The following is a 112,936-nucleotide window of genomic DNA, read 5'->3' on the forward strand; positions in this document are numbered from 1 at the left end:
ACAAGGGGTGAGATTGGCAGCCTTGGCCGCAGCGCCCAGAACGGGCGAGGGCGAGCGGAAAATTCAATTCGAAGCGACTGCCTATGTATGGCGGTCTTGGTGCTCATCAACGGCGCGAGAGCGGCTGGATTTCGAACGGGTCGGGCGCCGGCATTTGCGGCAACGTCCCCTCGGCCGCGCGTTTGCGATGATGGGCCAGCGAACATTGCGGCGAACACAAGATACCGCGATCCGTCCAGTAGGCGGCGCCGTTTTCGATCTTGCCCTTATGGTAGGAAAAGCCTGTCGCCCGATAGGGCAGGCCGCATTCGATGCAGCGATAGGCGTCAGGTCTGGCCAGCATGGCGCGGTTCCGATCCAAGGTCTTGCGCCGGTCGAATTTGATCCGGCTTCGCGGAATTTAGCGTGCGCCGCGGCAATTGCAAAATCCGCGTGACAAAATTTGACGTTTACGTAAAAAGAAGATGAGAGACCGTTCTTGGGGCGGATGGTTTTGCGACCGCGCTGGCCCTAGGGTCGGCGAGCAGGAGGACAAAGCGGCATGTATCGGGCACCTGTCAAGGACATCGCCTTCACGTTGAAGCACGTCGCTGGCCTGAAGCCGGCGCTCGACGCAGGCATCTTTGGCGATCTTGGCGAAGACCTGGTCGATGCCATTCTGGCGGAAGCCGGCCGCTTCGCCAGCGAGGAGGTGGCGCTGCTCTACAAGATCGGTGACGAACAAGGTGCTGTGCTGAAGGATGCGGCTGTGACCATGCCGCCCGGCTGGAAGGCGCTTTATCGCCGCTGGATCGATGGCGGCTGGAACGCGCTGTCGGCACCAGAGGAATTCGGCGGCCAGGGCCTGCCGACCATGCTCGGCGTTGCCGCGCTCGAAATGTGGAACTCCGCCGCCATGGCTTTCGGCATCGGCCCGACGCTGACCATGGGCGCGGTGGAGGCGCTCGACAAGCACGCTTCACAGGCGCTGAAGGCGAAATATCTCGAAAAGCTCGTCTCCGGCGAATGGATGGGCACGATGAACCTGACCGAGTCGCAGGCGGGCTCGGATCTGAATGCCTTGCGCGCCCGTGCCGAGCCGGCCGGCGATGGCATCTATCGTATCTTCGGCCAGAAGATATTCATCACCTATGGCGAGCACGACCTCACCGACAACATCGTCCATCTGGTGCTGGCGCGGCTGCCGGACGCGCCGGCCGGCACGCGTGGCATTTCGCTGTTCCTGGTGCCGAAATTCCTGGTTGGCGACGATGGCGCGCTCGGCGCGCGCAACGACGTCTTCTGCTCCGGGCTGGAGCACAAGCTCGGTATCCACGCCTCGCCGACCTGCACCATGATCTATGGCGATGGTTTCGAAGGGGCGTCGCCTGGCGCGATCGGCTGGCTGGTCGGCGAGGAGAACAGGGGCCTCGCCTGCATGTTCACCATGATGAACAATGCCCGCCTTGCCATCGGCATGCAGGGCGTCGCGATCGCCGAGATGGCGACGCAGAAGGCGATCGCCTATGCCAATGAACGCCGGCAAGGCAAGGCTGCAAGCTATGAAGGCCCCGGCATGACGCCGATCGTTCATCACCCCGACGTGCAGCGCAATCTCTTGACCATGAAGGCGCTGACGCAGATTGCGCGGGCCATCAGCTATTCCTGCGCGCATGCCATCGATCGGGCGCGCGTCTCGGACGGCGACGCCGCGCATTGGCGCGACCGCGCCAATCTGCTGACGCCGCTGGCCAAGGCCTTCTCCACCGATGTCGGCGTCGAGGTTGCCTCGCTTGGGCTGCAGGTGCATGGCGGCATGGGGTTCATCGAGGAGACGGGCGCGGCGGCGCTTTATCGCGACGCGCGCATCGCACCGATCTATGAAGGCACCAACGGCATCCAGGCGATCGATCTGGTGGCGCGCAAATTGCCGCTCGGCGGCGGCGAGCATGTGCATGGCTACATCGTCGAACTGGCGGCGATGGCCAATTCCGTGCGGACCTCGAACCTCAGGGGTTTTGGCCGCACGGCGGACAGCCTCGACCGGGCGCTGGACGACCTCACTGAAGCGACGCGCTTCCTGCAAAAGCTGCTCGCCGACGGTCGTTCGGACGAGGCGCTGGCCGGCGCCACGCCCTATCTCAGGCTATTCTCGCTTGCCGCCGGCGGCGCCTATCTGGCGCGCGGCGCGCTTGCCGACCAAAGCCGCGTGCCGCTGTGCCGTTTCTTTGCCGAAAATCTGCTTGGCGAGGTGCGCGCGCTGAAGGAGCGCGTCATTGGCGGCGCCGAAAGCCTTGCCGACGCCGGCAAGGCGCTGATTTCTGCCTGATTTTCTCAGCCCTGACGTTCACAAGGAAAAACCGTGACAGACCATATACTCGTCGAGCGCCGGGGCGCCATCCAGATCATCCGCATGAACCGCCCGGACAAGAAGAATGCCTTGACGCGTGCCATGTACGCGAAAATGTCTGCCGCCCTTGCCGAGGGCGACGCCGATCCGGCGGTCCGCGTCCATGTTTTCCTTGGCGTGCCCGGCGCCTTCTCATCCGGCAACGATCTTGCCGATTTCATGGTTGTCGCCACCGGCGGCGAGGGCGGCACCGAGGTCTGGGATTTCCTGATGGCGCTGGCCAGGGTGGAAAAGCCCATGGTCTCCGGCGTCGACGGCATCGCGGTCGGCATCGGCACCACGCTCAATTTGCATTGCGACCTGACCTTCGCCACGCCGCGCACCGTGTTCCGCACACCCTTCGTCGATCTCGGCCTGGTGCCCGAGGCGGGGTCCAGCCTGCTCGCGCCTGAGATTCTCGGCCGGCAAGGCGCCTTCGCGCTGCTTGGGCTCGGCGAAGGGTTTTCCGCCGAGCGGGCGAAGGCCGCCGGGCTGATCTATGAAGTGGTCGAGGAAGAGGCGCTCGAATCCTCGGCTCTGGCCGCCGCCGCCCAGATCGCGGCCAAGCCGCCGCAGGCGCTGAAGATAGCGCGCGACCTGATGCGCGGCTCGCGTGAGGATCTTGTCGCCCGCATCGGCGAGGAGAGCGAACATTTCCGCGAGCGTCTCAAATCCGACGAGGCTCGCGCCGCTCTGACGGCTTTCATGACCAGGAAGAAGGCAGGTTGAAGGCAGTGTGGCCTGATGACGCGGGCTATGGTGCCGGGCGTCAAGCCGACGCAGCGCTCGCTTGGTCCAGCGGATTCTTTTGCGGCTCATGCTTGGCGGGCGGACTTGACGTATTTTCCGACAACAGCAGCTACATCACGATCACTGGCAAAATCGCCGCGCTCGGCTTCGGCCAACCCGGCCTCTATCTCGGCGAGTTGCCATTCTTCACGGGTTACAAAGTCCTCAATGGCCTGCGCGGCCACGTAGGATCGCGAACGATCGAGCTTCTCGGCAAGCTGGTCAAGCCTGTTCGCGGTTTCGTCCGGGACGCGCACGGTAAAGGCCGTCATGGTCGTAACTTTCATTTGGTTCACCATGATTATTGGTGAACCAAGGTGGTTCGACAAGGATTACCCTGAGGCATCCGGGACAATCGGTGAAAGTGCACTCCCTCTACCGGTGCTCGGTCGCAATGCGGATGCCGAGGCCGATCAGCACCACTCCGGTCATGCCCTCGATGACGCGGCGGATCGATGGCCGGCGCAGGAAATCGCCCGCCTTGGCGACGACCGTCGCGTAGAGCGTCAGCCAGACGAAGGTCATGACGGCAAAGACCGCTCCCAGACCAAGCAATGCCGCGAAGCTTTCCCCACCGGGCGGCACGAACTGAGGCAAAAGGCTGGCGAAGAACACCGCCATCTTCGGATTGGAGAGATCGCTGATCAGGCCCTGGCGAAAGGCGCTTGCCGCCGTCAGCCGCCGCGAAGGCTTGGCGATGGCCGCCCTCTCCGCCTGATGAGACGGCCGCCAAGCCTCCCGCGGCGCCTTGACGCCGAGATAAATCAGATAGGCGGCGCCGGCATATTTGACGGCCAGGAAAAGCGGTTCCGAGGCCACCAGCAGGGCGACGATGCCGGCACTGGTAGCCAGCGCCCAGATCGTCTGGCCGCCGGCGATGCCGAGCGCGGTGAACACGCCGCCGGCGCGGCCGCCGAGAAGTGCGTTACGGATGGTGATGGCCGTGTCCGGTCCGGGCGTGGCGAGGATGACGAACGAGACGCCGAGAAAGGCCAGGAACAGGCTCATGGATCACCCTCTTTGCGACTGGCGCGGCGCAGGATCCTGTCTTGCCGCACGGTCTTCGAAAACCTGCTACGGATAAAGCCTCGTCTTGTCCCAACCGCCTTGGGCATCGCGGGAAAAGACGATGCGGTCGTGCAGCCGGAACGGCCGGTCGTGCCAGAACTCGATCGTCCGCGGCACGATGCGAAAGCCCGACCAGTGCTTTGGCCGCGGAATTTCGCCGATCGGATAGCGCGCGGTGTATTCGGCAACGGCCTTCTCCAGCGCGAAGCGGCTTTCCAGCGGCCGCGACTGTTTCGACGCCCAGGCGCCGATGCGGCTGCCGCGCGGGCGCGTCGCGTAATAGGCATCCGCTTCCGGCTCGCTGACGATTTCCACCGGCCCGCGCACGCGCACCTGCCGGCGCAGCGATTTCCAGTGGAAGCACATCGCCGCCTTCATGCTGCCAAGAATCTCGCGGCCCTTGGCGCTCTCGAAATTCGTATAGAAGACAAACCCGCTTTCATCGAACCCCTTGAGCAGCACCATCCGCACATCCGGCATGCCCTCGGCATCGACGGTTGCCAGCGCCACGCCGTTGGCATCGTTGATCTCGCTCTTCGTCGCGTCCTCGAGCCATGCGGCAAAAAGGCGGAACGGCTCGGCGACCTCGGTAAAGTCACTGCTTGTTAACCCGGTTTCGCTCATAGTTTTTCCAAATCCTGATCGCCGGCTGGGGAGATTGCCGATTGTCGCGTATCGCGCAAGCTTTTGACAGCAGGCAACGGAGCGTATTTGCTTCGGCCAGCGCCAAAGCCGCGATCGTGCTGGTCGCCCTGCCGCTGGCCGCCTGCGGTGGCGGCGGCTTCAGTCTGGAGCAGGCCGAGGTCGACCGCACGATCCTGACCAGCAGCACGTCAGCCGCCGCTTCGCCGATCGATCAGGATCGCGCCTCGGACCAGACGACGATCCGCAACGCAGTGTCTTCCGCCGATATCGAGGAACTCCGCGGGCAGGCCGTTCCTTGGGCGAATTCCGACACAGGGTCGCGCGGCTCCATTACCGAGCTGGCGGAGTTCAAGGACAGCGGCCAGACCTGCCGCCGCTTCACCGCGTCGCGCGAAAGCTTCGACGGTGTCGCTCTGTTCAAGGGCGAGGTGTGCCTGGCCGGCGCCGGCGCCTGGCGCATGCAGGACTTCAAGGCGCTTTAAGTCTTCCAGACCGCATATTGCGCGAGTTGCCCGTTCGGCTCGCCCAAATCCCAGTAAAGTCCTGCCATCAGCCCCAAGCCTTCTCGGGCAATGGCAACCGGCAGATGCTCATTGGGCGCGTGCTGCGAACATCCTGGATAGGAATGCGGGACCCAAATGGTCGGCATTTCAAGAACTTCGGAGAAGATGTCGTTCGGGAGTGATCCGCCGAGGCTCGGCAGAATGGCGGGTTTCTTTCCCGTCGTGCGGGCAATCGAATCGACCACCCAACTGACCCACGGGTGCTTCGGATCGAGCCGCGTCGCGTGAAAAACTTCATCGCGCGCTTTCGCAATCCGCACGGTCGAAAAACCGCCGCGGTCCAGATGCCGGCGCAAGGCAGGGAGGACGTCCTGCACGTCCACCCCGGTGACGAAGCGAAGCTGACAGCGTGACCAGGCTCGGGGCGGGATGGCGCCAACAGGCGTTCTTGGGTTCCCCGCCTCGAAGGCAAGCACCGAAAATGAGCACCACGCAAAAACCTTCTCCGCGGAGGTCAGGCCAGGCTCGCCCCAATCGGGATCGATCTTGGGCTCCTCCGTGCCGCTCTCCACCTCACAGTCCGCAAGAACGCGTCGCACATCGTCGGGAATGCTTGTCGGAAGCCACTCCGGAATCCGGATTTTTCCGGTCGGTTCGGTGATGCTCGCAATGGCATGGGCAAGTTGAATGGCTGGATCCGAGAGGAGACCGCCCCAGTTTCCCGAATGATGGCCGCCCTTCCGCGCATCAATCCAGATGTCGAAGGAGATGGAGCCGCGCGAGCCCAAAAAAACGGTGGGCCTTTCGGCGGAGAGGCGAGGGCCGTCCGAGGCGATCAGCACGTCCGAGCGGAACAATTCCTTGTGGGTGTTGGCCAGTTCCCGCAGGCCGGGCGAGACCCGTTCCTCCCCCATTTCGATCAGATACTTGGCATTGAAGCCGAGCCTTCCGCGCGTCTCGATCACAGCTCGAAGCGCGCCGACGTTTATCGAATGCTGGCCTTTGTTGTCGGCGACGCCGCGTCCGTACCATCTGTTGTCACGTTCGGTCAGACGCCACGGCGAAAGACCCTCATCCCACTCGTCATCCAACCCGCGAATCACGTCGCCGTGGCCATAGCCAAGTACCGTCGGACGCGCGGCGTCCTCCGTGCGTTCGGCGAAAAAGAATGGCCAGCCGTTCTGGTTAAGCGTTCGGCAGGCAAAGCCAAGTGCTTCGAATGCCGGCCTTATCTCAGCCTCGATATAGTCAACCAGCACATGTTCGCGATCAGGGTTCTGGCTCTCTGTCGGCATGCTGATCCGACGGGCCAAATCCTCCCGGAAAGCGCCTGAATCGAAGTAAGCCTCCGACCGAGCTATCGCAGCCTCGCGCGTCATGCCTTCAGCCTAGCATCGGTGGTCTTGGACGGCCAGTATCCGTTCCGCCGTGCCATGCGTCCGTCGCCAAATCCCTCTTGTCTCAAACCATCGCCGGCTCAATGACCAGACCTAATCTCATCGTGCTCCAATTCCACCGCCAATCTGGCTATGCACCACTGGAATTTCTTCCTATGCAAGCGCATATAGGAAGCGACTGTAGATTCACCCTTCTTGCAGGCAGGAAGCATGCGCGACCCCTATGAGGTGCTGGGCGTTGCCAAGAACGCATCGGCCAAGGACATAAAATCGGCGTACCGCAAACTCGCCAAGAAGCATCATCCGGACCAGAACCCGAATGATCCCAAGGCGAAGGACCGTTTTGCCGCCGCCAACCAGGCTTACGAGATCGTCGGCGACGAGAAGGCCCGCGCGGCTTTCGATCGCGGCGAGATCGACGCCGACGGCAAGCCGCGTTTCCAAGGTTTCGAGGGTGCAGCGGGCGGCGGCGATCCTTTTTCCGGCTTTCGCCGGCAACAGGGACCGGGCGGTTCGCGATTCGAGTTTCGCTCCGGTCGCCCCGGCGGCGATCCGTTCGACGGCAACAGCGATATCTTCAGTCAGATTTTCGGCGATGCCTTTTCGGGAGCGCGCGGCGCAGGTGCTGGCGAACGCTGGCAGGCCCAGCCCGGCGCCGACCTGAACGTGACGCTCGACATCACCATCGAGGAAGCGGCGACCGCGGAGAAGGTGACCGCGATGTTCCCCGACGGCCGCAAGATCGCCGTCAAGCTGCCGGCCTATGTCGAGGACGGCCAGACCATCCGGCTGAAGGGGCAGGGCGAGCAAGGGCCGCAGCCGGGCGACGCGCTGGTCAAGATCCACTTTCGGCGGCATCCGCGCTATCGTGTCGATGGCCGCGACCTGCATGCCGACCTGCCGGTGGCGCTGGCCGATGCGGTGCTTGGCGCCAAGGTGGCGGTCGAGACGCCGACCGGCAAGCTCGCGGTCAACGTCCCCGCCTGGTCGAGCTCGGACAAGGTGCTGCGGCTGAAGGGCAGGGGCCTGCCGGAAAAAGCCGGCGGTCACGGCGATCTCTATGCGCATGTGCGGCTGATGTTGCCGGAAGGCGGCGACAGCGATCTCGAAGCGCTGCTGCGCCGCCGAAAAGGTTGATCATACCGTATTGTCCCCCGAACTGTCGGTTTTGAACGCTTGAAGGGGCTCTGTGCCTGTGCGATAGGGCTCTCCACAAAGCAGAAAATCTTGCGGAGAGCGCTCACATGGCGGGTGGACAGGGCATTATGGCCGGCAAACGCGGGCTCATCCTTGGCGTCGCGAACAATCGGTCGATCGCCTATGGCATCGCCAAGGCCTGTGTCGACCATGGCGCCGAGATTGCGCTGACCTATCAGGGCGAGGCGTTCAAGAAGCGTGTCGAGCCACTGGCGGCGGAGCTCAACGCGCATGTCGCCGGCCATTGCGACGTAACCGATCCGGCAACCCTCGACGCGGTTTTCGACGACATCGCCAAGCATTGGGGCAAGCTCGACTTTCTCGTCCACGCCATCGCCTTTTCCGACAAGGATGAACTGACCGGCCGTTATGTCGAGACGACGCGCGACAATTTCCTGCGCACCATGGACATTTCGGTGTATTCCTTCACCACCATCGCCAAGCGCGCCGAGGCGTTGATGGGCGAGGGTGGCTCGCTGCTGACGCTGACCTATTATGGCGCGGAAAAGGTGATGCCGCACTACAACGTCATGGGTGTGGCCAAGGCGGCGCTGGAAGCCAGCGTGCGCTACCTCGCCGTCGACCTCGGCGCCAGGAAGATTCGCGTCAACGCCATCTCGGCCGGGCCGATCAAGACGCTTGCCGCCTCCGGCATCGGCGATTTCCGCTACATCCTGAAGTGGAATGAATACAATTCGCCGCTGAAGCGGACGGTCACGCAGGAGGAGGTCGGCGATTCCGGTGTGTACTTCCTGTCCGACCTGTCGCGCGGCGTCACCGGCGAGATCCACCATGTCGATTCCGGCTACCATGTCGTCGGCATGAAGGCCGTCGATGCGCCTGATATTTCGACCGTCAAGGACTAGAGCATCATCCCGAACCGAAGGTCCGCGTTAGCGAAAAGTGGCAGCCGGTTTTCGGACAAGATCATGCTCAATCTAAAAGACAAATAGCTCCCTCCACGAACACCAGCCCTGCCTGTCTGCTCCTGATCTCACCCGGATGACCTGATGTATCCGCTCGTCTACATCGCGCGCCACGGCCAGACGGAGTGGAACGCCGAGGCCCGGCTGCAGGGGCAGGCCGACACCGACCTCAATGCGCTCGGCCGCCAGCAGGCAACTCGCAACGGGCGCCGGCTGGCCGAATTCGTCCACAACCCCCAGGATTTCGACTTTGTCGCCAGCCCGATGCGGCGCACGCGCGAGACGATGGAGCGCCTGCGTGCGGCGATGAAGCTCGATCCGCTCGCCTATCGTACCGAGCCGCTGCTCGTCGAGTTGAGCTTTGGCGACTGGCAGGGTTTCACCTTTGCCGAACTCGAGGCCAGGGATCCCGGTTCGACCAGGCAACGCCGCCTCGATAAATGGAATTTCCAGCCGCCCGGCGAGGGCGCCGAAAGCTATCAGATGCTGCTCGAACGGGTGAAGCCGTGGTTCGACGCACTCGACCGCGACACGGTCTGCGTGACCCATGGCGGCGTCGTGCGCGCGCTGTTCCGCCTGGTGCTGGGGATGTCCGCGCGAGAGGCGGTCAGCATGGAAGTGCCGCAGGACCGCCTGCTCCGGTTGGAGGGCCGCCGCCTGGAGTGGCTCTGAGGGTCGAAATCCAATTGCTCTGAACGATTTAGCCCCCTCTCAGACATTGATGGCGTGAATAGCCGCTTCGCGCCTCAAATCAGTCATTCCTACGCCCCCTTCACTCGCCTAAAGCAGACATCGCTATTGCAGGGGCTGCAGGTAGCTTTGCCCAGAGGTTGACGCAGCTCGACGCCTTCCAGCGACCCACGGATCAGCTAGTCAATGACACCACAGGCCAGTCGCTTACCTGCGCTTCCAGAAGGCTGACTTTGGTAATCGTCCGCTTGGGCGTGGATCATCAACGCACGCCCAAGGATACCGGTCTCGCCTCGATTGAGTTCAACTTGGTCGTTAAAGACCTGGGCGCGCAATATCCCGTCTGCCGCTACGTATTGATTTGGCATATCCCCGGCGTGCGAACCATCTTCGCTCAAGAAGCCATGTTCCTTTCCCCCGGGATTGAAATGACCGCCAGCGGACTCGTGCCCCGAATTGTGGTCGCAAGAGCCGGTCTCGTGGACATGAAAAGCCACCCACTGGCCGGGAGGTAGGCCGGTGATTTCAAGCTCGATTAGCAAGCCCCTTGGCGTTGCCGTCAGCTGAGCTGTTCCGTTGTCCTTGCCCGCCGCATCGACGAAGCCGACGGTCACGGTTTCCGCGTCTTGCGCGATTGCCACCGTTGCCGTTGCCGCGAGAGCGACCGCGAATAAAATAGTCTTCATCTTTCTAGCCCTAACTGGGTAATCTGCTCGCCGGTCGTGAGTGTCGGGGCCGTAAACGGCCCCCAATGCGCTAACCGCTCGTTTCCTTTGGAGAAGGCACAGCCAACCTAGCCTCGAGTTGAGCTAGCGCCGACTGAAGTTTGTCGCGCAGACGCGCAGCCCGGGCGGGGTCGAGCCCGGCGGTATCGAGCGTCAACGACATGCCCTCGTCCATTTCCGTTATGACAGTGTCGTCGCGCAACTGTTCCCGGACACCCCGCACCATATAAGGCACGATCGGTCTGCTGATCCCCTTCATGCTGATCTGCTCACCTGCCGACGCATCGACCATGTCCCGTACGTTGGAATATGTTTCGTAGCTGAGCATTATTCCGCCGGCAGGTGCAATGCTCTGCAGCCGAGCAGCGAGGTTAGCTTCGGCGCCGATGATGGTGTAATCCATACGATCGTCACTGCCGAAGTTGCCGACATTGCAGTAGCCGGTGTTTATTCCCATCCGCACACGGAAGGGGTGCTCGATACCCTGCTGCCGCCATTTGACTTGCAGGTACTCCAAACGCTTTTGCATGGCCAAGGCCATACGCAGACATGCACGTGCGTCTTCGCGCGGGCCAAGCGTCTGCGGGTCGCCGAAAAAAGCGAGAATGGCATCGCCGATGAACTTATCCACGGTGGCGCCATGAGAAATGGCGATATGCGACATCTCGGTTAGATATTCGTTGAGATGGGCGGTCAGTTCCTCAGGTTGCATACGCTCGGTCGTGGCAGTGAAATCCACGATGTCGGAGAAGAAGATGGTCAGTTTCTTTCGCTCTGCGGTCACCTTCACGTCGCGCTCGCCGCTGAACACACTTTTGTAGATCTCAGGTGAAAGATATTTTGCGATTTTGAGCGACACCGTTGCCAGGAAGTTGTTGGCCTCCTTCAGTTCGCCGTTGACCAGGGCGAGTTCGCGCGACTGCCGCCACTGCATTACGATGAATGCAACTCCAGTGGCTATGGCGGCCGCAAAATATGCGAAGAGATAGTGGAAGCCGATCGACCCTTGAGATAGGGGCTGCGAGACAGACACAGCTTGAATCCCTCTGACATCACCGACCTTCCAATCCTTCTTTGGGCTGTCCGGATGCGAGTTGTGGCATGCCACGCAGGCGGCGGTCATGCGGATCGGCGAAGCCAGCCGAACGGTCGGACTCCAGCCACCTTCCGTCGCCTCGAGCGTTTGAACTTTCGGGTCGGCACGAAATGATGCCAATGCCTTCAATTGAAAGTCATCAAGATTGTGTGGAGGCCGCCCGGCGAAAGGATAGTCGGAAACAAATTCGTACCGGACAGTGTTGTCACGCGAACTCGTGAGACGCCCGATTTCCAGCGAGAACGTCGCTGGAATTGGTATCGCGCCAGCAACGTCGCGGTAGTTATTTGTCGCGGTGATTTTCGTATGCGGGTCGGCTTGGAGGATTCGCCCGACCACGTCATTGGCGTAGAACGTGCGAATGTCAGTTATGATCTTGCTGATGTCGTTCGCTTGACGTTCGGATAGTTGATGCGAGGACGACAGCAGCTGGAAGCGCCACTAGGAGAAGGATCACCGCGATCGCAGCCGGCCAGATGCGACGCTCCCGCACGCTGTTATTTCCCTCTGAAGCCGGTTGCGCGCTTGTCACAGCAATGACCCTAGGTTAGCTGAGGTTGCCGCGCAAGATTGCATGAATTAGTTCCGAGATTGTGTCGCTAAAGCGCGCGCTGGAATCGCGCACGTTACAAGGTATCTGAGTGCATCTTATGCGCCCGCGCATGCGGCAGCTTTGTGCATAGCGGCCATGGGGCGAACTTTGCCTCCGCCTGGAAGCAGACATTGCAGTTGACCCCGCTGGAGGTCGTGGTCGCGCCACTAAACGACATTCAGACGAAGCCGGCGGAAGGTCCCCCTATGCGCGCCCTCAGCGGCATAGCACCGACAGCGGCCACGGCCTCGTGAGTGGCGATGGCGACCGCGGCAACGCTCGGTAGTCGCCGCTGCCTTGGGGCCTTGGTCCCAAGATAAAATCCAGGCCGGAACTGTGCTAGGATGGCCGCCGCGGCGCGACTTGTCGTACTTCAAAGCGCTCAGGAACGATTGTCATGCTCAATCCAATCTCCATCATGGCCGACCGGCTTGGCGACAATCTGTCAGAACTCTATCTCCAGTATTTCTCGCATCGCAATCCGGAATATGCGAGCTACATAGGCGGGGCGGCCCGCCTTGTCCTGGAGCGCATTGGCAATTCGAACGCCCTCTATCACAACATCGAGCACACGCTGATGGTTACGCTCGCTGGCCAGCAGATCATCCGCGGCCGGCTGCTTTCGGAATCCCTGACCCCCGATGACTGGCTGCATTATACCTGCGCGCTGCTTGTCCACGACATTGGCATGGTGCACGGCGTGTGCGAGGGCGACACCGAGGACAGCTTCGTCATTAACGAGGCCGGCGACCGCTATACGCCACCGCGCGGCGCCTCCGACGCTGTGCTTGCGCCCTATCATATCGAGCGCGCCAAGATCTATGCGCGCCAACGTTTTGCTTCCTCGAAGTTCATCAACGAGGACCGCATTGTCGAGGCGATCGAGATGACGCGCTTTCCGGTACCGAACGATCCGGCCTACCAGGTCACCAACACCGAACCGGCGCTGGTCAGGGCCGCGGACCTGATCGGCCAGCTCGCTGATCCCTTCTACCACCGCAAGCTGCCGGCGCTGTTTGCCGAGTTCTCTGAGATCGGGATGGTGGAAAAGCTCGGCTGCAAGACCGCCGCCGATCTCGGCGCCATCTTCACCGATTTCTTCACGCTGCAGGTCGAGCCCTATATCGGCGACGCGATCCGCTATCTGGAGCTGACGACCGAAGGCAAGCAGTGGATCGCCAACCTCCACAGCAACCTCTTCCAGTCCGGGCATCGCCCGGCCAGGATCGGGCCGTTCCCCGGCGTTTTGCAGCCGGCCTCGGCGGGCTTTTCGGTGATAGCTTAAGAGCCGGGGATCGTTTCCTTTTCCACCGGTGCCAAGCCGGCAGAGGTTGCATGCAACGGCTGTCGACGAAGATGAACGCCGGGGTCGAGTGCCTTAACCCGATCGCGAGTGAAGAAGGTCCGCCATTGTTCTTCCCTGGCCACAAGCGGACTTACTGCTCCACTAGCTGCCGAGCAGCAGACGCACTCGACCGAGAGTCTAGCACCTGGTCTGAGATCGGTCGGGTCCAAGCCAATTTCCGCCCGCCGCGCTCTACGCTATTGCAAGACGTTCAAATTTGAGCTTCCGCACTCATGCTTTGTCGAGAGTATCTCCGTAAGTTTCAGCCGTTCTGAATCGCCACGGCGACGATGACGACGAAATAGGAGAACGCAATGACTCGCAATCACGTTGAACGTCTTGCAGAGTTCAGGGAAATCCTGGTCGCGACTCGACGCGAAGGAGTCCGTAACGTGCACCATACTCGCGACGCAATGCGGGCAAGTGGCTTTCAGATCGGGGACAGCGACGGCTCCAGCTACGGAGCCGAACTAAAGGCGCTCCAAGAGGAAATTGAGGCAGTCGATCGCGCCATCGAAGACGAGAAGCGGTTGGCCTTGGCCCTCGAGAGCGCTGCTCAAACCCGCCGACCGACTAAACCGAGAATCGTGAAGGGAACATAGAGTCAGGTACGGCCCTTGGCGCCCGCCGCGTCGATAGCTTGCGGTATGGTGTCGGGCTCGTCGCCGCCGTGGTGCAGCGCCCTGACCCGCCGACTTCGGGATGGCCTGCCGAAAAGACTCTATTCGGCCGAACCGCTGTCGGGCAGTTGCATGTCGGTGACGACGTTCTCGCCATTCGTCACGTCATAGGCAATCACGATATCCATCCCCGGCTTCAGGGCATCGAGATCGGTTTCGGCATTCAGCTTATAGGATTTGCCGTCTTCGAGCGTCAGCGTCAGCGCGTCCTTGTCGACCTTCTTGATCAGGCCCTCGGTCTGGCCGGCGAAGGCGGCGGTGGAAATCAGCAATGTCGCGGCAACGGCGCCTATCAGGATACGCATCATCGTCCTCTTATCATTGCGCCGGCGGGGTGGCGGCGAGGGTTCAACAGACCGGTTAACGGAAGCAGAAACCAACCGAATGTGTCAAAACTAAATCCGCCGGATCACAGTTTGACCACCGTGGAAAACGCCAATAGAAGGCAGGATACGGCGCTGCGCGTCCGCTTGGACGGGCTGGGGCGCCGTAGCACTTTTGATTTTGCGCATGGTCCTTTCCGAAATCGCTCCGATTTTCGGGTTCATGCGCTAAGCCGGCTCCGCTGCCGGGCAGGGTCACTTTCATGTCGCACAACACGTTCGGCCATCTCTTCCGCGTCACCACCTGGGGCGAAAGCCATGGCGCCGCACTTGGCTGTGTGGTCGACGGCTGTCCGCCCGGCATCCGCTTCACGCGTGGCGATATCCAGGCCGAGCTTGACAAGCGCCGCCCCGGCCAGTCACGTTTTGTGACGCAGCGTCGCGAACCCGACGAGGTCAAGATCCTCTCCGGCTTCATCCTCGACGAGGACGGCGAGACGATGGTCACCACCGGCACGCCGGTGTCGATGCTGATCGAGAATGTCGACCAGCGCTCCAAGGACTATGGCGAGATCGCCCGCCAGTACCGGCCGGGCCATGCCGACTACACCTATGACGTCAAATACGGCCTGCGCGACTATCGCGGCGGCGGCCGCTCGTCGGCCCGCGAGACGGCGGCGCGGGTGGCGGCCGGAGCCTTGGCCCGCAAGGTCGTACCCGGCATGGTGGTGCGCGGCGCGCTGGTGTCGATGGGCGAGAAAGAAATAGACCGCGCCAACTGGAACTGGAATTTCATCGGTGACGCCGAAAATCCGTTCTTCACCCCGGATCCGGCATCGGTGGCGGTCTTCACGCAGTATCTCGACGGTATCCGTAAGTCGGGCTCCTCGGTCGGCGCCGTCATCGAGATCGTCGCCGACGGCGTTCCCGCGGGCCTCGGCGCGCCGATCTATGCCAAGCTCGACCAGGACATCGCTTCGGGGCTGATGTCGATCAACGCCGTCAAGGGCGTCGAGATCGGCAACGGCTTCGAGGCCGCACGTATCACCGGCGAACAGAATGCCGACGAGATGCGCATGGGCAATGATGGCAAGCCGGTCTTCCTGTCCAACAACGCCGGCGGCATCCTTGGCGGCATCTCGACCGGCCAGGCGATCGTCGCGCGCTTCGCCGTCAAGCCGACCTCGTCGATCCTGACGCCGCGAAAGTCGATCGACAAGGACGGCAACGACGTCGAGATCATGACCAAGGGCCGGCACGACCCATGTGTCGGCATCCGCGCCGTGCCGATCGGCGAGGCGATGGTTGCCTGCGCCATCGCCGATCACTATCTGCGCCATCGGGGACAGACGGGGCAGGGAATAGGCAGTAGGCAGTAGGCAGTAGGCAGTACGTCAGCCTGCCCGCCGGCGCAGCCATTTTTTCCTTTCCCCTACTGCCTTACTGCCCTACTCCCTATTCCCTGCGAGCGAAGCGAGCCAATGCCTTACGACCAGAAGAAAATCGTCGAAGCCCTGCGCGCCTTCGAGCGCGGCGAGATCGTCGTCGTCATGGACGATGACGGGCGCGAGAACGAGGGCGACCTGATCGTCGCCGCCGTCCACTGCACGCCGGAAAAGATGGCCTTCATCGTCCGCAACACCTCCGGCATCGTCTGCACGCCGATGCCGCGCGAGGAAGCCAAGCGGCTCAATCTGCAGCCGATGGTCGCCGACAATGATTCGGCCCACACCACCGCCTTCACCGTCAGCGTCGATTTCAAGCATGGCACCACGACCGGCATTTCGGCCGACGACCGCACGCTGACCGTGCGCAACCTCGCCAACGGCAACGTTGGCGCTTCCGACTTCGTCCGCCCCGGCCACATCTTTCCGCTGATCGCTCGCGAAGGCGGCGTGCTGATGCGTTCGGGCCATACTGAGGCTGCGGTCGACCTCTGCAAGCTCGCCGGCCTGCCGCCGATCGGTGTCATTTCCGAGTTGGTCAACGATGACGGCACCGTCAAGCGCGGCCCGCAGGTGCAGGCTTTTGCCGAGGAGCATGGCCTGAAGCAGATCTCGGTCGCCGACCTCATCGCCTACCGCCAGCGCAAGGAAACGCTGGTCGAGCGCGTCGCTTGCTCAGACATCGAGACGGCAGGTGGCAAGGCGCAGGTCTTCACCTACACGCTGCCCTGGGATTCGATGCACCATGTGGCGATCGTCTTCGGCGACATCCGCGACGGCGAGGACGTGCCGGTGCGGCTGCATTCAGAGGATGTCGTGAGCGACGTCTTCGGCACCAGCCACCGGCTGGACGGCATCATGAAGGCGATGGGCGAGCGCAAGCGTGGCGTCATCGTCTATCTGCGCGAGGGCTCGGTCGGTGTCGCCCATCAGGAGCGCAAGCGGCCGGCTGCCGGCGACCGTGAAGACCATGAAGAGGCGCGGCGCCGCGAGAACGAGTGGCGCGAGATCGGGCTTGGCGCCCAGATCCTGAAGGATCTAGGCATCTCCTCGATCAACCTGATCGCCTCGCGCGAGCGCCACTATGTCGGTCTCGAAGGGTTTGGCATCCACATCGCCAGGACCGAGATTCTCTAGACACCCGGATCCAATCGTCAAATGCGTCCGGTCCCAACCGGGACCGGACGCATCGGTGACTATTCCGCGGGAACAGCAGCTGCATCGCATGTGGCCATATCGCAATCCGACGTTGCCAGGCTGCGCATGCCGAGCAGCACGGTGGCGAGTGCGATTGCGCCCGACGCCACCGAAACCCAGAATCCGTTCTGAGCGCCGAACGCGTCCACCACCGCGCCGGCGGCGAAGGAGCCTAGCGCCATGCCGATGCCGATGCCGGTCATCACCCAGGTGACGCCCTCGGTCAGCATCGCTTCCGGCACGTGCCGCTCGATCAGGCCGAATGCCGTGATGAAGGTCGGCGAGATCGCCATGCCGCTGATGAAGACCGCCAGTGCCAGAAGAGGCACCGTGTCGGCGACGAGCAATGGCAGCGTGGTGAGCGCGATGATGGCGATCGCGATGGCGAGCTGACGTTGCAGTGGCGCTTTCAGGCTCAGGGCGCCGACGATGATGCCGACGACGAACGATCCCAGCGCGTAGACGCCGATAACGAGGCTGGCAGCGCCCGGCTGGCCAAGCTCCTTGGTGATCGCCACGGTGCTCACCTCCGTGGTCGCGAAGGTCGCGCCGATGAAGATCAGGGCGAAGGTGATGATCTGAACCGGCCGCAGGCGGATTGCCGAGCCGCGCGAACCATGTTCCACCGGTCGCACTTGCGGCTCGGTCGAGCGCTGCAGGATGAAAGCCATCGAGCCGAAGGCGAGGAACAATGTGCTCGCAAGCATTCCCGCTTCGGGGAACAGGGCGACACTCAGCCCCACTGATAGCGATGCTCCGGCAACATAGACCAGTTCGTCCGCCGTCGACTCGAAGGCGAACGCGGTGTTCATCTCGGGGCGACCGCGGAAAATTTCGGTCCAGCGCGCACGCACCATTGCGGGAATGCTGGGCATGGCGGCGGCCAGCAGCGCTGACACGAACAGCGTCCATATCGGCCAGTCCTGGTTGGCCGCCGCGATCAGTATCGCGAAAGCGAGCACGGAAATAACAGTGGTGGGCACCACAATCCGTGTCTGGCCAAGGCGGTCCACCAGCCTTGATACCTGCGGCGCGACGACAGCGTTGGCCAGCGCGTATGTCGCGGAAACGGCGCCGGCCAGCCAATATTCGCCGTGCGTCTGTGACAGCATCGCGACGATCCCGATCGGAGCCATGGCCATTGGCATCCGCGCTACGAAGCCGGCGGCCGCGAAGCCCTTTGCTCCGCTTGCCTTGAAGATTTCGCGATAGGGGTTGGGCATGGGAAAGCTCCTGGCTTTTTGAGGTGGAGCCACTTATATACGTGGCGTATGCTAACTGAGATAGATACATACGAAGCGTATGTCAATTAATATACGCGGCGTATGTGAAGGAAAAAGTGAATGGCGCACAGACCGCGCAAAGAGATGATCGCCGAGACTCGCGCCAAACTGGTCGCCGCGGCGCGCCAAGCCTTCGGCACGGTCGGCTACGCCGAAGCCTCGATGGACGACTTCACCGCCTCGGCCGGACTGACACGCGGCGCGCTCTATCATCATTTCGGCGACAAGAAGGGGCTTCTGCAGGCTGTCATCGCCGAGATCGATGCGGAGATGGCTGCGCGGGTGAACGAAGTGGCGGCGAGGGCGCCGACCCGCTGGCGGCATTTCGTCGACGAATGCACCGCTTACATCGAGATGGCGCTGGAGCCGGAAATCCAGCGCATCATGTTCCGCGACGGCCCGGCAGTGCTGGGCGATCCGGCGCAATGGCCGAATGCCAATGGCTGCGTCGCCTCCATGACGGACAACCTCACCCGGCTGCAGCAGGACGGCGTGGTCGTGGCTGATCTCGACCCGGAGACCACGGCGCGGCTGATCAATGGCGCGAGCAGCCAGGCCGCGCAGCGGATCGCAAATTCGCAAGACCCCGAAGCGACGTCGAGGAAAGCGGTGGCGGCATTCAAGCAGTTGCTGGAGGGGCTGCTCAAAAAGCAAGGTCCGCAGCCGGTCTGAAGTCTCATCGGCGGCTCGGCGCACGGTAATGGGCAGTTGGTGCGTCGGCCTTGCAAGAAGCCGGTCGTCTAAACGTTCAAGGGTTCGCCGGCGGGAAGTTGGGACAGTTACGCGACAATTCGGCCCATGCCTTGTCCAGTTCAAATTTCGACTGGCTTGTCTCAATTTTCGTTGCTGTCGCGTTGTCGATGAAGTTGCTTTCGGCGCGCATGACCTGGAAAGCTCCCCCTGAAGGTTGCTGATAGAGCACTACATATCCACAGTGCCGGTCGATCTTCTCAAACTTCGTGGCTACATCGACCGCTGCATAAATGCCCGGAAAGGGAGCACCCGCCGGGTCTTTAAGCCACGTGAATTTGAGTAATCGCCGTTCCAGCAGCGGACCAGCCTGGGAATGGAACTGTTCGCTTTGCTCTGTGAAAGCAGTCACTGGGATTGACGCCTTGGCGGCATCACTCATCATTTCATATGCCCGCTTGGAGTCGCCGTTATCGAGCAAGAAGAAATAGCGATCAATTGCTCGTGTCGCATCCAGAACCGAACCCGGAGACGGCGTCCACTCTTGCGAACGTGTAGGTTGGCCCCCGATCAAAGTCGAAACGACCAGCGCAATGAAAGCTACGGTTGCACGCATCATCGGGCCATCCTCGCAGCCCCTCTAACCGGCCGCAACCCATCAAGGTCGATAGAACATAATTTTAAGCTGACCCACCACCCTGCGTTGTCCGAGATTGACAATTTCAGGCCCAGGATCATCCTCTGTGTCCATCTCTGAGGGGGGATTCGGGCTATGTGGGATTTCCAGATCGGCAGGTCGGTGTCCATCATGATGCGGACATGGCCCTTCATCGTCTTTCGCATGATCGTCTATTTCGGCATCACGCTGGCCTATATCGTGGCGACCGGCACGGGCGCCGGCGTCGGTTATGGCGTCGGCCACGTCTCCACCGATCCCGACGGGCCGCTGTCGTTTGCCTTGTGGGGCGGCGTGGTCGGGTTCGGCGTCGTTTCGATCGCCGTCTACTGGATACGCGAATACATCCTCTACATCGTCAAGGCCGGCCATATCGCCGTCATGGTCCATTTGATCGACGGCCAGCCTGTGCCCGGCGGCCAGAATCAGATCGCTTATGCCAGGGATGTCGTGAAAGAGCGTTTCGCCGAGGCCAACATTCTTTTCGTGCTCGATCAGTTGGTCAAGGGCGCCATCCGCGCCGTCACCGGCCTCATCGGCGGCATTGCCGCGTTCCTGCCCATTCCCGGGCTCGGCGGTCTGGTCAGCTTCATCAACACGGTGATCCGCCTGTCGCTGACCTATGTCGACGAGATTATCCTCGGCTACAACATCCGCACCAATTCCGCCTCGCCCTTCGAGACGGCGCGCCAGGGTGTCGTGCTCTACGCGCAGAACGGCAAGACCATGGTCAAGAACGCCATCTGGCTGGCGGTGATCATGTGGGGCATTTCCTTCGTCATTTTCCTGCTGATGCTGGCGCCGGCCGGCGCCATCCTCTGGTTCATGCCGGGGCAGCTCGGCGGCTGGGCCTTCGTGCTGGCCATCGTCTTCGCCTGGGCCTTCAAGGCGGCCTTCATCGAACCCTTTGCCATCGCCTGCCTGATGCAGGTTTATTTCAAGGTGATCGAGGGCCAGGTGCCCGATCCCGACTGGGACCAGAGGCTGGCCGAGGCTTCCTCGAAGTTCAGGGAACTCCGGGACAAGGCGCTGGCGTCGTTTGGCGGCTCCCGCTGGACCCAGCCGACGCCTGGCACCTGACCTTGTCTTGTTCTAAACCCTGTTGAACGTCGTCCTTTCCCGGCGCGAAAACATGGTCAAAGCGGCCGGGCGCGCCTATATCGGGACATGGTTACACGGCTCTACACTCACCCGATCTTTCTCGAACACCTGACACCGCCCGGTCATCCGGAGCGACCCGACCGCTTGCGCGCCATCGAACGCGTGCTCGATGACGAAGCCTTCGCGGCACTCGATCGTGCCGAGGCGCCGGAAGGCGACGAGGCTACCATTCTCTACGCACACCCCCAGGAATTCGTCGAACGCGTCCGCACAGCGATACCGGACACCGGCATCGCCCGTATCGACGCCGACACCACCGCCAGTCCAAAGAGCTGGCAGGCGGTCGTGACGGCGATAGGCGCCGCCAACGCCGCTGTCGACGACGTTTTCGAGGGCCGCGCCGCTAACGTCTTTGTCGCAGCCCGGCCGCCCGGCCACCACGCAGAGAAGACCACGGCCATGGGTTTCTGCTTTTTCAACACCGCGGCGATCGCGGCGCGCTACGCGCAGAGGAAGCATCAGGCCGAGCGAGTCGCCATCGTCGACTGGGACGTCCATCACGGCAACGGCACGCAGGACATTTTCTGGGACGACCCGTCGGTGCTTTATTGCTCGACGCATCAGATGCCGCTTTATCCTGGCACTGGCGCCAGGAGCGAAACCGGCGCCGGCAACATCGTCAACGCGCCGCTCGCGCCGCGCACCGGCAGCGAAATGTTCCGCGACGCCTTCCTGTCGCGCGTCTTGCCGGCGCTCGACAATTTCGCGCCCGACCTCATCATCATCTCGGCCGGTTTCGACGCGCACCACCGCGATCCGCTGGCCGAGATCAACCTGACCGAGGACGATTTCGACTGGGCGACCGGCCAACTGCTGGAACGCGCCGGGCGCCACAGCGGCAATCGGCTCGTCAGCCTGCTGGAGGGCGGCTACGATCTGCAGGGATTGGCATTTTCGGTCGCCTCCCATGTCGGGCGACTGATGAAAGGATGAGGAATGGCTGGCGAAGCGAATGAAGACGTCAAGGCGATGAGCTTCGAACAGGCGCTCGACGCGCTGGAGAAGATCGTCGATGATCTGGAGCGCGGCGACGTGCCGCTCGACCAGTCGATCCGCATCTATGAGCGCGGCGAGGCGCTGAAGGTGCATTGCGACCGGCTCTTGAAGGCGGCCGAGGACAAGGTCGAGAAGATCAGGCTGTCGCGCGACGGCAAGCCTGTCGGTACCGAACCGCTGGATGCGGACTGAGGCGCGGCCTCGAATGACAATTTTGCCTTTTTGGACATGATCATGATTGAGGATAAGACTCATCCCGATTGAAACGGCTCCAGGACGAGAGGAGATTGCAAACGATGTGCAGAAACATCAAGACCCTGTTCAATTTCGATCCGCCGGCAACCAATGACGAGGTCCACGATGCCGCACTTCAGTTTGTCCGCAAGCTGAGCGGAACGACGCGGCCGTCGAAACACAACCAGCACGCGTTCGACCACGCCGTAAAGGCCATTGCCGCATCGGCGCGCGAATTGCTCGACAGCCTCGAGACCTCGCAGCATCCGCGCAATCGCGAAGAGGTGGCGGCCAAGGCGAAGGCCAAATCCGCACTCCGCTTCGCCTGAGGAGACCGTATGAGCTTCTTCCCTGGAAATGACCCGCAGGCCGGCGATGCCTTCGCCAGCGACCAGATCGAATTGATGGTCATTCCAAACGCCAGGGACATTGGCGGCTTCCAGGTTCGCCGTGCTCTGCCGACCGCGAAGCGCCGGCTGGTCGGGCCTTTCATCTTCTTCGACCGCATGGGTCCGGCCATCCTGCGGGCCGGCCAGGCGCTCGACGTGCGTCCCCATCCGCATATCGGCCTGTCGACGGTCACCTACCTGTTCGACGGCAAGATCAGGCACCGCGATTCGCTCGGCACCGAAATGGTGATCCAGCCGGGCGACGTGAATCTGATGACCGCCGGCCGCGGCATCGTCCATTCCGAGCGTACGCCGGAGGAGTTGCGCGGCGCGCCGATGTCGGTCTCCGGCCTGCAGACATGGCTGGCGCTGCCTGACGGCAAGGAAGAGGTCGCGCCGGTCTTCGAGAACACGGCCGCATTGCACCTGCCCGAAATCGATGCCGATGGTGTCAGCGGCCGCATCGTTATCGGCGCGTTTTCCGGGCTGCGGTCTCCGGTAAGCACGGCCTCGGAGACGCTCTATGCCGATATAAAACTGGCGCCCGGCGCCAGCGTGAAAATCCCGGCCGACGCCGAAGAGCGCGCCATCTATACGCTTGAAGGCGAGGTTTCGATCTCCGGTGACCGCTTTCCGGCTGAGCGGCTGCTGGTGTTCCGGCCCGGCGACGAGATTGTCGTGTCGTCGGAAGGCGGCGCTCATTTCATGTTGTTTGGCGGCGCCTCGCTCGGCTCAAAGCGCTATATCTGGTGGAATTTCGTGTCATCGTCGAAGGAACGCATCGAACAGGCGAAAGAAGAATGGAAGACGGGGCGCTTCGATATCGTTCCTGGAGATGAGAAAGAATTCATTCCTTTGCCGGACAATTAGAATGCGGCCTCTTCGGTGCACAGGGCACTTTAACACTTTGTATCCGCGCCGCGTCACTGACACGCATTTACATTCGTCGGCCATCGGCCTATCTCGCGATGAACAAAAAGCCCGAGCAGGCCGGTAACCAGTGAACGCAAAGCCCGATACGCCGCTTCTTGACAAGGTCCGCATTCCGGCCGACCTCAGGACGCTTGCCGAAAGCGAGCTGCCGCAGGTGGCGTCCGAGCTTCGCGCCGAGTTGATCGACGCCGTGTCTCACACCGGCGGACATCTTGGCGCCGGCCTTGGCGTGGTCGAACTGACGGTTGCGCTGCACTATGTCTTCAATACGCCGGATGACCGCCTGATCTGGGATGTCGGCCATCAGGCCTATCCGCACAAGATCCTGACCGGCCGCCGCGACCGCATCCGTACCTTGAGGCAAGAGGGCGGCCTCTCCGGCTTCACCCGGCGCGCCGAGAGCGAATACGACCCGTTCGGCGCCGCACACTCCTCGACCTCGATTTCCGCCGGCCTCGGCATGGCGATGGCGCGCGACCTCTCCGGCGGCCGCAACAATGTCATTGCCGTCATCGGCGACGGCGCCATGTCGGCCGGCATGGCCTATGAGGCGATGAACAATGCCGGTGCGCTCGATGCCCGCCTCATTGTCATCCTCAACGACAACGACATGTCGATTGCCCCGCCGACGGGCGCGATGAGCGCCTATCTGGCCCGCCTTGCCTCCGGCAAGACCTATCTGGGCCTGCGCGATTTCGGCAAGAAGCTGACCTCCTATCTCGGCGAACGCGCCGACCGCGCCATCAAGCGGGCGGTCGAGCACGCACGCGGCTACGTCACCGGCGGCACGTTGTTCGAGGAGCTTGGATTCTACCATATCGGCCCGATCGACGGGCACAATCTCGAGCATCTGATCCCGGTGCTGAAGAACGTCCGCGACAATGCCGACGGCCCGGTGCTGATCCATGTCGTGACCCAGAAGGGCAAGGGCTACGGGCCGGCCGAGGCCGCACCCGACAAGTATCACGGGGTCAACAAGTTCGACGTCATCACCGGCGCGCAGGCCAAGGCGCCGGCCAACGCGCCAAGCTACACCAAGGTCTTTGCCGAAAGCCTGATCCAGGAGGCCCGGGAGGACGACCGTATCGTCGCCGTCACCGCCGCCATGCCGAACGGCACTGGTCTCGATCTCTTCGGCGAGGTGTTCCCGACAAGGACCTTCGATGTCGGCATTGCCGAGCAGCATGCGGTGACCTTCGCCGCCGGGCTGGCCACCGAGGGTTACAGGCCCTTTGCCGCGATCTATTCGACCTTCCTGCAGCGTGCCTACGACCAGGTCGTCCATGACGTGGCGATCCAGAGCCTGCCGGTGCGCTTTCCGATCGACCGCGCCGGCTTCGTCGGCGCCGATGGCGCGACCCATTGCGGCGCCTTCGACACGACCTTTCTGGCGACGCTGCCCGGTTTTGTCGTCATGGCGGCGGCCGATGAGGCGGAACTGCGCCACATGGTGCGCACCGCGGCAAGCTATGATGACGGCCCTATCGCCTTCCGTTATCCGCGCGGCAACGGCGTTGGCGTCGACATGCCGGAGCGCGGCTCCGTGCTCGAAATAGGCAAGGGCCGCATCGTCAGGGAAGGCACCAAGGTCGCGTTGTTGTCCTTCGGCACCAGGCTGCAGGATTGCCTGGCTGCCGCGGAGGAACTCGGCGCCGCAGGGCTTTCAACCACGGTTGCCGACGCCCGTTTTGCCAAGCCGCTCGATGAGGACATGATCCGGCGGCTGGCGCGCTCGCACGAGGTGCTGGTGACCGTGGAAGAAGGCGCGGTCGGCGGCTTCGCCAGCCACGTGCTGCAATTCCTGGCGCATGAGGGATTGCTGGAGAGCGGCCTGAAGGTGCGCCCGCTGGTGCTGCCCGACGCGTTCACCGATCATGCCAAGCCCGAAAAGATGTATGCCGACGCCGGGTTGGACTCGGCCGGCATCGTGCGTACGGTCTTCGTCGCCCTTGGGCACGCCGCCAGCGCGCAACGCGCCTGAATCAAAATCTCAACTGCTTGAATCAATTTGCCGGCGAACAATGGTAACCTGTTGTTCACGCTGCCGTTTGGCGTTTTGCTTACCCTGTCTCTTGGCCGTTTTTCAACGGCGCCCTGCTAAAGTTTGATCAGGCAGGGAGACCAATACAATGAGAACGCTTCTGTGTGGCGTGGCGCTTTTGGCTGTCTTCGCCACGCCGGCCGTGGCCGAAACGCCCTATGACCGCAATCTCGAAAAGGCGGCAGTGGGCATCGTTGCCGGCAAGATCGGCGATATCCGCGGCGGCTTTTCCTACAAGCAGGTGCCGCAATTGGTCGTCGTTCCCGAAGCCGCGTCGACGACGCCTGTCTCCACCGAGCGCCCGCGCCGGCAAGCTTCCGGCGACGAGGGCGATGGTCTGGCCCCGGCTGTCGAACGACAGGTTTCACGGACTATCTTCTAGAAAGCGACATGCACGAAACAAAAAATCAGAACCAAATGTCGCGCACGCAGCGGCCATCGCTCGGCAGGTCCTCGAATGTGTCGAGACCATCGAAATGATCGATAGGGAGGTCGACGACGGCCTCCGGCGGCGCCAGCCTCACATTGACGGCGATTCGCGTGCGACCGCTGGCACTGGGGCGCAGGCCGCGCCAGGCCAGGACGCAAGCACAGGTCGGACAAAACAGGATCTCGAGTACGGGTGCATCCTTGCCGGCGCGCGTATAGGAACGAAGCGGCCCCGCAACGCGTATGCGCTCGTCGACATAGTCGTAGGCCCAGAGCACGCCATAGCGGCGGCAAAGCGTGCAGTTGCAGGCTGTGATCGAGCCGGGATCCCCCTCCAGCGTCCAGTGGGCCGCGCCGCAATTGCAGGTTCCCGTCAGCATTCGTCCTCCTTCGCCTTGCCTGAGCAAGAGGCGTCTTGCCCTCACATTTTGCCGGACTGGGTGCGATATTCAACACGCCATGGGCCGGTCTGCGTTCTCTCGCTCCAATATCCTTGCCTTCGTGGCCGGCTTTCGCCAGAGAAGGTCGATGAATTCCCCCGTGCCAGCCAGCATACGCCAGCGGCTTGACGAACTGCTCGTCGCGCGCGGGCTGTTTCCCAGCCGCTCGCGCGCCCGCGACGCCATCGAGCGCGGCACCGTGACGGTCGACGGCGTCGTCGCACGCAAGCCCGGCCAGACGGCCTTGCCCGATTGTCGCATCGGCATCGACGATCCGGCCCAGGGCTATGTTTCGCGCGCTGCGCTGAAGCTGATCGCCGGGCTCGACCATTTCCGCCTCGATCCCTCAGGCCGCGAAGCGCTCGATGTCGGCGCCTCGACCGGTGGCTTCACCCAGGTGCTGCTCGAACGCGGCGCGGCGCATGTCACGGCGATCGATGTCGGCCATGGCCAGATACATCCGGACATTTCTGGCGATCCGCGTGTCACCGTCATCGAGGGGCTCAACGCTCGTGAACTGCTGGCTAATGATCTTGCCGGCCGTGTTCCGGATTTCATCGTCTGCGATGTCAGCTTCATTTCGTTGAAGCTGGCCTTGCCGCCGGCGCTCGAACTGGCCGGGAGAGGTGCCCGCGCCGTGCTGCTGGTCAAGCCGCAGTTCGAGGCCGGCCGCGCGGCGATCGGCAAGGGCGGCTTGCTGAAGGATCCCTACGATGCGGCGCGCGTTGCCGGCCTGCTCGGGGATTGGCTGGACGCCATTCCCGGCTGGCGCTCGCTGGGGCTGAATCTGTCGCCTATCGAAGGCGGCGACGGCAATCGTGAGTTCCTGCTCGCCGGGATCAAGGACCGATGAGCGCGCGCTTCACCATCGCAAGGCTGGGCTCCCAGGGCGACGGTGTCGCCGAGACCGACAGCGGCGAGGTTTTCATTCCCTTCACGCTGCCTGGCGAAACCGTCACCGCCGCGCGCGAAAAGGATCGCGCCACGCTGATGTCGGTACTGGAGGCCTCGCCGCTTCGGATCGACCCGGCCTGCCGGCATTTCACCGAATGCGGCGGCTGCGCCCTCCAGCATCTGGAAGTGGAAGCCTATCGTCTGTGGAAGCGCGACAAGGTCGTGCACGCGCTGAAGAGCAAGGGCATTGCTTGCGACATCGGCGCGCTGGTGCCGTGCGCGCCGCGGACACGCCGCCGTGTCGTCTTCAGTGCGCGGCGGACGGACGCCGGCATGCGGCTCGGTTTCGTCCGCTCGCTGTCGTCCGAAATCATTGCCATCGAGGAATGCCCGATCTCGCTGCCCGCCATCGTCGCCGCGCTCGACCGCTTGAAAGCCCTTGCCAGCCTGATCTGCGCAACGACCAAATCGTTCCACATGACGGTAACCGTGACCGGCTCCGGCCTCGATGTCGCGGCTCACGAGTCCGGCAAGCTCGGCGAGAACCAGCGCCGCGTCGCCTCCAACTTCGTCATCGCCGAGGGGCTGGCCAGGCTGTCGGTCGACGGCGAGATCATCGTCGAACCGAAAAAACCGGTCGTGCTGTTCGGTGGTGTCGCCGTCGCGCTGCCGCCGGGCGCCTTCCTGCAGGCCACCGAGGCCGCCGAGCAGGCGATGGCCGGCATCGTCGGCCTGCATTTGTCGCGCGCGAAAAAGGTGGCCGATCTCTTCGCGGGCTGCGGCAGCTTTGCGCTACGCCTGGCCGCGAAGTCGGAAGTCCATGCCGTGGAAGGCGATGCGCCGGCCCTTGCGGCGCTCGACCGCGCCTCTCGTTTCGCCAGCGGCCTGAAGCGGGTGACCAGCGAGCGCCGCGACCTGTTCAGGCGGCCGCTCACATTCAAGGAGTTGAATGTCTTCGACGGTCTTGTCTTCGATCCGCCGCGCGCGGGTGCGGAAGACCAGTCGAAGCAGATCGCCCGTTCCGATGTGCCGCTGGTCGCCGCGGTGTCCTGCAATCCAGTGACGCTGGCCAGGGACCTGCGCATCCTCATCGACGGTGGCTATGCCTTGAAAAGCGTGACGCCGATCGACCAGTTCCTGTGGTCGCCACATGTCGAGGCCGTGGCGCTGCTGGAGAAGCCGAGGCGAAGGCGTTAAAGCGCGTCGCGTTGAACGGCTTTGCGAGATGCGCTCTAATTCTTGTTTTTTGCATGTTGCGTTTGCTGATCGAAACGGGCATATTACACTCTAGGGTAGAGGGGAAGAATAATGTTTTCATCAGGGGTTGTGGCTGAGATTTTGGGCGCCGCTTTGTTCATGGCGGTCACCGGTGCGCTGACCGGCTGGCTTTTGAGAAAGGTCACCCGCATCGGGCTGTTACCATCCTATGCACTTGGCATCGCGGTCATGACATTTGTCGGCGCTGCGCTATATGCCTCCAGCCAGGACGGGGCTGTCAACTACCTGAGTGCCTGGATTAGGCAAGCGATCGGCGGTGTTGTCGGCTTCCTGATCCTCTATGCGACGTCGCGCAGATCTGTCAGCAAGACGTAGCCGCCGGCGGTGAGGCTTCAGGCCGACCTGTTGGCCGGGATGCCGCTACGCTTCTTGCACGCCGTGATATCCCGCCGCCTTCGCAGCCTTGACGAACTCACGGTCAAAGGTCGCGAAGTCAGCACAATGGGCGGACTTGCCCAGATGCAGTGCATCGGCGAAATCCATCCCCTTCTCCGAGAGGTCGAGCGCGGAAGACACGATCGCCCCGTCTTCTACATTCACCGTGGGAAGCCCACTAAACGCCCGTAGCGTACGGGCGATTTCGGGTGGCTCATAATCATAGGTGCTTCGCAACACCCAATCGACTTCCAAGATCACCGTGACGGCGACAAAGACCGGCTGGCTATCGATCAGCGACCGGGCGCGAGGAGACTGCGTCGGGTGATCGCCCGTCAGGTAGCGGACGATCAGGTTGGTATCAATCGCGAGCATGGCGCCGCCGTGCTTCGGCGAGTACCCCTGCATCCATTTCTTCCAGCATCTTCGGCCTTCCTCTATGGGGCAGGGATCCAAACACATCCTCTGGCCGCGTCTCGGCGAAGACTGGCGCAGGCCTCAGCAGCACGCCCTCCGGAGTATCCTCGACCAGAAGGCGTGTGCCGGCATCCCATTTCCTGCGTTTCCGGATCGCGCTGGGCAGAATGACCTGTCCCTTGGTCGAGACGGTGGTTATGAGCTTTTCCGCGGCGGCCATCTCGACTCATCCCTTAGATGTAAGGCAAATGTAAGATAGCTGTAGGACGCGTCAAATTCAAGGCGCAACTATGCCGCCTCGGCGCAATGGGGCAGGGCTGCCAGTTTGGGTGTTGGGACATCGCTATCGGAAGCACCAGTCTCCATCAAACCCTGGTGCCACCCACCGTCATCTGGTTCATCCTGAGATGCGGCTGGCCGACGCCGACTGGCACGCCCTGTCCGGCCTTGCCGCACATGCCGATGCCGGTGTCGAGCTTCATGTCGTTGCCGATCATCGAAACCCGGTGCATGGCGTCCGGCCCGTTGCCGATCAGCATGGCGCCCTTGATCGGCTGCGTCACCTTGCCATTCTCGATCATGTAGGCCTCGGTGCAGCCGAACACGAACTTGCCCGAGGTGATGTCGACCTGGCCGCCGCCGAAGGAGACGGCATAGATGCCGTTCTTGACCGAGGCGATGATCTCTTCCGGCTGCATGTCGCCTGCTGTCATGTAGGTGTTGGTCATGCGCGGCATCGGCTGGTGCGCGTAGCCCTCGCGCCGTCCGTTGCCGGTTGCATTCATGCCCATCAGCCGGGCGTTCTGGCGGTCTTGCATGTAGCCGACGAGCTTGCCGTCCTCGATCAGCAAATTGCGGGCCGAGGGCGTGCCTTCGTCGTCGACGGTGAGCGATCCGCGCCGTTCGGGCAAGGTGCCGTCGTCGACGACGGTAACGCCCTTCGCGGCCACCTGCTGGCCCATCAGGCCGGCGAAGGCCGAGGTCTTCTTGCGGTTGAAGTCGCCTTCCAACCCGTGGCCAACGGCCTCATGCAGCATGACGCCCGGCCAGCCGCTGGAGAGCACGATGTCGAACGTGCCGGCCGGCGCCGGGATGGCCTCGAGGTTGACCAGCGCCTGGCGTAGCGCCTCCTTGGCTGCGTGCTTCCAGCTCTCCTCGACCAGGAACTCGCCAAACGCCTTGCGCCCGCCCATGCCGTAGGAGCCGCTCTCCTGGCGGTCGCCATTGCCGACCACCACCGACACGTTGATCCTGACCAGCGGGCGGATGTCGCGCACCACCTGGCCGTCGGCGCGCACGATCTCGACATGCTGCCAGGAGGCGGCGAGCGAGGCCGTCACTTGCCGCACGCGCGGATCCTCGGCGCGCAGCCACGCGTCGATTTCCTGAAGCAGCTTGGCCTTGGCCTCGAAGGAGGGCGAGGGGATAGGGTTTTCATCGCCATAGAGATGGCGGTTGGTGCGGGCGGGTGCGGCGGCAAGCGTGCCGGAATAGCCGCCCTTGACCGTTGAAACGGCGTCCGCCGCGCGCAGCAGCGAGGCTTCGGAAAGATCGCTGGAATGCGCGTAGCCGCTGGCCTCGCCGACAACCGCGCGCAGGCCAAAACCCTGGTCGGTGTTGAAATTGGCGGTCTTCAGCCGGCCATTGTCGAACATCAGCGCTTCGCTCTCGCTGTATTCGAGAAACAGTTCGCCGTCATCGGCGCCGTTGATGGTCTCGGCGACGATCTCCTTGATGCGATCGTCGGAAATGTCGAATTGGCCGATAAGGCTGTTCATGGCAGGTCCATTCTTGGGAAGATTGGTCGTCCTTTCCCCGATGTAGGCGCGAAGACAGGCTCAGACAATCGGCAATGACGCCAAAACAGGGCGACGATCGCCGTCGCCGGTGACGGGGCCAGTTCATCGTCAAGGGCTGCGGTGCGGAGTCCGAATTTCAGGGCAGGGCGGCGAAGCCGTCGGCAAAACCCTTGAGGTCGACCGGGATGCCGATGCCTTCTTCCGGCGTCTGGAAGACGATGAAAGTGGCCGACGTTCCGGTCTTCAACGTGTCGAGCAGCGGCTTTTCAAGAATGACCTCCGCATAGCAACCGTCCTGGAAGCAGCGCACGAAATAAGCCCGGCCGATATCCTTGCCGTCGACATTGAGGCCGAGCCCGTTGGGCAACAGCACGCCGAGCGGCGCCAGCACGCGCAGGATCTCGGCCTTGTTGTCGGCGGTGCGCAGCACGACGACGGAAAGCCCCATCTCGGGACGATCCTCGGCGACGACGTTCTGCATCATCACGCATTGTTCTGATGTGGCGCCGGCCGGCGTGTCGCAGATGATCGACCACGCCCCATGCGTCGACTTGACCGTGCCGCTTGGCTGCGCGGCGCTGGCCTGGCCGATCCCGGACAAGCCAATGCCAAACGCGGCGGCGAGAAAGATGACCTTCGCCAAGGTTCTCCAAAGCCAAGAGTTCATGACGGCTCCATTGCGAATCACGGCACTTTAAGCCGCGCCAAGGCCAAGTAAAGGACGAGACCGCTGCCGGTCTGCCCCGACCAAGGCAATTATGCGCTTTTCCGTGCCAATTTCGCCCGAATTGCGACCGTTCGATCCATAGCCTGGCTACAGCCCGCGAGGCGTGGCTGCGGATCGGGCTTCCGCGATTCTGGAAAGGGGCAGCCATTGCGAAGGCGCGGCCGCGCTTGCGCGCAAAAATGCCGCACGGGTTCCTCCGCTCCTTTCTTGCAGAGGGAAATAGAGTATGGTTTGAACCAGCCTTGGGACTGTCCGGGATTCCCGTCCCGGCCTGTTCGATAGTCTTGCGGTCCGATCGCGAGGAACTGGGAGATGATGAGGGCGATGAGAAAATTCCTGGCAGGCGCCAAATTCCTAGCAAGCGCCAATTTTCTGGCAAGTGTAGGCGCCGCAGCCACCTTGTTCGCTGGAGCGTCTGCCCATGCGGCCCAGCCGCAACCCTGGGAAACCACTTTTCAGCCTCCGGCGACCGACATCATGCGGCAGATCGAGTGGTTCGGGAACTATTCGATGTGGTTCGTCGTCCCGATCACCGGCCTGGTGCTTTTTCTGCTCGCCTACTGCATCTTCAGGTTCCGGGCGAGCGTAAACCCGGTTCCTTCCAAGACCAGCCACAACACGCTGATCGAGGTGATCTGGACCGTCGGGCCGGTCGTCATCCTGCTCTGCCTCGCCATTCCCTCGTTCCAACTGCTGACCGCGCAATACACGCCGCCGGAAGAAGCCAAGCTGACCATCAAGGCGACGGGAAACCAGTGGAACTGGGACTACGAGTACCAGACCGACAACACGCTTTCCTTCAACTCCGCGATCCTGCAGGATGCTGACCGCGCGGCGGCCGGCAAGGAAGATCGCGCGGTCTACCCGCGCCTGCTCGCTGTCGACAACGAGATGGTGGTGCCGGTCAACACGATGACCCGCGTGCTGGTGACGGCGACCGACGTGATCCACGCCTTTGCCATGCCGTCCTTCGGCATCAAGACCGACGCGGTTCCCGGCCGCATCAACGAGGTCTGGTTCAAGGCCGAGAAGGAAGGCCTCTATTACGGCCAGTGTTCGGAACTCTGCGGCAAGGACCACGCCTTCATGCCGATCGCGATCCGCGTCGTTTCCGACGCGCAGTACAACACCTGGCTGGCAGCGGCCAGGACCGACCTGCCCGGCGCCAACAAGGCGCTGATGGCCAAGGTCGACGGCTCAGACAAGGTAGCGGCCGCCGGCAACTGATGCCGCGGCCAGGAAAGATCAGGGAACGGAGCGGAACATGGCAGAAGCTGCAGCTCACGACGATCACGACCACAAGCCGTATCACGGCTGGGTCCGCTGGGTGTATTCGACCAACCACAAGGATATCGGTACGCTCTACCTGATCTTCGCCATCATCTCGGGCTGCCTCGGCGGCGCGCTTTCGGTCGTCATGCGCATGGAGCTGCAGGAGCCGGGCATCCAGATATTCACCGGCCTGGCGCAAATGGTCTACGGCATGAACGGCGACGCCGCCATCGACGGCGGCAAAAGCATGTACAACGCCTTCACCACCGCGCATGCGCTGATCATGATCTTCTTCATGGTCATGCCGGCGCTGATCGGCGGCTTTGCCAACTGGATGGTACCGATCATGATCGGCGCGCCTGATATGGCCTTCCCGCGCATGAACAACATCTCGTTCTGGCTGCTGCCGCCGGCGTTGATCCTGCTGCTCACCTCGATGTTCATGCCAAGCGCGCCCGGCGCCTACGGCGTCGGCGGCGGCTGGACGATCTATCCGCCGCTATCGACATCGGGTCAGCCTGGACCGGCGATGGATCTGGCCATCCTGTCGCTGCACATCGCCGGTGCTTCCTCGATCCTCGGCGCCATCAATTTCATCACCACCATCTTCAACATGCGCGCCCCTGGCATGACCATGCACAAGATGCCGCTGTTCGCCTGGTCGGTGCTGATCACCGCCTTCTTGCTGCTTCTGTCGTTGCCGGTTCTGGCCGGCGGCATCACCATGCTTTTGACCGACCGCAATTTCGGCACCACCTTCTTCACGCCGGACGGCGGCGGCGATCCGATCCTGTTCCAGCACCTGTTCTGGTTCTTCGGCCATCCTGAAGTCTACATCCTGATCCTGCCGGGCTTCGGCATCATCAGCCACATCGTCTCGACCTTTTCGAAAAAGCCGGTGTTCGGCTATCTCGGCATGGCCTATGCCATGGTCGCGATCGGCGCCGTCGGCTTCATCGTCTGGGCGCACCACATGTACACGACCGGCCTGTCGCTCGACACGCAGCGCTATTTCGTCTTCGCCACCATGGTCATCGCGGTGCCGACGGGCGTGAAGATCTTCTCCTGGATCGCCACCATGTGGGGCGGGTCGATTTCGCTGAAGACCCCGATGCTGTGGGCGATCGGCTTCATCTTCCTGTTCACCGTCGGCGGTGTCACCGGCGTCCAACTCGCCAATGCCGGTCTCGACCGCCCGCTGCACGACACCTACTTCGTCGTCGCGCACTTCCATTACGTGCTGTCGCTGGGCGCGGTCTTCGCCATCTTCGCCGGCTGGTATTACTGGTTCCCGAAGATGACCGGCTACATGTATTCGCCTGTCATCGGCAACACCCATTTCTGGGTCACCTTCGTCGGCGTCAACCTTGTCTTCTTCCCGCAGCATTTCCTCGGTCTTTCCGGAATGCCGCGCCGCTACATCGACTATCCGGATGCCTTCGCCGGCTGGAACATGGTGTCGTCCTACGGCTCCTACATCTCGGCCATCGGCGTTGTCATCTTCCTCTATGGCGTGTTCGAGGCTTTCCAGAAGAAGCGGGTGGCCGGCGCCAATCCATGGGGCGAGGGTGCGACGACACTCGAATGGCAACTGCCTTCGCCGCCGCCCTTCCACCAGTGGGAGCAACTGCCGAAGATCAAATAGGCGGCCGCCTGCGAATACGAAACCGCTGGCCCGCCGGCGGTTTTGGCCAACGGAATGATGGACTTAAAGTACGCATGGCCCTTGTCGACGAGAGATTGACTGACGAAGCGGGTTTCCGCATGTCGGAAGCGACGGCGGGCGATTTCTTTGCCCTGCTGAAGCCGCGCGTCATGTCGCTGGTGGTGTTCACGGCGTTTGTCGGCCTGGTCGCGGCGCCGGTGACCATCCATCCACTTCTGGCGGTGATCGCGATCCTGTCGATCGCTATCGGTGCCGGCGCCTCCGGCGCGCTCAACATGTGGTATGATGCCGACATCGATGCGGTGATGACCAGAACTGCCAGCCGTCCGGTACCGGCCGGCCGCATCCTGCCCGGCGAGGCGCTGAGCTTCGGCCTGGTGCTCTCGGTGATGTCGGTGATGACGCTCGGCGTGCTGGTCAACTGGCTGTCGGCCACGTTGCTCGCCTTCACCATCTTCTTCTACGCCGTCATCTACACGATGTGGCTGAAGCGCTGGACGCCGCAGAACATCGTCATCGGCGGCGCCGCCGGCGCCATTCCGCCCGTCATCGGCTGGGCGGCGGTGACCGGAACGGTCAGCCTGGAAAGCCTCATCCTGTTCCTGATCATCTTTTTGTGGACGCCGCCGCATTTCTGGGCGCTCGCTCTCTTCAAGTCCGAGGACTATGCCAGGGCCGGCATCCCGATGATGCCGAATGTCGCCGGCCAGGCATCGACCCGACGCCAGATCTTCGCCTACGCGCTGATCCTGGCGCCAGTGGGCGTGCTGCCATGGGTGCTTGGCTTCACCACGCCTGCTTATGGCATCGTCGCGGCCCTGCTGGGCGCCGGCTTCGTCTGGTACGCATGGAAGGTGCTGCGGATGGCGGAGGACGACCAGGTGATGAGACCGGCCAAAACCCTGTTCGGCTACTCGCTGCTTTATCTTTTCGCCATCTTCGCCGTCTATCTCGCCGATTGCGTTGTCGGGCGCGCGCTGGCGATCGGCGGAGCATGACCATGGTCGACAAGAACCTCGAACTCGTTTCGCTGACCGAACGTCAGCACAAGGCCCGGCGCAATCGTTCGGTCGCCATCGGCGTGGCGCTGGCGGTGCTTGTCGTCATCTTCTATGCCGCGACCATCGTGAAGTTTGGCCACAATCTCGCTGGAACGATGTGAGGCTCAAGATGAATCGCGAAACCGTGACCAATCCCAAGAAGAACACGAACCGCATTGTCGCGGGCGTGTGCGTCGCTTTCTTCGGCGGCATGATCGGCATGGCCTATGCCGCGGTGCCGCTCTACAAGATGTTCTGCCTGGCGACCGGCTATGGCGGCACCACAAGGCGCGCCACCCAGCAATATGCCGACCGCGTGCTCGACCGCGATATCACCATCCGCTTCGACGCCAACACGGCGGGCGTTCCCTGGCAGTTCCAGCCGGTCGCCCGCTCGGTCACCATCAAGATAGGCGAGACGACCCAGGCGCACTACAGCGCGACCAACAAGTTCAGCCGCGCGTTCACCGGCCGCGCCACCTTCAACGTGCAGCCGGAACTGGCCGGGCCTTACTTCAACAAGGTCGAGTGCTTCTGCTTCACCGACACGACGCTGAAGCCCGGCGAGACACTGGACATGCCGGTTGTGTTCTATGTAGATCCCGACATCGTCAACGTGCCGGAACTGAAGGACTTGAGTACCATCACCCTGTCCTACACCATGTTCCCGGTCGAGAAGAAAAAGCCGGTGGCGCCGTCGGTACCGGTCGAAAGCAGCAACAAGATTTCAAATACCGAAGGAAGCCTCGGGGGTTGATATGGCAGACGCGCACGCAAAACCACAGCATGACTACCATCTCGTCGACCCCAGCCCATGGCCTTTCCTGGGTTCGGTCGGCGCGCTGGTGACCGCGATCGGCGGCGTCTGCCTGATGCAGTATCTCAAGGCCGGCGATTTCCCGATCTTCGGCTACAACATCGCCAATCCCTGGCTGTTCTTCATCGGCCTCCTGATCGTCGTCTACACCATGTTCGCCTGGTGGTCGGACACCATCAAGGAAGCGCATGAAGGTCACCACACCCGTGTCGTGTCGCTGCATCTGCGCTACGGCATGATCATGTTCATCGCTTCCGAGGTGATGTTCTTCGTCGCCTGGTTCTGGGCTTTCTTCGACGCCAGCCTGTTTCCCGGCGAGGCACAGCAATACGCCCGCACCGCCTTCACCGGTGGCGTCTGGCCGCCCAAGGGCCTCGAAGTTCTCAATCCCTTCCACCTGCCGCTCTACAACACCGTCATCCTGCTCCTGTCGGGCACCACGGTGACCTGGGCGCACCACGCGCTCATCCATGGCGACCGCAAGGGACTGATCAACGGCCTGGTGCTGACTGTCGGCCTCGGCATACTGTTCACCATGGTGCAGGCCTACGAGTACATTCACGCGCCATTTGGCTTCAAGGATTCCATCTACGGCGCCACTTTCTTCATGGCGACCGGCTTCCACGGTTTCCACGTCATCATCGGCACCATCTTCTTGGCTGTCTGCCTGGTCCGCGCGATGAAAGGCGATTTCACGCCCAAGCAGCATTTCGGCTTCGAGGCGGCCGCCTGGTACTGGCACTTCGTCGACGTGGTCTGGCTGTTCCTGTTCGCATCCATCTATGTCTGGGCCTCGAACGGCGCGATGATCGAAGGCGGCTGATCCATAGGCTAGCGGATTGAGATGAGGCGGCTGCGGCGACGTTGGCCGCCTTATCTTTTGCGGCAAAGCGAATTAAGGTGGCGAGATGAGTGAAGACAAGGCGATCTGGCCACCGGTCGAGCCGATTTCGGCTGGCCTGCACGGCCGCTGCCCGCGTTGCGGCGAAGGATGGCTGTTTTCCGGATTCCTCACCGTCGGCAAGCGCTGCGTCAACTGCGGCCTCGACTATTCCTACGCCGATGCCGGCGATGGACCGGCGGTGTTCGTCATCCTGATCATCGGCTTCGTCGTCGTCGGGCTGGCGCTGTGGATGGAAGTGACGCTGAGCCCGCCGCTCTGGCTGCATCTCTTGCTGTGGATACCGTTGACGCTGGTCCTGTGCCTGACGGCGCTCAGGCTGATCAAGGGCGTGCTGCTGACGCTGCAATACGCCAACGCCGCCGCCGAGGGTCGGCTGGATCGCGGCGAATGAGCGAGGCATCCGAGTCGGTCGCCGGCCGTTCGCGGCCAAGGACGGCATTGCTGCTCGGCCTCGGCCTTGTCCTGTTCCTGATCTTGCTGGCGCTCGGCACTTGGCAGGTCCAACGCCTGCATTGGAAGGAAGGGCTTCTGCGGACCATCGACCAGCGCACGCGTTCGCCACCCCGGTCGCTGGCCGAGGTCGAAAACGAGTACGCGTCCAGCGGCGATGTCGACTACACGCCGGTGACGGCGACCGGCACCTTCCTGCATCAAGGCGAGCGGCATTTCTTCGCGACTTGGGAGGGCGCTTCCGGTTTCGATGTCTTCACGCCGCTGCAACTGGAAGACGGCCGTTTCGTCCTGGTCAACCGCGGCTTCGTGCCTTACGACCTGAAGGATGCGGCCAAGCGTCCGCAAGGCCAGGTAGCGGGCAAAGTGACGGTATCGGGCCTGGCCCGCAACCCGCTGCCGGCGAAGCCCTCGATGATGGTTCCCGACAACGATCCGAAGAAGAATATCTTCTACTGGAAAGACCGCGACGCGATGGCGGCGAGCGCCGGTCTGCCGGCCGGCGCTCGCCTGGTGCCATTCTTCATCGATGCCGACAAGACGCCAAACCCCGGCGGCCTGCCGGTCGGCGGCGTCACCATCATCGACCTGCCGAACAGCCATTTGCAATATGCTTTCACTTGGTACGGCCTTGCGGCGGCACTGGCAGCGGTCCTCATCATCAAGCTGCGCCGCCCGGCGAAAGAGACATGATCGCCACCGCCGCCCTTGACAGGGCAGGGGTGCGCACCTCATTTCGCGCCTTGAGTTTACGAGTCCACGATCCGATCAACCGGCCCGCAACCATGCTTCAGACAAAGCCACCGCTGACGATCCGGCTCTGCCAGCCGCGCGGCTTTTGCGCCGGTGTCGACCGCGCCATCCAGATCGTCGTGCTGGCGCTGAAGAAATACGGTGCGCCGGTCTATGTCCGCCACGAGATCGTGCACAACCGCTACGTGGTCGAAGGCCTGCAAAGCCTGGGCGCGGTGTTCATCGAGGAATTGTCCGAAATCCCGGCGCAGCATCGCCAGAGCCCGGTCGTCTTTTCGGCGCATGGCGTGCCCAAGTCGGTGCCGGCTGATGCCCAGGCGCGCAATCTGTTCTACCTCGACGCCACCTGTCCGCTGGTGTCGAAGGTCCACAAGCAGGCGATGCGCCATCAGCGGCTCGGCCGCCATGTGCTTCTGATCGGCCACGCCGGGCATCCGGAAGTGATCGGCACGATGGGCCAACTGCCGGATGGCGCCGTCACCCTGATCGAGACCGAAGCCGACGCCGCGAAACTGGTGCCCGCCGACCCGCAGGCGCTCGGTTTCGTCACCCAGACGACGCTGTCGGTCGAGGACACCGCCGGCATCATCCGAGCGCTCAGGGACCGCTTTCCCGATTTGCATGCGCCGGCTGCCGAATCGATCTGCTACGCCACCACCAACCGCCAGGAAGCGGTCAAGGAGACAGCAGCCGGCGCCGATCTCTTCCTGATCGTCGGCGCGCCCAACTCCTCCAATTCGCGGCGTCTTGTCGAAGTGGCCGAACGCGCCGGCGCCTCGATGTCGCTTCTCGTTCAGCGCGCCTCCGAGATTCCATGGAATGACATCGGCGCCATCTCGACGCTCGGCCTTTCGGCCGGCGCTTCGGCGCCGGAGATCATCGTCGATGAGATCATCGATGCGTTCCGCCAGCGCTTCGACGTGACCATCGATCTGGCCATCACGGCGACGGAAACGGAAGATTTTCCGGTTATGCGGGTGCTGCGCGATGTCGAACTGACGAAGGCAGACATGGCTTTCGTCAACGGAGCCGCGTGAACAGCCCATGGCGGTCTATACCGATGTCAATGAAGGCGAACTCGGCGCGTTCCTGAAGGCCTATCCGGTCGGCGACCTCCTGTCCTACAAGGGCATCGCCGAAGGTACCGAGAATTCGAACTTCCTGCTCCACACGACCAGCGGCTCCTACATATTGACGCTCTATGAAAAGCGCGTCGACAAGGCCGATCTGCCTTTCTTCCTCGGCCTGATGGGCCATCTCGCCAGGAAGGGCATTTCGTGCCCGCTCCCGGTGACCGCGCATGATGGCGGTGTCATCGGAACGCTTGCCGGCCGGCCGGCCGTCATCATCACCTTCCTCGAGGGCATTTCCTTGCGGCGGCCGACATCGGCGCATTGCGGCGAGGTCGGCAAGGCGCTGGCGGCACTGCATCTTGCCGGCGCCGACTTTTCAATGACGCGTCCGAATGCGCTCGCCATCGATGGCTGGCGCAAGCTGTGGAACGCCGCTCACGCCCGCGCCGACGAGGTCGAGCCGGGGCTGGCGGCCGAGGTCGACGCCGACTTCGCCGACTTCGAGCGCAACTGGCCGAAGGGCCTGCCGGAAGGCATCATCCACGCCGATCTTTTCCCCGATAACGTCTTCTTCCTCGGCGAGAAGCTGTCCGGGCTGATCGACTTCTATTTCGCCTGCAACGATCTCTACGCCTATGATGTCGCCACCTGCCTCAACGCCTGGTGTTTCGAGAAGGATTTCTCCTTCAACCTGACCAAGGGCACCGCGCTGCTTGCCGGCTACCAGAGCGTTCGGCCCTTGAGCGGTGACGAGAAGGCAGCACTGCCGATGCTGGCGCGCGGCTCGGCGCTGCGCTTCATGCTGACCCGGCTCTACGACTGGCTGACCGTTCCCGATGGCGGGCTGGTCATGAAACGCGATCCGACCGAATATATCAGGCGGATGCGCTTCCACCGGGCGATCAGCTCTCCCTCCGAATACGGACTGACATGACCAAGCACGTTGAAATCTTCACCGACGGTGCCTGTTCGGGCAATCCAGGGCCTGGCGGCTGGGGAGCGATCATGCGCTTCAACGGCACAACGAAAGAGCTGTCGGGCGGCGAGGCCGAAACCACCAACAACCGCATGGAACTGCTCGCCGCCATCTCGGCGCTGAATGCGCTGAAGGAACCATGCGAGGTCGATCTTCACACCGACAGCAAATACGTCATGGACGGTATTTCCAAATGGATCCATGGCTGGAAGAAGAATGGCTGGAAGACCGCCGACAAGAAGCCGGTGAAGAATGGCGAGTTGTGGCAAGCGCTCGATGAGGCCAACAGGCGCCACAAGGTAACCTGGCACTGGGTCAAGGGCCATGCCGGCCACGCCGAGAACGAACGCGCCGACGAGCTTGCCCGCGAAGGCATGGCGCCGTTCAAGCCCAGGCTAGCGAGGCCCGCGCCCGCGGCCACGCCGGCGAAAGAAGCTGCCTCACCGAAAAAGCCCGCATCAAAACCTGTCCGACGCTCGACCCAGAGTTATTGAGGAACCCGATCCGCCGCGCTCAGCGGATCAGCAGCGCCGTCCCGTAAAGCCCTAGCGCAAACACTGTATGCGACACCAGGTTGAGGGCACGGATCTGCATCGGATTGGGGCGCTTTGAGGCGGCCCAGCCGGCGCCCATGCCGGGCGCCAGCAGGAACCAGCCGGCGCCGACGGTGACAATGCCGAGGATGAAGGCCGGCAGGAAGGTCGGCGCTGCCAGCCATGCCGATCCCGCCAAGGCGACCAGAATGATGCCGTAGGCGATGCCGACAAGATAGTGGAAGGCCCAGCCCAGCGCGGCTTCATGCGCATAGGGCGCGGCCTTGCCAATATCGTCATGAAAGACCTTCTCACGCAGGTGCCAGACCCAGCGGCCGACCAGTCCCCAGTGCGGCCGCGGTTGGGCAAACGCCGCGTTGAGGAAAATCGCCCAGATATCCATCAACACCGTGGCGCCGATGCCGATCGCCACAGCGCGCCATAAGATATCAAACATCATCGAAATCCCCCCAAGCAGACAATCGCCAAGCGAAAGCTAAAGCTGGCCAAGAATGTGAGCCGCACCTGACGCGTCCACGCCGGGTTTGCTCTCGACATTGAGCGCGGTGACCTTGCCGTCGTCGACGATCATTGAAAAGCGCTTCGAGCGCAGTCCCATGCCGCCGCCCGAGAGGTCGGCGTCAAGGCCGATAGACCTGGCGAAATCGCCATTGCCGTCGGCCAGATAGAGGATCTTGCCTTCGCCGCCGCTGAAGCGGGCCCAGGCCCCCATGACGTGAACGTCGTTGACGGCAACGACGGCAATCGTGTCGACGCCGCGCGCCAGGATGGCGTCGTAATTGTCGAGATAGCCGGGCAGATGGTTGTTGCTGCAGGTCGGCGTGAAAGCGCCGGGAACGGCGAACAGCACCACTTTCTTCCCCGAGAAAATCTCGGCCGTCGTGATCGCCTTGGCGCCGTCGGCGGTCATCGTCTTGAAAGTCGCTTCGGGCAGCTTGTCGCCAACTGAAATGGTCATTGAGTCTCTCGCTTGGGAAGAATGGGAGGTGTCATTGCGATAGCGAACCAGGCCTGTTTCCGCAACTGGCCAGCGGACGGCATCGGAGCGGCCAGCATCATTGCATGTCGCCCAAAAGCATGCCCTCGGGCTTGACCCGAGGGTGCGTAGCGGTTTTGGGAAAACGACATGCATCAAAAGCCTATCAAGGGAAGGGCAGAAGTCCCTCGACAGCGCCATCGGCGCTGGTCAGCGTATAGTAGAGACCGCCATCCGTCGGCGTCGTCGACGGCCGGTCGAGGATCGGCACCGTAAACACCAGCTTGCCGTCCTTTTCGCTGCGGGCAGGGGCGCCGAACATGTAATCCCGTTCGCCGGCGACGAAGAAATCCGCCGCCTCCGGATCGCCCGGAAAGCTCGCCTCGACGATCAGCGTCTCATGGTCGCCCGGCAAAATTTTGATGCCGAAATCGGGCCTTGCGGCGGTGGGCAGGGTTGCAAGGGCAGCCTTCACCAGCGCGGCGTCCTCGGCATTGTCAGGATCGGAACCGGGGTCGACGGTCAGCCTCGTCTGCACCGGGATGCAGATCGTCTCGCAGATGCCGAGAAAAATATCGGCATCGATCACGGCTGGCTGGTTCGGCGCCGACAACGTGAACGTCAGCGGCAACGAGACCGGATGGTCGTAGCCGGCCCATTTGCCGTAGCCGTCGTCGTGGCGCTGGGGCGGCGGAAACGAAAATGTCGCATCGGCGATATTGGTGCTGGCCGAGATATCGAGTTGCGGCGGCACGCCGGCGTCGCCCGGATCGCGCCAGTAGGTTTTCCAGCCGGGCTTGAGTGCGATATCAAGCACGCCGTGGATGCGCCCGGCCTCATCGGGCTTGCCGCTCGTCACCAGCCGCACCTTGCCGCCTTCGCTATTGTACCATATCGACGAGGAGGCAGCCGCGGGAAGACCCGTTCCCAATCCAACAGCGGCGCCGAGCAGCAGGATTTTCAAGCTTTGCATGGCGCTGATTTGAGCGTCAGTTGATGGCTGTGCAATGATTTCATAGCGTCGCTGGTATCATATTTGCGTGACCTCGGGCACTGCTTTGCGTGACCTCGGATACGCAGCTTTGGCCAAATCGCGCGCGGCGCATCTTTTCGACGCTCCGGAAACGCGTTACCCTCCGGTTTATGGACTTGCTGCGCCACAAGAAGTCGGCTGCCGCACGCGGCTTCCTCGACGACCAGTTCCTGATTGCCATGCCCGGCATGAAGGACGACCGTTTCACGCGCTCCGTTATCTATATTTGCGCGCATAGCGACGAAGGCGCGATGGGCCTCATCATAAACCAGACCCAGCAGATGCTGTTTCCGGACCTGCTTGTGCAGCTTGGCATCATGAACGAGCAGGAGGCAATCCGCCTGCCGGCGCAGGCCCGCGATTTCGTAGTCCGCAATGGCGGACCGGTGGATCGCAGCCGGGGCTTCGTCCTGCATTCGGGCGACTACAGGGTGGAATCCTCGCTGACCGTCTCCGACGACATCTGCCTGACCGCAACCGTCGACATATTGCGCGCGATCTCGTCGGGTCGCGGGCCACGGCAGGCGCTGATGGCGCTCGGCTATTCGGGCTGGGGCGCGGGACAATTGGAAAGCGAGATCGTCGAGAACGGCTGGCTGACCTGCCCGGCAAGTGCCGAGCTTCTGTTCGACACCGACATCGAGCGCAAATACGACCGGATCCTCGCCTCGATCGGTATCGACCTGGCGCATCTCAGCGTGGCGGCCGGTCACGCCTGAATCTGATCGCGCCCTGAACCCTATCACGCCTGAATCGTATCACGCCTGGGTCAGCGGATACTGTTCCTTCAGCGTCTTCAGCACCTGATCACCGGGCATCGGCGCGCCGAACATGAAGCTCTGCACATATTCGCAGCCCATCTGGCGCAATTCGAGCGCATCGCTTTCATCCGAGATGCCCTCGGCCACGACCGAAAGGCCGAGGTCATGCGCCATGCTGACCATCGATTTGAGCAGCACCGCGCGCTTCGGCGTCGCGTCGTCGACGAAGCTCTTGTCGATCTTGATCGTGTCGAAGGGAAAGCGCGTCAGATAGGCCAGCGATGAATAGCCGGTGCCGAAATCGTCCAGCGACAGGCCGATGCCGAGCTGCTTCAGCTTGGTCAGCACATGGGCACTCTGTTCGGGATTGTCCATCACCAGCGATTCGGTGAGTTCGAGGCGGAAGCAGCGTGGCTTCAGATTGGCTCGCGCGATCACCGAGCGGACGTCGCTGACCAGATCGCGGCGGATGAGCTGGCGGCTGGACAGATTGACCGAAACCGACAACGGCGCATCGCCGATCTGCTTCTGCCACCCCGCGAGGTCTTCGGCTGCCTGCTGCATGGCGAACAGGCCAAGCTGAACGATCAGGCCGCAGCTTTCGGCGACGGGGATGAAATCCGCCGGCGGGATCATGCCGCGGCGCGGATGGTCCCAGCGCAGCAGCGCCTCGAACCCGGCGACGCTGCCGTCCTCCAGCCGCACGATCGGCTGGTAGGCGAGCGTGAATTCGCGCCGGTCGATGGCACGGCGCAGATCGGACTCGAGCTGCAGCCGGTCGGTGCCGACAGTGCGGAAGGCTGGGCGGAACGGCTCGATCCTGTCGCCGCCGAAGCGCTTGGCCTGATGCATGGCAAGCTCGGCGTCCTTGACCATGTCCTCGGCCGAAGTCTGCGCCGAGGTCCAGGTGATCAGCCCGATCGAAGCCGTCAGCACGATCTCGCGCTTGGCGAAGGTGATCGGGTTGTTGATCGCATGCTTGATGGCGTCCGCCACGGCCGCGATACGGGCAGGATCCTGCTCCGACAACAGCATCAGCGCGAACTGGTCGCCGGCAAAGCGCGACAGCGAATCCTTCGGCTTGAGCAGCCGGTGCAGCCGGCGCGCGATGGTAAGCAGGATGGTGTCGCCGGCCGAGATGCCGAGCCCGTCATTGACCTGCTTGAAGCGGTCGATGTCGATGACGAAGACGGTCGGACGCACCTTCTCTTCCGTGCGGGCGATCGAGATGATCGCCTCCAGCCGGTTCATGAACAGCTCGCGGTTCGGCAGGCCGGTCAGATTGTCGTGCACGGCGTCGTGCAGCAGCCGTTCCTCGGATTTCTTCTGCTCTGTCACGTCGACCATCGTGCCGACGCAGCGGATGACCTCGCCATCCGACCCGATCACCGGCCGTGCCCTGAGCGAGAACCAGTGATAGTGCCCGTCGGCGCCGCGCAGGCGGAAATTCTGCGCCACGCGGCCGCGCCGGTGTTCGAGCACCACGTCGAGCGTGGTGCGGAAAGTGTCGCGGTCGTCGGCATGCAGCACCGGCAGCCAGTTGCGGGCAGCGCCGCCGAGGCTGTTGGGCGCGAGGCCAAGCTGGATGCTGACATCCGGCTTGGTGACGACGCGGTCGCGCAGCACGTCCCAGTCCCACACCGTGTCGCCGGATCCGGCGACGGCCAGCGCCTGGCGTTCGAGATCCGAAAACAGGCCTTGGTGCAGCGCGCCGCCGGCAAAGGCGTGCTGCATGACGGTGAAGCCGATCAAGAGGATGATGAGGATCAGGCCGCCGCCCAACGCCGGCTGGGCGATGTCGTTGTCGAGCATGCCGGTGATCGCCATCCACGACCCGCACAGCCACAACAGCACCATGACCCAACTCGGCACCAGCATGATCGCGCGATCGTAGCCGCGTATGCCGAGGAAGATGATCAGGCCGAGCCCGGTCAGCGCGGTGGCGGCAAAGGAAATCCTGGCGATGCCGGCGGCGACCGCCGGATCGACGATGGCGACGCCCGCGATCAGCACCAGCCCCAGTATCCAGACCAGAGCGCCGTAGCTGAAATGGCCGTGCCAGCGGTTGAGGTTGAGATAGGCGAACAGGAACACCACGAAGGTCGCCGCCAGCGCCACCTCCGTTCCCGCCCGCCACATCTGCTCATTGCCTGGCGATATTTCTATGACCTTGTTGAGGAAGCCGAAATCGACGCAGATATAGGCGAGCACCGCCCAGGCGAGCGCCGCCGTCGCCGGAAACATCGAGGTTCCCTTGACGACGAACAGAATGGTCAGGAACAGCGCCAGCAGGCCGGCTATGCCGATGACGATGCCGCGAAACAGCGTGTAGGAATTGACCGAATCCTTGTAGGATTCCGGCTCCCACAGATAGACCTGCGGCAGTTTGGGCGAGGCAAGCTCGGCGATGAAGGTGACCACCGTTCCAGGGTTCAGCGTCACCCGGAACACATCGGCGTCGGGGCTGGTCTGGCGGTCGAGCGCGAAGCCTTCGCTCGGCGTGATCGCGGCTATGCGGGTCGAGCCGAGATCCGGCCAGAAGATGCCGGAATTCACCAGCCGGAAATGCGGCGCGACGATCAGCCGGTCGAGCTGCTGGTCGGTGGTGTTGGCCAGCGCGAACACCGCCCAGTCGCCGGTCGAGCGCGCGTCATTGGCCTCGACCTCGATGCGCCGCACGATGCCGTCAGGCCCGGGCGCGGTCGACACCTGGAAGTTCTCGCCCTGGTTCCGGTAGATTTCGACGGCACCCGAAAGGTCGAGCGCCACATCGTCGCGGGCAATCTTGATCGGTTCGACGGCGAAGGCCGAGGACGCCGCGCCAAGCGTCACGATTGCCGCCAGGACAAAGGCGAACAGCGACCCGATTCGCAGGAAATTCGTCAAAAATCAGTCCTTCGTTCCTGCGCCAGCCGGATCGTCCGCGATCCGGGCGTAGAGGTAGTGGTCCTGCCAGATGCCATTGATCCTGAGGTAGGATCGCAGAAGTCCTTCGCGCCGGAATCCGGCTTTTTCAAGCACGCGGATCGACCGGGCGTTGTCGGGAATACAGGCAGCTTCGATCCGGTGCAACCTAAGCGTATCGAAGGCAAAGCGTGAGACGACCTTGACCGCATCGGTCATCAGGCCACGGCCGCTGTAGCGTTCGCCGATCCAGTAGCCGATATGGCCGCTTTGCGCGACGCCGTGCCGAATGTTGCCGAGCGTGATGCCACCGGCAAGCTTGCCGCTGCCTTTCTCGAAGATGAAGAAGGCGATCGCCGTTCCTTGCGCATAGTCCTCGCGGTAGCGGCCGATACGGTGGCGCCATGCCGTGCGGTCGAGCTCATCGGGGGTCCATCGCGGCTCCCACGGCTCCAGGAAGGCGCGGCTTTCCCCGCGCAGCGCCGTCCATTCGCGATAGTCGTTGGTCAGCGGCACGCGCAGCGTGACCTGGTCGCCCTTCAGCGCCGGCAGGTCACGGCGAAAGAAAGGGAGCGCGAACACGGGCGCCTGGACAGGCTTAGACGGCGAGCTTGCGGGCCGTGGTCTGCGTGCCCGAAAGCGAGTCGAGGATCGCTTCATAGGGCGCGAGCGTGCCCACCGGTCCGACAGCGGTCAGCGTCGGCTTGGTCGAGAATAGCCGTGACGACAGGTCCGTCAGCCGATCGATCGTCAATGCCGACAGCCGCTCCATCAGCTCTTCCTTGGCGATCGGCCGGCCGAACAGCAGCAACTGCCGGGCGATCTGCGAGGCGCGGCTGGCCGGGCTTTCGGCCGACATGATCAGTCCGGCGCGATACTGGGCGCGTGCCCGGTCGAGTTCTTCCTGCAGGATCTTATCGCCGACCTTCTGCAGCTCGTCGATAATGACGGGCACCAGTTCGGCGATATCGCTCTGCCCGGTCGCGGCATGGACACCGAAGATGCCGGTGTCGGAAAAGCCCCAATGGAAGGCATAGACCGAATAGCAAAGGCCGCGCTTTTCGCGGACTTCCTGGAAAAGACGCGACGACATGCCGCCGCCAAGGATCATCGACAGAACCTGCGAGGCGTAGAAGTCGCGCACATGATAGGCGCGGCCTTCGAATCCCAGCACGATCTGGGCGTCCATCAGGTCGCGGTCCTCGCGGAAATCACCGCCGACATACTGCGCATATTGCGGAATGTTACCTTCGGCCTTGGCGCGGAAGCCGCCGAGATGCCTTTCGACCTCGCGCACGAAATTGTCGTGCTTGATGTCGCCGGCGGCCACGACCACCATGCGCTCGGCGGCATATTGCCGTTCAATGAATTTGTGCAACTGCTTCGACGTGAAGGATTTGACGGTTTCCGGCGTGCCGAGGATGGAGCGGCCGATCGTCTGGTGGCGGAAGGCCGTCTCGGTGAAACGGTCGAAGACGATGTCGTCGGGGGTGTCGTGCGCGGCGCCGATCTCCTGCAGGATCACATGCTGCTCGCGTTCCAGCTCCTGCGGGTCGAACTCGGACTCCTGCAGGATGTCGGCGAGGATGTCGACAGCCAACGGCACGTCGTCGCTCAGCACCCTTGCATAGTATGACGTCGTCTCGACGCTGGTGGCGGCATTGATCTCGCCGCCGACATCCTCGATTTCCGAAGCGATCTCGAAAGCGCTTCGCCGCTTGGTTCCCTTGAACGCCATGTGTTCAAGCAGGTGGGCCATTCCGTGCTCTTCGTCACGCTCATTGCGGGCGCCTGATTTGACCCAGGCACCAAGAGCAACTGATTCGAGGCTTGGAAGGGTTTCGGTGGCGACTGTCAGGCCGTTCGACAGACGGCTTACCTCAACACCCATATAGCTGGTACTCCCTAACTTGCCGCCCGCGTGTGGTGGCTAACGTAATCTTCCACCATTTTCAGGTCGGATGGAAGTACCGTGTATTTTTCCTCTGATGTCATCAACCCGCCTAGCCATGCGGGCAGGGCGGGCGACACGCCGCAGGCCTCCTGGACGGCAGCCGGAAACTTTGCCGGATGGGCCGTGCCCAGCACCACCATCGGCACGGCATCGGCGGCGTTCGCAACGGCAACATGCATGGCCGCGGCGGTGTGCGGGTCGAGCAGATAGTTGCTGGCCGCCAGCGTCGAGCGGATCGTGGCGGCGACTTCGTCCATCGTCGAACGGCCGGCGTCGAATTCGGCACGAATCCTGGCGATCTCCGCCGCTTCGATGGTGAAGGCGCCGGACTGTTTGAGGCCGTTCATGTAGCGCCGCACGGTCGAGGCATCGCGGCCGGCCGCCTCGAACAGCAGGCGCTCGAAATTCGACGAAACCTGAATGTCCATCGACGGCGAAGTCGTCGAAAAGACGCCTTTCGTGCGGTATTCGCCGCTCGACAGCGTGCGCGCCAGAATGTCGTTGTCGTTGGTGGCGATGACCAGCCGCTCGATCGGCAGGCCCATCTTCTTGGCGGCGTAGCCGGCGAAGATGTCGCCGAAATTGCCGGTCGGCACCGTGAAGGAGATAGGCCGGTCGGGCGCGCCCAGCGACAGCGCCGACGAGAAATAATAGACGATCTGAGCCATGATGCGGGCCCAGTTGATCGAATTGACGCCGGACAACGACACCCTGTCGCGAAAGCCGTGGTCGTTGAACATGTCCTTCACCAGACCCTGGCAATCGTCGAAATTGCCTTCGATCGCCAGCGCGTGGACGTTTGCCGCGGTGGATGTCGTCATCTGCCGCTGCTGCACCGGCGAGACCTTGCCGTGCGGGAACAGAACGAAGATGTCGGTGCGGGCGCGCCCGGCAAAGGCATCGATGGCAGCCCCGCCAGTGTCGCCTGACGTAGCCCCGACGATTGTTGCGCGCTGGTCGCGTTCGCCAAGCACATGGTCCATCAGCCGGCCGAGAAGCTGCATGGCCACGTCCTTGAAAGCCAGCGTCGGACCATGGAAGAGCTCGAGGACGAATGTGTCCGGACCGGTCTGCGCCAGCGGGCAGACGGCCTCGTGACGGAAGGTCGCATAGGCTTCGCGCACCAGCCGTTCGAACACCGGCATCGCGATCTCGCCGCCCAGAAACGGCGCCAGCACGCGAATGGCGAGATCGGGATAGGCAAGGCCGCGCATGGCGCGGATCTCGGCCGCCGAAAGATGCGGCCATGCGCTGGGCACATAAAGCCCGCCGTCGCGCGCCAGCCCCGCCATCACCGCGTCGGAAAAACCAAGCACGGGCGCTTCCCCGCGGGTACTCACATATTGCATCGTCACACGTCCATTGCTGCCGGGCGGCTCCATCCCCGGCAAAGTGGTTAATTTCTGCGCTGGCTCAGTCGCATTTTTGCCGCGCCGTTGATATACGTCACCGGCTTTGCGAGAGGGAAGAGCAGTTCATGGCGTTTTGTTCGTTCAACGGTCGCCCATTTTATTATCGCCCATTTAACCGTCGCTTTGTCGCGGGTCTGGCGCTCACCGGCTTTATGCTTGCCGCCGCCGGCTGCCAATCGAGCGACAATGGCATCCTTGGCTTCGGCAAGAAGGATACGTCGCCGCCGCCGCCTCCGGACCCCAAGGTTCTCTCCAGCCAATTGCTGGCCTATTGCCCGAAAGTGACGCTGCGCGACGGTACCGCTTTCTTCAACACCTATGCCAAGAGCGGCCCGAAGCCCAAGAAGAAAGCCGAGCCCGCCGCTGATGCAGCACAGACCGACCAGCCGGCACCGGACGGCACCATGGTTGATCCGCGGAAGGATCCGACGAAGATCATCTACCAGGCCTCGATCACCGATGTGACCCGCGATTGCAGCCGCGCCAACGGCCAGTTGTCGATGAGGATCGGGGTCGCCGGCAAGGTCGTGCCGGGGCCGATGTTCAACCCCGGCACCATCACCATGCCGATCCGTATCGCCGTGATGCGTGGTAGCGAGGTGCTTTACTCGCAGCTTCACCAATATCAGGTCCAGGTTACCGATCCTTCGACTGCCACCCAGTTCATCTTCACCGATTCCAGCGTCGTCGTTCCCGAGCCCACCGCGAAGGACTATCAGGCGTTCGCCGGCTATGATGAAGCCGCGCGGAAGAAGAGCGACAAGAAGAAAGTTGCCGCAGCCGAATAGCAGCGGTTGGAACTGCGCCTCCAGCTGGAGGCGTATGCCCTACGCATCGGCCGACCATTCCGACAGGGCGGCGATGACGCTTTTCAGCTCGGCCCAGCGGCGAATGACCGTTTCGGCGCCGGCCTCGGTCAGCGCATCGGCATGGCCGGGATAGCTGTGGCTGGCCCCTGTGAAGCCGATCACGCGCATGCCCGCCGTCCTGGCGCCGGTCACGCCATGCACGGAATCCTCGATGACGAAGGTGTTTTGCGGATCGGCCTTGAGCTTTTCCGCGGCAAAGAGAAACACGTCGGGGGCCGGCTTGGTTTTCCCGGTCGGTGTTTCCATTGCCGAAAAAATCCGGCCGGCGAAGAACGGCAGCAAATGCACCTTCTCCAGCATGAACTCGATCCGCTCCGAGCGTGAATTCGAGCAGATGCAGCGCGGCGCTGTCACCGCCGCGACCGCCTCGCGCACGCCATCGATGGCGCGCACATCGCTGCGCAACCTGCGGTCGACCAGCTCTTCGGCGCGGTCGATCAGCGAGGCCTGGAACGGGATGCGCGACTTCTCCTCGACCCGCATCATGATGTCCTTGAAGGTCAGCCCGGCATAGGTTTCGGCAATCTCCTCGGCCGATATCTCATACCCGGCCGAGGTCAGCAGCTCGGCTTCGATGCGCGCGGCGATGATTTCGGAATCGACGAGCACGCCGTCGCAATCGAAGATGACAAGGTCTGGCTGTGGCATGGCGATCCGGAGGCGGGAGGGCGGGCGTTGGCCCGAGCAACCTCGGGCGGCGCGGGCATACACCAACGGGCCGGCCTGCGCAAATTACCGGGTCCGGATCCTGCGGCCTTCACCGAATATTTACGCTGATCGGTAACCATAACGGGGAGTAAACAGTAACGCGTGCCTTTGGGTGTAACAATGTCTGCCGTGCGTCTCCTCGACGAGCTTTCCCATGCTCCTCACCAATCCGAGTGGCTGGATACGATCCTGAAAGGCGACTGCGTCGCAGCCCTTGACCGGCTGCCCGAAAAATCCATCGACGTCATCTTCGCCGATCCGCCCTACAATCTGCAACTCGACGGCGATCTGCACCGGCCCGACCAGTCCAAGGTCGATGCTGTCGACGATGACTGGGACCAGTTCGAGAGTTTCGAGGCTTACGACGCCTTCACTCGCGCCTGGCTGCTGGCGGCGCGGCGCGTGTTGAAGCCCAATGGCACCATCTGGGTCATCGGCTCCTATCACAACATCTTCCGGGTCGGCGCCAGGATGCAGGATCTTGGCTTCTGGATCCTCAACGATGTCGTCTGGCGCAAGACCAATCCGATGCCGAATTTCCGCGGCCGCCGCTTCCAGAACGCCCATGAGACGATGATCTGGGCCTCGCGCGACCAGAAGGGCAAGGGTTACACCTTCAACTACGAATCGCTCAAGGCGTCGAACGACGACGTCCAGATGCGCTCCGACTGGCTTTTTCCGATCTGCACCGGCGGCGAGCGGCTGAAGAACGACAATGGCGACAAATTGCATCCGACGCAAAAGCCGGAAGCGTTGCTTGCCCGTATCATGATGGCTTCGACGAAGCCAGGCGATATCGTGCTCGATCCCTTCTTCGGGTCCGGCACCACCGGCGCCGTGGCCAAGCGCCTTGGCCGCCATTTCGTCGGCATCGAGCGCGAGCAGGCCTATATCGACGCCGCCAACGAGCGCATCGACGCGGTGCGGCCGCTGGACGGCGCCGATCTGACCGTGCTCACCGGCAAGCGCGCCGAGCCGCGCGTCGCCTTTGTCAGCCTGATCGACACCGGGCTGATGCTGCCGGGCGCCACGCTCTATGACGCCAAGAAGCGCTGGGCCGCCAAGGTGCGCGCCGACGGCACGGTGGCGATCGGCGACAGCGCCGGATCGATCCACAAGATCGGCGCCGAAGTGCAGGGGCTGGACGCCTGCAACGGCTGGACCTTCTGGCATTACGAGCGCAGCGGCGGCCTGACCCCGATCGACGAGCTTCGCCGCATCGCCCGCCTCGGCATGGAGCGGGCAGGGGCCTGACAATAACCGCTATGGCGATCTCGTTGCACATCGTTCCCGAAGGAAGCAGGATCGCGCTTTCTCGACCGAAAAGTGCCGCGAAGCGTTCCGCCAGTCCCGTCGTCGGGTCTTCGTCAAGCGAGTTGCAGACCGAGGTGATGAACCATCGGGTCGAAGTCTCGGTCGTCATGCAGCAGCGCGTGTCCGCCCTGGATGCAGAATGTGCCGATGATCATATCGATTGTTTTGCGGATGGTGATGCCCCGCTGCCGGAGCACGCGGTAGTTTCGGGCAGTTTTGACTGCCGTCGCAGGATCCAGCATCGGCACAATAGCGAACTGTCGAAGGTTCCGCTCAATCAGTTGGGCATGCGTTTCGTTGCGCGCACCTTGTAGCACCTCCAGCAGGATCAAGTCTCCGACCAGAATCTCCTGAGTGTCGTCGAGATGCCTGAGCTTACCTACCGAGACGCTGTTCGTATTGCGGAGATGGGCGATCCAGACGGAACTGTCGACGACGATCATCGACGCTGATCGGGCGAACGACCTTCCCGCATGGTGTCAAGATCGCCGTCCCAGCCAGCGCCAGCAAGTGCGGCGATAGCCATATCTTGCCGGTGCCGGCGTACCAGAGTGCGCAAGGCCGCCTCAATCGTCGCTTTCTTGGTCTTGAGACCGGAGGCGGCCATGGCCTCCGCGATCAGTTTGTCGTCGAGTTCGATGTTGGTTCGCATGTCGATGCTCGATGTGTGTAAATTGGACTAAATATACACATTCCGCTCTTGACCAACAAGCCGTCACGCCGACAGCGTCACGACGAAAGAGGACATCTTCGATATTCCCGCGCAAACTTGAAGCGGGTTATCAATCGGCTTGTCGAAGTGAATCAAATCACACTGTGATCCCCTGCGTCACACTGTGATCCCCTGCGTCACACTGTGATCCCCTGCGTCACACGGTGATCCCCCGGGTTACACCGTGATCCCCAGGCGCTGGAGGTCCGCCTCGAGCGTCCTTGCGTCGGTGAACAACACGGACTGCCAGCCGGCCGCCTTGGCGCCTTCGACATTCTTCGGGCTGTCGTCGATGAACAACGTGGCCGACGGCTCAAGGCCGAACGCGGCGACGTGATGATCGTAGATGCCGCGATCAGGCTTGATCAGGCCGATCTCTCCCGAAATGGTCACGCCGCGCGGACGGTTGAGGAAATCGAAACGCTGCCGGGCTTCGGCGAGCGTGTCGGAGGCGAAGTTGGTCAGCATGGTGACGTCGTGGCCGCTGTCGATCAGCTTCTCCATGATCTCAACGCTGTCCTCATAGGCATGCGGCACCATCTCGTGCCAGTGGCGGCGGAAACCGCGTATGTTTTCGGCATGGTCGGGATATTCGGCGATCAGCAGCGCCTCGGCTTCTTCCCAAGTCCGTCCACGATCCTGCTCGATGTTCCAGTCATGCGTGCAGACATTGTCGAAAAACCACTTTCTCTCCTCGGCGTCCGGAATGAGACGGCTGAACGGCAAGTTCGGATCGTAGTGGATCAGCACTCTGCCGATGTCGAAAACGATGTGGCGGATTTCGGTCATTCTATCCTCAATGCAATTCAGTGCGGGTGCTGCTTTTGGTGCATGTCGCCCAGAAGTGTGCAGCGGTTTTGGGAACACGACATGCACAAAACAAACAATCCAAGCGCGTTGCGGTACGATCAAGTCACACGCGACGCGCTTTGGTCGCGCCCGGTATCGCCGCTTCGATTACCTTTTTCATGACAGTGGGTAAGGCTTCCCCGGAAATTTCATGGGCCAGCGACCAGAAATGTCCCGCCGGAGCGGCGACCTCGGTCACCGTTTTAAACACGTCGAGTTCGAGCGCGAAGTGGGTGAAGACGTGGCCAATCCGCCCGGCAGGCCGCCAGTCGCCGGGGAAGGGGGCTGTCGCTTCCGTGGTGGCGCCGTCGATCCGCGCGGTCCAGCCCGTCGTCGGCACCTCGGTCATGCCTCCGAGCAGGCCTTTGTCCGCACGCTTGCGCAAAAGAATGGCGCCGTCGCCCCGCACGGCAACGAAGGCCGCCCCGCGCCGCAATGGTTTCTCGCCCTTCGGCAGACGAACCGGGAAGCGTTCGGGGTCGCCTGAAACAGTCGCGCTGCAATCCTCGCGCAGCGGGCAGAGCATGCAACGCGGCCGGCGCGGCGTGCAGATCGTCGCGCCCAGATCCATCATCGCCTGGGCGAAGTCGCCCGGCCTTTGGGCTGGAACCATGCGCTCGACATGAGCGCGTATCTCGGTTTTGGCCTCGCTCAGCGGCGTTGCGATCGAAAACAATCGCGAAACAACCCGTTCGACATTGCCGTCGACGACCGCGGCGGGATGGTCGAAGGCGATCGCCACGATCGCCGCCGCTGTATAGGCGCCGATGCCGGGCAGCTCTTTCAAACCTGCTTCCGTGTCCGGAAACCGGCCGCCTTGCCGTGCGACGAGATCGGCGCAGGCCTTGAGATTGCGTGCGCGCGAATAATAGCCGAGCCCGGCCCAGGCCTTCATCACATCTTCGGTCGATGCCGCGGCGAGCGCCTCGACATCAGGCCATTTGCCGACAAAGGTTCGGAAATAGGATTTGACCGCTTCAACCGTGGTCTGCTGCAGCATGACCTCGGAAAGCCAGACGCGGTAGGGATCGGGACGCGCGCCGCGCGCGAATTCGCGCGGCGCAATACGCCACGGCAAGTCGCGGTGATGCGCGTCGTACCAGCCAAGCAGGCGGGACGCGATCTGGCCGCTATCCCCGGATCCAGCTTTGCTGGTATTTGCCTTGCGGGTCTGGTCGTGCAGTGTCATTGATCGAGGACTGGCCTAACCGCTGCTTGGTGAAGGTTGTGACTGGAGAACGCACATGGCAGGGAAAAGGCCCTTCGGCAATCCCGTTCCGGTGAGCGATCTTGCCACTGAGATACTCGATCCGGTGCTGCGCAAGCGGGCCGGCATGTCGATCGGGCTCGTCCAGTCTTGGGAAGAAATTGCCGGGCCAAGACTCGCCGGCCGCTCGCGCCCTGAAAAGATCCAGTGGCCGCGCCGCATGCATGAAGACGATCCGTTCGAGCCGGCGGTGCTGGTCATCGCTTGCGAAGGCATGGCCGCGCTCCATCTCCAGCACGAGACCGGCGAGATCATCAACCGGGTCAATGCGTTCCTTGGCTTCAACGCCGTTGGCCGGATCAGGATCGTGCAGAAGCCGGTTCTGTCGCAAAAGCTCCGCCCGAAACCAGCCGCCAGACCGCTCAATGATGCAGAAAAATCAAAGCTTTCCCGAACAGTCGGCAAGATCGAGGACGATGGCTTGCGCGCCTCGCTGGAGCGGCTCGGCGCAACTATTCTGGGCCAAAGAAAGCCATAGGATTGTCGCCAATCTCGCGTATTCGTGATCGCGCCCTAAAAGTTTGGCGATTGGAATGGGGACGGCGATGCCTTAATTCGCGCCAACTCTCGCCTTTTCTAGCCTTAGCATTGCAAAATCCAACCCATATGAGGTGATTCGTATGAACCGTCCCCCGTTTCGCAAAAGCCTGTCTCGCAGAAACCTCCTGTCTTCGCTGGCCGCCGTTCCAGCAGTGGTTCTGCTCGCCGCATGCAGCGACTCGGGCGAGAAAGCCGAGGCGGAGGTTGTGAAGCCCGCGGCTCCCGCCGATCCTGCGAAGCCGGCCACTCCCGCTGCCGTGCAGGCGCCTGAAGCTCAGGGCACGGTGGATATGGCGGCATTGCTGAAGCCGGGTGCGCTGCCCGAGAAGCAGCTCGGCAAGGACGACGCGAAGGTCACCATCGTCGAATATGCCTCGATGACCTGCCCGCATTGCGCGAATTTCGCCGAGACGACCTTTCCGGAACTGAAGACGAAATATATCGATACCGGCAAGGCCCGCTTTATCCTGCGCGAATTTCCGTTCGACCCCAGCGCCGAGGCCGGTTTCATGTTGGCGCGCTGCGCCAAGGACAATTATTTCCCGATGGTGGACGTATTGTTCAAGCAGCAGGCGAGCTGGGTGGGCGGGAACAATACCAAGGACGCGCTGCTGCAAATCTCCAAGCTCGCCGGTTTTACACAGGAGTCCTTCGAAGCCTGCTTGACGGACCAGAAACTTCTGGACGATGTGAGGTCGGTCCAGAAACGCGGCGCCGATGAATTCAAGGTCGACTCGACGCCGACCTTCTTTATCAACGGAAAGACCTACAGAGGGGCGATGTCGATTGAGGAAATGTCGGCCATCATCGACCCTCTGCTTTGACGCTCCGGCAGCGCCGAAGCGACCGCGCTTCGGCGTGCGTGCCACTTTGTCTCTTGTGGGGCGGCGCGAATGAAGTTCTCGCGCCTTCGCCTGCTCGGTTTCAAATCCTTCGTCGAACCCGGTGAGTTCGTCATCGAACGCGGCCTGACGGGCATCGTCGGGCCGAACGGCTGCGGCAAGTCGAACCTTGTCGAGGCGCTGCGCTGGGTGATGGGCGAAAGCTCCTACAAGAACATGCGTGCCTCCGGCATGGACGACGTGATCTTTTCCGGTTCGGGAACGCGTCCGGCCCGCAACACCGCCGAAGTCACGCTCTTCCTCGACAATACCGACCGCAGCGCGCCCGCCGCCTTCAACGACGCCGACGAGTTGCAGGTTTCACGTCGCATCGAGCGCGAGGCGGGTTCGCTCTACCGCATCAACGGCAAGGAAGCCCGCGCCAAGGACGTGCAGCTGCTGTTCGCCGACCAGTCGACCGGCGCGCGCTCGCCCTCAATGGTCGGACAGGGCCGCATCGGCGAACTGATCCAGGCCAAGCCGCAGGCACGCCGCGCGCTGCTCGAAGAGGCGGCCGGCATTTCCGGCCTGCACACGCGCCGCCATGAGGCCGAGCTGCGCCTCAAGGCAGCCGAACAGAATCTGGAGCGGCTGGACGATGTCGTCGGCGAGCTCGAAAGCCAGATCGAAAGCCTGAAGCGCCAGGCCCGCCAGGCCTCGCGCTTCAAGAACCTGTCGGCCGATATCCGCAAGGCCGAGGCGACGCTGCTGCATCTGCGCTGGATGCTGGCCAAGACGCAGGAAGGCGAGGCGCGCTCGGCGCTGGCGGTTGCCACGGCACTGGTCGGCGACCGCGCCTCCGCTCAGATGGCAGCCGCCAAGGAGCAAGGGATCGGGGCGCACAGGCTGCCGGACCTGCGCGACGCGGAAGCCGCCGCCGCCGCCGCCTTCCAGCGCCTGTCGATCGCCAAGGCGCAGATCGAAGAGGAAGCGGGCCGCATCCGCGCCCGCCAGGCCGAACTTGACCGCCGGCTCCAGCAGCTCGACGGCGACATCGCCCGCGAGGAGCGGATGGTGCGCGACAACGCCGACATTCTCGAGCGCCTTCGAACGGAAGAAGCCGAGCTGAATTCCGAAAATGGAGGTGCTGCCGAGCGCGAGGCCACCACCCGCGCGGCTTTCGAACAGGCTGCCGCGACGCTTGCCGCGAGCGAAGCGAGGCTCGCCGCACTGACCGCCGAACGGGCCGAGGCCGCCGCCTCGCGCAACCAGATCGAGCGCACGCTGCGCGACACCGCGGAACGCCGCGACCGCTTCGCCCGCCAGCTTTCCGATGTCGACCGGGAACTGTCCGACATCATATCAAGGGTTGCCGGCCTGCCCGATCCAGCCGAAAAGCGCCTTCTGGTCGAGGACGCCATGGCGCTGCTCGACGAAACCGAGGCCGCCGCGATCGCTGCCGAACAGGCGGTCGCCGAGGCGCGCGGGGCCGAAAGCGCCGCCCGCCCGCCGGTCCAGGACGCCAAGTCCGAACTGGCGCGGATTGAGACCGAGGCGCGCACGCTGGCCAAGATCCTGAATGCCGCCAGCGGCGATCTCTTCCCCTCCGTGCTGGAGCAGATCAGCGTCGAGCGTGGCTATGAGACCGCGCTTGGCGCCGCCCTCGGCGAAGACCTTGACGTGCCGCTCGATCGCAGCGCGCCAGTGCATTGGGGCGAAAGCGAAATCCAGCCCGGCGATGCGGTCCTGCCCGAAGGCATCAGGAGTCTTGCCAGCGTTGTGCGCGCGCCGGCGCAACTCGCCCGCCGGCTGGCGCAGGTCGGCATCGTCGGGGCCGGCGACGGACGGCGGCTGCAGGCGCAGCTCGCGCCCGGCCAGCGGCTGGTCAGTCGCGAAGGCGCGCTCTGGCGCTGGGACGGCTTCACCGCCAGCGCCGATGCGCCGACCGCGGCAGCACAACGGCTGGCGCAGAAGAACCGGCTGGCCGAGCTCGATGCCGAAGCCGTGCAAGCCACGCTCGTCCTGCGCGAGGCCGAAGCGGCGCTTGCCCAAGCCGAACAGGCGCTTGCGCGAAGCAGCGAGGCCGAACGCAATGCCAGGCAGGCCGGGCGTGATGCTCAGCACAGGCTCGACGCCGCGCGCAACGTGCTGGCCGAGGCCGAGAAGGCCGGCGGCGAGCTGTCGAGCCGGCGCGCCGCATTGGACGAGGCGCGCGCCCGTATCGTCGACAGCCACGAGGAGACGGCGGCGGCTTTCGTCGAGGCGGAAATGCTGCTGCAAAGCGCGCCCGATCTCGGCGATCTGCGGCTGCAGCTCGAACAGTCCTCGGCCAATGTCGCCCGCGACCGCGCCGCTCTTGCCGATGCGCGCGCCGTTCATGAGGGTCTGAGGCGGGAAGCCGAGGCACGTATGCGCCGGCTCGAGGCCATCGGCGCGGAACGCCGCAACTGGCTGGAGCGCGCCGAGAACGCATCGACGCAGATCGCAGCACTTGGCGAACGCAAGGCCGAGGCCGAGGCCGAGCGCGAACGGCTGGCCGACGCCCCCGACGAGATCGACGCCAAGCGGCGCGCTCTCCTCTCGCACCTTGCCGAGGCCGAAAGCCTGCGCCAGGCGGCGAGCGACCGCCTGCAGGAAGCGGAGAACCGGCAGTCCGAGCTGGACAAGGCCGCGACATCGGCCATCCAGTCGCTGGCCGAAGCGCGTGAATCGCGCGTCCGCGCCGAAGAGCGGCTGACGGCCGCCGACGAAAGGCGGTTGGAGGTCGAGGCGCGCATCCAGGAAACGCTGAACACGCCACCGCACCTGGTCATCCGCCATACCGGACTGGAGGCCGACAGCCCGATGCCCGAAATGGCCGAGATCGAGCGCCAGCTCGACCGGTTGAAGATCGAGCGCGAGAGGCTCGGCGCCGTCAATCTGCGCGCCGAGGAGGAGCAGAAGGAATTGTCCGACCGGCTGGAGACCATCGTTACCGAGCGCGAGGACATCATCGAGGCCATCCGCAAGCTCAGGCAGGCGATCCAGAGCCTGAACCGTGAAGGCCGCGAAAGGCTGCTCGCCGCCTTCGATGTGGTCAACAGCCATTTCCAGCGGCTGTTTTCGCATCTGTTTGGCGGCGGCACCGCGGAACTGCAACTGATCGAATCCGACGACCCGCTCGAGGCCGGTCTCGAGATCCTTGCCCGCCCGCCCGGCAAGAAGCCGCAGACCATGACGCTGCTGTCCGGCGGCGAGCAGGCGCTGACGGCGATGTCGCTGATCTTTGCCGTGTTCCTGACCAATCCGGCGCCGATCTGCGTGCTCGACGAGGTCGATGCGCCGCTCGACGACCACAATGTCGAGCGTTTCTGCAACCTCATGGACGAAATGGCAGCCACCACCGATACGCGCTTCGTCATCATCACGCACAATCCGATCACCATGGCGCGCATGAACCGGCTGTTCGGGGTGACCATGGCCGAGCAAGGCGTCAGCCAGCTCGTGTCGGTCGACCTGCAGGCAGCCGAGGCCATGCGCGAGGCGAGCTGAACTTGCCGGTGGCCTCAATTTCGGCTTTCAACTATAGCACCAACTGAAAACGACCAGCTCTCTTCTGGGCTGACTGGCCTGGTCGGTGTGTGTGGAGAACCTCGTTGCCTGTACTCGTCACCGGAGCCGCGGGGTTCATCGGCAGCCATGTCTGCCATCATCTCCTCAACAGGGGAGAAGCGGTCGTCGGCGTCGATAATATGAACGACTATTACGACCTGGCGCTCAAGAAGGGGCGGCTCGCCCGCCTTCTGCCCCACCGGGACTTTTCATTTCACCAGATCGATATTGCCGAACAGGGCGCGCTCACCACCGCCTTGGCCGGCAAAGGCATCGTCAGGATTGTCCATCTCGCCGCGCAGGCGGGCGTGCGCCATTCCCTCGACAATCCGCGGCTCTATGTCCGCTCCAACGTCATGGGCCATCTCGAAGTGCTAGAATTCTGCCGCGCCGAACCGGCCTTCGAGCATCTGGTCTATGCTTCGTCGAGCTCCGTCTATGGCGGCAACCGCACCGTGCCGTTCAGCGAGGCCGACCAGGTCGACAAGCCTGTGTCGCTCTACGCCGCCACCAAGAAGTCGGATGAGTTGATGAGCCACACCTACGCCCATCTCTTCGGCATCCCGCAAACCGGCCTGCGTTTTTTCACGGTCTATGGTCCCTGGGGCCGGCCCGACATGGCCTATTGGATGTTCACCCAGGCGATGCTCGAGGGCAGGCCGATCCGGGTGTTCAACAATGGCGAGATGTGGCGCGATTTCACCTATGTGGACGACGTGGTGAAGGCCGTGGTCGCCGTGCTCGACAAGCCCCCCACCGACGTTCCGCCGAACAGGCTCTACAATGTCGGCAACAACCGGCCGGTGCGGCTGGGCGATTTCATCGACATTCTGGAAAAGCTGCTCGATGTCACGGCAGTCCGCAAGAACGAGCCGATGCAGACGAGCGATGTGGAGCGAACTTACGCCGACATTGCCGCGCTGGAGCGCGATTTCGGCTTCCGGCCGAGCGTTTCGATCGAAAACGGGCTGAAGAAGTTCGTCGACTGGTATCGGTTGGAATGGATGGCGGGATCAGGAACGAACTGATCGAAGCGGTTCGGCCGCCACGGCGCCAACCGCATCGTCGACATTGCTCCGCAAAGGACCGTCAGCGCTTGGCTGGGGCGCCAGGATTCGAACCTGGGAATGTCGGTACCAAAAACCGATGCCTTACCATTTGGGCGATGCCCCAGCGGATGGAACGTGACGGTAGTCGCGAAAGTGCCGTAGAGTCGCACGGCGATTGAGGCGCCGTCTTGCGCTCATGCCTGTGCCTCGCCACGTCGCCAGTAGGAGACGGCCAGATGCTCATGCTTCTTCAGGCAGCGTATTTGGCGCCGATGGCTTCGGATGGCGCGGAAAGCGTCGTATTCGCATCCCACCCACGCATGGACCGACGAATGGCTGTCGGGGAATCGGGCTTGCTCCACGGCCTGCCTCGACATCGCCCCGGCTTCGGCGCCATTCCGGCAAAGCCACTTGACCTCAATGTCTGCATTGCTCGCGATCGGCTGGATTTCTCGCTCGTCCGCCACCTCGATGAATGCTTCTCCACATGCGTTTCGTGGCAACGCTTCAAGCATCCGGGCAATCGCCGGCAGCGCCGTTTCGTCGCCGGCGAAAAGATGCCAGTCCGCCTCCGTCATGCCCCCCGCCACCCGGACCGACGACGCCCACGCGGTCGCCGGAGCGTGCTGTCTCGGCAAAGGCGGATCCGGGACCGGCGTCGGCATGCAGCACGAAGTCGATGTCCAGCGTTGCTTTTTGAACATCGAGCGCACGCACGGTGTATTTGCGGTAGGACGGCCGGTGCTCCGGGTTCTGCCATTGCATCAGCCCGTTTGGGCCGATCCCTGCCGGTAATATGCGTCCAGATGGTCGTACCGACAATGTCCTTGAATACGGCTCTATAGACGATGGCATCATCCAGATAGATGTCAGGGAAGCGTCACGCTACGTGTATGATGATGGCGGATGGAGGGACATAGAATTGCAACGATCGGGCGCCTGTCCAGTCTGCCGGACCAATGCCGGTCCGGTGGCGTTGCGCGAAGGCGAGTACAGCGGCCGGCAGTGTGCGTGCGGGGTTATCTATATCGATCCGCTGCCGGCCCATCTGGCGGACGCGACGATCGATCATCACCACCGTGTCTATTATTCCGCACCGGCGCGTGCGCGAGTCGGTTGGGTGAAGGCATTCACGAGGCGTGGACGGCTGCTTGAGATCGGCTGCGGCGACGGCGAGTTCACCGCGGCGGCGATCCGGGCCGGTTTTACGGTCGAGGCGGTTGAGCCGTCCGACGAGCGCGCCACGCGCGTCGAACGCACGCTGGGCATCACGGTGGAGCGCGCGCTGATCGAAGACAGCCGTCTGCCCGAAGGGCGCTACGACACCACCTTCCATGTCGATCTGCTGAGTCACTTCCCCGATCCGGTGGCGGCGCTAAGGGCGATCGCCGCGAAGGTGGCGCCTGGCGGCACGGTCTGCTTCGAGGTCGGGCTGTTTTCCAACCTGTCGCCTTTCTGGCAGCGCCTTGTCGGGCGGCCGAACATGCCGACGCATATGTGGTTCTTCGATGCGCCGGCCATCGAGCACTTGCTGGACGCAGCCGGGCTGAAGCTGATCGCGATGCGACGCTATCCGGTCGGGCTTTCGACCGCGCTTAGTACGGTGCTGGGCAGCCGGCGCGTCGCAGCGGCACCGGACAGCCACGCCCCTCTAGCGCAGGGCTGGGCGGCCGCGCCTTACTACCGGCTGCACATGTTCCTGCGCTACGGGATAGGTCGGTGGCTCCCGATGGGCGGCCCGCAGACCGCGTTCGTCGCCGCCCGGCACAAGATCGACAGCGCGTGATGCGCAAGCTACGCCGCATCATCGTCGTCGTCACCGCGCTGCCGCGCTGGATCTCCGATTTCAACCATGTCAGCACCGCGTTGGCCGAGGCGGGCCACGCCGTGGAGGTGTGGTCGCCGGACGACAACGGGCTCGCCACAGCCGGCTGGGATTCAAGGCCGGCGATCGATGCCGCACGCGACGCGCTGGCGCCAGGCGTCGCGACGCGGACCATGCCGTTTTCGCGCAATCGCGGGCGGCCGAGCCTCTTGAGGCTGGCGCGCGCCAGCTTGATGGCGGCGCGCGCGGCGCTGTTCAGCCCGGGCAGTGTGTTCATCCTGTGGTCGGCACTGTCGATCATGCTGGCCGGGCCGTGGGTCCGGCTCGGCAACCGGCATGCCATCTATCTGGTCACCGGACTGGGCGCGTGCTTCTCAGTGTCGCAGCGCGACAGCCTGACGACGCGGCTGATCTGTATTGTCTATCGCTTCGTCTTCGCTAGCCGGCGCGCGATCGTCATCGTCCACAATCACGAGGACAAGGCCGAACTGATCAGGCGCACCGGCGTCGCACGGGACCGCGTGATCGTCACCGGCGGCTGCGGCGTCATGCCGGAGGACTTCCCCTACAAGCAAGCGCGCGCGGTCGGCGCGCGGCCGACGATACTCGTTCCCGGGCGACTGTTGCGCGACAAGGGCGTGCTGGACGCGGCCGCCGCGTCGGGCATCCTGTCCGAACGGGGCGTGGCGCATCGCATGGTGTTCACCTCGAACCCGATGAGCGGCCGCGCCGACGCGCTGACGGAAGCGGAACTGGCGCGGGCGCGCTCCTATCCCGATGTGGCGTTCATCGGGTACCAGCCGAGCATCACCGCGCTGTATGCCGGGGCGGACATCGCCTGTATCCCATCCTGGTATCGCGAGGGATTGCAGACCGCCTTGCTCGAATCCGCGTCCTCGGGGTGCCCGATCGTCGCGTGCGACAATGTCGGGGTGCGCGATTTCCTGCGACCCGAAATCGACGGACTGCTCGTGCCGGCGCACGCACCGGCACCGCTGGCCGATGCGCTGGAGCGGATGATCCGCGAACCCGGCCTCGCCGAGCGGCTGCGGACCGCTGCTCATGTCCGATTCCTGTCCGGCTTCACCCGGCAGCACATGGTGGAGACGACGCTGGCAGCGATGCGCCGCACCGGCATCGAGACGCCGCTATGAACGGTGGCGCATGGACCGGTCTGATCATGGCCGGCGGGCAGGGCGAGCGCATGGCGCGCTCCGGCGTAGTCGGGCGCAAGCCGCTGGTCGAGGTCGGCGGGGTCAGCCTGCTCGAACGCAACATCTGGATGATGGCGCGTGGCGGATGCCGGCGCATCTTCATCGCGCTGACCCGTGCCGATGCAGCGCGTGAGGCGGACAGGATCGCCGATTTCGCCGCGCGCGCCGCCGGCATCGGCGTGGCGCTAGCTCCCTTGATCGAGGAAGTGCCGCAGGGCAATTTCGGCGCAGCGACGATGTTGTCGGGCGACGCCGGCGACGTGCTGGTGGTGTATGCCGACAATCTCACCACGCTCGATCTGGCGGCGCTGGCCGCCGCGCACCGTGCGTCCGGCGCGGCAATGACGCTGGCGGCACATGACGAGCCGTTCCGTATGCCCTATGGCGCGCTTGAGGTGGACGCGCGCGATCCTGATCTGCTCACCGCCTATCGCGAGAAGCCGGTCTATCCGATCCTGGTCGGCAGCGGGCTTGCGGTAGTGACCGCTGCCGCATTGAGCAGCCTGCCGCAGGGCACGCCGCTCGGCCTGGTCGATGCGGCCAACCGGTTGACGGCTGGTGGGGCGGTGGTGCGGCTATATCGCCACCAGGCTTCATGGATCGACGTTAATGACGCCGCAAAGCTGGCCGCCGCCGAAGCCTTGCTCTTGGGCGATGCCGCCTTCGAAGCATGGTGGTCGGGGGAAGTCGCGCGCGAGATCCGGGTCGCGGGCGACAATGTAGGCTATGTCTGCGACGCGATGACGGAAGCCGGCGTGCTGCGCGTCCATGTCGGCGCTGCGAATACGCTCAGTAGCGACGAGCTGCCGGAGCCAGTGCGCCGTCGCCTTGCCGCACGGGGGCACGGGACGTGATCGGCATCACCGGCGCAAACGGCTTTATCGGCCGGGCGGTGCTGCGCCGGATCGGCGAGGATGCGTGCGTGGCGCATGTCGGCCCGATCGACGGGGAAGCGGGAGCGATCGACATTTGCGACCAGCCGGCGCTGGAGGCGCTGTTCGCCGGGATCGTCACCATCGTTCATCTTGCCGGGCCCAGTGCCGTCGCGGCCTCGTTCAACGCGCCGGCGGCATTCGCCCGCGCGCATGTCTTGGGCACGGCGACGTTGCTCGCCGCCGCCGAGCGGATCGGCGTGCGGCGCTTCGTCCATGTGTCGTCGGCCGAGGTCTATGGTCGCCCGGACACCGCGTGCGTACCGGAGAGCGCGCAGCTCCTGCCACTTTCGCCTTATGGCGCGGCAAAGGCGGCGGCAGAGCAACTCGTCTCGGGTGCGGTGCGGCGAGGGGCGCTGGAGTCGGCAATCATTGTACGGCCCTTCTCGGTCTACGGCCCGGGGATGCGCGCGAACGGGCTGGTCGGCCGGCTGGCGGCGCAGGCGCGTCTGCGACAGCCGATGCGCGTCTTCTCGGCCGATACGACGCGCGATTACGTGCATGTCGACGATCTGGCGCGGGGATTGCTGTTGGCCGCCGCGCGCGACGAACCGGGGCTCCTTACGCTCAACATGGCCTCCGGCACCGGGACCGACGTCGCCACGCTCGCCGCTGCCTTCGCGAGGATCGGCGGCGGGCCGGACGCGCTGATCGTCGAGGGACAGAGCGACCGATCGCGCGCGTTCGACATCGCGCATCTCGTTGCCGACGTGTCGCTGGCGCGCGAGACGCTTGGCTGGCGAGCGGAGGTCGCCCTGGCCGATGGCGTTCGCGATTGCCTGGGTGAGATGGCGTGACGCGGACGATACTGGTCACCGGCGCACAAGGGTTCATCGGCCGCTATCTGGTGCGCGCTTTGTGTGATCGCGGCGATTGCCGGGTGGTCGGCGCAGGCCGCTCGCCGGGCAATACGACACGCTTCACGCACAATATCCACCCCGGCGGTGGCGAGCGCGCCGCGCCGCTGCCAAATGCTCTGGTGCACGACGGGCCGAATTATGCCTATGTCGCCACCGATCTGTCGGATGCGGCGGCAGCGGCGCGGCTGATCGCAGAAACGGCGCCTGACATCGTCTTCCATCTCGCCGGATCGCTGCGCGACGAACCGTTCGAGCGGCTTGTGACCAACAACATTGTCGTCACGCGCTATCTCTGCGATGCGCTGGCGGCGCAGGGCGCGGTGCTTGTGCTGGGATCCTCGGGCTCAATCTATGGCGAACTTGGCGGTGAGGGCTTGCCGCTGGTCGAAACTGGCGCGACCGAGCCGATCGACCTATATGCCGCGACCAAGCGCACCAGCGAGGACATCGTGCGGATCGCAACGCGCGCGGGAAGGATCGACGGCCGCGTGGCGCGCATCTTCAACGTCGTCGGTCCGGGCCAGGAGGAGCGCCATGTCGCCGGCCGCATCGCCAGCCAACTCACTGAGCTAAGGGTAGGACGCCGCAATGGCATCGCCCTCGGTCCGCTGACCGCGCGGCGCGACTTCATCGACGTGCGCGACGTGGCGAGTGCACTGGTCGCGATCGGCTTCGCCGGGGCCGACGATATTTTCTATAACGTCGCCTCAGGGTGCGAGACGCAGATCGCCACCATCTACGGTCTGCTCGTCGCCGCGGCTGGGATTGCCGATCCGACGCTGACGCAATTGCCGGGACGGGCGGTGGATATCGGGCGGCAGGTGGTCGATGTCAGCAGGCTGCGCGCGCTCGGCTGGCAGCCCCGTGTCGATCTTCCGCAGAGCCTCGGCGACGTGATGCACTATTATCTCGAACTAGAGACCAAAGCGTGACGGTGGGACACGCTGGCTAGTCGTTCGCAAATCCAAAACTGGCGAGCCTCGGGCGGGACCATCTTTTTTGTAGCGCGCGGCGCGCCGTACAAGGAAGTCCAAGAAGGGTGCAGCGGATTTGAAGACCGCAATTTCGACCCAGTTGGTGGTGGCGTCCACCCGCAATAGGGAATCAAAGTATTGGGCACGCGGCTGGCAGCCAGAAAAGCAGTCCTTGCTGTGATGATATGTGATCATACGTTCAATAAAGGTTTTGTCGCTTGCGAGTTTTCAGTTTCACTTCCAACGAACCGGCGCATCGGTCGAACAGATGAAGCCGAATAAGTTCATACACAGTATATGGTTGAGAATGCGGAGCGACGTTTTGCTGAGATGCTCTCAAGCATGCCGGTGAGTTGTTCTGCCCGAACATCGGGTTCAATCATGTGGATACCCACCCCAGAGCAGCTTTCCCTTCGGTCTTCGCGTGACCACACCTTCAATGTCGCTCTGTTTGAGGGTCTCCACTCGTCGGATTTCTGTGAGTGGATCGAGGCCCACACTCGTAATCGGACTGTGCTGGCGGTCACCACCCCTACTGTCGAGAGGCTCTATGGCAACGAGATCCGTGCAGCCTTCGCAAGCGTCGGTTTGAAGCCGTCCTGGCTCGTGTTGAACTGCACCGAGCGGACGAAGACCATAGAATCCGTGTTGACCGTCTGTCGCGCAGCCTCAGACGCCGAGATTGATCGCCGGGGTGCGTTGGTGGCGATCGGAGGTGGCGTCTGCTCAGATATCGTTACGCTGGCGGCTTCGATGCTACGCCGGAGTTTGTCTCACCTTCGTATCCCCACCACCTTGATTGGGCAGGTCGATGCCGGAATCGGACTAAAAGGTGGCGTGAATTTCGGAGAAGGCAAGAACTACCTTGGTTGTTTCCACCCACCAGAAGCTGTCGCGGTGATCCCGTCATTGCTCAAGACCCTAGGCGTCGATACGGTCAGGCAGGGGGTGGCCGAGATGATCAAGGTTGCCTGTACCTCCGACACAGATCTCTTCCGCATGATCGAAGAGGCTCGCGGAGGTGGGCTGCAGTCTTGGGTCCTCAACGGCGACTCGTTGGCTCACGAGCCCATCCAGCGGGCCATCGCCGCCATGCTGGGAGAGCTTTCGAAGAACCCCTTCGAGTTTACATCCTACGAGAGGGCGGTAGATTTGGGTCACACGATCGCCCACCCGCTTGAAGCTTCGACCCACTACGAACTCCACCACGGCTTTGCCGTCGCGATCGACCTCGCTTTTTCCAGCGTCGTTGGTTGGCACCTCGGTTGGCTCAGGGAGGAAACGGCCCTGCGCATAGTGGATCTGCTGGTATCGGTTGGCTTGCCGGTCTGGCACGAGCATCTGAACGAAGACTTGGTCTCGAGATCGTTCCGGGCCGCCGCCAAGCATCGGGGCGGCAGTATTAACATGGTGGTGCCAACTGACCTTGGCCGCTATCGCTTCCTCAAGCGGGAAGATCAATGTCCGCCGGGACTGATACTCGAGGTTCTGGCCTATTTGCGCGCTCGGAGCTGGCAGGAAGGCATGTTCAATAGCGGTACGGCTCAATATGGGGTGGAACTTCCTGCCGAGGGAGATTTGGCCAGGATTGGCCTGCAATGAGCGCAGGGCCTTTCCTTTCAAGGCCAAGTCCGGAGCGAGTTTCAGTTTATGGCGACGACGGTCCACTCGTCGGTCGGGTGTGGGTAGACGGACCAATAACATCGCGCTGCCCGCCGATCATCCATCTCCAGCCCGTCTTCGCCGATCTCGGACCTGGCGCGGGGCGGTTCCCCATTGTTGAGGCTCTTGCCGGCGAGCCTCTGGCGCTGCCAGTCCGGCGGTGCATAACCGAGGAGGAGACCACCTACGTCACTGCGGCCGTCGGCTCGTCCGGGCAGTCCTGATGACGCGGGTCTGCGTCCTCGGCGGTAGTTCGCCCTTCACGGTGGCACTCGTCGATGCGATTGAGGGAAGCAAGGCGCTAAGCCACCAGTTGCACGAGTGGGTGTTAATCCTCCAAGGGCGCAACGTGCAGAACCTCGATGCGGTTGCACATTATGCCCGGCACCGGCTCGGAGGGTTTGGAACCTCGGTCATATCCACCACGGACCTCGATACGGCCCTGACCGATGCCGAGATCGTAATCGTCCAGACGCGCTTCGGCGGGCTTGAGGCGAGGGCCAATGACGAACTCTTAGCAAGCGAACTGGGATGCATCGCCGACGAAACTTTGGGACCCTGCGGCCTGCTATCTGCCTTCCGTCAAATACGGCCGGTAGACGATCTCGCTACCCGCATGAAGGCAATCTGCCCCGGCGCCTTCGTCGTGAACATGATTAACCCGCTGAGCCTGACGACGGCCATGATGCTCCGACGCGGCGTGGCTGCGGTCGGCATCTGCGAGCTTCCCCTCGCCACACTCCAGGCCTTCGCGGGGGCGCTGCGCATCGATCCGACCGAACTTTACTGGAGTTACGAGGGCCTCAATCACAGAGGCTTTATCCCCATCGCCAGGACCCATGACGGGGAGGATCTCCTGCAGCGCGTCCTCCGGTTGGCTCCAGATGCCGCAACGCAGAAATACCGGAACGATATTCTTCGCCTTGGTGCAATATCCACGAAATACTTCGCTCTTTTCGACGGCCGATCTTCGCACGAGAAGGGTCGGGCGGTCGGGCTAATATCTCTGCGAGATGCGATTGCTAAGGATCTTATCGCGGATCCTACACAATGCCCGGCGCAAATAGCAAAGCGTGATATGCCTTGGTATGCGCAAGCGGTCGTACCGCTCGTCGCCGCTCGGGTCGGAGCGCAGGGTTACGATGCCACCATAAACGTCGCGACGGATGGACTTCTCGTTCACGAGCGGCGAGCCCGCGTCCTCGGTGATCGCATCGATATTCTTGAAACCGCACCAGCGAACGGTCCATTCCGCGACTGGCTCGCGGCGTTCGAACATCACGAACGATTATGCCTGGCAGCGCTCGCCGATCCTACACCGTACACGATCGGTGCAGCGCTCGAAGCCGATCGAATCACACCTCCCGACAAAGTTCGGACTGCGGCTGCACGAATTTTCCGGACTTGGCGCGATGCCGCCAGCAATCCGCCAACCGTGCGAGGCCAGTAATGACCAACGTGGACATTGCTGTCTTTGATATCGGCGGCACGCATTTTCGTTCGGCGCTGTGCACGAATGGACGGCTGGGTCCAGTGACGCGACGACCTGCGATCAACTACCTCAACACGGCCCACCACAGCCCCGTCGAACTCCAGGAAGCGTTAGCCGACTACCTGGTGGCCGAGACTGAGCGTCTGCAATTGGAGAGCGGAACCGCGATAAAGCATGCCGGCATCTCACTTGGAGCACCCGTCAACGCTCGTAGCGGCTGTGTGCTGCAATCTGGCCCACTCTGGGGCCCGAGATCAGGACCCTTCGAACTCCAGGCGGCGTTGACACGCCGGCGGCTGGACACCCGCTGGACGATCGCGAATGACGTGACCGCAGGACTGGCGTCCTACATCCAGACCTGCGATCCGGGCAGCCATTCGCGTATCCTGTTCGTCACGGTGAGCACCGGAATCGGGGCGAGGCTCTACGATTTCGCGCGAGGCGGTGTGCCGGTCGATCCCGTGCACGGGATACAGGGTGAAATTGGCCACATCAAAGTAGAAGCTTTCTTCCGCGGCACGCGTCTCAAGTTTACCTGCGATTGCGGTGGGTGCGACCATCTGAACGCCTATTCGTCCGGACGCGGCGTGTTGAAACTACTGCGCGAGCTGTCGTCTCTCTGCCCGGATGCGCTGGCAGTCTCGACGATGGCCGCGGCACGCGACGGCGACGATGATGCCGTACTCGCGGAGTTCTCGCGTGGGGTGGCGGCTGCTGACGCGCTTGCCTTGGACGTCCTTGCTACGATCACGCGACCGCTGGCACTCATTTTCTCGGCGCTCCTGACGCACGATCCGCTACTCGATTCAATTGTTCTCACCGGTGGTGTCGTGGATGCGCTGGAACCGGCCTATTCGGCTAGCCTTGATCGGCAATTCCGCGACCATGGATTGTTCCAGATCACTGAATGCGATTCATCCTATTTCGCCCGCCGGCTCCGTATCGTGGCGCCAGGAGACCTGTCTGGACTTATCGGTGCTGGCCATCTCGCCGAAATGGCGGAGGAAGGGCGAAGCATCCATGTTTTCCGGTGACCGGATCAGCTTGACCGGATCGAAGTCGCACCTCGCTCTGGTGCGGCGGCCGGGCATGGGCGCTCCAAGACTGGAGCAGGTCCGGAAACCCGTAGCCCTACCGGGCGATTTTGTGTGCCGGACCCTCATTGCCGGCGTCTGCGGGACCGACCTTCAGATTCTGCGCGGCGTGCGAGACGATCCAGCACGCATCCTTGGCCATGAGGGCGTAGCGGTTGTCGAAGAAGTGGCTGCGAAAGCGGACCAGCGCTGGCTAGGTGCGACGATTGCTGTGAATCCAACGCCAGACTGGGGCACCGCTGAACTCGGCCATACTCTCGATGGGATGATGCAGCAACTTTTCCTCGTGCCTGCTCGGTTGCGGTCCCTGGTCGTTTCGTCGCCCGCGGAACTGGCTGCCGATCTTGCTATTCTCGCTGAGCCGCTCGCATCCGTCCTAACTTGCGGAAGCATTCTCAAGCGGGTTGCGGAACCGATCCGCGTATTGGCGGTGGGACGAGGTACGATCGGCCAACTGATTCGCATCGCGCTCAAAACTGCCTGCGAGTCGGTTCGGGGCGTCGTCGTCACAGGGACGAAAGAGACGGCCGGTATTGAGTACGGAGCATTCGACACTGTGATCTTATGTTCCTCGCGGCAGGATATAGTGGCTGCCCTCGGTATCGGGCTCGACGCGTTGTGCGACGGTGGCATCCTCCATCTCTTCGGAGGTCTCCCATCTGAGTATCGAGACCCGCGTCTGCCCGGAGCCAATCTCAGCGAAGTCCGCGCGCGAAATACCGGCGGACGTGTCGGGTGGCCGCTGGCCGAGCAGTGCCAGACAACCGTCGGCAACAAGCGGGTGTCGATCACGGGGCACCGCGGTTCTTCCAACGCGATGCTGACCCAGGCAATGCTCCAGCTCAGCGCTCGCCCCGATACCTATCGGCCGCTTCTTACGATCGTGACAGACCCGGAGGAAGCTGTCCGTACATTGCGCGACGCTGTCGGCTGTCCGCCGGTTAGATCTTGGACCAAGCTTGGGATCGACTTTCGGAGGTGGCGAACTTGAAGGAACGTCCGTTGACGAGTAACGCGCCTTTGACTGTCTCACAGAGTATCTATCGACCACAAATCGGGGTTGCGCTGTGGAAGGTAGGGGATCGGGGCCTGACCGGCTTTGAAACCGCCGCCGCCGCGGGTCTCGATCACGTTCACGTTGACTTGGGTGGCCCGAACCGCGGTCCCGATCTTACAGATTTCGAAGTACTGGCGGCCTTCGACACAACGTCACGCCGTTTCGCGCTTCCGATCACCGCCCTTGCAGTCAATCGGCTCAACGATCTTGGCGTGACCGCGCCAAAGGGTAGCGAGGAAGCATTGGAAGTCCGGCGAAGTATCTTGCACGCAATTAGAGTGGCAGACCGTCTGCAGGTGCCCAGGATCATCATTCCGGGCTTTCGCCAGAGCCTCGTTCGGACGCCCGAGGGCGTGGCTAGAACAGCTGAAGTGCTGCGTTTCGCACTTGGTCCCGCCCAAGCCGTAGGGATTACCTTGGCATATGAAAGCGGGCTTGACGCCGAAAGAACGCTCCAGATACTTCAAGCTGTTGGCCAGCCGGGCATCTGCGTACAGTTCGACACGGGAAATCCCGCTATCTACGGGCATTCCGCGGCCTCGATTTGGGCGCGACTTGCTGACGTCGCCTCGCCGGACGTCCACCTTAAGGATGCTTTGGGCGTGTCGGTCGAGGGGAATGTGCCTCTGGGCGAGGGTGTAGCCGAGCTGGAGCTTACGTTTGCTGCCTTCGCGCGCCAGCCGCAGCCTAGATACTTCACACTCGAAGGCGACTATAGCGATGATTCTGGACCTCGCATCCGCCGCGACCTCGCCCGACTGAAGATGCTTATTAGGAGGTCGATGTTGTCGGGCGGCCTGGATTGCCCCGATGGCGTTGGCCGCGAAGGTGAAAGCGATGTTCCCTGGACCGACGGCACGGTCTCTCCCGCAGTGTATCGATAGATGGAAGGCTGTGTCATGAAATCTACCATTGCGAATGCCTACCGGCTTTTAACAACCTGCCTCGCCACGATGATCGTCACCGAGCCGGCCGTTGCGGCGCAGATCACCGAGCCGAAACCTGGCGCCGCGCCAACAAGGTCACGACCACAGCTTGAACGTCTTGGTTCTTTCGGCGGCTCAATGATTGCCCGCATGAGCCTGTGCGTATCAGCCTTGCTCATTCTATTGATTTATGGCCAAGCCAAACTGTCGGCAGAGGAGAATGGCATAACCCTGCATTACACCTCTGGGGGGTCGGCGGCTGCAATCGCGGCCGCGGGCTTCAACCTCGCTGATGTACAATATGTCGAGCAACTCAATGCGCTCCCTCCCGGGATGAAGGGGCTGGTCTGGCTTGATGAGGCCAGCGGCGTTACGCCGGGTTTCATCGCCAAGGTCAAGCAGTTCATCGGCAACCCGAAGCTGTTCGGCTTTCGCCTCTGTGATGAGCCTGACATCACCGGCAAGTACCACTCCCCGGCGGTTAGCCCGGCAGCCCTCAAAGCCGAGGCCGACTGGATCAGGGCCAATGTGCCCGGGGCCGTGACGTTCATCACACTGATGGACATGGGGTCTTTTGACGCCCCCAGCTTCATGAACACCTTCAATCCCGCCAACACCGGGATCGATTTCTTCGGCCTCGATCCGTATCCGGTGCGCGGCAAGGTTTTCGATTTGGACTTCATCGACAGAACGGTCGAGGCGGCTGTTGCCGCTGGTATACCGCTCAATAAGATCGTGCCTGTGTTCCAAGCCTTCGGCGGCGGCAATTGGAGGACCTATACCAGCGGGGTCAAAGACGTTTATAAACTGCCGACACCGGACCAGGCGAACCAGATGTTTGCGCGCTGGGCCACCTACTCCCCCAATCCCGTGTTTGACTTTGCCTACGCGTGGGGATCGCAGAACGGCGACACCAAGCTGGGCAGCACCAGCCCAGAGGCACTAAGCCTTCGCGCGGCGTTCAAGGCACACAACACAGCACAGCGTTCGCAATAGGCCGCATAAACGAAAATTATGCGCCCGATCAAACCGGGTTTTCGGGTCGAATACCCATTTCACGACAAGGCCGTCACCGTCACCACCTGCGGCCGCATCTGCTGCAATCGCAAGAAGATTAATCTCAGCCTCGGCCTTCGCCGGCCAGAACCTATATGTCCAGAATAGACCGTCAGCGCTTGGCTGGGGCGCCAGGATTCGAACCTGGGAATGTCGGTACCAAAAACCGATGCCTTACCACTTGGCGACGCCCCAGCAGCACGGAACGTGCCCGCTGCGCGCGGCTTATAGGACGAGCCGACGGAAAGCTCAATGCCGGGATGGCGACTGCGCGGAACTGATCCACCGGTTCCCGCAAACAGGCGTTCGCAATCATTCCCCAATGTCGGGCGATGGTCTCTATTCGCCCCAAACCGCCATTTCATTGCCGGCCGGATCGACGAAATGGAACCGCCTGCCGCCGGGAAATGAAAAGATCGGCTTGACGATCGTGCCGCCGGCATTTTCGACGGCGTCCAGGGTTTCTTCCAGATCCTCGGAATAAAGCACCGGCAGCAGCTTCGCCGGCGCTTCCGCGGCATCGGCCTGAAAGCCGCCGTCGAGCCCTTCGGCAAAGGCCGAATAGGTCGGCCCGTAATCGGTGAACGACCATGAAAAGGCGGCGGCGTAGAAGGCCTTCACCCTGTCCAGCGTTCCACCGGTCGCCGGCATTTCGAGATAGTCGAGTTTTCCGGTCCGTTTCATCATGCACCTCGTGTTCTTGTTATGTTCTATTCCCAAAGCGCCTGATCGGCAAGACTTTTTGCCGTCGCTTTTTCTTAATCGATTGTAGAGGCCGGCTGGCTTTGCCGATGCCTTGCCTTTCGCAGTGCAGCATCATATCGCTCGAACGGGACACGGCGAAACTTCGGCTTCGTCAATCTTTTCAATCTCCTGCGAGTGGAGAGCAAGCATGACCAAATGGGTCTACACCTTTGGCGATGGCGCTGCCGAAGGCCGTGCCGGCGACAGGAACCTCCTGGGCGGCAAGGGCGCAAATCTGGCCGAAATGTGCAGCCTGGGTCTGCCGGTGCCGCCGGGCTTCACCATCACCACCGAGGTCTGCAACGCCTATTACGCCAACGCGCGCTGCTATCCGGCGTCCCTGGAAGCGGACGTCGCGGTCTCCCTCGACCATATCGGCCGGCTGACCGGGCGCCGCTTCGGCGATCCCTCGAAATTGCTGCTGGTGTCGGTGCGTTCCGGCGCCCGCGCCTCGATGCCCGGCATGATGGACACCGTACTCAATCTCGGCCTCAACGACGAAACCGTCGAGGCGCTGGCCGCCGATTCGGGCGATGCCCGCTTTGCCTATGACAGCTACCGCCGCTTCATCCAGATGTATTCCGATGTCGTCATGGGTCTCGACCATGAGGTGTTCGAGGAAATCCTCGAAGACCAGAAGGGCGGGCTCGGCCATGAGCTCGACACCGAATTGACGGCCATCGAATGGCAAAGCGTGATCGCGCTCTACAAGGCCAAGGTCGAGGAGGAACTCGGCAAGCCGTTTCCGCAGGATCCGCACGAGCAGCTCTGGGGCGCGATCGGCGCCGTGTTTTCGAGCTGGATGAACAATCGCGCCATCACCTATCGGCGCCTGCACGACATTCCCGAAAGCTGGGGCACAGCGGTCAACGTCCAGGCCATGGTCTTCGGCAATATGGGCGACACCTCCGCCACCGGCGTCGCCTTCACCCGCAACCCCTCGACCGGCGAAAAGATGCTCTATGGCGAGTTCCTGGTGAATGCGCAGGGCGAGGATGTCGTCGCCGGCATCCGCACGCCGCAGAACATCACCGAGGCGGCGCGCATTGCCGCCGGCTCCGACAAGCCATCGCTGCAGAAGCTGATGCCGGACGCTTTCCAGTCTTTCGTCACCATTTCCGACAGCTTGGAAAAGCACTATCGCGACATGCAGGATCTCGAATTCACCATCGAGCGCGGCAAATTGTGGATGCTGCAGACGAGGTCCGGCAAGCGCACCGCAAAGGCCGCGCTCAAGATCGCCGTCGAGATGGCGCGGGACAAGCTCATTTCGAAGGAAGAGGCCGTCGCCCGCATCGATCCGGCCTCGCTCGACCAGTTGCTGCATCCGACCATCGATCCGAAGGCCGCGCGCGACGTGATCGGCGTCGGCCTGCCGGCCTCTCCGGGTGCTGCCACCGGTGAGATCGTGTTTTCCTCAAACGATGCCGAGGAAGCCAAGGCGCAAGGCCGCAAGGCGATCCTGGTGCGCATCGAGACCAGTCCCGAAGACATTCACGGCATGCATGCGGCGGAAGGTATCCTGACCACGCGCGGCGGCATGACCAGCCACGCCGCTGTGGTGGCGCGCGGCATGGGCAAGCCTTGCGTGTCGGGCGCCGGCTCGCTGCGCGTCGACTACCGGGCCGGCACGCTGATGGCGATGGGATCGACCTTCCGCAAGGGCGACATCATCACCATCGATGGCGCCAATGGCCAAGTGCTGAAAGGCGCCGTGCCGATGCTGCAGCCGGAACTTTCCGGCGATTTCGCCGCGATCATGGAATGGGCCGATGCCACGCGCCGCATGAAGGTGCGCACCAATGCCGAAACGCCGCTCGACGCGCGCATGGCGCGCTCCTTCGGCGCCGAGGGCATCGGGCTTTGCCGCACCGAGCACATGTTCTTCGACGGCGACCGCATCGTCGCCATGCGCGAGATGATCCTGGCCGACACGGAAAAGGACCGGCGAACGGCGCTGGCCAAGCTGTTGCCGATGCAGCGTTCGGATTTCCTCGAATTGTTCGAGATCATGGCCGGCCTGCCGGTGACGATCCGCCTGCTCGATCCGCCGCTGCACGAGTTCCTGCCCAAGACCGAGGAAGAGGTGGCCGAGGTCGCCGCCGCCATGAAGGTGTCGCCGGAAAAGCTCAGGCAGCGCACCGAGGCGCTGCACGAGTTCAACCCGATGCTCGGCCATCGCGGCTGCCGTCTCGCGGTTTCCTATCCCGAAATCGCCGAGATGCAGGCGCGTGCCATTTTCGAGGCGGCCGTCGAGGCCGGCAAGAAGGCCGGCGCGCTGGTGGTTCCCGAGATCATGGTGCCGCTGGTCGGCCTGGTGAAGGAGCTCGACTACGTCAAGGCACGGATCGACGCCGTGGCCAGGAGCGTGATGGAAGAGACCGGCGTCAAGATCGATTATCTTACCGGCACGATGATCGAACTGCCGCGCGCCGCGATCCGCGCCCATGTCATTGCAGAGACTGCCGAATTCTTCTCCTTCGGCACCAACGATCTGACCCAGACCACGTTCGGCATCTCGCGCGACGATGCCGCTTCGTTCCTGGAGACCTATCGCCAGAAGGGCATCATCGAACAGGACCCGTTCGTATCGCTCGACATCGAAGGCGTCGGCGAACTGGTGCGGATGGCGGCCGAGAAGGGCAGGGCGACAAGGCCGGCCATCAAGCTCGGCATTTGCGGCGAACATGGCGGCGATCCGGCGTCGATCCATTTCTGCGAAAAGGTTGGCCTCGACTACGTGTCCTGCTCGCCCTACCGCGTGCCGATCGCCAGGCTGGCCGCCGCGCAGGCGGCGGTGCAGGTTGCGAAGATCAATCGTGGGTGACATTCTCGGACCAATCGATGATCTCGATTGGTCCTAATCGTCCCGATCTAACATTACGATTTTGTAATTGAGTTCACGCGAATTTGCGCGTGACAGCTCCCAATCCCGACAACGTTTCTGCCCAATTTGCCGGCCTTCCAACCGCCGGTGTCAGAAACAGATGCCCCAGATTTTCCGCTCGATCCTGATCATCCAGACGAAGTTCATCGGCGATATCGTCCTTGCCTCCGCGCTCGCCAAAAACCTGCGGCTCGAATATCCCGAGGCCAGGATCGTGTTTCTCTGCGAGGCTCGCTTCGAATATTTCCTGACCGCTCACGGCATCGCCTCTGACGTCGGGACGTTCAGGCGCGCCCGCATGCGCGGCACGCCCTTCGAGCGCGGACACGAACTTTACACGATGCTGCGGACGCTGCGCCGGTTTGGCTTTGATCTGTCGATCGACCTGACAGATTCAAAGACCCTCGCGGATCATCACCCGGTTCGTCAATGCCAGGATCCGGGTCGGCTACGACCCTCCCGAAAGGCCTTTGCGCTGGCACGAGGGGCAGCCCGCCAACGTCCTGGCCAAGCCGTTTGGTTTTGGCGAGCGGCACTTCCTTTACCGCTATCTTTCGCCGCTCGAGGCGCTCGGCATCGATCTGCGCGAATCAGTCCCGTCCATTCAACCGCTGCCGTTGGAAACAGCGAAAGCGCTGACGCTGCTGGATAGACACCATCTTCGGCGCAACGCCTTCATCGCCGTGCATGCGGGTGCGAGTTTCGAGGGACGGCGATGGCAGCCGGAACGTTTCGCCATTGTGATCGACGAGATTTCGCGGGAGACCGGGCTGGACTTCGTGCTTGTCGGCGGACCGGATGAACGGATGCCCGCCGAGCGCATTGTCGCCAAGACCGCTTTGCCGGTGGTGAATCTCGTCGGCACGATGCCGCTTGAAACATTGCTTGCCGTCCTGAAACAGGGACGGCTTTTCCTTGGCAATGAGAGCGGCCCGATGCATATGGCGGCCGCCGTGGGAACCCCTGTCGTCGGGCTTTACGGCCTGACTGATCCGGCGATATGGGCCCCTGTCGGCGTGCCCGGCATTGCCCTCCAGCCTCCTATGCCATGCCCATGCGTGGCCAATGAACTGTGTCAATGGCCGGATCCGAGCAAGGCTTGCTGCGTCTGGCGCCTGGAGGTCAAGCCTGTGGTCGGCGCGGTGCGGGAAGTCCTTTCACGCACGGTTAAGGACGTGGAGTACGTACACTGATGCCGCACTTGCCAAAGATGGACACGGCGGTCAAAACTGCCGCGCCTTGATGGCGCCGGCCTGGAAACCGACTATGCACCTGTTCCAAAAGCATTTTTGCGCGATCGCGATGTCGATGTGGGCAGTGTCCGCGGCCCATGCCGCGCCACTCGTCGAGCCGACGTTGCATATCAAGCCGGAAGCCGGTGGCAGCGGTCGCGTCGCGCTCACGCTCGACGCCTGTGGCGGGCGGACCGACACAAGGATCCTTTCGGCGTTGGTGGAAAACAGGATCCCGGCCACCATCTTCGTCACCGGCATCTGGCTGAAACGCAACGCCGCCGCCGTCGAGATCATGCGGGCGCATCCTGATCTGTTCGAGCTGGAAAATCATGGCGGCCGTCACGTCCCGGCAGTCGACACGCCGCGGAAGATCTACGGCATCCGCGCCGCCGGCAGCCCGGCCGCGGTCCTGGCCGAGGTCGAGTCGGGCGCCGCCGCCCTTGCCGGGACCGGCGAGCCCGCGCCGAAATGGTTTCGCGGCGCAACCGCCGAATACAGCCCCTCGGCTATCGCCATGATACGCAAGCTTGGCTTCAAGATCGCCGGCTTTTCGATAAACGGCGACGGCGGTTCATTGCTGGGGGCGAAGGAAACCGCTCGCCGCATCGCCGCGGCAAAGGACGGCGATGTCATCATCTCTCACATCAACCAGCCGACCCACGCCGCCGGCGAGGGCGTCGTGCAAGGTCTGCTGGCGCTGAAGGCCAAGGGCTTCACCTTCGTGCGGCTCAACGACGTCGACAATTTCGGCAACGACGGCACCACCGACTGATCAGGGTGCATTAATATTCAGTCCGGCGTGGCTTCGATCGTCACCTTGCTGGGATAGAACGCGCCGTGATCGCGGATTTCGATCATCTCGTCGAAAGGCTGCTCATACGCCCACATCGCGTCCTTGCCCGCCTCGGCGGACAGCACGCTCCAATAACTCGCATCGCCCTTGTAAGGGCAATGAGTCGAGAACTCCGTCTTGCGTAGCTGGTCGAAATCGATGTCCTCGAACGGAATGTAGAGGACTGCAGGGTAGGGGGACTCGGTCAGCACCTTGGCTTTCGTGGATGAGGCGATGACGGTTTCGCCGCTACGCACCGTGACGGCGCCGCGGTAGGGCTCGACGGTGATGAGCTTGCCGGGATTGCGTTGAAAGCCTGGTGCGGGGTTGGCGATCTGGTCCATTGGCGGGGTTCTCCTATCTGGCATGCGGCTTGTCCGGCATGCGGCGCTGTCCGGAATAGGTGTGGCGAGCGAGCGCATTGCGCAAGGTCGTCCTCTAGGAATGACGCATAGCCAGCCGTGCGGCTCAGGTTCTGGCCTGGTCTCCCGTCCAACCCGTCTTGCCTTGGAATGATCAGGCAGCAGCCTGAAATGCGTCCATCAGCCCGGCATAGGCAGCGGCGATGCCGGCCACCGGATTGGTGCTTCTCGACACGGTCTCGACCTTGAGCGCGCCACCGCCGGTCGGCAAGGTCAGAAGCAGGAACTGGCGGTTGCCGCCGTCACCCACGCATGCCGCGGCAACATGTTCGCCTTCGCCTTCGTTCTGGACGCACATTTTGAACAGCAGAGTGCCGCCGACTGCCTCAAGGGCGCCGCCGACGACTTCGACGAATTCGTCTTCGGAAACGGTTTTGGTGTCCGGCACCATATCGGCCAAGCTTTCGGCAAGCGTACTTTCGAGTGTCCCGTCGTCGACCTGCGCGTCCATGCGAACCTCTTTCATTCGCCAATCGCGCCCCACCGTTAATGAAGATTAACGCCGACGATGGCCGGATTGTGGCGGTTTTCCCTGTCTTTTCGAGCCATGCACCGCTTCCGCGCGGTCATGGCTGGACAATCCGCCGGTTCGCCTCACAATGGAACAAAAAGGCCAATGGGAGGAACGAAATGCTCGGACTGATGCAGGAATGGCCGCTGCTCTGCCACAAGCTCGTCGACAACGCGGCCATGCAGCATGGCAACCGCGAGATCGTGTCGCGCTCGATCGAGGGCCCGATCGTCCGGACCACTTACGCGGGCATTCATCGCCGCGCCCTGCGGGTCGCCGAGCGGCTCGATCGCGACGGTTTCGGGCTTGGCGACCGTATCGCCACATTGGCCTGGAACACGGCGCGCCATGTCGAAGCCTGGTACGGCATCATGGGCGTCGGCGCGGTCTATCACACGCTCAATCCGCGCCTCTTTCCCGAGCAGATCGTCTGGATCATGAACAATGCCGAAGACAAGGCGATCTTCGTCGATCTGACATTCATGCCGCTGCTCGAAAAGATCGCCGGCGCGGTCAAATCGCTGACAAAGGTGATCGTGCTGACCGACAAGGTGCATATGCCGCAAACGGCGCTGCCGAACGCTGTTGCCTACGAGGAATGGCTCGACGAAGCCGGTGGTGCCTTCGCCTGGAAGACATTCGATGAAAACACCGCTGCCGGCATGTGCTACACCTCGGGCACGACGGGCGAGCCGAAAGGTGTCCTCTACAGCCATCGCTCGAACGTGCTGCACGCCATGATCGCCGCCATGCCCGACGCGATGGGCATATCCGCGCGGGACGTGATTCTACCGGTGGTGCCGATGTTCCACGCCAACGCCTGGGGCCTTGGCCAGAGCGCGCCGATGATCGGCGCCAAGCTGGTCATGCCTGGCTGCAAGATGGACGGCGCCTCGATCTATGAATTGCTCGATACCGAGCAGGTGACCTTCAGCGCCGCTGTGCCGACCGTGTGGATGATGCTGCTCCAGCATCTGGAGGAGACCGGCAAGACACTTCCGCATCTGAAGCGGGTTGTCATCGGCGGCTCATCCTGCCCGCGCGCGCTCATGACAAAATTCCAGGACAGCTACGACGTCGAGGTCATCCATGCCTGGGGCATGACCGAAATGTCGCCGCTCGGCACGCTGTGCACCATGAAGCCGGACTATGCCGGGCTTCGAGGCGAGGCCAGGCTGGATGTCCAGAGCAAACAGGGCTATCCGCCTTTCGGCGTCGAGATGAAGGTGACGGATGACGAAAACAACGCGCTGCCCTGGGACGGCAAGACCTTCGGGCGGCTGAAGGTGCGCGGGCCGGCCGTTGCCGGCGCCTACTATGGCGGCGTGGGTTCGGAACAGTTCGACAGTGAAGGCTGGTTCGATACCGGCGACGTTGCCCATATTGACGCCAACGGCTACATGCAGATCACCGATCGCGCCAAGGACGTCATCAAGTCGGGCGGCGAATGGATTTCGACCATCGACCTCGAGAATCTCGCGGTCGGTCATCCCGATGTCGCGGAGGCAGCCGCCATCGGCGTTCCCCATTCGAAATGGGGCGAACGGCCCTTGCTTGTCGTCGTCCGCAAGCCGGGCCGGGAGCCGTCCAAGACGGATATCCTCGCTTTCATGAACGGCAAGGTGGCGAAATGGTGGATGCCGGACGACGTCGCCTTTGTCGGCGAAATCCCCCACACCGCCGCCGGCAAGATCCAGAAGACCACCTTGCGCCAGCAATTCAGGGATTATCGCCTGCCGACGGATTGACGGGGGATGATGCTTTCGTCTTCAAGCCGCCACCAAAAGGCTTTAAGCGACCGTTCGGGTAGGGGCAGTGCGGAAAACGATGGAAATTGCCGAGCGACAGACGTCGAGGGCTGCCGGCTGGTCGCGGCGGACAGGCGGTTTTTCGGCGGTCCTGCTGCTGAGTGTTCTCATCGGCCATCGATACGACCTCGTTGAAACGCCGGCTTTCCTTTGGGTACTCGCCATTGTCGCGCTGCTTGCCGCCTTCGCGCTGCTGTTCGCCGGATTTGCCTTTTCAAGACTGTGGAATTTCGGCGATCGCGGCGGCCGTGACCTTGCCGTCGGCGCCTTGCTGGCGCTTCTGGTGCTCGCTCCCTACGGTGTCGTCGCCTACCGGGCGACGACCTATCCGCCGTTAAGCGACATCTCGACCGATTTTGACGATCCGCCGGCGCTCGCCGCCACCCGGACCGGCGACATGAACGCGCTTTCGCCGCCGACCCCTGGTGAGCAGCGCCTGCAGACCGAGACCTATCCGCTCGTCACCGGGCGCAGCTACGATCTGCCTTTCGATCGCGTCCTCGAAGCAGTTGAAACCGTGCTCGATCGGCGGGGCTGGCAGCTTGCGACGCCGTTTCCCGACGCGAGCGGGCAAAACGAGGTGACGGTCAATGCCCTGGCCAAGAGCTTTGTCCTCAGCCTGCCCGCCGATGTCGCCATCCGTGTCGTCGACGATGGCGATGCGATCATCGTCGACATGCGCTCGGCCTCCCGCTACGGCCGCTATGACCTTGGCGATAATGCATCCCGCATCGAGGACTTCCTCGCCGAGCTCGATCAGGAAGTCGCCGGCCAGGTGGGCACGGCCCCGGCCGAATAATGTCTATGCCACCCGCGTGAAAATGCCGTCGATCGCTGGGTCGCCGTCAGTGCTCACCAGGCCACGCGCCACCAGATCCTCCAGATGGGCAAGCACGGACAGACCGGCAGCGCCATGCAGGCGCGGATCGGTGTCGCGATAGATCGCCTTGACCATGTCCTTGATCGTGCGGTCGCCGCCCTTGATCCGCTCCAGGATCGCGCGTTCACGCATCTTGCGGTGGGTCTTCAATCCGCGCATGAAGTTGCGCGGCGCGGTCACCGGCCCGCCATGGCCGGGCAGCAGCAGGCGATCGTCGCGCGCGATCAGCCGATCGAGCGACATCATGTAGTCGGCCATGGCGCCGTCCGGTGGCGCGACGATCGAGGTCGACCACGCCATGACGTGATCGGCCGAGAACAGGACGCCGGTTCCTTCCAGCGCAAAGGCCGCGTGATTGGCCGTATGGCCCGGCGTCAGTACGGTTCTGATCGCCCAGCCGTCGCCGTCGATCACCGCATCGTCGGGCAGTGCGATGTCGGGAGCGAAGGCGATGTCGGCGCTGGCATCGAGCGGATTGACCTCGCCTATGCGCAAGGGTCTAGCAGGGCGATGCGCGCCTTCGGCCAGCACGATCGCGCCGGTGTGCTGCTTAAGCCGGGCCGCCAGCGGAGAATGGTCGCGATGCGTGTGGCTGACGAAAATGTGGCTGACCGGCCTGTTCGCGATCACCTCGAGCAGTGTCTTGAGATGCGCGTCGTCATCCGGCCCCGGATCGATGATCGCCAGCGTCTCGCGTCCGATGACGTAACTGTTGGTTCCGTGAAAGGTGAACGGGCTGGGGTTGGGGGCGGTAATGCGGAGCACGTCGGGCGCAACGGTCACGCCTTCGCCGTAGGACGGGTCGAAGCGTGTATCGAATTCCAGCGCCATGGCGAATATCGTGACCTTTATTGGGGGGACGGCAAAACCGATTGCCGCATAACACGGAAGCCAATATAGGAAAACGCATGGCCGCGTTCGGCGGTAATCCGAAATGGGGAAGACCATGGCAATTGCAACGACGATGCGTCCGCTTGTTTCTCTCGCTCTGCCTGAAAAGGGCGCGACCCGCCTTGCGACGCAGCTTTTGCTGGCGATCGCCGGAACGCTGGTGCTGACGCTCGCGGCCAAGACGAAAGTTCTGCTCGGGCCTGTCGACATCTCGATGCAAACCTTAGCCGTCTTTCTGATCGCCGCGGCGTTCGGCATGCGCCTAGGCGTCGCCACCTTGCTTCTCTATATGGCCGAGGGCGCCATGGGCTTCCCGGTCTTCCAGAGCACGCCGGAAAAGGGCATCGGCATCGCCTACATGCTGGGTTCCACCGGCGGTTATCTTGCCGGCTTCGTAGTCATGGCGGCCATCGTCGGCTGGGCTGCCGATCGTGGCTGGGATCGCCATCCGATCAAGCTCTTCAACGCGATGCTGGTTGCCGAGATCGTCATGATGGCAATGGGCTTTGCCTGGCTGGCGCTGCTGATCGGTGCGGAAAAGTCATGGCAGTTCGGCGTCCTGCCCTTCATCATTGGCGACCTGATCAAGGTTGCCTTGGCGGCGAGCCTGGTGCCGGCCGCGTGGTCGCTGCTGAAGCGTTCCTGATCTCTGGGTCAACCAGATAAGACACTGAACTGATCGAAGCACCGGACCAGGGTACCGGGGCTTCTTCTCCGATGACGGGTTGGCGACGGAACGACCGATGGCGGTTCCCCGATCTTGAAGGGCATCCGCTGTGCAACGACAAGCCGGCGAGATCGTCACACTATCTTCAAGTCGGCGACTTAAGGAGCAGGGCAACCAGCGATTCCTCGTGGCCAAACGCAATCAGGCAGCTACACATCATCGGCGCAATTGCCCAACACTGTTCCTCAGACAGCAAAAAAAGAAAGCGGCCCGATGATTTTATAGGCACGGCTAAAGTCTATGCGCAATTCGCGGGAATTTTTTCGACGAAACACTTTGATTCTCGCGACATAGTTGCTTGCTGGTATCCTCACGCTGTCGTAACCCTTCACGCTGAACATGCTGAAACCCGCCGAAAGCGAGACGCGTGATTAGTTCGGAAAAAACAATGGACAAGGCGAATACATCGTCGCAACGACCCGCTGTCAGTCCGGCAACACGCTGGTATGCGGCCAGTGTTTTTCCTGGAAAGGAGAGCATTGCCGAATGGCATCTCCAGAGGCAGGGATTTCACTCGTTTGTGCCTCGCTACGAGAAGACCACACGTCATGCCCGACGCCTCGAAACGCGATCAGCGGCCTATTTCCCGGGCTACATGTTCGTCGCGCTCGATGTCACGCTGCAGCGTTGGCGCTCGGTCAACGGCACATTGGGCGTGCGCTCGCTGGTCATGCAGCGCGATCGGCCGTTGCCGGTCCCGTCGGGACTGGTGGAGCGGTTCATTGCGTTGACCGGCAAGGACGGTCTGCTGGATTTTCGCGGCGGCCTCGCCGCGGGCGCTTCGGTCAAGATTGTTTCTGGGCCTTTCGCGGAGATGATCGGGCGCCTTGACCGGCTCGATCCAGCCGGAAGGGCTCGGGTTCTTGTTGCCATCATGAATGGCGAAGTCCCCGTTGACTTGGACGCCAGGGATCTCGTCGCAATCGCATAACTGAGGAGCGTTGGCGCTCGGTCATGCGGTGTAGGCTGTGGCAAAGTCGCGGCTCTCGGGTTTTCACCCGGGAGTGCGGTAGCCATTGTTGTGGATGAGGAATGCCGGTGGAACGAAAAGTGATTTTGCTGCAAAATGCACTGTTCATTGTGTTTCGCAACGTTGCCTGCGCGTGAATGAATCGCGAATGAATACAGAACCAGACAATTTCTACATCTTGCGTTGAACGCCCGACGCTACTGGCCTGTTTTCGGCAATCTTCAGAGAGAGCGCCTAGAGTTGAATGCTCCTATTGTAAAACCGCTAAACCAACGACACCTACTGCATCGTGTTAGGTTTCAACTTCTTGGCGGATTGGCTTTCGCTATTCTGGGGCCAGCGCTGATTCGCACGGTGGTTGATCCTAAAATACTGTACTATTCCAATCTACAGATTACGGTTTTCGCTGGTATTGTAGCGCACACTGCCGGTTTTTTTTCTTTCCGCCGAATTGGCAATTTTCCAGGTGTTGCGGCTGCCGGTTATATTTTCCCAACATTTTCATTGTGCTACGGATTCGTGTATTTAGCAATTTTCTTGTTTCGAATTGATTACAGTTCTTTCCAGGCAGCCAGCAGTTTGACTTTGTCTATTCTATGGTATTTCGGCTTGAACATCTTGAGTCGGCGCTTGGATCCTTACAGTCTCGCCGTGATCCCGGGCGGGGCCGTCAGTCGTCTTGGAGAGATTGGCGGCGTGAATTGGCATTGGCTTCTCTCTCCCGACACTGTTGTTGACCGCGTAAGTGGCGTCGTAGCCGACCTTCGTGCCGATTTATCCGACGACTGGGAGCGCTATATCGCCGATCGCGCTCTTTCTGGAACGCCGGTCTACCACGTCAAGCAAATCAGCGAGTCGTTGACAGGCCGGGTGGAGATCGAGCACCTTTCTGAAAATACCCTTGGCTCGCTAAATCCAAATCAGGCCTACCTAAAAATAAAGCAGCTTATTGATTGGGTTGGAGCATTGGTCATTTTGACTATTTTTTTACCATTGTTTGGATTGGTCGCACTTGCGATCAAAGTCGATTCTAGCGGCCCGGTTTTATTTAGACAGAACAGAATGGGTTACCGGGGAAGTGTCTACAAAGTTTATAAGTTTCGGACGATGAAATTCAGCGCTGCTGCCGGCGATGAGAAGGAAGAGGCCATTACAAAGGCCGGCGATGCACGTATCACGCGCCTTGGCCAGTTCCTGAGAAAATCCAGGATCGACGAGTTGCCGCAGGCCTTCAACATCTTGCGCGGCGAGATGAGCTGGATTGGACCGCGTCCGGAAGCACTCGTGCTCTCGCAATGGTATGAGGCCGAACTGCCCTTCTATCGATATCGGCACATTGTACGGCCTGGCATTACCGGATGGGCGCAAGTCAATCAGGGCCACGTGGCGGCCGTGGACGACGTTTTGGAAAAACTTCACTACGACTTCTACTACATCAAGAATTTCTCCCCTTGGCTCGACGTGCTGATTGTGTTTCGTACGATCCGAACCATGCTGACGGGGTTTGGTGCGCGTTGAATGAAGCGGCAAGGACTGGTGGTTGATTGTGAGAGCCGAGTTTCACGAGCGGTCGCCGCATGAGGATGAGCAGCACGTTTTTGAGATGGGTATTTATGATGTCTAAAGTTACACTGATCAGCGTTGAGAATATCGTTGTCGACTCCGGAGAAGTACAATGACTAAGAAGATCGCGCTCATTACCGGCATCACTGGCCAAGATGGCGCCTATCTGGCGGAACTCCTCCTGGCGAAGGGCTATGATGTCCATGGCATCAAGCGGCGGTCATCGTCGTTCAACACCGGTCGCATCGACAATCTCTATCAGGATCCGCACGAAAAGAATGTCAGGCTGTCGCTCCACTACGGTGACATGACCGACGCGACGAACCTCATCCGCATAGTCCAGGAGGTGCAGCCCGACGAGGTCTACAATCTCGCGGCGCAGTCACATGTTCAGGTGAGCTTCGAGACCGCCGAATATACGGCGAATGCCGATGCGATCGGCACGCTACGCCTTCTGGAAGCCATCCGGCTGCTTGGCTTGACGAAAAAGACCCGCTTCTACCAGGCGTCAACCTCGGAGCTCTATGGGAAGGTGCAGGAGATTCCACAGAAGGAAACGACGCCCTTCTATCCGCGATCGCCTTATGCCGCGGCAAAGATCTACGCTTACTGGATCACGGTAAACTATCGCGAGGCTTACGATATCCACGCCTCCAACGGAATTCTGTTCAATCACGAAAGCCCGATGCGGGGCGAAACGTTTGTAACGCGCAAGATCACGCGCGCTGCCGCCGCGATAAGCTTGGGCCTCCAGGACAAGCTCTATCTGGGCAATCTGTCTGCCGAGCGAGACTGGGGGCATGCTCGCGACTATGTGGAAGGCATGTGGCGGATTCTTCAGCGAGATGTGCCGGACGACTATGTTCTTGCCACCGGGGTGAAAAACTCGGTCCGCCGATTTGTGGAGCTTGCGTTTGGCGAGGTCGGGATCGAGATCCAGTGGGTGGGTTCGGGCATCGACGAAAAAGGCATCGATGCGAAATCCGGCGACGTTCTGGTCGAAGTGGATCCGCGGTACTTCAGGCCTACCGAAGTAGAACTTCTGATCGGCGACCCCTCAAAAGCGGAGCGCATCCTCGGGTGGAAGGCGACAACGTCGCTGGCTACAATGGTCCAGGAGATGGTCCAGTCCGACCTCGAAACGGTAAAACGGGAATCCGAACACCGCCGCCTCGACGAGGATCGCATCCGCGTCGCGGCACAGTAAGGAACGTTGGACCGAGTTGATATGAAAATCTCGGTTTTAACGGTCTGCTGGAACTCGGCGGCGACAATCAGGCATACGATCGATAGCTTCCTGGTCCAGGATCATGGTGACAAGGAACTGGTGGTCGTCGATGGCAATTCGTCGGACGAAACGCTGGCAATAGTCCGGTCTTTCCCGCAGGACCAGATCCGGTTGGTCAGCGAACCCGACAGCGGGATGTATGACGCACTTAACAAGGGGCTGCGCCTCTATACCGGAGACGCGGTGGGCGTGCTGAACTCGGATGATTGCTTTCACGACCAGACGGTGCTGGGGCGGGTCTCGGCAGAACTCGAACAGGCCGATATCGTGCATGGCGATCTGGATTTTGTTGAAAACCATCTCAACAAGCGGGTTGTACGGCGTTGGCGTGCTGCTCCTAGGCCCGCCAAAGGTTTCCGGACTGGTTGGATGCCGGCCCATCCGACATTTTACGTCAGGCGAGAAGTGGCGGACGCGGTCGGTGCGTTCGACCTCAAGCTCAAGGTGGCGTCAGATTACGATTGGATGCTAAGAGCGGTCGAGCTTCATGGATTCCAATCTGTCACCACCAACCACATACTGGTGGATATGATGGTTGGCGGGGCCAGCACGCGGAGCCTAGGCTCTTACATCGGGCACAATCTTGAGGCGTTGCAGTCGCGACGCCAATGGCTGAGTTCCGGTCCGATCGACTATGCGCTTGTTGCAAAGCCAATGCGCAAACTGGGGCAATTTCTATCGAAAATGCCCCGAAGCAACGGTCCTCTCGCTTGAATGCAAGCGATTCGGGCGATGCCTAGCGGATAGTCCCCGAGATGTATATGGATCGAGCGTTGCGACCTTTGGACGACCGAGCACTATAAAGAATCAACAACAATTCCAAGCTGCAGAGCCCTGACGATGAATGACCCAAAGAGCATTTTGGAGCCGATCGGAGGTTATGTCCTCGACCTCGTCGCCAAACTGCGCAATCGACAGTTTGTCCCGCATTCGCTGACGAAGCTGCACAATATGAAAACGTGCAGGGACATGACCGGCGCTACGACCGCGGTGGAGATTGGCTCCTACAAAGGCGTCACCACAAAGCGAATGTCTCGCCTGTTTGAGAAGGTGATCTCGGTCGAAATTGACGAAGCACTGTACCGTCAAGCCAGCCAGCGCTGTGCGGGACGCAAGAATGTAGAGTTGCTGCTCGGCGACGGCTCCAAGCTGCTGCCGGAAATAGCGACGCGGGTTGACAAGGCCCTCATCTTTCTGGACGGTCATTTCAGCGGCGGTATCACCGGTCAAGGTGACGAGCCCGAACCTGTGCTGAAGGAACTTGATCTTATCCAGGCAAACCTGGGCCGTTTCTGCGCTGTCATCGTGGACGACTTTCGCCTGTTTGGCGTCGAGCCGGGATGGCCGCGGAAGGCCGAAGTGATGGAGAAATTGGAGGACGTTTTGCCTGCGCCAGAGTGGGTTCATGGCGTTCTCAACGATCAGTTCATCGCGGTTCGCAAAAGAACGGCAAAGTGAACAAACACCGCGTGCGCCACGCTCCTGTTTCAAGCAGGTTGCATGCCAAAATTGACCTTAATTTCATATCTGGCGATTTGGCATGTTCCGAAGCATCCTGACCGTCCTGTCGGGGTCGGTAATTGCGCAGATCATTGCAGTTGCCGTTCTTCCCATCCTGACACGGCTCTATGATGCTGAAGCGTTCGGCCGGTATCAGATCTATGTTTCGATACTGAACGTGGCGGTCATGTTCGTGGCATTTCGCTACGAGGTCGCACTTCTAAGCGCGCGACCGGGAAGGGTTTTTGAAAATCTGCTAAAATTGACATTTCGGCTCTGTATCTGGACCAGCATGGTCGCTCTTCTTGTCGCCGGCGCTGTCGATCTGTTGATACCGGGTGTCCTGTCATCCCTGCGTGGCATTGTCTTCTTTTTACCCGTTGCGATGGCCGTCGCGGGAATCTACCAGATGCTCACCTTCTTGCCGATCCGCGACCGCAATTATGGCCTGAGCGCACGGTCCAAGATCTTGCAATCGGTAGGGTTCTCCTTTGGCGCGCTTGGGTTTGCCTTTCTTCCAGTCATCGGCGTCGGTCTCGTTCTGGCCGATGTATTCGGCCGGGCCTTCGGGGCCATCAGTGTCCTCTTCGAGAGTGGCAAGCTCTGGCGCACCTTGATCTCTCCGCTCTCTTTTTCGGAGATGAAGTTTACGGCAATTCGTTTCCAGAAATATGGCCTCCTCACTTTCCCGGGAACCCTTCTGTCGTCTCTTAGCGCCGCGGTCGCGCCATTCGCCTTTCTGGCACTGTTCAACCTCGAAGTCGCAGGGCAGTATTCCCTCCTCGAGCGGTTTATCCTGATGCCGGTTGGTGTCATCGGGGCGGCTGTTTCGCAGGTCTTCACCGGCGAATTGTCGACACTCTATCGTACAGACAAGGAAGGCTTGAACAGGGCGTTTCGACGTTCGCTCTTTCAGCTTCTTGCCATCGGTCTGGTGCCGACGGTGCTCGGGATGTTGCTTTCGCCAAGCCTCGTTCCGCTCGTCTTTGGCGCCGATTGGGCTATGGCCGGCAAACTCAGCGTGATTGGATTTCCGATCGCGTATGTACGCTTTGTCGCCACGGCGTTGACCATGACCCTTGTCGTCATCGACCGCCAGTCGCTTCAGTTCAGCTGGGAAGTGGGACGGTTCCTTTTCACCTTGTGCGTCTTCGGTGGCCTCGGCTGGGTGGGTGTCGACAATCCCAACACTGTCATGGTCTGGTACGCACTGGCGACTGCTGTCACCTATGCTATTCATCTTCTGCTGGCTGATCGTGCAACGAGACTGGTCAGCTTGCAGGCAGCAGGGAGCGGAAAAACGTTATGAAGATGGGCCTCATGTTCATCGGCATTATTTGCAATCAGCATCATGGCCAGTTTGGCCGACTGAACTGATGCGATCCATTTGCCGAACATCGGCTGAGTTCTGGCGTTTTTGACAAGGCAAGCGCTCATGGCACATCTCTATGGCTATCCCGATATCGGCCGCTTCGGCCTTGGTCACAGCATGCTTGCCTGGGCGCGCTGCGAGATATGGTGCCGAAATAACGATGCGCAGATGCTCGGGCCGCGTTGGTTCCGCCCCCGTATCGGTCCCTACTTGCGCCGCGAACGGGACAAGCGCGAGTATTTCAGGCTCTTTAACAATAAGGGCTATGTCGGCGAACCGTGGCGCACCGCACTCCTCGCAACTGCACGAAAGGTTCCGGCAGAGGCGGCTGAATCCGCGCCATATGATGGCAGGAACACGGTGGTTGTCTTCAAGAATGTAGTGGGATCAAACTTCGAGAAGCATTTCCATGAGGTCCGCGGCCACGGCCTGGTACTGCATGGCGCGTTTCGCAGGATCACCCGCAAAAAATATCTGCCGGAAGCACCAGCCGCGCCGTTCCTCGCTGTCCATGTGCGCCTTGGCGACTTCTCCCGCTTCGACGTGAACCGGGCTGAGGGCGGGACGCACAATCAGAGGCTTCCGATCGAATGGTATTGCGATAGCCTCGTCGCCCTTCGTGAGGCATTGGGCACGAACATGCCGGCTCGTGTCTTTTCCGACGGAGATGACACGGAACTTACTCCGCTGCTTGGTCTTCCGGACGTAGGCCGGGCCAATGACGCGGAATCGGTCATGCACATGCTGGAAATGGCTCAGGCAAGTGCGATCATCGGAGCCGGCTCGAACTTCAACCTGTGGGCAGCCTTTTTTGGACAGGTGCCAAGGATCACCTATCCGAACCAGGCGATCGTTGCGGTCAATGACGATCCGACCCGCGAAACGAGCTTCCGTGGTGGGGCGCCTCTTTCCGGCGTGTTCGTGCAGCACGTCACGAAACAGTTCACAAAGAAAGAAAAACAAAGCGAGCTGACCTAGGGCGGCTAGTGCAGTCCATGGCGAGATGTTGATCTATTTCGACGTCCGGGTTTCGCCCGGCTGGCAGGAAGAGGAGTGTCGTGATTCTCAAGAGGTTTATCGGCTGGAACAGGAACGCCGCAGCATGGTTCGAGCGCCGATTTCCCCGAGTTTTCGGCGCGCCGTCGTATAAGGCGGAGCTCGAGCGTCGTATCGCTGAGGACGTTGCGCGCCTGAAGCCGTCAGCGATCCTCGAGGTCGGCGGCATTGATCGGCCGCTTCTGGAGCGCAGTGCGGATTTCACCTATATCGGTCTCGACATCGAGGAGAAGCCTGACTGCTATCGCATCTACGATCAATTTGTCGTCCAGTCGATCGAGCGGCCCGTTGATGTCGAGGCGGACATGCTCATTTCGATCACATTGATGGAGCACGTGCCTGATAACAAGGCAGCGGCGCGCTCCATGTTCCTGGCGCTGCGGCCAGGCGGCGTGATGCACCACTATATCCCGTCAAAGTGGCATCCTTATTCGATGGCATTGCGGATCGTCGGGCCTGTCCTGCAAAGATGGCTGATCCCGTACCTCAGGCCTGCGGCGGTCGGCGTTACCGGCTATCCGGCCTTTTTCGACCATTGCTCCCCTTCGGATATGACAAGGCTGTTTCGCAGTCAGGGATTCGAGCAGGTAGACGCCAAGTCGTTTTACCGTGCCAGCGACTATTTTGCTTTCTTCCTGCCGGCCTATCTTTCCGTCGCTCTGTTCGAGAACTTTTGCGCAGTCCTGAACTGGCGCTTCTTTTGTTCCGGCTTCGTCATCAGCGCTACAAAACCCACGCAATAGCAAGAATGGAACCATGCGACTTTTTCAGAATTCTGGCATTGCCCCAAGCTATCGACCTCGACTTGCCGGTCTCGTCGAGGGGGTCAGCGGTTTCGAACAGCAGAAGAACGTATTCTTGGACGATCGTTACGGCGCGGCACATATTCTCTTGCCGATACTCGGCCGTCATCCGGAAGCGTTCTTTACCAATGGCGACGACGAAGCGCTGCAGCGGGCGTGGGCACGCGAAAACGGGCTTGGCCAAGATACGCCGCTGGCCGACATCCTTCTTGCCCAGATCGAGCACCACAAGACGGACATCTTTTACAATCTCGACCCATTTCGTTATGACGCCACTTTTGTGCGCCGCTTGCCTGGGCACGTGAAACGAAAGATTGCCTGGCGCGCCGCACCAGGCAAGATTGACTTTTCCGGCTATGATCTCGTGCTTTGCAATTTTCCGTCCATGCGAAAGCTTTGGGAAGAGCAGGGCGCCAAGACGGCTCACTTCTTTCCCGCTCACGATCCGGAACTCGATAATGTGGCCGCAAATCGGAACAGGGACATCGATGTGCTTTTCTTCGGCGGCTACAGTCGCCATCACCAGCGTCGGCGAGAGATATTGGAGGCGGTCGCACGTCTTGCCGGCCGCCGCCGGGTTGTTTTCCATCTGGATGTGTCACGTTACACGCCACTCGCCGAGACACCGCTTGGCTGGTTCGGTCCGCTGAAGACGGTGCGCCGCCCACCTGCGATCCGTAACGTCAGCGCGCCTCCCGTGTTCGGTCGCGCCATGTACGCGCAGCTTGGAAGAGCCAAGGTCGTGGTCAATGCTTCGATCGATATGGCGGGCCCGGACCGCGGCAATATGCGCTGTTTCGAAACCATGGGCGCCGGAGCCCTGCTGGTTTCAGACTCGGGCATCTACCCTTCACCGATGCGCGACGGGCAAACCATGGCCGTCTATGAGCAGCCGCAGGGCGCAGCGGAAAGAATCGAACGGCAATTGAATGATGGAAGTTGGGACGTGATCGGTTGGGCCGGGCATCGCGCAATTCGCGAAGAGTACAGCAAAAAACGTCAATTTGAGCGGTTTCTTGAACTGGTGTAGGGGACGATTAGACCGCTGAAAACCGCCTTGTCGGCCCGACTGTACTGAGGCGCAGCCAATACGATGCCACTAGGTGTGGCTGGTCATTGTTGCTCCTATTCCCATTGCAGCGGATAACTGCCGCTAAGGGAAACCTCGGGACGGCAAGCAACAATCCAGATTGCGGCGGTGCTGGTCCATCAGTTAGAATATTATTGCTCCGTTGGAATCGCAGCCATCATCGGGCGGATCTGGTGCTCCCATGCCCGGTAGCCGTCGCCATTGAGGTGGATGCCGTCGGTCGTAAACTCCGGTCGGATGAGGTCATTTCGAGATAGCGCAGCGTTGAGATCGAGAAAGCGGCAGTTTGCAGCTTGCGAGCACCGCGCTGCCAGGGAGCCGTTCAACCGCTTTATTGCGGCGTTGAAGGCCACGTCGCTTGTAAACAACGTCGACTGGACGACGATGGCGTCCACAACCGCCAAGCGATCAATGATCCTGCCGTAAGAGGCAGCCACGCGGTCAGGGCTCACCGACCTGCGAATATCATTTACACCGAGCATGATGAAAACGAGCCTAGGTCGTGCTGCGGTGATCTCACCTAGCCTGAGAAGCGCGCTGTCGACGCGCTCTCCGGATATGCCACGATTGATTGCTGTCAGTTTGGGAAACATCTCCTGCCAATTGCCATTCGCAGTGAGGGAATCGCCAAACATGACGATTTCGGCGTGGCCTTTGAATTGACGGAATTCGTCCACCTTGGCTCGCCACTGAGGATATTGGGAGCTAGCGCAGATGCTTGCGCCAAACAGAACCGACAGTACCGCGCCAGAGAGCAGTATCATCATCCTGTTCATACTGAATTGCCCAGCTCCTATGCCTATCGTCGGCGGAAGGGTCTCTTCAATGCCACCATGATGGCGGAACGCCTTGGACTGAGGAAACGTGGCTGTCTACTTACGTCGCCCGCCCGAAAAGCCCCATACCTCCACCGATCGTCCTTGAGCAGGTCAAGAAAACCGACCCTAGTCACTATGGGTTCCACGACTTCCCGTTGAAGTACAATACCGAATAGCGGGACTTTCGATAAAATTTGAATGCACGGTACCACCCAGCGCTGTGGTTTGGTGTTTTTGCTACATAAGACCGGATAATCGCCCTCGCCCCCAGGGCAGATGTCGCCGCCCAATACATCTGGATACGCGCCGATGTAGGCTCTGACGGTTAGGCCGAAACTGTGCCGTTGATCCGGTTGCGGAAAGCCACTGTCCTTCGCTCGAAGAGCAAATAGAAAACCAAACAAACCGCAAAGCAGATCGCACCTTTGACGACCAGCAAAGTGATGCCTCCACCGCCCAACCTTGGTGCCGCAGGCATAAAGTTGACAGTCAGGTAGACGAGCACCGGGTAGTGAAAGATATAGAGCGAGTAGGACATCGCGCTCAAGCTTCGGATCGCCCAAGCGGCGGGTTCCAGTATGCGGTTCACCCGTTCATGACAGAGGGCCGGAAGGAGCGAGGCGAGCCCGACGCACAGGATTGCGTCAGACGGGCCTATCGCGTATCCGGCCCATGGCCCACCATCCGAGACCATCTGGGAAAGAAAAATCCCGCCGATGAAGGCTACGAGCCCTGCATATGCGACCCACAATGAGCGCGGTGGATAGGCGGCCACCAGCGCCCCGAGGAGCCAGAACAGCAGGTATTGAGCTTCGAGGACGCTGAAGACCAAAGCGGTGGCACCGAGCCCGACGAACGACCAGGCCGGCAGCGAGCGTCGCGAAAACGCGTATCCGGCGCAGCCCATGACGACGTAGAACCAGATCTCGTAAGCAAGGCTCCAGAGCGGTGCGTTCGCCCGCACAGTGGGGACGACGACGCCGTTGAGGCCGGCGATATGCGCTACAACGTTCTGGATCGGAAAGACGGAGCCAACGCTGATTGCGACAAGGGCCGTTAGCAATAGGGCGGGGATCAGCGGAAGGAATATCCTAGTAGCCCGATCGACGGCATAGCGCTGGAGATCGAAGCGTCCGTCCCGCACGTGGCGGATGACTTGCCCGCCCACGAGAAATCCGCTGAGGACGAAAAACACCATCACCGCCGGATGTCCGGGACGAGTGACGGCGTAAAACAAAGCAGTGATCAGCCCCTTGTCGGAGGCCGGCAGCGCGCCGTAGGCGGGCAGCGAATAGCCTCGCAGATGCGCCATCATGACGATCAGCGCCGATGCTCCGCGCAGGAGGTCGAGCGCCAGGAATGCGGGGCGGGAGGGTGAATTAGCTATGGACGCACCTTTTTGGCGGCGGTAAGGCTTGGATGATACGGACCTACGCCGCATATCAGCTCGACAAGGACGGGGCAATTGGAATACCTGAGGCCGGGGAATATTAGCTACGCGCGGATGTTCGTCCTGCTCTGGGTGACTGTCTACGTCATCATGTTTGTAGACGTCTATATCGATTGGGCATCTGTCAGTTTCTTTTATCTCGGATTTAGTTATGTTTATAACGCCAACGATGTCGTTCTTGCCTACTGTATTATAGCTGCGTTTGCTTTTATTCTTCCGATTTCAATTAAAAGATATTCTGATTTTTTTTGCTGGATGCTGTATCTGACGATTTTTATCCCGTCGATTCTCATCGTTGCGAGGCAAGGGTATACGTCATTTGACGCATCGCGGCTGATTGTTTCAGTGGCTGCGTCATTTTTCCTGGTGCTCTATATCCCGAAACTGATCCGCTTCAAGTCGTACTCTCTCATTCGTCAGGTTTCGGTAACCACTTTTTTCTTTGTCTTCCTTACGTTCTATCTGGCTGCCATAGCCTTCTATATAGCGACTTACAGGGGAATGATGTCATTCTCCGGAATGGATGAAATCTACGACCAGCGCGCCAAGTTTGGCTCCGCGCAGACAAGCACACTCGCGCTCTATCTGACGGGGTGGCTGTCCAATGCGATGAACCCCTACCTGCTGGCGGTTGGACTGTTCGACCGAACGCGGCGCTGGGCGATAGCACTCGGGCTTGTGGGGCAGATACTGGTCTTCATGGCGTTCGCGGGAAAGATGATGCTGGTGATCTTGATCGTGACGTTCGGCTTCTACTTTTTCGTGATCAGCAACAAGGGCCGCATTGCAACGTCCCGCCTTGCGTTCGGATTCGTAGCGCTGACATTTTCCGCGCTCGCAATTCTCATAGCTACAGATTACCAGCCGGTTGGACCGGCGATGGATGCCGTCGCGCTGATCTATATGCGGACCCTCGGCATTCAAGGTGCGATGACCGGCGTGTACGCGGATGTGTTTTCCGCCAATCCGGTGACCTACTGGTCACATGTAAACGTCATCAACATGATCATTGACTATCCCTACAAGGTGCCGCTCGGATATGTCGCCGGCGCCCATCTCGTCGGAGGAAGCGGGTTCAACGCCAACGCCAATTTCTGGGCTACGGACGGCGTAGCAGCCTACGGTTTGGCGGGCGTGGTGATCATGGGGGTGGTTCTCGGCCTGCTTCTCAGCATGGCCAACAAGGTCGTGACGCCGGACCGGTTGCCGTTCGCGGCGACCGTTTCGATCCCCTTCATCATGTCCCTTGGAAACTCGTCGCTCTTCACCAGCCTGATCACCGGCGGCGGTCTGATTATGGTCATGATGATAGCCTATGGCGTGCCGCAGCCACAGGCGCCACGCAAGCAGGGGGTGGCCTATCGTGATCACATCGTGCCGTCCCGACCTTCCAGATGAAGGATCGACCGTATCTTGTTGCGTATAGACCCTTATCCGGTCCTGGCAAGAATCGCTTTTCTGGTCACATTGCCCGGTGTTCTCCTGCTCGCCCTTTCGCCGGTGCGGCTCCTGCAGGAATTGGGCCTGGCCTTCACCTTCCATCATGACAAGCTCAACCACGCCACGGCATTCGCCGTATTGGCGGCTCTCGGAAGCCTCAGTTGGCCAGAGCGCAAGGCAAGACGATATGGATGTATTCGACTGGGTTGCCGACTGTGCCGGAATGGCATGCGGGCTCACAATCGCCGGCTGGACGAGGCGGGTCGTAGGTATCTTGACCTAGTTTAGAGTCCCCGATAGGGGATCAGGAAACCCCACGCCTTTAGGCGGCTGGGATCGCGGCTTTTCCGGTGTAGATTTGCCGGATGGAAGCGTACAAGCGTGGCGGGCACACGGTTTGGGACTGCAAGTATCACCTGGTCTGGGTGACGAAGTACCGTTACCCGCTGCTTGGCGGCGATGTGGGGAACCGGTGCCGGGAACTGCTGCGGGAGACGGCGCGGGCGCATGAGATGGTTGTGCACGCTGGATCGATCAACCGCGACCATGTGCATATGCTGGTATCGATCCCACCGAGCCTGTCGATATCGCGCGCGGTGCAGCATTTGAAGGGGCGCAGTTCGCACAAGCTGCTGAGTGAGTTCGGGCTGTTGCGCAAGCGCTACTGGGGCCAGCACCTTTGGGCGAGGGGCTATTGGGTGGTGAGCAGTGGGAACGTGACCGATGAGATGTGGGCCGAATACATCAAGAACCAGATGCCCCCAGAGCCAGACGACAACTTCAACGTGACGTGAGTGCGCACCGTGTCCGCCCACGGCGGACCGATCCGGCTTTAAGCCGTAACCTGAAGCCACCGCCTTTTAGGCGGTGGAGCATTCACGTCGGACAGATTTTGGGCATCGGCCATAGGTCGATCATTCAGTCTCGACCCATCCTCCGTGCTGCCATTGCCATTCGCGATGCGTCCCCGCGCCGGGCGCCAGGTTCTGGATGCGGGCGCCCGGGAAGCCTGGGAATGTCGGCCGGACCGTCCCCTCCGAGGTCGGGACGGGCTGCGTGTAGGAATTCTCGGCGTGGATGTTCGTTAACGACCCGACAAAACCCCGCGTGTCCATCGTGCTGCCTACCTTTTGGCCGGCGATGGTCAAGCCGTCGACGATCATCGCGCCGGCGCCAAAGCAGCGGAAAGCACTGTACCCCTCCGTACCGCCACCCAACAGCACCAGCCGCATGCCCTGGATGGTCATCCGCCCGCCAAATTGATTGGCCTGGAACGGTGTCCCCCGCGACGTACAGGTCACGTTGCTGAAACTCCAGTTTCGAGCCGGCGTGGGTGAGGCGGACACAGTCACCGCGGTGAGGGATGTGGTGGCGAAGTTACAATCTGCGATATGCACGTTGTTGACGTAGTGAATGGTGTCGTTTGGGGAAAGGAGCGCATGCGCCGTCGCATCGGCGGCGACCCGCGCCCCGATGATCGTCACACCACCGGCACCGGCGCTGGCGCCTTGCAGCAAGATGCCAGCCTTGGACGCCCTGTCGCACTGCACCCCCTCGACGCGGACATTGGCCTCGGTGCCGCGGATTCCAAGATAGAGATCGGTCACGTTGTTGCTGAACGTTCCGCCCGAAATCACGACGTCCCGGACGCTGTTGCTGGCGATCCCCGATTTTGGCAGTGTCCCGTCGACGGTGCTGGATTGGCCATGCACCGTCGCATTCTGGATGACTAGGCCGGAGCCATTGACTGCGTAGATGCCGTTGTCGCGCGGTGAGATCAGAACGGGATCCGTGATGCGTGTGTTACGGTTGTTGGCGCCATAGATCTGGAGCGCGTAGCAGCCGGTATCGTCGTGGCCGCCTAACAGACCCGCATTGTGGACCACCGCGTCGCGGATCTCGCTGTCGTGGACATTGTTGTCGAAGATGATGCCTTGCTTGATGTGCGTCGCTTCGGCGTAGAAGCCGGCCACGACTACGTCGCGGACGATCGCCCGGGCGGCATCCTTCGGTTCCGATGCCACGCTGCTGACGTTGATGATGGCGGCGTTGGCGCCGCGATACGTTGGGTCCAGCGAGTTGCCCGGCCGCGAAATACCCCGCAGGCCGTTGATGCGCACATGCCGGATCTCCAGACTGGAAGGGCTTTCATTATAGACGAAGACCCACCACGGCGCCTTGAAGTTCTGAAGCTCGACGGTGTCCATCGTGAAGGTGTCGATACCGGTCGTTGCGGCCACGCTGAGCGCGAACTTCATGAAGGCGCCGTTGTTGTAGCCGTTCGACGTGCTGTTGCCGATGACGGTCATATCGGCGATGGCGACCCTGGAGACGTCGACAGCGGTGAAAACATAGAAGGTGTGCTCCGAACCGGTGATGTTGATGACCGACCCGTTGCCGTCGATGGTGCAGTTGGCCGGAACCGCAATTCCGGGATGGCCCAAGGCCTTCAGGTCCGTTGAGGACCAGTTGTACGACCCGCGGCGGAACATCAGGGTTCCGCCTCCCATGGATTTGATCCGGGCCAGGGCGCGGACGCAAGCGGCGACATCCGTACCATCGTCGCCGAAGACAACAAAGCTGCCTTGCGCCTTCGCCAGGCCGGGTCTGGGTGCGTCGCGCTGGAGTTGGCTGGCCGGCAAGGCGGCGGATCTGGCCGCAAAGCTTGCCGCGGCGCCAAGCGCCATGGCTCCCGTCAGCAGGCGGCGGCGGGTGGGTGAGAAGTTGTCATTCGTGACCATGCGACGCGCACCTTTCTTCAATCGCGCCGCATTCGGCGCCCCTCGTCACTGGTCGGACGTTCACCGGTCTAGGTGACGGCCGAGCGCCCCATCCCGATCCGGCTGAACGGCAGGCTGGCGGCGACGCTCGGTCTACCGACCTACCCCGGAGGGTGGGCATCGCCATCGAGAAACCGAGATTGCGGCGAGGTGAAGGCCTCACCGGTGCAAAAAAGCTCAGCGTTGCGTGGCCAGCGCTTCAGTGAAGATGGAGCGAAAACGGAACAATTCCGCTTCTGCAATGTGACTTGCATCCGCAAACATGGACCGTCCATCCAGAACATAATTGCATTTGCTTGCATCGCACAGCACCGTGTCCGGACGGGCGAAGCCGATATCGCGGCGCGTTTCGAAATGTTGAACAATCGCCCCGTACTGCCGCTGGAACTCCGCTGCCGGCAGATAGGTCGGTTTTTCCGATGACCAGCCGAAGGCGAGATCACGGCTCAGTTCGGAAGGAAGATCCCAGCCGGGGTAGGCGATCGGGCCGATCAGAACGACCTTCTTGCCAAATCCCCGCAGGCGACCGATCAGATCGTCAAGCCCGCGAGCGAGTTCAGCGTCATCCCGATTGTCGACCGGTTTTCCATTTGCATCGACCAACCCGTCCTCGGCATGCGCCCAGGTCAAACCAAGAATGATGGTCTTGGCGTTTGAAAGCTTGCCAAGCTCGCTGAGATTGCCGGCGGCCACATCGATACATTCACGCGAGATGTTGACGGACACGGTCGGCAGGCAGCCGTTCGCCGGAACCAGAAGGCCGGTCAAGCCTTGCTCGGCCAATATGGACTCCCACACAGGCGCGTACATTTGCGCATGCGAATTGCCCAACAAAACGACCTTTGCGTCGGCAGGGTTGCGAGAAGGAAGGTTCAGCACGCAGGCACGCGACTGGCCCATGCGCAGGTAATTTTGGACCGGGCAGCGATAGTTGGTGCCGACAGCCGCATTAATGGCCGCGGCTTCACCACTCATGCGCCCGGGCAGCCCGTTAGACCAGATCAGCACCGCCGCAACCACCGCGAGGGCGCCAGCGCCAGCAGCGGCGGCGAGGCATACGGTTCGTACCGACATGGCTCGACTGCGGAAAGGGCGCTCGACATATCGCCATGAGACAATGGCACAGATAGTCATGCCGGCGACAGCAATCGCCATCTCTCCGACGTTGAGGTCGCGGACGAGATAATATTGTGAGAAGACAATGAAGGGCCAATGCCAGAGATAAAGCGAATAGGAGATCAATCCGACAAAGGCCAGCGGACGGGTCGCTATCAACCGGTTGATTGGCGATAGCTGAACCTGGCCGGCGGCTATCAAGAACATCGCCCCGACAACCACGGGCAGCGCGACCGGGACGGAACCGTATGTCTGAAGGGGGCTGATAATGCCAACAAGGACTGCAACCGCACCGATTGCTCCGAGAAGCTTCGCGACGGCCCCTCGCGGCGTCAGGCTGAGCGGCAAAAGAGCAACCATGGCGCCGGCCCCAAGTTCCCACGCCCGGGTCGGCAGCAGGAAAAATGCCGGCGATGCACCGCCGATCCTCAGAGCCAGGTAATTGGCCGCCAGGGACACCAGAGTGAGCAGCACGATCGCGGGGAAAGTCGCGCGGGGCCAAAAGCGGGCAAATGCCGCAATGAGCAGGGGAAAAACGATATAGAATTGTTCCTCGACACCCAGCGACCAGACATGCAGGAGCGGTTTTGCCTCTGCTGCCCTGGAAAAATAGTCCGTGTCTCGCCAAAAATAGATATTTGCCACGAAGCCGAGCGTGGCGAGCATGCTCTTTCCATATCCGATCAAATCGGCGGGCAGCAGCAAGGCGATCGCGGCTATGGTCGTGAAAAAGAGCAGGAGCAGAAGAGCCGGCATGATCCTGCGGATACGCCGTTCATAGAACCGCAATATCGAGAACTGCCCTTTAAGCGCCTCACGCCATAGTATCAGAGTGATCAGGTATCCCGAGAGCACAAAAAATATGTCAACGCCCAGATATCCTCCGGGCAGCCATGATCTCGACAGGTGGAATGCTATTACCGAAACGACCGCGACCGCGCGCAGCCCGTCGACGTCCGCCCGATAGCCAATGAGGTGCGAATCCGCGCTTCCGACTCTGGTGTGCATGGTGAATGTTAGGTCCCCGGGGGCAGTACCCCGTCTATAGAAGAACCAAAGCCGAGGCGCTACTCTCAGATGCCATGATTAGGATCACTATCTTCGGACGGGCGCCGGGAGAGAGGAACTCGTTGGCGTCTTGCGAAATTCGAACCATTCGAATTCTCGTGAACTTGACGAGTCTGGAAACGATGGCTTAGCTGGACGTCTCGAACACCCCCCCGACTGAAGCGTGATCGACGCGCTGCTGAAAGTAACAGAGGTGGGAGCAGTCCTTCTCACCGAGGCTGCAAATTATCTACCTGGAACGGTAGACGTGTGGAGCGCGCACGACTATGACCGAAGCGCGGTCGCACTCATCAAACTCGCCTTGGCGGCTGTCGTGGGCAATCTGACAAATCTGATGGGGAGATCGGGATCGTTGTGACCAGGGACGTGCCGCCTTATGCAGTTTTTGCCGGAAATCCGGCACCGGGGATCCGGCAGATGGTTTCTTCCCATGTCTGAAGTGGCCATGACCTGGGAGGACGCTGTCCGCTGGTGCATGAGCGAGCCCTCGATGAAGGAACTCGCCCGCGCCGCCTATTTTGATGATCCTGTCGTGGCCGCACAGCGCTATCACCAAAGCGCGGAGTTCGGCGCGGTTCGCGGCATGATCCCGCGCAAGGCGGGCCGCGCTCTCGATCTTGGCGCTGGCAACGGTATCCTCTCTTACGCCCTGGCGCGCGAGGGTTGGTCCGTAACCGCCGTTGAACCTGATCCGAGCGCGCTCGTCGGCGCCGCGGCAATCCGGACGCTTGCCGAAAGGACGGGCACGCCCATCGATGTGGTCGAAGCCTTCGGTGAAGCGATCCCTCTATCGGCCGCGGGTTACGATTTGGTCGTCGCACGGCAGGTGCTTCACCATGCCCACGACCTGCCGGCGTTTTGCCGCGAAATGGCGCGCCTCTCTCGCGACGGAGCGACGCTTCTATCGTTGCGCGACCATGTGATCTCCGGGCCACAGCAACTCGAACCTTTTCTGCGTGCTCATCCGCTCCATCACCTCTATGGCGGAGAGAACGCCTTTACGTTGGCCGCCTACCGCGCAGCGATCCATGGGGCAGGGCTGACAATCGATCGTGAGTTGAGCTCGTTCCAGTCCGTCGTGAACTATGACCCAATGACTGAATCTGAGATTCGTGAGAGGCTCGCCAATCTCTTCGGTCCGTTGTCCGGACCTGTTCGCCTGGTCCTTTCGCCTGTGCCTTTCAATATCGTCGCCAGCGCCGCCGCGGCGCTTGACCGCAGGCCCGGGCGCCTGGTCTCTTTCCTTTGCCACAAGCACGGGAAGGACTGATTTTCTTGGCGCAATCAAAAGAGGCAAAACCTGTCTGGGTGACTGGCGCCGGCGGCTTCATCGGCCGGCATCTTGCTCGTTTCCTTGCCCAAGAAGGCTGCCATGTCATCGGTTTCGGTCGAAAGGAAGCACCCGGGTTTGCCATGGCGACCGGCGGTACATTCTTTTCCGGCGGAGTAACCGTCGAAACGATGGATGCGGCCCTGACAGCGCATGGCCGCCCGGCAGCCGTGTATCATTTGGCGGGTGGCGCCACGGTTGGCCAGTCGATTGCCGATCCCCTGAAGGATTTTGAGCAAAGCGTCGTTTCCGCGGCTTGTGTCCTCGATTTCCTGCGCCGCCGCGCACCCGATGCACCTGTCGTTCTTGCGTCGTCTGCTGCCGTCTATGGCGGCGGACATGTCGGTTCGATCAGGGTCGACGCGGCGCTCGATCCCTATTCCCCCTATGGCTATCACAAACGCATGGTGGAGGAACTGGGCCGGTCATATTGTGCCGCTTACGGCCAGCCGATCTCGGTGGCTCGGCTCTTTTCGGTCTATGGCGAAGGGCTACGCAAGCAACTGCTCTGGGATCTCTGCGGTCGGCTTGCGGCAGGCGAAACCGACATCGTCCTCGGTGGCATGGGGACGGAAATGCGGGATTGGCATCATGTCTCTGATGTCGTGCGGTTGATCCACCGCATTTTGCCTGTCGGCGAACCGCGCTTCACGATCTACAATGGCGGGGCGGGCGCTCCCGCATCCGTCAGCACGATTTCCAGCATGGTTTTGGATGCGTGGGAAGGGAACCATCGCCTCTCGTTTTCTGGAGAATCCCGGCGGGGCGATCCCGTGAACCTGATCTCTGATCCCTCTGGCGTGCCGGAAGGACTTCAATTGCAGGTACCGCTCTGCGAGGGCATTGCCGGCTATGTCGATTGGTATCGCGCCGAGGTTCTCACTGAGCCGGCCGGCCGTTTGCGACGCTCCGCGCCTTGATCACAGTCGGCTTCACCCTCATCGGTCGCGGGTCTTGGTCCGGTGGCGAGTCCTACCTGCGCAATATGTTGAGCGTCATCGCTTCCGAACTGCGTGGCAAGGTGCAGGCGAAGCTGTTTCTCACGCCTGAGCAGCATTCAAGCCTTGGTGCGTCCTTCGATCACATGTTGGCTGCGCCCGCTATTGTCGATGAACGGGTGACAGGCGCCGGGCTTGGCAGGCGAGGGCTGATTGCCCTCGTCGGCGGCACTGACCGCGCTTTCGCGGATCTTGTCGTCGCGCAAGGCATCGACGTTGTCTTTGAAGTTGCCCAGTGGTTCGGCAACCGGTTTCCGGTGCCGGTCGTTTCCTGGATTCCGGATTTCCAGCACCGTCGCCTGCCGCATCTCTTTCCGCGCAGGGCCTGGTGGCGCAGAGACCTCGGTTACCGCCTGCAGACATCAGGCAATCGCGCCATAATGCTCTCGAGCGGGGATGCGCTCGCGGATTGCGAGACATTCTATCCGGTCTCGCGCAGCAAGACCGCCGTCGTGCGCTTCGCCATCGACCTCGATCCAGGCCCCGTCTTGGCGCGTGCCGACGGGGCCCGCCAGGCGCATGGTCTGCCCGAGCGTTTCTTCTTTCTTCCCAATCAGTTCTGGGTCCACAAGAACCACAGGCTGGTGGTCGAGGCGTTGAAGCATATAAGCCAAATCGGAGCGCTGGACTCCTTGCCGCCGATAGTCCTCTCTGGGCGCACCACGGATCCGCGCGATCCGACATTTTTCAAGCGTCTGATGGATCTTGTCGAAACGGATGGGCTTGCAAGCCATTTTCGCCACCTCGGATTAATTCCCTATGATGACGTTCTCGCCTTGATCGGTGCCGCGGACTATCTCCTCAACCCTTCTCACTTCGAGGGGTGGTCGACCACGGTTGAAGAGGCGAAGTCGCTGGGCACGCCGATGTTGCTATCCGACATTCCGCTGCATCGCGAACAAGCGCCGGACGCGCTCTTCTTCGCACCAGACAGTGCGGAAGCGCTGGCGCAGCGTCTCATGGAAGTCGGGCGGCGCCCACGCCCTGTCCGCGAGAATGTCGCCTTGCTTCAGGGTCGGCAACAAAAGCGCCGCCGAGACTACGCGGCAGCGCTCCTTGCATTGTTTGAAAATGTCAGAAGTGTCCCCCAATGATCGAGAAAATCGTCAGTTTTGTCATGAGCGGCGGCGTCGGCTCAAGGCTGTGGCCGCTGTCGCGCGAGGACAATCCCAAGCAGTTCCATGATTTTTCGGGTGATGGCTCGATGCTGGCAAAGACGCTGCGCCGGCTGACGGCAAGGCCGAAAGGCGAAACGCCGGTTTTCCTGATAGCGTCTGAACGGCACGCCGATCGCGTCCATGCTGACCTGGCCGGCCTGGACCTTTCCGGCGGCGGTCCCTTGTTCGAGCCGACGGGCCGCAACACCGCCGCCGCCGTGGCCCTGGCGACTTTGCGCACCCTGTCCGACCACGGCGACAGCCTGGTGCTGGTGGTTCCGTCCGACCACGAAATAGCCACCGCGCAGCAATTCTGGCAGAGCGTGGAAAATGGCACGGCGGCGGCGCGCGCGGGGCGGCTGGTGGTGTTCGGCATCAAGCCCAGCCAGCCGGAGACCGGTTACGGCTATATCGAGATCGCCGGCGAGCGGGATGGCATCTGCGATGTTTCACGCTTTGTCGAAAAACCGGATCTCGCGACCGCGCAGAACTATCTCAACGCTGGCAATTTCTACTGGAACACCGGCATCTTCCTGTTTCGCGCCAGCGCCATGCGCGATGCCTTCATGGCTTTCCAGCCCGAGATATGGACGGCCACCGAGGCTGCCTACCAGGCCGCGACATCGGATCTTTCCGGCCTCTACATGCCTCTCGAACTCTACGCCGCCATTCCCTCGACCTCGATCGACTACGCGATCATGGAGAAGGCGAGGGACATCGCCATGGTGCCGGCCGGCTTTCGCTGGAATGATCTCGGTTCCTGGCAATCGCTGCTGGATGTCAGCCCCTCTGACAAGCAGGGCAACGTGATCATCGGCGACGTCGTCGCCATCGATTGCGAAAACTCCTACATCCGCAGCGATGGCCGTCTGCTGTCGGCCATCGGCGTCGAGAATCTCGCCATCGTCTCGACTGCGGACGCCACTTTCGTTGCTCCGGTCAGCCACAGCCAACACGTCAAGAAGATCGTCGAGCAACTCGAAAAGAGTGGCCGGCTGGAAACCAAATTCACACCCGCGGATGATCGCGTGATCGAGAGCGGCGCCTGGCGGCGCCGGGTGCATCACTGGCTGTTTGAAGAGACGGTGCCGCTGTGGTCGACAGTCGGTGTTGATAATCGCCATGGCGGTTTCCACGAAGCGCTCGGTTTTGACGCCACGCCGCTGATGAAGCCCAAGCGCATGCGCACGCAGGCCAGGCAAATCTATGCCTTCGCCGTCGCCAAGGCGAGGGGATGGGACGGCCCGGCCGACCGGTTGATCAGCCACGGTATCGAATTCATGGCCAGGAACGGCCGTACCGACAATGGCGGCTGGGTACGCACGCTCAATGTCGACGGGACGGTCGCCGACGCCGTCGAGGATGCCTACGATCATTCCTGCGTGCTGCTGGCGCTCGCGCATGCCCATATGTCAGGCAATCCCGATGCCTTGCGGCTTGGCGAAGAGACATTTTCTTTTCTCGACGCGCATCTCGAGGATCACCGCATGACCGGTTTTCTCGAAACCTCGGACGGCGCGGGTGAACGCCGTTCCAATCCGCACATGCACCTGCTTGAAGCTTTCCTTGCGTGGCATCAGGCGACCGGCGAGCGTGCCTATCTTCGCCGCGCCGCGCGCATCGTCGATTTATTTCGCAGCCATTTCTTCGATCCGGAAAGCTGGACGCTTGGCGAGTATTTCGATCACGAATGGAAGCCGGCTAATGGCGAGAAAGGCTTGTGGACGGAACCCGGGCACCATTTCGAGTGGGCCTCCTTGCTGGTCGATTTCGCCGGACGCAGCGGCCAGAGCCAACTGAGCGGCTTTGCCAGGAAGCTCTATGCCTCGGCCATTGCCAACGGCCTCAACCGCGCCACCGGTCTTGCCTACGGCGCCGTTTCGCGGCAAGGCCTGCCGCTCGACCGCGTCTCGCGCAGTTGGCCGCAGGCGGAGGCGATCAAGGCGGCAATTGCACTGGATGGCGCGGGCGGACCCGACCTCAAGCCCGAGATCGAAGCGCGGGTCGGTCGCTTGTTCCGTTGGCATATCAATCCAGCACCGCTCGGTCTGTGGGTCGACCGGATCGACGAACGTGGCCGTTCACTGGCGACCGATGTGCCGGCCAGCATCTTCTACCATCTGGTCTGTGCGCTGACGCAGTATCTGGACGGCACCGGCGGCAATATTCGGCAGAACGGTTGACGAGATCGAAATCTTTCCGTCCGAATAAGCTTCGGACCATCGGCTGCTAACGATGCTTAGCCACGACGGGAGTGACGACTTTGTCGTTTAAAAACAAAGGTTTGCTTGCACTTGTTGCCTTGGCGTTTGCGGTTGGCTTCTTTGTCATCGTCATGGAAAGAGGGACGAATGTTCATTCGCGGCCTCCGAAGCCGCAGGCGGCGCTTGCGCCGTTTGATGGCAAGCTTGCCGTCCAGGCAATCGACGATCTTCGCGTCGCCGGCCGCAAGATTTTGCTGTGCGGCGTGGCGTTTACCAAACCTCGATCCATGCGCGCCCTGGTAACGGAGGCAGTGCGTCGGGATTATCAAGGGCTCGCCCTGACCTGCAAGCCTGTCGGCACGGGAACCCCTTGCGACGGCAATGTCGCGTCAAAGTTCGGTGACGCCATCGTCGTGCAATGTTTTACGTCGGATGGCGTGGATTTGGCGGCGAAGCTTGCCGAGAATGGCATTTTATGCGGCCAGCCCGCACAAGCGGGGTCGACCTACAAATCTTGCTCCTCGGGCTCGTAGCTCAGGGGTTCGCCGACTGCCCTCGTGCTTATCGTTATTGAGTCGTGCCGAGTCGCGAGTGTCATAAAATGAAAAGCGGAATGTGCGACAACGCCTGACGTCAAATCCAGTCGACTGCAATCTGCACGAAGGACGGGCGCGACGACGGCTTCAAAGACTGTAAAATGAATCTTAACTCCTCTTACCTACCAATCAACCTGTGCCGGTGGGTATTTTTGGCGAAAAGGAACCCGATTGCGTTTCCGAACTATAGCCCGTTGCAGCCAGCAGCCAAAATGGTACATTCAAACCTTCTAATAAGTGTGTTTAATGAAACACAGCGGAAACCAAAAAGTATCTCGCACATGCGAAATGGGTTGGAATCGAAGAGAAAAGCTGTTACGCGCTTGGTCAGTACCTTAGTGATCGGGTGGGTCTGAGGTAACGCGGGACAAAAGGATCTGAACGAATGAACCTAACTGTTAAAAGTGCGTTGGCTGGACTGGTCGTCTCGATCAGCTTTGGCCCTGTTTCATCGTTCGCTCAGGACGCGTCATGCACCTGCGCGACCGCCTATCAAGGGGCGGCGAGTTCAATCGGATCGATTGGCCATGCCAACGGCGACGTGATGGTTTCGCAGACCGCTGGCTATGGTCCTGCCAAGCCGGGTACTGCCTTGGATTTCGGCAGCCGCGTGGTGGTTGGCGCCAAAGGGTCTGCTTCCGTCAATGTCGGGGGCTGCAATCTGAATGTGCCGGCGAATTCAAGTCTCGACATTTCCCGCGTCGAGAACAAAATCTGCCTGAAAGTCGTGGGCTCCGAGCAGACTGCTGCCGTTGGTGTGAGCCCTGAGCATACGGGTCAGATTGCCTCGGGCGGCACCCCGTCCTGGCTGCCGCTCGGTATTTTTGCGGGCATGGCTGGCGCGGCGGGTATTCTTGCTGCAACGCAGGATGACGACAACGGCGTTAGCCAGTAGGCGGGTGCCAAGCAGGCAATGGCAGCGGAGGCGTGAGGCGCCTCTGCTGTGTGTTGTTGCTGGATATCTGGTCGACCTTGCTGGCGCCAGGTTTAGTGTTTTTTGCTAAATTTGTTAACCGTGTCGCTCTATTGCTTTGAGCAGGGCTCGACGCGATTCGTCTCGGGCGTACGTCTTGGCGGCTGGGATCTTACACAGGCCGTCTTGCTTATGCTTGGCAGATGCGTCATTCGCCATCCTGCGGCTGACGCATTGGCGTGTTGTTGGAGCGCAGTCGCTACGTTGCTTCGGTGCAGGCAGAAACGTCAATGATCGACCTGCATTCCCACATCTTGCCCGGTCTTGATGATGGCTCGCCCAGCCTTTCCGAATCGCTGCAAATGGCACGGCTGGCGGTAGCTGATGGGACGACGCACATGGCGTGTACGCCGCATATCATGCCAGGCATGTACGAAAACGGATCGGCAAATATCACTCGAGCCGTTCAAGGGCTGGATCAGGCGTTACGCCGTGCCGCTATACCGCTTGCTCTTTATGTTGGTGCCGATATCCATGTAGCGCCGGATCTTCCGGAGCAATTGGCCCTCGGCAGCGTGCCAACTTTAAACAGATCCCGCTATTTTCTATTTGAACCGCCGCACCACGTTTTACCGCCAAGGCTGGAAGATCTTGCTCTACGCCTCATAAACGCCGGGTTTATTCCGATTCTTACCCATCCCGAGCGTTTGACCTGGATCAAGGCGAATTACGACGTTGTCGAGAGGTTGAATGCAGCGGGGTGTCTTATTCAGCTTACGGCAGACTCGATTGTTGGTGCTTTTGGGCGCACGGCGCTTTATTATTCGGAAAAGCTGATTGACGAAGGTAGGGTAGATATTATCGCATCGGACACCCATGGCACCACCCGCCGGCGTCCTGGGCTATCGCAGGCAGTTGCCGCTGCTGCAAAGCGATGTGGAGAGGATGAGGCCCGCAATATGGTGTTGAAACGTCCAGGCCATATTTTGGCGAACCGGCCCCTCGAGCCGGTCGGAAAGGCACGCGCCAAGAAGCCGAACCCCGGCAACGTCGGCCGCTTTGCCGGACTGGGTCGATTGTTCAAGGGCGGGACCGCGTGATGGGCGGTTTTCGGTACGCAAAAAGCTTTGCCGGCACAATATGTGTATTGGTCGCTTCGCTGGCAATGTCTGCCTGCACGAGCAGCTCGTCAACGGCACCATCTTCACCGGCTTCGGTCGATGCGCTGCAGCTAACATCATCGTCGACGCCGCTTTCGAGCGGTAGCGCTCTCCAGGTCGTAAAAGACCTGCCTGCGCCGCAAAACACCCAGAACGGCAGCGAGCAGCCTTTGTCTCCGAACGATGTGCTCGAGGTGAATGTGTTCCAGGTCGACAATCTGA

At 61.8% G+C, this 112,936-nt stretch carries 112 protein-coding genes and 2 tRNA genes (1 of these 114 cut by a window edge); 75 read left to right on the forward strand and 39 right to left on the reverse strand.

All coding sequences use genetic code 11. The features are described from left to right. Positions 1-106: 106 nt before the first annotated feature. A complete protein-coding gene (locus MESS4_RS11980; RefSeq protein ID WP_006330528.1) occupies positions 107-343 on the reverse strand; it encodes a hypothetical protein in 237 nt (78 codons plus the stop codon). Positions 344-541: 198 nt separating this feature from the next. Between MESS4_RS11980 and MESS4_RS11985 the strand changes: the two genes are divergently transcribed. Together MESS4_RS11985 and MESS4_RS11990 are read left to right on the forward strand one after the other, a co-directional pair. Continuing rightward, positions 542-2,308 (forward strand): acyl-CoA dehydrogenase, encoded by a 1,767-nt coding sequence (locus tag MESS4_RS11985; protein ID WP_006330529.1) that lies wholly within the window; start codon positions 542-544, stop codon positions 2,306-2,308. A 33-nt stretch (positions 2,309-2,341) separates the two neighbouring features. Then, a complete protein-coding gene (locus MESS4_RS11990) occupies positions 2,342-3,097 on the forward strand; it encodes a crotonase/enoyl-CoA hydratase family protein (RefSeq protein ID WP_006330531.1) in 756 nt (251 codons plus the stop codon). A gap of 86 nt (positions 3,098-3,183) precedes the next feature. Here the strand turns inward: MESS4_RS11990 and MESS4_RS11995 are convergent, their stop codons facing one another. The 3 genes from MESS4_RS11995 to pdxH all read right to left on the reverse strand — a co-directional run bounded on the left by MESS4_RS11995 (position 3,184) and on the right by pdxH (position 4,849). Then, positions 3,184-3,429: a CopG family ribbon-helix-helix protein gene (locus tag MESS4_RS11995; RefSeq protein WP_036241144.1), complete on the reverse strand. Its 246-nt coding sequence runs from the start codon at positions 3,427-3,429 to the stop codon at positions 3,184-3,186. 103 nt (positions 3,430-3,532) lie between these two features. Continuing rightward, the gene (locus MESS4_RS12000; protein WP_006330535.1) at positions 3,533-4,165 is read right to left on the reverse strand and encodes a LysE family translocator; all 633 of its coding nucleotides are present in this window, start codon (positions 4,163-4,165) and stop codon (positions 3,533-3,535) included. A gap of 66 nt (positions 4,166-4,231) precedes the next feature. Further along, positions 4,232-4,849 (reverse strand): pyridoxamine 5'-phosphate oxidase, encoded by a 618-nt coding sequence (gene pdxH / locus MESS4_RS12005; protein WP_006330536.1) that lies wholly within the window; start codon positions 4,847-4,849, stop codon positions 4,232-4,234. A 41-nt stretch (positions 4,850-4,890) separates the two neighbouring features. On the opposite strand from pdxH, the gene MESS4_RS12010 reads away from it, so the two are divergent. Next, positions 4,891-5,352 (forward strand): RT0821/Lpp0805 family surface protein, encoded by a 462-nt coding sequence (locus tag MESS4_RS12010; RefSeq protein ID WP_006330537.1) that lies wholly within the window; start codon positions 4,891-4,893, stop codon positions 5,350-5,352. Here the strand turns inward: MESS4_RS12010 and MESS4_RS12015 are convergent. Then, on the reverse strand, positions 5,349-6,752 hold the full coding sequence (locus MESS4_RS12015) for a M20 family metallopeptidase (protein ID WP_006330538.1): 1,404 nt from the start codon (positions 6,750-6,752) through the stop codon (positions 5,349-5,351). The two genes, MESS4_RS12010 and MESS4_RS12015, sit on opposite strands and share 4 nt — an antisense overlap. Before the next feature lie 228 nt (positions 6,753-6,980). Here MESS4_RS12015 and MESS4_RS12020 point away from each other — a divergent pair, with 228 nt between their 5' ends. From MESS4_RS12020 to MESS4_RS12030, 3 genes are all read left to right on the forward strand, one after another. Continuing rightward, positions 6,981-7,907 (forward strand): J domain-containing protein, encoded by a 927-nt coding sequence (locus MESS4_RS12020; RefSeq protein WP_006330539.1) that lies wholly within the window; start codon positions 6,981-6,983, stop codon positions 7,905-7,907. Positions 7,908-8,014: 107 nt separating this feature from the next. Further along, a complete protein-coding gene (fabI, locus tag MESS4_RS12025; protein ID WP_006330540.1) occupies positions 8,015-8,833 on the forward strand; it encodes an enoyl-ACP reductase FabI in 819 nt (272 codons plus the stop codon). Between the two features lie 144 nt (positions 8,834-8,977). Further along, a complete protein-coding gene (locus MESS4_RS12030) occupies positions 8,978-9,565 on the forward strand; it encodes a histidine phosphatase family protein (RefSeq protein ID WP_006330542.1) in 588 nt (195 codons plus the stop codon). Between the two features lie 197 nt (positions 9,566-9,762). On the opposite strand, the gene MESS4_RS12035 is transcribed toward MESS4_RS12030, so the two are convergent. Next, positions 9,763-10,269, reverse strand: coding sequence for a superoxide dismutase family protein (locus tag MESS4_RS12035; RefSeq protein WP_036241121.1), 507 nt, complete (start codon positions 10,267-10,269; stop codon positions 9,763-9,765). Between the two features lie 70 nt (positions 10,270-10,339). Continuing rightward, positions 10,340-11,743 carry an adenylate/guanylate cyclase domain-containing protein gene (locus MESS4_RS12040; RefSeq protein WP_006330554.1) on the reverse strand — a complete coding sequence of 468 codons (1,404 nt, stop codon included), beginning with the start codon at positions 11,741-11,743 and terminating at the stop codon, positions 10,340-10,342. A gap of 650 nt (positions 11,744-12,393) precedes the next feature. On the opposite strand from MESS4_RS12040, the gene MESS4_RS12045 reads away from it, so the two are divergent. Together MESS4_RS12045 and MESS4_RS12050 are read left to right on the forward strand one after the other, a co-directional pair. Further along, positions 12,394-13,281 (forward strand): hypothetical protein, encoded by an 888-nt coding sequence (locus tag MESS4_RS12045; protein WP_006330560.1) that lies wholly within the window; start codon positions 12,394-12,396, stop codon positions 13,279-13,281. Positions 13,282-13,655: 374 nt separating this feature from the next. Beyond that, complete coding sequence (locus MESS4_RS12050; RefSeq protein WP_006330567.1) at positions 13,656-13,943, forward strand: hypothetical protein; 288 nt, start codon at positions 13,656-13,658, stop codon at positions 13,941-13,943. 119 nt (positions 13,944-14,062) lie between these two features. Here MESS4_RS12050 and MESS4_RS12055 read toward each other — a convergent pair whose 3' ends face one another. Continuing rightward, positions 14,063-14,326, reverse strand: coding sequence for a DUF1344 domain-containing protein (locus MESS4_RS12055; RefSeq protein WP_006330569.1), 264 nt, complete (start codon positions 14,324-14,326; stop codon positions 14,063-14,065). A gap of 281 nt (positions 14,327-14,607) precedes the next feature. On the opposite strand from MESS4_RS12055, the gene aroC reads away from it, so the two are divergent. Together aroC and ribB are read left to right on the forward strand one after the other, a co-directional pair. Then, positions 14,608-15,723 carry a chorismate synthase gene (gene aroC, locus MESS4_RS12060; protein ID WP_006330571.1) on the forward strand — a complete coding sequence of 372 codons (1,116 nt, stop codon included), beginning with the start codon at positions 14,608-14,610 and terminating at the stop codon, positions 15,721-15,723. Between the two features lie 102 nt (positions 15,724-15,825). Further along, entirely contained in the window at positions 15,826-16,926 is a 1,101-nt protein-coding gene (ribB, locus tag MESS4_RS12065) for a 3,4-dihydroxy-2-butanone-4-phosphate synthase (protein WP_006330573.1), read from the forward strand. Positions 16,927-16,985: 59 nt separating this feature from the next. Here ribB and MESS4_RS12070 read toward each other — a convergent pair whose 3' ends face one another. After that, complete coding sequence (locus tag MESS4_RS12070) at positions 16,986-18,209, reverse strand: MFS transporter (protein ID WP_006330574.1); 1,224 nt, start codon at positions 18,207-18,209, stop codon at positions 16,986-16,988. Positions 18,210-18,329: 120 nt separating this feature from the next. Here MESS4_RS12070 and MESS4_RS12075 point away from each other — a divergent pair, with 120 nt between their 5' ends. After that, positions 18,330-18,941, forward strand: a complete 612-nt coding sequence (locus MESS4_RS12075; RefSeq protein WP_006330575.1) for a TetR/AcrR family transcriptional regulator — start codon at positions 18,330-18,332, stop codon at positions 18,939-18,941. Between the two features lie 76 nt (positions 18,942-19,017). On the opposite strand, the gene MESS4_RS12080 is transcribed toward MESS4_RS12075, so the two are convergent. Further along, entirely contained in the window at positions 19,018-19,578 is a 561-nt protein-coding gene (locus MESS4_RS12080) for a DUF4019 domain-containing protein (protein WP_006330576.1), read from the reverse strand. Positions 19,579-19,731: 153 nt separating this feature from the next. On the opposite strand from MESS4_RS12080, the gene MESS4_RS12085 reads away from it, so the two are divergent. The 7 genes from MESS4_RS12085 to MESS4_RS12115 all read left to right on the forward strand — a co-directional run bounded on the left by MESS4_RS12085 (position 19,732) and on the right by MESS4_RS12115 (position 25,771). Beyond that, the gene (locus tag MESS4_RS12085) at positions 19,732-20,715 is read left to right on the forward strand and encodes a hypothetical protein (RefSeq protein WP_006330577.1); all 984 of its coding nucleotides are present in this window, start codon (positions 19,732-19,734) and stop codon (positions 20,713-20,715) included. Between the two features lie 87 nt (positions 20,716-20,802). Further along, complete coding sequence (locus tag MESS4_RS12090) at positions 20,803-21,729, forward strand: histone deacetylase family protein (RefSeq protein ID WP_006330578.1); 927 nt, start codon at positions 20,803-20,805, stop codon at positions 21,727-21,729. A 3-nt stretch (positions 21,730-21,732) separates the two neighbouring features. Then, on the forward strand, positions 21,733-21,984 hold the full coding sequence (locus MESS4_RS12095) for an exodeoxyribonuclease VII small subunit (RefSeq protein ID WP_006330579.1): 252 nt from the start codon (positions 21,733-21,735) through the stop codon (positions 21,982-21,984). Between the two features lie 104 nt (positions 21,985-22,088). Beyond that, positions 22,089-22,355, forward strand: a complete 267-nt coding sequence (locus tag MESS4_RS12100; protein ID WP_006330580.1) for a DUF2277 domain-containing protein — start codon at positions 22,089-22,091, stop codon at positions 22,353-22,355. Positions 22,356-22,364: 9 nt separating this feature from the next. Further along, positions 22,365-23,285 carry a pirin family protein gene (locus MESS4_RS12105; protein WP_006330581.1) on the forward strand — a complete coding sequence of 307 codons (921 nt, stop codon included), beginning with the start codon at positions 22,365-22,367 and terminating at the stop codon, positions 23,283-23,285. Positions 23,286-23,415: 130 nt separating this feature from the next. Continuing rightward, on the forward strand, positions 23,416-25,329 hold the full coding sequence (dxs, locus tag MESS4_RS12110; protein WP_006330582.1) for a 1-deoxy-D-xylulose-5-phosphate synthase: 1,914 nt from the start codon (positions 23,416-23,418) through the stop codon (positions 25,327-25,329). A gap of 148 nt (positions 25,330-25,477) precedes the next feature. After that, complete coding sequence (locus MESS4_RS12115) at positions 25,478-25,771, forward strand: hypothetical protein (RefSeq protein ID WP_006330592.1); 294 nt, start codon at positions 25,478-25,480, stop codon at positions 25,769-25,771. 25 nt (positions 25,772-25,796) lie between these two features. Here the strand turns inward: MESS4_RS12115 and MESS4_RS12120 are convergent, their stop codons facing one another. Then, entirely contained in the window at positions 25,797-26,198 is a 402-nt protein-coding gene (locus MESS4_RS12120; protein ID WP_006330593.1) for a GFA family protein, read from the reverse strand. A 148-nt stretch (positions 26,199-26,346) separates the two neighbouring features. On the opposite strand from MESS4_RS12120, the gene MESS4_RS12125 reads away from it, so the two are divergent. The 3 genes from MESS4_RS12125 (at position 26,347) to MESS4_RS12135 (ending at position 28,745) form a co-directional block, all read left to right on the forward strand. Continuing rightward, positions 26,347-27,111 (forward strand): TlyA family RNA methyltransferase, encoded by a 765-nt coding sequence (locus tag MESS4_RS12125; protein ID WP_006330594.1) that lies wholly within the window; start codon positions 26,347-26,349, stop codon positions 27,109-27,111. Next, complete coding sequence (locus tag MESS4_RS12130; RefSeq protein WP_006330595.1) at positions 27,108-28,349, forward strand: class I SAM-dependent RNA methyltransferase; 1,242 nt, start codon at positions 27,108-27,110, stop codon at positions 28,347-28,349. The genes MESS4_RS12125 and MESS4_RS12130 overlap by 4 nt, the downstream gene beginning before the upstream one ends. 129 nt (positions 28,350-28,478) lie before the next feature. Beyond that, entirely contained in the window at positions 28,479-28,745 is a 267-nt protein-coding gene (locus tag MESS4_RS12135) for a hypothetical protein (RefSeq protein ID WP_244441122.1), read from the forward strand. A 45-nt stretch (positions 28,746-28,790) separates the two neighbouring features. Here the strand turns inward: MESS4_RS12135 and MESS4_RS12140 are convergent, their stop codons facing one another. From MESS4_RS12140 to MESS4_RS12155, 4 genes are all read right to left on the reverse strand, one after another. Then, on the reverse strand, positions 28,791-29,180 hold the full coding sequence (locus tag MESS4_RS12140) for a type II toxin-antitoxin system VapC family toxin (RefSeq protein ID WP_006330597.1): 390 nt from the start codon (positions 29,178-29,180) through the stop codon (positions 28,791-28,793). Continuing rightward, a complete protein-coding gene (locus MESS4_RS12145) occupies positions 29,167-29,442 on the reverse strand; it encodes an AbrB/MazE/SpoVT family DNA-binding domain-containing protein (RefSeq protein WP_006330598.1) in 276 nt (91 codons plus the stop codon). Before MESS4_RS12145 ends, MESS4_RS12140 begins: the two co-directional genes overlap by 14 nt. A gap of 145 nt (positions 29,443-29,587) precedes the next feature. Beyond that, positions 29,588-31,000, reverse strand: a complete 1,413-nt coding sequence (gene tldD, locus MESS4_RS12150) for a metalloprotease TldD (protein WP_006330606.1) — start codon at positions 30,998-31,000, stop codon at positions 29,588-29,590. Positions 31,001-31,157: 157 nt separating this feature from the next. Further along, on the reverse strand, positions 31,158-31,688 hold the full coding sequence (locus MESS4_RS12155) for an invasion associated locus B family protein (protein WP_006330608.1): 531 nt from the start codon (positions 31,686-31,688) through the stop codon (positions 31,158-31,160). A gap of 372 nt (positions 31,689-32,060) precedes the next feature. On the opposite strand from MESS4_RS12155, the gene coxB reads away from it, so the two are divergent. The 11 genes from coxB (at position 32,061) to rnhA (ending at position 41,193) form a co-directional block, all read left to right on the forward strand. Beyond that, entirely contained in the window at positions 32,061-32,975 is a 915-nt protein-coding gene (gene coxB, locus MESS4_RS12160; protein WP_006330621.1) for a cytochrome c oxidase subunit II, read from the forward strand. 37 nt (positions 32,976-33,012) lie between these two features. Then, complete coding sequence (gene ctaD / locus MESS4_RS12165) at positions 33,013-34,665, forward strand: cytochrome c oxidase subunit I (RefSeq protein WP_006330622.1); 1,653 nt, start codon at positions 33,013-33,015, stop codon at positions 34,663-34,665. A 74-nt stretch (positions 34,666-34,739) separates the two neighbouring features. Next, the gene (locus MESS4_RS12170) at positions 34,740-35,684 is read left to right on the forward strand and encodes a heme o synthase (RefSeq protein ID WP_006330623.1); all 945 of its coding nucleotides are present in this window, start codon (positions 34,740-34,742) and stop codon (positions 35,682-35,684) included. Between the two features lie 2 nt (positions 35,685-35,686). Next, a complete protein-coding gene (locus tag MESS4_RS12175; RefSeq protein ID WP_081609712.1) occupies positions 35,687-35,848 on the forward strand; it encodes a hypothetical protein in 162 nt (53 codons plus the stop codon). Positions 35,849-35,856: 8 nt separating this feature from the next. Next, positions 35,857-36,483: a cytochrome c oxidase assembly protein gene (locus MESS4_RS12180; RefSeq protein ID WP_036241145.1), complete on the forward strand. Its 627-nt coding sequence runs from the start codon at positions 35,857-35,859 to the stop codon at positions 36,481-36,483. A 1-nt stretch (position 36,484) separates the two neighbouring features. Continuing rightward, positions 36,485-37,366 carry a cytochrome c oxidase subunit 3 gene (locus tag MESS4_RS12185; protein WP_006330626.1) on the forward strand — a complete coding sequence of 294 codons (882 nt, stop codon included), beginning with the start codon at positions 36,485-36,487 and terminating at the stop codon, positions 37,364-37,366. Positions 37,367-37,451: 85 nt separating this feature from the next. Beyond that, positions 37,452-37,838, forward strand: coding sequence for a DUF983 domain-containing protein (locus tag MESS4_RS12190; protein WP_006330627.1), 387 nt, complete (start codon positions 37,452-37,454; stop codon positions 37,836-37,838). Further along, positions 37,835-38,590 (forward strand): SURF1 family protein, encoded by a 756-nt coding sequence (locus MESS4_RS12195; protein WP_006330637.1) that lies wholly within the window; start codon positions 37,835-37,837, stop codon positions 38,588-38,590. The genes MESS4_RS12190 and MESS4_RS12195 overlap by 4 nt, the downstream gene beginning before the upstream one ends. Positions 38,591-38,682: 92 nt before the next feature. Beyond that, a complete protein-coding gene (gene ispH / locus MESS4_RS12200; protein WP_036241123.1) occupies positions 38,683-39,687 on the forward strand; it encodes a 4-hydroxy-3-methylbut-2-enyl diphosphate reductase in 1,005 nt (334 codons plus the stop codon). Positions 39,688-39,694: 7 nt separating this feature from the next. Continuing rightward, complete coding sequence (locus MESS4_RS12205; RefSeq protein WP_006330640.1) at positions 39,695-40,657, forward strand: homoserine kinase; 963 nt, start codon at positions 39,695-39,697, stop codon at positions 40,655-40,657. Further along, positions 40,654-41,193, forward strand: a complete 540-nt coding sequence (rnhA, locus tag MESS4_RS12210; protein ID WP_006330641.1) for a ribonuclease HI — start codon at positions 40,654-40,656, stop codon at positions 41,191-41,193. Before MESS4_RS12205 ends, rnhA begins: the two co-directional genes overlap by 4 nt. Positions 41,194-41,212: 19 nt before the next feature. On the opposite strand, the gene MESS4_RS12215 is transcribed toward rnhA, so the two are convergent. The 3 genes from MESS4_RS12215 to MESS4_RS12225 all read right to left on the reverse strand — a co-directional run bounded on the left by MESS4_RS12215 (position 41,213) and on the right by MESS4_RS12225 (position 43,202). After that, on the reverse strand, positions 41,213-41,689 hold the full coding sequence (locus MESS4_RS12215) for a DUF2938 domain-containing protein (protein ID WP_036241148.1): 477 nt from the start codon (positions 41,687-41,689) through the stop codon (positions 41,213-41,215). Positions 41,690-41,728: 39 nt separating this feature from the next. After that, entirely contained in the window at positions 41,729-42,211 is a 483-nt protein-coding gene (locus MESS4_RS12220) for a peroxiredoxin (protein ID WP_006330643.1), read from the reverse strand. A gap of 184 nt (positions 42,212-42,395) precedes the next feature. Then, entirely contained in the window at positions 42,396-43,202 is an 807-nt protein-coding gene (locus MESS4_RS12225; protein WP_006330646.1) for a protein-disulfide reductase DsbD domain-containing protein, read from the reverse strand. A 170-nt stretch (positions 43,203-43,372) separates the two neighbouring features. On the opposite strand from MESS4_RS12225, the gene MESS4_RS12230 reads away from it, so the two are divergent. Next, entirely contained in the window at positions 43,373-43,981 is a 609-nt protein-coding gene (locus tag MESS4_RS12230) for a YqgE/AlgH family protein (protein WP_006330647.1), read from the forward strand. A gap of 39 nt (positions 43,982-44,020) precedes the next feature. Here the strand turns inward: MESS4_RS12230 and MESS4_RS12235 are convergent, their stop codons facing one another. The 4 genes from MESS4_RS12235 to thrC are packed head-to-tail and all read right to left on the reverse strand — an operon-like array spanning position 44,021 to position 50,230. Beyond that, entirely contained in the window at positions 44,021-46,909 is a 2,889-nt protein-coding gene (locus tag MESS4_RS12235; protein WP_006330648.1) for an EAL domain-containing protein, read from the reverse strand. 3 nt (positions 46,910-46,912) lie between these two features. After that, positions 46,913-47,509: a GNAT family protein gene (locus MESS4_RS12240; protein ID WP_006330649.1), complete on the reverse strand. Its 597-nt coding sequence runs from the start codon at positions 47,507-47,509 to the stop codon at positions 46,913-46,915. A 16-nt stretch (positions 47,510-47,525) separates the two neighbouring features. Then, entirely contained in the window at positions 47,526-48,818 is a 1,293-nt protein-coding gene (locus MESS4_RS12245; RefSeq protein WP_006330650.1) for a pitrilysin family protein, read from the reverse strand. Between the two features lie 14 nt (positions 48,819-48,832). Next, positions 48,833-50,230, reverse strand: a complete 1,398-nt coding sequence (gene thrC / locus MESS4_RS12250; RefSeq protein ID WP_006330651.1) for a threonine synthase — start codon at positions 50,228-50,230, stop codon at positions 48,833-48,835. A 128-nt stretch (positions 50,231-50,358) separates the two neighbouring features. On the opposite strand from thrC, the gene MESS4_RS12255 reads away from it, so the two are divergent. Further along, positions 50,359-51,081: a hypothetical protein gene (locus MESS4_RS12255; protein ID WP_006330652.1), complete on the forward strand. Its 723-nt coding sequence runs from the start codon at positions 50,359-50,361 to the stop codon at positions 51,079-51,081. A gap of 39 nt (positions 51,082-51,120) precedes the next feature. Here the strand turns inward: MESS4_RS12255 and MESS4_RS12260 are convergent, their stop codons facing one another. After that, positions 51,121-51,810, reverse strand: a complete 690-nt coding sequence (locus MESS4_RS12260) for an HAD family phosphatase (RefSeq protein ID WP_006330653.1) — start codon at positions 51,808-51,810, stop codon at positions 51,121-51,123. A 180-nt stretch (positions 51,811-51,990) separates the two neighbouring features. On the opposite strand from MESS4_RS12260, the gene MESS4_RS12265 reads away from it, so the two are divergent. Next, positions 51,991-53,124: a site-specific DNA-methyltransferase gene (locus MESS4_RS12265; protein ID WP_006330654.1), complete on the forward strand. Its 1,134-nt coding sequence runs from the start codon at positions 51,991-51,993 to the stop codon at positions 53,122-53,124. A 113-nt stretch (positions 53,125-53,237) separates the two neighbouring features. Here the strand turns inward: MESS4_RS12265 and MESS4_RS12270 are convergent, their stop codons facing one another. The 4 genes from MESS4_RS12270 to mutY form a co-directional block, all read right to left on the reverse strand. Next, a complete protein-coding gene (locus MESS4_RS12270; RefSeq protein ID WP_006330655.1) occupies positions 53,238-53,627 on the reverse strand; it encodes a PIN domain nuclease in 390 nt (129 codons plus the stop codon). Continuing rightward, positions 53,624-53,836: a type II toxin-antitoxin system VapB family antitoxin gene (locus MESS4_RS12275; RefSeq protein ID WP_006330656.1), complete on the reverse strand. Its 213-nt coding sequence runs from the start codon at positions 53,834-53,836 to the stop codon at positions 53,624-53,626. The genes MESS4_RS12270 and MESS4_RS12275 overlap by 4 nt, the downstream gene beginning before the upstream one ends. Positions 53,837-54,073: 237 nt before the next feature. Continuing rightward, a complete protein-coding gene (locus MESS4_RS12280) occupies positions 54,074-54,685 on the reverse strand; it encodes an HAD family phosphatase (protein ID WP_006330657.1) in 612 nt (203 codons plus the stop codon). Positions 54,686-54,809: 124 nt separating this feature from the next. Continuing rightward, positions 54,810-55,934 (reverse strand): A/G-specific adenine glycosylase, encoded by a 1,125-nt coding sequence (gene mutY, locus MESS4_RS12285; protein WP_006330658.1) that lies wholly within the window; start codon positions 55,932-55,934, stop codon positions 54,810-54,812. A gap of 55 nt (positions 55,935-55,989) precedes the next feature. On the opposite strand from mutY, the gene MESS4_RS12290 reads away from it, so the two are divergent. The 4 genes from MESS4_RS12290 to MESS4_RS12305 all read left to right on the forward strand — a co-directional run bounded on the left by MESS4_RS12290 (position 55,990) and on the right by MESS4_RS12305 (position 61,992). Beyond that, positions 55,990-56,490 (forward strand): DUF721 domain-containing protein, encoded by a 501-nt coding sequence (locus MESS4_RS12290; RefSeq protein ID WP_006330662.1) that lies wholly within the window; start codon positions 55,990-55,992, stop codon positions 56,488-56,490. A gap of 142 nt (positions 56,491-56,632) precedes the next feature. After that, positions 56,633-57,376, forward strand: coding sequence for a DsbA family protein (locus MESS4_RS12295; RefSeq protein WP_006330664.1), 744 nt, complete (start codon positions 56,633-56,635; stop codon positions 57,374-57,376). 69 nt (positions 57,377-57,445) lie between these two features. Continuing rightward, positions 57,446-60,904, forward strand: coding sequence for a chromosome segregation protein SMC (smc, locus tag MESS4_RS12300; RefSeq protein WP_006330665.1), 3,459 nt, complete (start codon positions 57,446-57,448; stop codon positions 60,902-60,904). Between the two features lie 104 nt (positions 60,905-61,008). Further along, positions 61,009-61,992: an NAD-dependent epimerase/dehydratase family protein gene (locus MESS4_RS12305; protein ID WP_006330666.1), complete on the forward strand. Its 984-nt coding sequence runs from the start codon at positions 61,009-61,011 to the stop codon at positions 61,990-61,992. 69 nt (positions 61,993-62,061) lie between these two features. Here MESS4_RS12305 and MESS4_RS12310 read toward each other — a convergent pair. Together MESS4_RS12310 and MESS4_RS12315 are read right to left on the reverse strand one after the other, a co-directional pair. Further along, a tRNA-Gln gene (locus MESS4_RS12310) sits at positions 62,062-62,137 on the reverse strand. 70 nt (positions 62,138-62,207) lie between these two features. Continuing rightward, entirely contained in the window at positions 62,208-62,591 is a 384-nt protein-coding gene (locus MESS4_RS12315) for a siderophore-interacting protein (RefSeq protein WP_157385563.1), read from the reverse strand. Between the two features lie 344 nt (positions 62,592-62,935). On the opposite strand from MESS4_RS12315, the gene MESS4_RS12320 reads away from it, so the two are divergent. The 11 genes from MESS4_RS12320 to MESS4_RS12375 all read left to right on the forward strand — a co-directional run bounded on the left by MESS4_RS12320 (position 62,936) and on the right by MESS4_RS12375 (position 75,045). Next, positions 62,936-63,799, forward strand: a complete 864-nt coding sequence (locus MESS4_RS12320; RefSeq protein WP_244441123.1) for a class I SAM-dependent methyltransferase — start codon at positions 62,936-62,938, stop codon at positions 63,797-63,799. Further along, on the forward strand, positions 63,799-64,992 hold the full coding sequence (locus MESS4_RS12325; RefSeq protein ID WP_006330675.1) for a glycosyltransferase: 1,194 nt from the start codon (positions 63,799-63,801) through the stop codon (positions 64,990-64,992). The genes MESS4_RS12320 and MESS4_RS12325 overlap by 1 nt, the downstream gene beginning before the upstream one ends. Next, positions 64,989-65,906, forward strand: coding sequence for a sugar phosphate nucleotidyltransferase (locus MESS4_RS12330; RefSeq protein ID WP_006330682.1), 918 nt, complete (start codon positions 64,989-64,991; stop codon positions 65,904-65,906). The genes MESS4_RS12325 and MESS4_RS12330 overlap by 4 nt, the downstream gene beginning before the upstream one ends. Beyond that, the gene (locus MESS4_RS12335) at positions 65,903-66,781 is read left to right on the forward strand and encodes an NAD(P)-dependent oxidoreductase (RefSeq protein WP_006330685.1); all 879 of its coding nucleotides are present in this window, start codon (positions 65,903-65,905) and stop codon (positions 66,779-66,781) included. The genes MESS4_RS12330 and MESS4_RS12335 overlap by 4 nt, the downstream gene beginning before the upstream one ends. Beyond that, positions 66,778-67,776: an NAD(P)-dependent oxidoreductase gene (locus MESS4_RS12340; protein ID WP_006330687.1), complete on the forward strand. Its 999-nt coding sequence runs from the start codon at positions 66,778-66,780 to the stop codon at positions 67,774-67,776. Before MESS4_RS12335 ends, MESS4_RS12340 begins: the two co-directional genes overlap by 4 nt. 423 nt (positions 67,777-68,199) lie before the next feature. Then, positions 68,200-69,420 (forward strand): sedoheptulose 7-phosphate cyclase, encoded by a 1,221-nt coding sequence (locus tag MESS4_RS12345; RefSeq protein ID WP_006330699.1) that lies wholly within the window; start codon positions 68,200-68,202, stop codon positions 69,418-69,420. Between the two features lie 283 nt (positions 69,421-69,703). Continuing rightward, positions 69,704-70,930, forward strand: a complete 1,227-nt coding sequence (locus MESS4_RS12355; protein ID WP_006330700.1) for a hypothetical protein — start codon at positions 69,704-69,706, stop codon at positions 70,928-70,930. Further along, positions 70,930-72,006, forward strand: a complete 1,077-nt coding sequence (locus MESS4_RS12360; protein ID WP_006330701.1) for an ROK family protein — start codon at positions 70,930-70,932, stop codon at positions 72,004-72,006. Before MESS4_RS12355 ends, MESS4_RS12360 begins: the two co-directional genes overlap by 1 nt. After that, a complete protein-coding gene (locus MESS4_RS12365; RefSeq protein ID WP_006330702.1) occupies positions 71,993-73,057 on the forward strand; it encodes an alcohol dehydrogenase catalytic domain-containing protein in 1,065 nt (354 codons plus the stop codon). Before MESS4_RS12360 ends, MESS4_RS12365 begins: the two co-directional genes overlap by 14 nt. Beyond that, positions 73,054-74,007 (forward strand): TIM barrel protein, encoded by a 954-nt coding sequence (locus MESS4_RS12370; protein ID WP_006330711.1) that lies wholly within the window; start codon positions 73,054-73,056, stop codon positions 74,005-74,007. Before MESS4_RS12365 ends, MESS4_RS12370 begins: the two co-directional genes overlap by 4 nt. Positions 74,008-74,022: 15 nt before the next feature. Beyond that, a complete protein-coding gene (locus tag MESS4_RS12375) occupies positions 74,023-75,045 on the forward strand; it encodes a hypothetical protein (RefSeq protein WP_244441124.1) in 1,023 nt (340 codons plus the stop codon). Positions 75,046-75,225: 180 nt separating this feature from the next. On the opposite strand, the gene MESS4_RS12380 is transcribed toward MESS4_RS12375, so the two are convergent. Both MESS4_RS12380 and MESS4_RS12385 read right to left on the reverse strand, forming a co-directional pair. Further along, a tRNA-Gln gene (locus MESS4_RS12380) sits at positions 75,226-75,300 on the reverse strand. A 144-nt stretch (positions 75,301-75,444) separates the two neighbouring features. After that, the gene (locus MESS4_RS12385; protein WP_006330715.1) at positions 75,445-75,789 is read right to left on the reverse strand and encodes a VOC family protein; all 345 of its coding nucleotides are present in this window, start codon (positions 75,787-75,789) and stop codon (positions 75,445-75,447) included. Positions 75,790-75,997: 208 nt separating this feature from the next. Here MESS4_RS12385 and ppdK point away from each other — a divergent pair, with 208 nt between their 5' ends. Next, complete coding sequence (gene ppdK, locus MESS4_RS12390) at positions 75,998-78,676, forward strand: pyruvate, phosphate dikinase (protein WP_006330717.1); 2,679 nt, start codon at positions 75,998-76,000, stop codon at positions 78,674-78,676. 73 nt (positions 78,677-78,749) lie between these two features. On the opposite strand, the gene MESS4_RS34505 is transcribed toward ppdK, so the two are convergent. Next, positions 78,750-79,064: a hypothetical protein gene (locus MESS4_RS34505; protein WP_244441125.1), complete on the reverse strand. Its 315-nt coding sequence runs from the start codon at positions 79,062-79,064 to the stop codon at positions 78,750-78,752. Between the two features lie 109 nt (positions 79,065-79,173). Here MESS4_RS34505 and MESS4_RS12395 point away from each other — a divergent pair, with 109 nt between their 5' ends. Further along, positions 79,174-79,929 carry a glycosyltransferase family 9 protein gene (locus tag MESS4_RS12395; RefSeq protein WP_348259766.1) on the forward strand — a complete coding sequence of 252 codons (756 nt, stop codon included), beginning with the start codon at positions 79,174-79,176 and terminating at the stop codon, positions 79,927-79,929. A 73-nt stretch (positions 79,930-80,002) separates the two neighbouring features. After that, positions 80,003-80,743 carry a polysaccharide deacetylase family protein gene (locus MESS4_RS12400; protein WP_006330729.1) on the forward strand — a complete coding sequence of 247 codons (741 nt, stop codon included), beginning with the start codon at positions 80,003-80,005 and terminating at the stop codon, positions 80,741-80,743. A gap of 17 nt (positions 80,744-80,760) precedes the next feature. On the opposite strand, the gene MESS4_RS12405 is transcribed toward MESS4_RS12400, so the two are convergent. Both MESS4_RS12405 and MESS4_RS12410 read right to left on the reverse strand, forming a co-directional pair. Next, positions 80,761-81,147, reverse strand: coding sequence for a DUF427 domain-containing protein (locus MESS4_RS12405; RefSeq protein WP_006330730.1), 387 nt, complete (start codon positions 81,145-81,147; stop codon positions 80,761-80,763). Positions 81,148-81,319: 172 nt separating this feature from the next. Continuing rightward, entirely contained in the window at positions 81,320-81,676 is a 357-nt protein-coding gene (locus tag MESS4_RS12410; protein WP_006330738.1) for a hypothetical protein, read from the reverse strand. Between the two features lie 179 nt (positions 81,677-81,855). Here MESS4_RS12410 and MESS4_RS12415 point away from each other — a divergent pair, with 179 nt between their 5' ends. Beyond that, positions 81,856-83,484 carry a fatty-acid--CoA ligase gene (locus MESS4_RS12415; protein WP_006330740.1) on the forward strand — a complete coding sequence of 543 codons (1,629 nt, stop codon included), beginning with the start codon at positions 81,856-81,858 and terminating at the stop codon, positions 83,482-83,484. Positions 83,485-83,563: 79 nt separating this feature from the next. Then, a complete protein-coding gene (locus tag MESS4_RS12420; RefSeq protein WP_006330741.1) occupies positions 83,564-84,343 on the forward strand; it encodes a DUF1499 domain-containing protein in 780 nt (259 codons plus the stop codon). Between the two features lie 3 nt (positions 84,344-84,346). Here the strand turns inward: MESS4_RS12420 and MESS4_RS12425 are convergent, their stop codons facing one another. After that, entirely contained in the window at positions 84,347-85,255 is a 909-nt protein-coding gene (locus MESS4_RS12425) for an MBL fold metallo-hydrolase (protein WP_006330742.1), read from the reverse strand. Positions 85,256-85,370: 115 nt separating this feature from the next. Here MESS4_RS12425 and MESS4_RS12430 point away from each other — a divergent pair, with 115 nt between their 5' ends. The 10 genes from MESS4_RS12430 to MESS4_RS12475 all read left to right on the forward strand — a co-directional run bounded on the left by MESS4_RS12430 (position 85,371) and on the right by MESS4_RS12475 (position 95,624). Beyond that, a complete protein-coding gene (locus MESS4_RS12430; protein ID WP_006330743.1) occupies positions 85,371-85,961 on the forward strand; it encodes a biotin transporter BioY in 591 nt (196 codons plus the stop codon). A 469-nt stretch (positions 85,962-86,430) separates the two neighbouring features. Further along, a complete protein-coding gene (locus MESS4_RS32110; RefSeq protein WP_006330746.1) occupies positions 86,431-86,973 on the forward strand; it encodes a transcription termination/antitermination NusG family protein in 543 nt (180 codons plus the stop codon). A 354-nt stretch (positions 86,974-87,327) separates the two neighbouring features. After that, a complete protein-coding gene (locus tag MESS4_RS12440) occupies positions 87,328-88,530 on the forward strand; it encodes a sugar transferase (RefSeq protein WP_244441126.1) in 1,203 nt (400 codons plus the stop codon). Positions 88,531-88,687: 157 nt separating this feature from the next. After that, entirely contained in the window at positions 88,688-89,782 is a 1,095-nt protein-coding gene (gene gmd, locus MESS4_RS12445) for a GDP-mannose 4,6-dehydratase (protein WP_006330750.1), read from the forward strand. 21 nt (positions 89,783-89,803) lie between these two features. Then, positions 89,804-90,577, forward strand: a complete 774-nt coding sequence (locus MESS4_RS12450) for a glycosyltransferase family 2 protein (RefSeq protein WP_006330752.1) — start codon at positions 89,804-89,806, stop codon at positions 90,575-90,577. 126 nt (positions 90,578-90,703) lie between these two features. After that, complete coding sequence (locus tag MESS4_RS12455; protein WP_006330754.1) at positions 90,704-91,321, forward strand: rRNA adenine N-6-methyltransferase family protein; 618 nt, start codon at positions 90,704-90,706, stop codon at positions 91,319-91,321. A gap of 82 nt (positions 91,322-91,403) precedes the next feature. Then, the gene (locus MESS4_RS12460; protein WP_006330756.1) at positions 91,404-92,672 is read left to right on the forward strand and encodes an oligosaccharide flippase family protein; all 1,269 of its coding nucleotides are present in this window, start codon (positions 91,404-91,406) and stop codon (positions 92,670-92,672) included. A 126-nt stretch (positions 92,673-92,798) separates the two neighbouring features. Further along, positions 92,799-93,713, forward strand: coding sequence for a hypothetical protein (locus tag MESS4_RS12465; RefSeq protein ID WP_006330758.1), 915 nt, complete (start codon positions 92,799-92,801; stop codon positions 93,711-93,713). A gap of 80 nt (positions 93,714-93,793) precedes the next feature. Further along, entirely contained in the window at positions 93,794-94,534 is a 741-nt protein-coding gene (locus MESS4_RS12470) for a methyltransferase domain-containing protein (RefSeq protein ID WP_006330759.1), read from the forward strand. 13 nt (positions 94,535-94,547) lie between these two features. Next, positions 94,548-95,624, forward strand: a complete 1,077-nt coding sequence (locus MESS4_RS12475; RefSeq protein ID WP_006330761.1) for a glycosyltransferase — start codon at positions 94,548-94,550, stop codon at positions 95,622-95,624. Positions 95,625-95,815: 191 nt separating this feature from the next. Here the strand turns inward: MESS4_RS12475 and MESS4_RS12480 are convergent, their stop codons facing one another. Beyond that, positions 95,816-96,460 (reverse strand): GDSL-type esterase/lipase family protein, encoded by a 645-nt coding sequence (locus tag MESS4_RS12480; protein ID WP_006330762.1) that lies wholly within the window; start codon positions 96,458-96,460, stop codon positions 95,816-95,818. A 367-nt stretch (positions 96,461-96,827) separates the two neighbouring features. After that, positions 96,828-97,943, reverse strand: a complete 1,116-nt coding sequence (locus tag MESS4_RS12485; RefSeq protein WP_081609702.1) for an acyltransferase — start codon at positions 97,941-97,943, stop codon at positions 96,828-96,830. 24 nt (positions 97,944-97,967) lie between these two features. On the opposite strand from MESS4_RS12485, the gene MESS4_RS12490 reads away from it, so the two are divergent. Together MESS4_RS12490 and tnpA are read left to right on the forward strand one after the other, a co-directional pair. Further along, positions 97,968-99,350: a hypothetical protein gene (locus MESS4_RS12490; protein WP_006330778.1), complete on the forward strand. Its 1,383-nt coding sequence runs from the start codon at positions 97,968-97,970 to the stop codon at positions 99,348-99,350. Positions 99,351-99,757: 407 nt separating this feature from the next. Further along, positions 99,758-100,186, forward strand: coding sequence for an IS200/IS605 family transposase (gene tnpA, locus MESS4_RS12495; RefSeq protein WP_006330780.1), 429 nt, complete (start codon positions 99,758-99,760; stop codon positions 100,184-100,186). A gap of 120 nt (positions 100,187-100,306) precedes the next feature. Here tnpA and MESS4_RS12500 read toward each other — a convergent pair whose 3' ends face one another. After that, positions 100,307-102,133, reverse strand: coding sequence for a right-handed parallel beta-helix repeat-containing protein (locus tag MESS4_RS12500; RefSeq protein ID WP_006330781.1), 1,827 nt, complete (start codon positions 102,131-102,133; stop codon positions 100,307-100,309). Between the two features lie 216 nt (positions 102,134-102,349). Next, the gene (locus MESS4_RS31160; RefSeq protein WP_006330782.1) at positions 102,350-104,296 is read right to left on the reverse strand and encodes an acyltransferase family protein; all 1,947 of its coding nucleotides are present in this window, start codon (positions 104,294-104,296) and stop codon (positions 102,350-102,352) included. 490 nt (positions 104,297-104,786) lie between these two features. Here MESS4_RS31160 and MESS4_RS12510 point away from each other — a divergent pair, with 490 nt between their 5' ends. From MESS4_RS12510 to MESS4_RS12545, 8 genes are all read left to right on the forward strand, one after another. Beyond that, on the forward strand, positions 104,787-105,626 hold the full coding sequence (locus MESS4_RS12510; RefSeq protein ID WP_006330784.1) for a class I SAM-dependent methyltransferase: 840 nt from the start codon (positions 104,787-104,789) through the stop codon (positions 105,624-105,626). A 5-nt stretch (positions 105,627-105,631) separates the two neighbouring features. After that, on the forward strand, positions 105,632-106,606 hold the full coding sequence (locus MESS4_RS12515) for an SDR family oxidoreductase (protein ID WP_006330792.1): 975 nt from the start codon (positions 105,632-105,634) through the stop codon (positions 106,604-106,606). Beyond that, a complete protein-coding gene (locus MESS4_RS12520) occupies positions 106,603-107,778 on the forward strand; it encodes a glycosyltransferase family 1 protein (RefSeq protein WP_006330800.1) in 1,176 nt (391 codons plus the stop codon). Before MESS4_RS12515 ends, MESS4_RS12520 begins: the two co-directional genes overlap by 4 nt. Next, the gene (locus tag MESS4_RS12525) at positions 107,775-110,024 is read left to right on the forward strand and encodes a mannose-1-phosphate guanylyltransferase/mannose-6-phosphate isomerase (RefSeq protein WP_006330802.1); all 2,250 of its coding nucleotides are present in this window, start codon (positions 107,775-107,777) and stop codon (positions 110,022-110,024) included. Before MESS4_RS12520 ends, MESS4_RS12525 begins: the two co-directional genes overlap by 4 nt. Before the next feature lie 80 nt (positions 110,025-110,104). Next, positions 110,105-110,578, forward strand: a complete 474-nt coding sequence (locus MESS4_RS12530) for a hypothetical protein (RefSeq protein WP_006330804.1) — start codon at positions 110,105-110,107, stop codon at positions 110,576-110,578. Between the two features lie 448 nt (positions 110,579-111,026). Beyond that, complete coding sequence (locus MESS4_RS12535; RefSeq protein WP_006330806.1) at positions 111,027-111,536, forward strand: hypothetical protein; 510 nt, start codon at positions 111,027-111,029, stop codon at positions 111,534-111,536. A 308-nt stretch (positions 111,537-111,844) separates the two neighbouring features. Continuing rightward, complete coding sequence (locus MESS4_RS12540; protein ID WP_006330810.1) at positions 111,845-112,654, forward strand: CpsB/CapC family capsule biosynthesis tyrosine phosphatase; 810 nt, start codon at positions 111,845-111,847, stop codon at positions 112,652-112,654. Beyond that, positions 112,654-112,936: the 5' end (the start) of a polysaccharide biosynthesis/export family protein gene (locus MESS4_RS12545; protein WP_006330814.1), read on the forward strand. 506 nt of this gene lie beyond the right edge of the window; 283 of the gene's 789 nt are visible here — the first part of the coding sequence; the start codon lies at positions 112,654-112,656; its stop codon lies off the right edge, out of view. The genes MESS4_RS12540 and MESS4_RS12545 overlap by 1 nt, the downstream gene beginning before the upstream one ends.

The organism is Mesorhizobium sp. STM 4661 (assembly GCF_000359125.1).
In the GTDB taxonomy this organism is placed as follows: Bacteria; Pseudomonadota; Alphaproteobacteria; order Rhizobiales; family Rhizobiaceae; genus Mesorhizobium.

What these genes read in the sequence shown, in the direction of transcription:
- MESS4_RS12410 (WP_006330738.1), bottom strand. Translation starts at nt 81,676, where the DNA reads ATGGACGCGCAGGTCGACGACGGGACACTCGAAAGTACGCTTGCCGAA.
- MESS4_RS12185 (WP_006330626.1), top strand. Translation starts at nt 36,485, where the DNA reads ATGGCAGACGCGCACGCAAAACCACAGCATGACTACCATCTCGTCGAC.
- MESS4_RS12115 (WP_006330592.1), top strand. Translation starts at nt 25,478, where the DNA reads ATGAGAACGCTTCTGTGTGGCGTGGCGCTTTTGGCTGTCTTCGCCACG.
- MESS4_RS12120 (WP_006330593.1), bottom strand. Translation starts at nt 26,198, where the DNA reads ATGCTGACGGGAACCTGCAATTGCGGCGCGGCCCACTGGACGCTGGAG.
- mutY (WP_006330658.1), bottom strand. Translation starts at nt 55,934, where the DNA reads ATGACACTGCACGACCAGACCCGCAAGGCAAATACCAGCAAAGCTGGA.
- smc (WP_006330665.1), top strand. Translation starts at nt 57,446, where the DNA reads ATGAAGTTCTCGCGCCTTCGCCTGCTCGGTTTCAAATCCTTCGTCGAA.
- gmd (WP_006330750.1), top strand. Translation starts at nt 88,688, where the DNA reads ATGACTAAGAAGATCGCGCTCATTACCGGCATCACTGGCCAAGATGGC.
- MESS4_RS12360 (WP_006330701.1), top strand. Translation starts at nt 70,930, where the DNA reads ATGACCAACGTGGACATTGCTGTCTTTGATATCGGCGGCACGCATTTT.
- MESS4_RS12020 (WP_006330539.1), top strand. Translation starts at nt 6,981, where the DNA reads ATGCGCGACCCCTATGAGGTGCTGGGCGTTGCCAAGAACGCATCGGCC.
- MESS4_RS12090 (WP_006330578.1), top strand. Translation starts at nt 20,803, where the DNA reads ATGGTTACACGGCTCTACACTCACCCGATCTTTCTCGAACACCTGACA.
- MESS4_RS11980 (WP_006330528.1), bottom strand. Translation starts at nt 343, where the DNA reads ATGCTGGCCAGACCTGACGCCTATCGCTGCATCGAATGCGGCCTGCCC.
- MESS4_RS12130 (WP_006330595.1), top strand. Translation starts at nt 27,108, where the DNA reads ATGAGCGCGCGCTTCACCATCGCAAGGCTGGGCTCCCAGGGCGACGGT.
- MESS4_RS12155 (WP_006330608.1), bottom strand. Translation starts at nt 31,688, where the DNA reads ATGAACTCTTGGCTTTGGAGAACCTTGGCGAAGGTCATCTTTCTCGCC.
- MESS4_RS12405 (WP_006330730.1), bottom strand. Translation starts at nt 81,147, where the DNA reads ATGGACCAGATCGCCAACCCCGCACCAGGCTTTCAACGCAATCCCGGC.
- MESS4_RS12450 (WP_006330752.1), top strand. Translation starts at nt 89,804, where the DNA reads ATGAAAATCTCGGTTTTAACGGTCTGCTGGAACTCGGCGGCGACAATC.
- MESS4_RS12105 (WP_006330581.1), top strand. Translation starts at nt 22,365, where the DNA reads ATGAGCTTCTTCCCTGGAAATGACCCGCAGGCCGGCGATGCCTTCGCC.
- MESS4_RS12140 (WP_006330597.1), bottom strand. Translation starts at nt 29,180, where the DNA reads ATGCTCGCGATTGATACCAACCTGATCGTCCGCTACCTGACGGGCGAT.
- MESS4_RS12125 (WP_006330594.1), top strand. Translation starts at nt 26,347, where the DNA reads ATGAATTCCCCCGTGCCAGCCAGCATACGCCAGCGGCTTGACGAACTG.
- MESS4_RS12480 (WP_006330762.1), bottom strand. Translation starts at nt 96,460, where the DNA reads ATGAACAGGATGATGATACTGCTCTCTGGCGCGGTACTGTCGGTTCTG.
- MESS4_RS12255 (WP_006330652.1), top strand. Translation starts at nt 50,359, where the DNA reads ATGGCGTTTTGTTCGTTCAACGGTCGCCCATTTTATTATCGCCCATTT.
- MESS4_RS12270 (WP_006330655.1), bottom strand. Translation starts at nt 53,627, where the DNA reads ATGATCGTCGTCGACAGTTCCGTCTGGATCGCCCATCTCCGCAATACG.
- MESS4_RS12375 (WP_244441124.1), top strand. Translation starts at nt 74,023, where the DNA reads ATGAAATCTACCATTGCGAATGCCTACCGGCTTTTAACAACCTGCCTC.
- MESS4_RS12385 (WP_006330715.1), bottom strand. Translation starts at nt 75,789, where the DNA reads ATGAAACGGACCGGAAAACTCGACTATCTCGAAATGCCGGCGACCGGT.
- MESS4_RS12220 (WP_006330643.1), bottom strand. Translation starts at nt 42,211, where the DNA reads ATGACCATTTCAGTTGGCGACAAGCTGCCCGAAGCGACTTTCAAGACG.
- MESS4_RS12345 (WP_006330699.1), top strand. Translation starts at nt 68,200, where the DNA reads ATGTGGATACCCACCCCAGAGCAGCTTTCCCTTCGGTCTTCGCGTGAC.
- MESS4_RS12415 (WP_006330740.1), top strand. Translation starts at nt 81,856, where the DNA reads ATGCTCGGACTGATGCAGGAATGGCCGCTGCTCTGCCACAAGCTCGTC.
- MESS4_RS12225 (WP_006330646.1), bottom strand. Translation starts at nt 43,202, where the DNA reads ATGCAAAGCTTGAAAATCCTGCTGCTCGGCGCCGCTGTTGGATTGGGA.
- MESS4_RS12525 (WP_006330802.1), top strand. Translation starts at nt 107,775, where the DNA reads ATGATCGAGAAAATCGTCAGTTTTGTCATGAGCGGCGGCGTCGGCTCA.
- MESS4_RS11985 (WP_006330529.1), top strand. Translation starts at nt 542, where the DNA reads ATGTATCGGGCACCTGTCAAGGACATCGCCTTCACGTTGAAGCACGTC.
- MESS4_RS12425 (WP_006330742.1), bottom strand. Translation starts at nt 85,255, where the DNA reads ATGGCGCTGGAATTCGATACACGCTTCGACCCGTCCTACGGCGAAGGC.
- MESS4_RS12085 (WP_006330577.1), top strand. Translation starts at nt 19,732, where the DNA reads ATGTGGGATTTCCAGATCGGCAGGTCGGTGTCCATCATGATGCGGACA.
- MESS4_RS12330 (WP_006330682.1), top strand. Translation starts at nt 64,989, where the DNA reads ATGAACGGTGGCGCATGGACCGGTCTGATCATGGCCGGCGGGCAGGGC.
- MESS4_RS12050 (WP_006330567.1), top strand. Translation starts at nt 13,656, where the DNA reads ATGACTCGCAATCACGTTGAACGTCTTGCAGAGTTCAGGGAAATCCTG.
- fabI (WP_006330540.1), top strand. Translation starts at nt 8,015, where the DNA reads ATGGCGGGTGGACAGGGCATTATGGCCGGCAAACGCGGGCTCATCCTT.
- pdxH (WP_006330536.1), bottom strand. Translation starts at nt 4,849, where the DNA reads ATGAGCGAAACCGGGTTAACAAGCAGTGACTTTACCGAGGTCGCCGAG.
- MESS4_RS12230 (WP_006330647.1), top strand. Translation starts at nt 43,373, where the DNA reads ATGGACTTGCTGCGCCACAAGAAGTCGGCTGCCGCACGCGGCTTCCTC.
- MESS4_RS12475 (WP_006330761.1), top strand. Translation starts at nt 94,548, where the DNA reads ATGCGACTTTTTCAGAATTCTGGCATTGCCCCAAGCTATCGACCTCGA.
- MESS4_RS12510 (WP_006330784.1), top strand. Translation starts at nt 104,787, where the DNA reads ATGTCTGAAGTGGCCATGACCTGGGAGGACGCTGTCCGCTGGTGCATG.
- MESS4_RS12100 (WP_006330580.1), top strand. Translation starts at nt 22,089, where the DNA reads ATGTGCAGAAACATCAAGACCCTGTTCAATTTCGATCCGCCGGCAACC.
- coxB (WP_006330621.1), top strand. Translation starts at nt 32,061, where the DNA reads ATGATGAGGGCGATGAGAAAATTCCTGGCAGGCGCCAAATTCCTAGCA.
- MESS4_RS12015 (WP_006330538.1), bottom strand. Translation starts at nt 6,752, where the DNA reads ATGACGCGCGAGGCTGCGATAGCTCGGTCGGAGGCTTACTTCGATTCA.
- MESS4_RS12400 (WP_006330729.1), top strand. Translation starts at nt 80,003, where the DNA reads ATGCACCTGTTCCAAAAGCATTTTTGCGCGATCGCGATGTCGATGTGG.
- MESS4_RS12075 (WP_006330575.1), top strand. Translation starts at nt 18,330, where the DNA reads ATGGCGCACAGACCGCGCAAAGAGATGATCGCCGAGACTCGCGCCAAA.
- ctaD (WP_006330622.1), top strand. Translation starts at nt 33,013, where the DNA reads ATGGCAGAAGCTGCAGCTCACGACGATCACGACCACAAGCCGTATCAC.
- MESS4_RS12430 (WP_006330743.1), top strand. Translation starts at nt 85,371, where the DNA reads ATGGCAATTGCAACGACGATGCGTCCGCTTGTTTCTCTCGCTCTGCCT.
- MESS4_RS12500 (WP_006330781.1), bottom strand. Translation starts at nt 102,133, where the DNA reads ATGGTCACGAATGACAACTTCTCACCCACCCGCCGCCGCCTGCTGACG.
- MESS4_RS12195 (WP_006330637.1), top strand. Translation starts at nt 37,835, where the DNA reads ATGAGCGAGGCATCCGAGTCGGTCGCCGGCCGTTCGCGGCCAAGGACG.
- MESS4_RS12095 (WP_006330579.1), top strand. Translation starts at nt 21,733, where the DNA reads ATGGCTGGCGAAGCGAATGAAGACGTCAAGGCGATGAGCTTCGAACAG.
- MESS4_RS12145 (WP_006330598.1), bottom strand. Translation starts at nt 29,442, where the DNA reads ATGGCCGCCGCGGAAAAGCTCATAACCACCGTCTCGACCAAGGGACAG.
- MESS4_RS12175 (WP_081609712.1), top strand. Translation starts at nt 35,687, where the DNA reads ATGGTCGACAAGAACCTCGAACTCGTTTCGCTGACCGAACGTCAGCAC.
- MESS4_RS12420 (WP_006330741.1), top strand. Translation starts at nt 83,564, where the DNA reads ATGGAAATTGCCGAGCGACAGACGTCGAGGGCTGCCGGCTGGTCGCGG.
- MESS4_RS12045 (WP_006330560.1), top strand. Translation starts at nt 12,394, where the DNA reads ATGCTCAATCCAATCTCCATCATGGCCGACCGGCTTGGCGACAATCTG.
- MESS4_RS12000 (WP_006330535.1), bottom strand. Translation starts at nt 4,165, where the DNA reads ATGAGCCTGTTCCTGGCCTTTCTCGGCGTCTCGTTCGTCATCCTCGCC.
- rnhA (WP_006330641.1), top strand. Translation starts at nt 40,654, where the DNA reads ATGACCAAGCACGTTGAAATCTTCACCGACGGTGCCTGTTCGGGCAAT.
- MESS4_RS12460 (WP_006330756.1), top strand. Translation starts at nt 91,404, where the DNA reads ATGTTCCGAAGCATCCTGACCGTCCTGTCGGGGTCGGTAATTGCGCAG.
- MESS4_RS12070 (WP_006330574.1), bottom strand. Translation starts at nt 18,209, where the DNA reads ATGCCCAACCCCTATCGCGAAATCTTCAAGGCAAGCGGAGCAAAGGGC.
- MESS4_RS12365 (WP_006330702.1), top strand. Translation starts at nt 71,993, where the DNA reads ATGTTTTCCGGTGACCGGATCAGCTTGACCGGATCGAAGTCGCACCTC.
- MESS4_RS12170 (WP_006330623.1), top strand. Translation starts at nt 34,740, where the DNA reads ATGGCCCTTGTCGACGAGAGATTGACTGACGAAGCGGGTTTCCGCATG.
- MESS4_RS12325 (WP_006330675.1), top strand. Translation starts at nt 63,799, where the DNA reads ATGCGCAAGCTACGCCGCATCATCGTCGTCGTCACCGCGCTGCCGCGC.
- MESS4_RS12190 (WP_006330627.1), top strand. Translation starts at nt 37,452, where the DNA reads ATGAGTGAAGACAAGGCGATCTGGCCACCGGTCGAGCCGATTTCGGCT.
- MESS4_RS12535 (WP_006330806.1), top strand. Translation starts at nt 111,027, where the DNA reads ATGAACCTAACTGTTAAAAGTGCGTTGGCTGGACTGGTCGTCTCGATC.
- MESS4_RS12245 (WP_006330650.1), bottom strand. Translation starts at nt 48,818, where the DNA reads ATGGGTGTTGAGGTAAGCCGTCTGTCGAACGGCCTGACAGTCGCCACC.
- MESS4_RS11995 (WP_036241144.1), bottom strand. Translation starts at nt 3,429, where the DNA reads ATGACGGCCTTTACCGTGCGCGTCCCGGACGAAACCGCGAACAGGCTT.
- thrC (WP_006330651.1), bottom strand. Translation starts at nt 50,230, where the DNA reads ATGCAATATGTGAGTACCCGCGGGGAAGCGCCCGTGCTTGGTTTTTCC.
- MESS4_RS12540 (WP_006330810.1), top strand. Translation starts at nt 111,845, where the DNA reads ATGATCGACCTGCATTCCCACATCTTGCCCGGTCTTGATGATGGCTCG.
- MESS4_RS12465 (WP_006330758.1), top strand. Translation starts at nt 92,799, where the DNA reads ATGGCACATCTCTATGGCTATCCCGATATCGGCCGCTTCGGCCTTGGT.
- MESS4_RS12035 (WP_036241121.1), bottom strand. Translation starts at nt 10,269, where the DNA reads ATGAAGACTATTTTATTCGCGGTCGCTCTCGCGGCAACGGCAACGGTG.
- MESS4_RS12315 (WP_157385563.1), bottom strand. Translation starts at nt 62,591, where the DNA reads ATGACGGAGGCGGACTGGCATCTTTTCGCCGGCGACGAAACGGCGCTG.
- MESS4_RS12030 (WP_006330542.1), top strand. Translation starts at nt 8,978, where the DNA reads ATGTATCCGCTCGTCTACATCGCGCGCCACGGCCAGACGGAGTGGAAC.
- MESS4_RS12455 (WP_006330754.1), top strand. Translation starts at nt 90,704, where the DNA reads ATGAATGACCCAAAGAGCATTTTGGAGCCGATCGGAGGTTATGTCCTC.
- ribB (WP_006330573.1), top strand. Translation starts at nt 15,826, where the DNA reads ATGCCTTACGACCAGAAGAAAATCGTCGAAGCCCTGCGCGCCTTCGAG.
- MESS4_RS12355 (WP_006330700.1), top strand. Translation starts at nt 69,704, where the DNA reads ATGACGCGGGTCTGCGTCCTCGGCGGTAGTTCGCCCTTCACGGTGGCA.
- MESS4_RS12485 (WP_081609702.1), bottom strand. Translation starts at nt 97,943, where the DNA reads ATGCGGCGTAGGTCCGTATCATCCAAGCCTTACCGCCGCCAAAAAGGT.
- MESS4_RS12215 (WP_036241148.1), bottom strand. Translation starts at nt 41,689, where the DNA reads ATGTTTGATATCTTATGGCGCGCTGTGGCGATCGGCATCGGCGCCACG.
- MESS4_RS12280 (WP_006330657.1), bottom strand. Translation starts at nt 54,685, where the DNA reads ATGACCGAAATCCGCCACATCGTTTTCGACATCGGCAGAGTGCTGATC.
- MESS4_RS32110 (WP_006330746.1), top strand. Translation starts at nt 86,431, where the DNA reads ATGGACAAGGCGAATACATCGTCGCAACGACCCGCTGTCAGTCCGGCA.
- MESS4_RS12260 (WP_006330653.1), bottom strand. Translation starts at nt 51,810, where the DNA reads ATGCCACAGCCAGACCTTGTCATCTTCGATTGCGACGGCGTGCTCGTC.
- aroC (WP_006330571.1), top strand. Translation starts at nt 14,608, where the DNA reads ATGTCGCACAACACGTTCGGCCATCTCTTCCGCGTCACCACCTGGGGC.
- MESS4_RS12275 (WP_006330656.1), bottom strand. Translation starts at nt 53,836, where the DNA reads ATGCGAACCAACATCGAACTCGACGACAAACTGATCGCGGAGGCCATG.
- tldD (WP_006330606.1), bottom strand. Translation starts at nt 31,000, where the DNA reads ATGAACAGCCTTATCGGCCAATTCGACATTTCCGACGATCGCATCAAG.
- ispH (WP_036241123.1), top strand. Translation starts at nt 38,683, where the DNA reads ATGCTTCAGACAAAGCCACCGCTGACGATCCGGCTCTGCCAGCCGCGC.
- MESS4_RS12295 (WP_006330664.1), top strand. Translation starts at nt 56,633, where the DNA reads ATGAACCGTCCCCCGTTTCGCAAAAGCCTGTCTCGCAGAAACCTCCTG.
- MESS4_RS12290 (WP_006330662.1), top strand. Translation starts at nt 55,990, where the DNA reads ATGGCAGGGAAAAGGCCCTTCGGCAATCCCGTTCCGGTGAGCGATCTT.
- tnpA (WP_006330780.1), top strand. Translation starts at nt 99,758, where the DNA reads ATGGAAGCGTACAAGCGTGGCGGGCACACGGTTTGGGACTGCAAGTAT.
- MESS4_RS31160 (WP_006330782.1), bottom strand. Translation starts at nt 104,296, where the DNA reads ATGCACACCAGAGTCGGAAGCGCGGATTCGCACCTCATTGGCTATCGG.
- ppdK (WP_006330717.1), top strand. Translation starts at nt 75,998, where the DNA reads ATGACCAAATGGGTCTACACCTTTGGCGATGGCGCTGCCGAAGGCCGT.
- MESS4_RS12265 (WP_006330654.1), top strand. Translation starts at nt 51,991, where the DNA reads ATGTCTGCCGTGCGTCTCCTCGACGAGCTTTCCCATGCTCCTCACCAA.
- MESS4_RS12080 (WP_006330576.1), bottom strand. Translation starts at nt 19,578, where the DNA reads ATGATGCGTGCAACCGTAGCTTTCATTGCGCTGGTCGTTTCGACTTTG.
- MESS4_RS12055 (WP_006330569.1), bottom strand. Translation starts at nt 14,326, where the DNA reads ATGCGTATCCTGATAGGCGCCGTTGCCGCGACATTGCTGATTTCCACC.
- MESS4_RS12205 (WP_006330640.1), top strand. Translation starts at nt 39,695, where the DNA reads ATGGCGGTCTATACCGATGTCAATGAAGGCGAACTCGGCGCGTTCCTG.
- MESS4_RS12180 (WP_036241145.1), top strand. Translation starts at nt 35,857, where the DNA reads ATGAATCGCGAAACCGTGACCAATCCCAAGAAGAACACGAACCGCATT.